This window comes from Enterobacter sp. MGH 4 (genome assembly GCF_000534735.1).
Taxonomy (GTDB): Bacteria; Pseudomonadota; Gammaproteobacteria; order Enterobacterales; family Enterobacteriaceae; genus Enterobacter; species Enterobacter intestinihominis.
Genome location: NZ_KI973289.1, coordinates 1,559,640 through 1,669,736, shown reverse-complemented (window position 1 = coordinate 1,669,736; position 110,097 = coordinate 1,559,640). Strand labels below are relative to the sequence as shown.

At 54.2% G+C, this 110,097-nt stretch carries 133 protein-coding genes and 1 tRNA gene (2 of these 134 running past the window's edge); 76 read left to right on the top strand and 58 right to left on the bottom strand.

All coding sequences use genetic code 11. The features are described from left to right. The 8 genes from L350_RS14435 to mdtH all read right to left on the bottom strand — a co-directional run. Nucleotides 1-12 carry the 5' end (the start) of a cytochrome b gene (locus L350_RS14435; RefSeq protein ID WP_032624486.1) on the bottom strand. It extends 555 nt beyond the left edge of the window, so 12 of the gene's 567 nt are visible here — the first part of the coding sequence; the start codon lies at nt 10-12; the stop codon falls past the left edge of the window. A gap of 226 nt (nt 13-238) precedes the next feature. Continuing rightward, the gene (locus tag L350_RS14440) at nt 239-352 is read right to left on the bottom strand and encodes a YceO family protein (protein WP_022647713.1); all 114 of its coding nucleotides are present in this window, start codon (nt 350-352) and stop codon (nt 239-241) included. Between the two features lie 50 nt (nt 353-402). Then, nucleotides 403-1,521, bottom strand: coding sequence for an N-methyl-L-tryptophan oxidase (gene solA, locus L350_RS14445; protein WP_032624485.1), 1,119 nt, complete (start codon nt 1,519-1,521; stop codon nt 403-405). A 114-nt stretch (nt 1,522-1,635) separates the two neighbouring features. Next, the gene (gene bssS / locus L350_RS14450) at nt 1,636-1,890 is read right to left on the bottom strand and encodes a biofilm formation regulator BssS (protein ID WP_032624484.1); all 255 of its coding nucleotides are present in this window, start codon (nt 1,888-1,890) and stop codon (nt 1,636-1,638) included. A 274-nt stretch (nt 1,891-2,164) separates the two neighbouring features. Continuing rightward, on the bottom strand, nt 2,165-2,410 hold the full coding sequence (dinI, locus tag L350_RS14455) for a DNA damage-inducible protein I (protein ID WP_022647715.1): 246 nt from the start codon (nt 2,408-2,410) through the stop codon (nt 2,165-2,167). 75 nt (nt 2,411-2,485) lie between these two features. After that, the gene (pyrC, locus tag L350_RS14460; RefSeq protein ID WP_032624483.1) at nt 2,486-3,532 is read right to left on the bottom strand and encodes a dihydroorotase; all 1,047 of its coding nucleotides are present in this window, start codon (nt 3,530-3,532) and stop codon (nt 2,486-2,488) included. A gap of 128 nt (nt 3,533-3,660) precedes the next feature. After that, nucleotides 3,661-4,221 (bottom strand): lipoprotein, encoded by a 561-nt coding sequence (locus tag L350_RS14465; RefSeq protein ID WP_023305855.1) that lies wholly within the window; start codon nt 4,219-4,221, stop codon nt 3,661-3,663. 120 nt (nt 4,222-4,341) lie between these two features. Beyond that, nucleotides 4,342-5,550 (bottom strand): multidrug efflux MFS transporter MdtH, encoded by a 1,209-nt coding sequence (gene mdtH / locus L350_RS14470; protein WP_022647718.1) that lies wholly within the window; start codon nt 5,548-5,550, stop codon nt 4,342-4,344. 236 nt (nt 5,551-5,786) lie between these two features. On the opposite strand from mdtH, the gene rimJ reads away from it, so the two are divergent. The 4 genes from rimJ to murJ all read left to right on the top strand — a co-directional run bounded on the left by rimJ (nt 5,787) and on the right by murJ (nt 9,622). Next, the gene (gene rimJ, locus L350_RS14475; RefSeq protein ID WP_003858007.1) at nt 5,787-6,371 is read left to right on the top strand and encodes a ribosomal protein S5-alanine N-acetyltransferase; all 585 of its coding nucleotides are present in this window, start codon (nt 5,787-5,789) and stop codon (nt 6,369-6,371) included. 9 nt (nt 6,372-6,380) lie between these two features. Then, nucleotides 6,381-7,031, top strand: coding sequence for a YceH family protein (locus L350_RS14480; protein ID WP_032624482.1), 651 nt, complete (start codon nt 6,381-6,383; stop codon nt 7,029-7,031). Between the two features lie 2 nt (nt 7,032-7,033). Beyond that, complete coding sequence (locus L350_RS14485) at nt 7,034-7,957, top strand: Gfo/Idh/MocA family protein (RefSeq protein WP_023305857.1); 924 nt, start codon at nt 7,034-7,036, stop codon at nt 7,955-7,957. A 129-nt stretch (nt 7,958-8,086) separates the two neighbouring features. Next, nucleotides 8,087-9,622 carry a murein biosynthesis integral membrane protein MurJ gene (gene murJ, locus L350_RS14490; protein WP_017384735.1) on the top strand — a complete coding sequence of 512 codons (1,536 nt, stop codon included), beginning with the start codon at nt 8,087-8,089 and terminating at the stop codon, nt 9,620-9,622. A 58-nt stretch (nt 9,623-9,680) separates the two neighbouring features. Here the strand turns inward: murJ and flgN are convergent, their stop codons facing one another. The 3 genes from flgN to flgA all read right to left on the bottom strand — a co-directional run bounded on the left by flgN (nt 9,681) and on the right by flgA (nt 11,157). Then, nucleotides 9,681-10,106, bottom strand: a complete 426-nt coding sequence (flgN, locus tag L350_RS14495) for a flagella biosynthesis chaperone FlgN (protein WP_022647721.1) — start codon at nt 10,104-10,106, stop codon at nt 9,681-9,683. A 4-nt stretch (nt 10,107-10,110) separates the two neighbouring features. Next, nucleotides 10,111-10,404 carry a flagellar biosynthesis anti-sigma factor FlgM gene (gene flgM, locus L350_RS14500; protein ID WP_003858002.1) on the bottom strand — a complete coding sequence of 98 codons (294 nt, stop codon included), beginning with the start codon at nt 10,402-10,404 and terminating at the stop codon, nt 10,111-10,113. A 93-nt stretch (nt 10,405-10,497) separates the two neighbouring features. Beyond that, entirely contained in the window at nt 10,498-11,157 is a 660-nt protein-coding gene (flgA, locus tag L350_RS14505) for a flagellar basal body P-ring formation chaperone FlgA (protein WP_022647723.1), read from the bottom strand. A gap of 157 nt (nt 11,158-11,314) precedes the next feature. Here flgA and flgB point away from each other — a divergent pair, with 157 nt between their 5' ends. The 11 genes from flgB (at nt 11,315) to flgL (ending at nt 21,172) form a co-directional block, all read left to right on the top strand. Continuing rightward, complete coding sequence (gene flgB, locus L350_RS14510) at nt 11,315-11,731, top strand: flagellar basal body rod protein FlgB (RefSeq protein ID WP_022647724.1); 417 nt, start codon at nt 11,315-11,317, stop codon at nt 11,729-11,731. Between the two features lie 3 nt (nt 11,732-11,734). Further along, nucleotides 11,735-12,139: a flagellar basal body rod protein FlgC gene (gene flgC / locus L350_RS14515; RefSeq protein WP_003857997.1), complete on the top strand. Its 405-nt coding sequence runs from the start codon at nt 11,735-11,737 to the stop codon at nt 12,137-12,139. An 11-nt stretch (nt 12,140-12,150) separates the two neighbouring features. After that, entirely contained in the window at nt 12,151-12,861 is a 711-nt protein-coding gene (gene flgD / locus L350_RS14520; RefSeq protein ID WP_003857994.1) for a flagellar hook assembly protein FlgD, read from the top strand. A 26-nt stretch (nt 12,862-12,887) separates the two neighbouring features. Continuing rightward, nucleotides 12,888-14,096: a flagellar hook protein FlgE gene (gene flgE, locus L350_RS14525; RefSeq protein WP_032624481.1), complete on the top strand. Its 1,209-nt coding sequence runs from the start codon at nt 12,888-12,890 to the stop codon at nt 14,094-14,096. 20 nt (nt 14,097-14,116) lie between these two features. After that, nucleotides 14,117-14,872 (top strand): flagellar basal body rod protein FlgF, encoded by a 756-nt coding sequence (locus tag L350_RS14530; RefSeq protein WP_022647727.1) that lies wholly within the window; start codon nt 14,117-14,119, stop codon nt 14,870-14,872. A gap of 11 nt (nt 14,873-14,883) precedes the next feature. After that, nucleotides 14,884-15,666 carry a flagellar basal-body rod protein FlgG gene (gene flgG / locus L350_RS14535; RefSeq protein WP_000625853.1) on the top strand — a complete coding sequence of 261 codons (783 nt, stop codon included), beginning with the start codon at nt 14,884-14,886 and terminating at the stop codon, nt 15,664-15,666. A gap of 57 nt (nt 15,667-15,723) precedes the next feature. After that, complete coding sequence (gene flgH, locus L350_RS14540) at nt 15,724-16,422, top strand: flagellar basal body L-ring protein FlgH (RefSeq protein WP_023299788.1); 699 nt, start codon at nt 15,724-15,726, stop codon at nt 16,420-16,422. A 12-nt stretch (nt 16,423-16,434) separates the two neighbouring features. Further along, entirely contained in the window at nt 16,435-17,532 is a 1,098-nt protein-coding gene (locus tag L350_RS14545) for a flagellar basal body P-ring protein FlgI (protein ID WP_022647728.1), read from the top strand. Then, on the top strand, nt 17,533-18,486 hold the full coding sequence (gene flgJ / locus L350_RS14550) for a flagellar assembly peptidoglycan hydrolase FlgJ (protein ID WP_023305862.1): 954 nt from the start codon (nt 17,533-17,535) through the stop codon (nt 18,484-18,486). A 75-nt stretch (nt 18,487-18,561) separates the two neighbouring features. Beyond that, nucleotides 18,562-20,202, top strand: coding sequence for a flagellar hook-associated protein FlgK (gene flgK / locus L350_RS14555; RefSeq protein WP_023299790.1), 1,641 nt, complete (start codon nt 18,562-18,564; stop codon nt 20,200-20,202). Nucleotides 20,203-20,218: 16 nt separating this feature from the next. Next, a complete protein-coding gene (gene flgL / locus L350_RS14560; protein ID WP_032624480.1) occupies nt 20,219-21,172 on the top strand; it encodes a flagellar hook-associated protein FlgL in 954 nt (317 codons plus the stop codon). A 75-nt stretch (nt 21,173-21,247) separates the two neighbouring features. Here the strand turns inward: flgL and L350_RS14565 are convergent, their stop codons facing one another. Beyond that, entirely contained in the window at nt 21,248-22,459 is a 1,212-nt protein-coding gene (locus tag L350_RS14565; protein WP_022647732.1) for an MFS transporter, read from the bottom strand. 109 nt (nt 22,460-22,568) lie between these two features. On the opposite strand from L350_RS14565, the gene L350_RS14570 reads away from it, so the two are divergent. Continuing rightward, on the top strand, nt 22,569-23,507 hold the full coding sequence (locus L350_RS14570; RefSeq protein ID WP_022647733.1) for a LysR family transcriptional regulator: 939 nt from the start codon (nt 22,569-22,571) through the stop codon (nt 23,505-23,507). A gap of 40 nt (nt 23,508-23,547) precedes the next feature. Here L350_RS14570 and rne read toward each other — a convergent pair whose 3' ends face one another. Further along, nucleotides 23,548-26,655, bottom strand: coding sequence for a ribonuclease E (gene rne, locus L350_RS14575; RefSeq protein ID WP_023299794.1), 3,108 nt, complete (start codon nt 26,653-26,655; stop codon nt 23,548-23,550). Between the two features lie 570 nt (nt 26,656-27,225). On the opposite strand from rne, the gene rluC reads away from it, so the two are divergent. Continuing rightward, nucleotides 27,226-28,173: a 23S rRNA pseudouridine(955/2504/2580) synthase RluC gene (gene rluC / locus L350_RS14580; protein ID WP_041907418.1), complete on the top strand. Its 948-nt coding sequence runs from the start codon at nt 27,226-27,228 to the stop codon at nt 28,171-28,173. A gap of 79 nt (nt 28,174-28,252) precedes the next feature. Here the strand turns inward: rluC and L350_RS14585 are convergent, their stop codons facing one another. Next, complete coding sequence (locus L350_RS14585) at nt 28,253-28,837, bottom strand: Maf family protein (protein WP_032624478.1); 585 nt, start codon at nt 28,835-28,837, stop codon at nt 28,253-28,255. Between the two features lie 140 nt (nt 28,838-28,977). On the opposite strand from L350_RS14585, the gene yceD reads away from it, so the two are divergent. The 14 genes from yceD to ptsG all read left to right on the top strand — a co-directional run bounded on the left by yceD (nt 28,978) and on the right by ptsG (nt 41,305). Next, nucleotides 28,978-29,499, top strand: coding sequence for a 23S rRNA accumulation protein YceD (yceD, locus tag L350_RS14590; RefSeq protein WP_003857966.1), 522 nt, complete (start codon nt 28,978-28,980; stop codon nt 29,497-29,499). 16 nt (nt 29,500-29,515) lie between these two features. Continuing rightward, on the top strand, nt 29,516-29,689 hold the full coding sequence (gene rpmF, locus L350_RS14595; RefSeq protein WP_003857964.1) for a 50S ribosomal protein L32: 174 nt from the start codon (nt 29,516-29,518) through the stop codon (nt 29,687-29,689). Nucleotides 29,690-29,770: 81 nt separating this feature from the next. Continuing rightward, a complete protein-coding gene (gene plsX, locus L350_RS14600) occupies nt 29,771-30,805 on the top strand; it encodes a phosphate acyltransferase PlsX (protein WP_152811225.1) in 1,035 nt (344 codons plus the stop codon). Between the two features lie 6 nt (nt 30,806-30,811). Beyond that, on the top strand, nt 30,812-31,765 hold the full coding sequence (locus tag L350_RS14605; protein WP_032624477.1) for a beta-ketoacyl-ACP synthase III: 954 nt from the start codon (nt 30,812-30,814) through the stop codon (nt 31,763-31,765). A gap of 15 nt (nt 31,766-31,780) precedes the next feature. Beyond that, on the top strand, nt 31,781-32,710 hold the full coding sequence (gene fabD / locus L350_RS14610) for an ACP S-malonyltransferase (protein WP_022647738.1): 930 nt from the start codon (nt 31,781-31,783) through the stop codon (nt 32,708-32,710). Between the two features lie 12 nt (nt 32,711-32,722). Then, a complete protein-coding gene (gene fabG, locus L350_RS14615; protein WP_022647739.1) occupies nt 32,723-33,457 on the top strand; it encodes a 3-oxoacyl-ACP reductase FabG in 735 nt (244 codons plus the stop codon). A gap of 154 nt (nt 33,458-33,611) precedes the next feature. Further along, nucleotides 33,612-33,848, top strand: a complete 237-nt coding sequence (gene acpP / locus L350_RS14620) for an acyl carrier protein (RefSeq protein WP_003857954.1) — start codon at nt 33,612-33,614, stop codon at nt 33,846-33,848. A 91-nt stretch (nt 33,849-33,939) separates the two neighbouring features. Continuing rightward, nucleotides 33,940-35,181: a beta-ketoacyl-ACP synthase II gene (gene fabF, locus L350_RS14625; protein ID WP_022647740.1), complete on the top strand. Its 1,242-nt coding sequence runs from the start codon at nt 33,940-33,942 to the stop codon at nt 35,179-35,181. A 120-nt stretch (nt 35,182-35,301) separates the two neighbouring features. Beyond that, nucleotides 35,302-36,111 carry an aminodeoxychorismate lyase gene (pabC, locus tag L350_RS14630; protein ID WP_023299796.1) on the top strand — a complete coding sequence of 270 codons (810 nt, stop codon included), beginning with the start codon at nt 35,302-35,304 and terminating at the stop codon, nt 36,109-36,111. A 2-nt stretch (nt 36,112-36,113) separates the two neighbouring features. Further along, the gene (gene yceG / locus L350_RS14635; protein ID WP_023299797.1) at nt 36,114-37,136 is read left to right on the top strand and encodes a cell division protein YceG; all 1,023 of its coding nucleotides are present in this window, start codon (nt 36,114-36,116) and stop codon (nt 37,134-37,136) included. Continuing rightward, nucleotides 37,126-37,767: a dTMP kinase gene (gene tmk, locus L350_RS14640; RefSeq protein WP_022647743.1), complete on the top strand. Its 642-nt coding sequence runs from the start codon at nt 37,126-37,128 to the stop codon at nt 37,765-37,767. Before yceG ends, tmk begins: the two co-directional genes overlap by 11 nt. Then, nucleotides 37,764-38,768, top strand: a complete 1,005-nt coding sequence (gene holB / locus L350_RS14645) for a DNA polymerase III subunit delta' (protein ID WP_023299799.1) — start codon at nt 37,764-37,766, stop codon at nt 38,766-38,768. Before tmk ends, holB begins: the two co-directional genes overlap by 4 nt. Before the next feature lie 10 nt (nt 38,769-38,778). Then, on the top strand, nt 38,779-39,573 hold the full coding sequence (locus tag L350_RS14650) for a metal-dependent hydrolase (protein ID WP_032624476.1): 795 nt from the start codon (nt 38,779-38,781) through the stop codon (nt 39,571-39,573). A 298-nt stretch (nt 39,574-39,871) separates the two neighbouring features. Then, the gene (gene ptsG / locus L350_RS14655; RefSeq protein ID WP_006809245.1) at nt 39,872-41,305 is read left to right on the top strand and encodes a PTS glucose transporter subunit IIBC; all 1,434 of its coding nucleotides are present in this window, start codon (nt 39,872-39,874) and stop codon (nt 41,303-41,305) included. A gap of 139 nt (nt 41,306-41,444) precedes the next feature. Here ptsG and fhuE read toward each other — a convergent pair whose 3' ends face one another. After that, nucleotides 41,445-43,634, bottom strand: coding sequence for a ferric-rhodotorulic acid/ferric-coprogen receptor FhuE (gene fhuE, locus L350_RS14660; RefSeq protein ID WP_032622149.1), 2,190 nt, complete (start codon nt 43,632-43,634; stop codon nt 41,445-41,447). Nucleotides 43,635-43,987: 353 nt separating this feature from the next. Between fhuE and hinT the strand changes: the two genes are divergently transcribed. The 8 genes from hinT to L350_RS14700 all read left to right on the top strand — a co-directional run bounded on the left by hinT (nt 43,988) and on the right by L350_RS14700 (nt 50,072). Next, nucleotides 43,988-44,347, top strand: coding sequence for a purine nucleoside phosphoramidase (hinT, locus tag L350_RS14665; protein WP_006809243.1), 360 nt, complete (start codon nt 43,988-43,990; stop codon nt 44,345-44,347). A gap of 1 nt (nt 44,348) precedes the next feature. Further along, nucleotides 44,349-44,723: a YcfL family putative periplasmic lipoprotein gene (locus tag L350_RS14670; RefSeq protein ID WP_022647747.1), complete on the top strand. Its 375-nt coding sequence runs from the start codon at nt 44,349-44,351 to the stop codon at nt 44,721-44,723. A 13-nt stretch (nt 44,724-44,736) separates the two neighbouring features. Further along, entirely contained in the window at nt 44,737-45,381 is a 645-nt protein-coding gene (gene lpoB, locus L350_RS14675; protein ID WP_085929697.1) for a penicillin-binding protein activator LpoB, read from the top strand. Then, a complete protein-coding gene (gene thiK, locus L350_RS14680) occupies nt 45,362-46,186 on the top strand; it encodes a thiamine kinase (protein ID WP_023305871.1) in 825 nt (274 codons plus the stop codon). Before lpoB ends, thiK begins: the two co-directional genes overlap by 20 nt. Before the next feature lie 11 nt (nt 46,187-46,197). Further along, nucleotides 46,198-47,223: a beta-N-acetylhexosaminidase gene (nagZ, locus tag L350_RS14685; protein WP_032624475.1), complete on the top strand. Its 1,026-nt coding sequence runs from the start codon at nt 46,198-46,200 to the stop codon at nt 47,221-47,223. 31 nt (nt 47,224-47,254) lie between these two features. Continuing rightward, entirely contained in the window at nt 47,255-47,797 is a 543-nt protein-coding gene (ycfP, locus tag L350_RS14690) for an alpha/beta hydrolase YcfP (protein ID WP_032624474.1), read from the top strand. Nucleotides 47,798-48,033: 236 nt separating this feature from the next. Beyond that, nucleotides 48,034-49,338, top strand: a complete 1,305-nt coding sequence (locus L350_RS14695; protein ID WP_017693633.1) for an NAD(P)/FAD-dependent oxidoreductase — start codon at nt 48,034-48,036, stop codon at nt 49,336-49,338. Between the two features lie 194 nt (nt 49,339-49,532). Further along, the gene (locus L350_RS14700; protein ID WP_017384715.1) at nt 49,533-50,072 is read left to right on the top strand and encodes a glycine zipper 2TM domain-containing protein; all 540 of its coding nucleotides are present in this window, start codon (nt 49,533-49,535) and stop codon (nt 50,070-50,072) included. A gap of 59 nt (nt 50,073-50,131) precedes the next feature. Here the strand turns inward: L350_RS14700 and L350_RS14705 are convergent, their stop codons facing one another. After that, complete coding sequence (locus L350_RS14705) at nt 50,132-50,767, bottom strand: TetR/AcrR family transcriptional regulator (RefSeq protein WP_023305873.1); 636 nt, start codon at nt 50,765-50,767, stop codon at nt 50,132-50,134. A 245-nt stretch (nt 50,768-51,012) separates the two neighbouring features. Between L350_RS14705 and bhsA the strand changes: the two genes are divergently transcribed. Beyond that, nucleotides 51,013-51,270, top strand: a complete 258-nt coding sequence (gene bhsA / locus L350_RS14710; protein WP_006809234.1) for a multiple stress resistance protein BhsA — start codon at nt 51,013-51,015, stop codon at nt 51,268-51,270. Nucleotides 51,271-51,346: 76 nt separating this feature from the next. Here the strand turns inward: bhsA and L350_RS14715 are convergent, their stop codons facing one another. The 3 genes from L350_RS14715 to L350_RS14725 form a co-directional block, all read right to left on the bottom strand. Then, nucleotides 51,347-52,312 (bottom strand): L,D-transpeptidase LdtC, encoded by a 966-nt coding sequence (locus L350_RS14715; protein WP_023299804.1) that lies wholly within the window; start codon nt 52,310-52,312, stop codon nt 51,347-51,349. 144 nt (nt 52,313-52,456) lie between these two features. Further along, nucleotides 52,457-55,903, bottom strand: coding sequence for a transcription-repair coupling factor (gene mfd, locus L350_RS14720; protein ID WP_032624473.1), 3,447 nt, complete (start codon nt 55,901-55,903; stop codon nt 52,457-52,459). 145 nt (nt 55,904-56,048) lie between these two features. Next, entirely contained in the window at nt 56,049-57,122 is a 1,074-nt protein-coding gene (locus tag L350_RS14725) for an acyltransferase family protein (protein ID WP_022647756.1), read from the bottom strand. A 256-nt stretch (nt 57,123-57,378) separates the two neighbouring features. On the opposite strand from L350_RS14725, the gene lolC reads away from it, so the two are divergent. From lolC to cobB, 5 genes are read left to right on the top strand one after another with little or no spacing between them, the layout of a single operon-like run. After that, nucleotides 57,379-58,578, top strand: a complete 1,200-nt coding sequence (lolC, locus tag L350_RS14730; protein WP_032624472.1) for a lipoprotein-releasing ABC transporter permease subunit LolC — start codon at nt 57,379-57,381, stop codon at nt 58,576-58,578. Then, entirely contained in the window at nt 58,571-59,272 is a 702-nt protein-coding gene (gene lolD, locus L350_RS14735) for a lipoprotein-releasing ABC transporter ATP-binding protein LolD (RefSeq protein WP_032624471.1), read from the top strand. Before lolC ends, lolD begins: the two co-directional genes overlap by 8 nt. After that, on the top strand, nt 59,272-60,516 hold the full coding sequence (gene lolE / locus L350_RS14740) for a lipoprotein-releasing ABC transporter permease subunit LolE (RefSeq protein WP_032624470.1): 1,245 nt from the start codon (nt 59,272-59,274) through the stop codon (nt 60,514-60,516). Before lolD ends, lolE begins: the two co-directional genes overlap by 1 nt. 54 nt (nt 60,517-60,570) lie before the next feature. Next, on the top strand, nt 60,571-61,482 hold the full coding sequence (nagK, locus tag L350_RS14745; RefSeq protein WP_032624469.1) for an N-acetylglucosamine kinase: 912 nt from the start codon (nt 60,571-60,573) through the stop codon (nt 61,480-61,482). A 14-nt stretch (nt 61,483-61,496) separates the two neighbouring features. Beyond that, complete coding sequence (gene cobB, locus L350_RS14750; RefSeq protein ID WP_022647760.1) at nt 61,497-62,318, top strand: Sir2 family NAD+-dependent deacetylase; 822 nt, start codon at nt 61,497-61,499, stop codon at nt 62,316-62,318. Nucleotides 62,319-62,352: 34 nt separating this feature from the next. On the opposite strand, the gene potD is transcribed toward cobB, so the two are convergent. Genes potD through potA form a run of 4 tightly spaced genes read right to left on the bottom strand, consistent with a single transcriptional unit; the run spans nt 62,353 to nt 66,161 of the window. Next, nucleotides 62,353-63,387 (bottom strand): spermidine/putrescine ABC transporter substrate-binding protein PotD, encoded by a 1,035-nt coding sequence (gene potD, locus L350_RS14755; RefSeq protein WP_032624468.1) that lies wholly within the window; start codon nt 63,385-63,387, stop codon nt 62,353-62,355. Further along, on the bottom strand, nt 63,384-64,175 hold the full coding sequence (gene potC / locus L350_RS14760; protein ID WP_015570805.1) for a spermidine/putrescine ABC transporter permease PotC: 792 nt from the start codon (nt 64,173-64,175) through the stop codon (nt 63,384-63,386). The genes potD and potC overlap by 4 nt, the downstream gene beginning before the upstream one ends. Beyond that, nucleotides 64,172-65,029, bottom strand: a complete 858-nt coding sequence (potB, locus tag L350_RS14765; RefSeq protein ID WP_032624467.1) for a spermidine/putrescine ABC transporter permease PotB — start codon at nt 65,027-65,029, stop codon at nt 64,172-64,174. The genes potC and potB overlap by 4 nt, the downstream gene beginning before the upstream one ends. Next, entirely contained in the window at nt 65,013-66,161 is a 1,149-nt protein-coding gene (potA, locus tag L350_RS14770; protein WP_163385517.1) for a spermidine/putrescine ABC transporter ATP-binding protein PotA, read from the bottom strand. The genes potB and potA overlap by 17 nt, the downstream gene beginning before the upstream one ends. A 237-nt stretch (nt 66,162-66,398) precedes the next feature. On the opposite strand from potA, the gene pepT reads away from it, so the two are divergent. Together pepT and L350_RS14780 are read left to right on the top strand one after the other, a co-directional pair. Next, nucleotides 66,399-67,622, top strand: coding sequence for a peptidase T (pepT, locus tag L350_RS14775; RefSeq protein ID WP_032624465.1), 1,224 nt, complete (start codon nt 66,399-66,401; stop codon nt 67,620-67,622). A 97-nt stretch (nt 67,623-67,719) separates the two neighbouring features. Next, nucleotides 67,720-68,211 (top strand): REP-associated tyrosine transposase, encoded by a 492-nt coding sequence (locus tag L350_RS14780; RefSeq protein WP_023299811.1) that lies wholly within the window; start codon nt 67,720-67,722, stop codon nt 68,209-68,211. A 92-nt stretch (nt 68,212-68,303) separates the two neighbouring features. On the opposite strand, the gene L350_RS14785 is transcribed toward L350_RS14780, so the two are convergent. The 3 genes from L350_RS14785 to phoP all read right to left on the bottom strand — a co-directional run bounded on the left by L350_RS14785 (nt 68,304) and on the right by phoP (nt 71,652). After that, on the bottom strand, nt 68,304-69,425 hold the full coding sequence (locus L350_RS14785) for a ribosomal protein uL16 3-hydroxylase (protein WP_022647767.1): 1,122 nt from the start codon (nt 69,423-69,425) through the stop codon (nt 68,304-68,306). Nucleotides 69,426-69,516: 91 nt separating this feature from the next. Continuing rightward, complete coding sequence (gene phoQ / locus L350_RS14790; protein WP_022647768.1) at nt 69,517-70,980, bottom strand: two-component system sensor histidine kinase PhoQ; 1,464 nt, start codon at nt 70,978-70,980, stop codon at nt 69,517-69,519. Next, nucleotides 70,981-71,652: a two-component system response regulator PhoP gene (gene phoP / locus L350_RS14795; RefSeq protein ID WP_026094318.1), complete on the bottom strand. Its 672-nt coding sequence runs from the start codon at nt 71,650-71,652 to the stop codon at nt 70,981-70,983. 475 nt (nt 71,653-72,127) lie between these two features. On the opposite strand from phoP, the gene L350_RS14800 reads away from it, so the two are divergent. Beyond that, nucleotides 72,128-72,520, top strand: coding sequence for a hypothetical protein (locus L350_RS14800; protein ID WP_022647769.1), 393 nt, complete (start codon nt 72,128-72,130; stop codon nt 72,518-72,520). 84 nt (nt 72,521-72,604) lie between these two features. Here the strand turns inward: L350_RS14800 and purB are convergent, their stop codons facing one another. Genes purB through rluE form a run of 5 tightly spaced genes read right to left on the bottom strand, consistent with a single transcriptional unit; the run spans nt 72,605 to nt 76,940 of the window. Then, nucleotides 72,605-73,975 (bottom strand): adenylosuccinate lyase, encoded by a 1,371-nt coding sequence (gene purB / locus L350_RS14805; RefSeq protein WP_023299813.1) that lies wholly within the window; start codon nt 73,973-73,975, stop codon nt 72,605-72,607. A 19-nt stretch (nt 73,976-73,994) separates the two neighbouring features. Next, on the bottom strand, nt 73,995-74,624 hold the full coding sequence (gene hflD, locus L350_RS14810; protein WP_006809213.1) for a high frequency lysogenization protein HflD: 630 nt from the start codon (nt 74,622-74,624) through the stop codon (nt 73,995-73,997). A gap of 27 nt (nt 74,625-74,651) precedes the next feature. Continuing rightward, entirely contained in the window at nt 74,652-75,764 is a 1,113-nt protein-coding gene (gene mnmA, locus L350_RS14815; RefSeq protein ID WP_032624462.1) for a tRNA 2-thiouridine(34) synthase MnmA, read from the bottom strand. Between the two features lie 40 nt (nt 75,765-75,804). Then, nucleotides 75,805-76,278 (bottom strand): NUDIX hydrolase, encoded by a 474-nt coding sequence (locus L350_RS14820; protein ID WP_032624461.1) that lies wholly within the window; start codon nt 76,276-76,278, stop codon nt 75,805-75,807. Next, nucleotides 76,278-76,940: a 23S rRNA pseudouridine(2457) synthase RluE gene (gene rluE, locus L350_RS14825; protein ID WP_022650805.1), complete on the bottom strand. Its 663-nt coding sequence runs from the start codon at nt 76,938-76,940 to the stop codon at nt 76,278-76,280. The genes L350_RS14820 and rluE overlap by 1 nt, the downstream gene beginning before the upstream one ends. Before the next feature lie 117 nt (nt 76,941-77,057). On the opposite strand from rluE, the gene icd reads away from it, so the two are divergent. Both icd and L350_RS14835 read left to right on the top strand, forming a co-directional pair. Next, entirely contained in the window at nt 77,058-78,308 is a 1,251-nt protein-coding gene (gene icd, locus L350_RS14830; protein WP_003857898.1) for an NADP-dependent isocitrate dehydrogenase, read from the top strand. Nucleotides 78,309-78,384: 76 nt separating this feature from the next. Continuing rightward, complete coding sequence (locus L350_RS14835; RefSeq protein ID WP_022647773.1) at nt 78,385-78,630, top strand: DUF2543 family protein; 246 nt, start codon at nt 78,385-78,387, stop codon at nt 78,628-78,630. Between the two features lie 4 nt (nt 78,631-78,634). Here the strand turns inward: L350_RS14835 and L350_RS14840 are convergent, their stop codons facing one another. Next, entirely contained in the window at nt 78,635-80,134 is a 1,500-nt protein-coding gene (locus tag L350_RS14840; RefSeq protein ID WP_032624460.1) for an EAL domain-containing protein, read from the bottom strand. Between the two features lie 123 nt (nt 80,135-80,257). Beyond that, nucleotides 80,258-80,350, bottom strand: coding sequence for a stress response membrane protein YncL (yncL, locus tag L350_RS23150; RefSeq protein ID WP_071524166.1), 93 nt, complete (start codon nt 80,348-80,350; stop codon nt 80,258-80,260). A gap of 370 nt (nt 80,351-80,720) precedes the next feature. On the opposite strand from yncL, the gene L350_RS14845 reads away from it, so the two are divergent. Then, the gene (locus L350_RS14845; protein WP_022647775.1) at nt 80,721-80,969 is read left to right on the top strand and encodes a GlsB/YeaQ/YmgE family stress response membrane protein; all 249 of its coding nucleotides are present in this window, start codon (nt 80,721-80,723) and stop codon (nt 80,967-80,969) included. A 53-nt stretch (nt 80,970-81,022) separates the two neighbouring features. Here the strand turns inward: L350_RS14845 and yoaJ are convergent, their stop codons facing one another. Genes yoaJ through L350_RS14855 form a run of 3 tightly spaced genes read right to left on the bottom strand, consistent with a single transcriptional unit; the run spans nt 81,023 to nt 82,270 of the window. Next, entirely contained in the window at nt 81,023-81,097 is a 75-nt protein-coding gene (yoaJ, locus tag L350_RS24860; protein ID WP_071785224.1) for a protein YoaJ, read from the bottom strand. Then, nucleotides 81,098-81,196 carry a YoaK family small membrane protein gene (locus L350_RS24205; protein WP_015570793.1) on the bottom strand — a complete coding sequence of 33 codons (99 nt, stop codon included), beginning with the start codon at nt 81,194-81,196 and terminating at the stop codon, nt 81,098-81,100. Nucleotides 81,197-81,241: 45 nt separating this feature from the next. Beyond that, entirely contained in the window at nt 81,242-82,270 is a 1,029-nt protein-coding gene (locus tag L350_RS14855) for a sensor domain-containing diguanylate cyclase (RefSeq protein ID WP_032624459.1), read from the bottom strand. 313 nt (nt 82,271-82,583) lie between these two features. Here L350_RS14855 and L350_RS23135 point away from each other — a divergent pair, with 313 nt between their 5' ends. Next, the gene (locus L350_RS23135; protein ID WP_022647777.1) at nt 82,584-82,838 is read left to right on the top strand and encodes a putative hemolysin; all 255 of its coding nucleotides are present in this window, start codon (nt 82,584-82,586) and stop codon (nt 82,836-82,838) included. Nucleotides 82,839-82,918: 80 nt separating this feature from the next. Continuing rightward, nucleotides 82,919-83,224 carry a hypothetical protein gene (locus tag L350_RS14860; RefSeq protein WP_022647778.1) on the top strand — a complete coding sequence of 102 codons (306 nt, stop codon included), beginning with the start codon at nt 82,919-82,921 and terminating at the stop codon, nt 83,222-83,224. Here L350_RS14860 and L350_RS14865 read toward each other — a convergent pair whose 3' ends face one another. Beyond that, nucleotides 83,225-83,569 (bottom strand): DUF488 domain-containing protein, encoded by a 345-nt coding sequence (locus L350_RS14865; protein WP_032624457.1) that lies wholly within the window; start codon nt 83,567-83,569, stop codon nt 83,225-83,227. 150 nt (nt 83,570-83,719) lie between these two features. Between L350_RS14865 and L350_RS14870 the strand changes: the two genes are divergently transcribed. Further along, complete coding sequence (locus L350_RS14870) at nt 83,720-84,427, top strand: CTP synthase C-terminal region-related (seleno)protein (protein WP_032624456.1); 708 nt, start codon at nt 83,720-83,722, stop codon at nt 84,425-84,427. 31 nt (nt 84,428-84,458) lie between these two features. On the opposite strand, the gene L350_RS14875 is transcribed toward L350_RS14870, so the two are convergent. Beyond that, complete coding sequence (locus L350_RS14875) at nt 84,459-85,646, bottom strand: CynX/NimT family MFS transporter (RefSeq protein WP_032624455.1); 1,188 nt, start codon at nt 85,644-85,646, stop codon at nt 84,459-84,461. Between the two features lie 99 nt (nt 85,647-85,745). On the opposite strand from L350_RS14875, the gene L350_RS14880 reads away from it, so the two are divergent. Continuing rightward, nucleotides 85,746-86,537: an AraC family transcriptional regulator gene (locus tag L350_RS14880; RefSeq protein WP_023305889.1), complete on the top strand. Its 792-nt coding sequence runs from the start codon at nt 85,746-85,748 to the stop codon at nt 86,535-86,537. On the opposite strand, the gene L350_RS14885 is transcribed toward L350_RS14880, so the two are convergent. The 3 genes from L350_RS14885 to L350_RS14895 form a co-directional block, all read right to left on the bottom strand. After that, the gene (locus L350_RS14885; protein ID WP_003857881.1) at nt 86,521-86,967 is read right to left on the bottom strand and encodes a DUF441 domain-containing protein; all 447 of its coding nucleotides are present in this window, start codon (nt 86,965-86,967) and stop codon (nt 86,521-86,523) included. The two genes, L350_RS14880 and L350_RS14885, sit on opposite strands and share 17 nt — an antisense overlap. Before the next feature lie 106 nt (nt 86,968-87,073). Beyond that, nucleotides 87,074-89,110 (bottom strand): glycoside hydrolase family 31 protein, encoded by a 2,037-nt coding sequence (locus L350_RS14890; protein WP_032624454.1) that lies wholly within the window; start codon nt 89,108-89,110, stop codon nt 87,074-87,076. Between the two features lie 15 nt (nt 89,111-89,125). Further along, complete coding sequence (locus tag L350_RS14895) at nt 89,126-90,457, bottom strand: glycoside-pentoside-hexuronide (GPH):cation symporter (RefSeq protein ID WP_023305891.1); 1,332 nt, start codon at nt 90,455-90,457, stop codon at nt 89,126-89,128. Nucleotides 90,458-90,742: 285 nt separating this feature from the next. Between L350_RS14895 and yoaI the strand changes: the two genes are divergently transcribed. Further along, entirely contained in the window at nt 90,743-90,844 is a 102-nt protein-coding gene (gene yoaI / locus L350_RS24655) for a small membrane protein YoaI (protein ID WP_017384693.1), read from the top strand. 20 nt (nt 90,845-90,864) lie between these two features. Here yoaI and L350_RS14900 read toward each other — a convergent pair whose 3' ends face one another. The 15 genes from L350_RS14900 to L350_RS14950 all read right to left on the bottom strand — a co-directional run bounded on the left by L350_RS14900 (nt 90,865) and on the right by L350_RS14950 (nt 98,880). Beyond that, on the bottom strand, nt 90,865-91,365 hold the full coding sequence (locus L350_RS14900) for a YbaK/prolyl-tRNA synthetase associated domain-containing protein (RefSeq protein ID WP_023299826.1): 501 nt from the start codon (nt 91,363-91,365) through the stop codon (nt 90,865-90,867). 263 nt (nt 91,366-91,628) lie between these two features. Next, the gene (locus L350_RS14905) at nt 91,629-92,771 is read right to left on the bottom strand and encodes a phage integrase Arm DNA-binding domain-containing protein (RefSeq protein WP_032624453.1); all 1,143 of its coding nucleotides are present in this window, start codon (nt 92,769-92,771) and stop codon (nt 91,629-91,631) included. Beyond that, nucleotides 92,746-93,009 carry an excisionase gene (locus L350_RS23130; protein ID WP_062676769.1) on the bottom strand — a complete coding sequence of 88 codons (264 nt, stop codon included), beginning with the start codon at nt 93,007-93,009 and terminating at the stop codon, nt 92,746-92,748. The genes L350_RS14905 and L350_RS23130 overlap by 26 nt, the downstream gene beginning before the upstream one ends. Nucleotides 93,010-93,041: 32 nt before the next feature. Next, nucleotides 93,042-93,311 carry a hypothetical protein gene (locus L350_RS14910; RefSeq protein WP_032624452.1) on the bottom strand — a complete coding sequence of 90 codons (270 nt, stop codon included), beginning with the start codon at nt 93,309-93,311 and terminating at the stop codon, nt 93,042-93,044. Between the two features lie 66 nt (nt 93,312-93,377). Beyond that, a complete protein-coding gene (locus L350_RS14915) occupies nt 93,378-93,632 on the bottom strand; it encodes a hypothetical protein (RefSeq protein WP_032624451.1) in 255 nt (84 codons plus the stop codon). Next, nucleotides 93,632-94,384, bottom strand: coding sequence for a hypothetical protein (locus L350_RS24650; RefSeq protein ID WP_032624450.1), 753 nt, complete (start codon nt 94,382-94,384; stop codon nt 93,632-93,634). Before L350_RS24650 ends, L350_RS14915 begins: the two co-directional genes overlap by 1 nt. Nucleotides 94,385-94,387: 3 nt before the next feature. Then, nucleotides 94,388-94,606, bottom strand: coding sequence for a DUF4014 family protein (locus L350_RS0122285; RefSeq protein ID WP_032180563.1), 219 nt, complete (start codon nt 94,604-94,606; stop codon nt 94,388-94,390). 4 nt (nt 94,607-94,610) lie between these two features. Next, nucleotides 94,611-95,042, bottom strand: a complete 432-nt coding sequence (locus L350_RS23120; RefSeq protein ID WP_071994432.1) for an ead/Ea22-like family protein — start codon at nt 95,040-95,042, stop codon at nt 94,611-94,613. After that, on the bottom strand, nt 95,039-95,242 hold the full coding sequence (locus tag L350_RS14925; protein WP_032624449.1) for a Lar family restriction alleviation protein: 204 nt from the start codon (nt 95,240-95,242) through the stop codon (nt 95,039-95,041). The genes L350_RS23120 and L350_RS14925 overlap by 4 nt, the downstream gene beginning before the upstream one ends. After that, nucleotides 95,239-95,469: a hypothetical protein gene (locus tag L350_RS14930; RefSeq protein ID WP_032624448.1), complete on the bottom strand. Its 231-nt coding sequence runs from the start codon at nt 95,467-95,469 to the stop codon at nt 95,239-95,241. Before L350_RS14930 ends, L350_RS14925 begins: the two co-directional genes overlap by 4 nt. Further along, the gene (locus L350_RS0122275) at nt 95,466-95,969 is read right to left on the bottom strand and encodes a hypothetical protein (protein WP_050595063.1); all 504 of its coding nucleotides are present in this window, start codon (nt 95,967-95,969) and stop codon (nt 95,466-95,468) included. The genes L350_RS14930 and L350_RS0122275 overlap by 4 nt, the downstream gene beginning before the upstream one ends. Continuing rightward, the gene (locus L350_RS14935) at nt 95,956-96,978 is read right to left on the bottom strand and encodes a hypothetical protein (protein WP_032624447.1); all 1,023 of its coding nucleotides are present in this window, start codon (nt 96,976-96,978) and stop codon (nt 95,956-95,958) included. Before L350_RS14935 ends, L350_RS0122275 begins: the two co-directional genes overlap by 14 nt. After that, the gene (locus L350_RS14940; RefSeq protein ID WP_258461983.1) at nt 96,978-97,337 is read right to left on the bottom strand and encodes a hypothetical protein; all 360 of its coding nucleotides are present in this window, start codon (nt 97,335-97,337) and stop codon (nt 96,978-96,980) included. Before L350_RS14940 ends, L350_RS14935 begins: the two co-directional genes overlap by 1 nt. 348 nt (nt 97,338-97,685) lie before the next feature. Further along, nucleotides 97,686-97,759, bottom strand: a tRNA-Arg gene (locus tag L350_RS14945). Nucleotides 97,760-98,160: 401 nt separating this feature from the next. Continuing rightward, nucleotides 98,161-98,880 (bottom strand): LexA family protein, encoded by a 720-nt coding sequence (locus L350_RS14950; RefSeq protein WP_032624446.1) that lies wholly within the window; start codon nt 98,878-98,880, stop codon nt 98,161-98,163. Nucleotides 98,881-98,978: 98 nt separating this feature from the next. Here L350_RS14950 and L350_RS14955 point away from each other — a divergent pair, with 98 nt between their 5' ends. Together L350_RS14955 and L350_RS14960 are read left to right on the top strand one after the other, a co-directional pair. Continuing rightward, nucleotides 98,979-99,197, top strand: coding sequence for a Cro/CI family transcriptional regulator (locus L350_RS14955; RefSeq protein WP_032624445.1), 219 nt, complete (start codon nt 98,979-98,981; stop codon nt 99,195-99,197). A gap of 41 nt (nt 99,198-99,238) precedes the next feature. Continuing rightward, nucleotides 99,239-99,709: a YmfL family putative regulatory protein gene (locus L350_RS14960; RefSeq protein WP_032624444.1), complete on the top strand. Its 471-nt coding sequence runs from the start codon at nt 99,239-99,241 to the stop codon at nt 99,707-99,709. A 177-nt stretch (nt 99,710-99,886) separates the two neighbouring features. Here L350_RS14960 and L350_RS24645 read toward each other — a convergent pair whose 3' ends face one another. Next, entirely contained in the window at nt 99,887-100,060 is a 174-nt protein-coding gene (locus tag L350_RS24645; RefSeq protein WP_241175515.1) for a hypothetical protein, read from the bottom strand. Between L350_RS24645 and L350_RS23115 the strand changes: the two genes are divergently transcribed. From L350_RS23115 to L350_RS14995, 7 genes are read left to right on the top strand one after another with little or no spacing between them, the layout of a single operon-like run. Then, nucleotides 100,004-100,162 carry a DUF4222 domain-containing protein gene (locus tag L350_RS23115; RefSeq protein ID WP_241175513.1) on the top strand — a complete coding sequence of 53 codons (159 nt, stop codon included), beginning with the start codon at nt 100,004-100,006 and terminating at the stop codon, nt 100,160-100,162. The genes L350_RS24645 and L350_RS23115 overlap by 57 nt on opposite strands. Beyond that, nucleotides 100,119-101,045, top strand: a complete 927-nt coding sequence (locus tag L350_RS14970) for a conserved phage C-terminal domain-containing protein (RefSeq protein WP_032624442.1) — start codon at nt 100,119-100,121, stop codon at nt 101,043-101,045. The genes L350_RS23115 and L350_RS14970 overlap by 44 nt, the downstream gene beginning before the upstream one ends. After that, the gene (locus tag L350_RS14975; protein WP_032624441.1) at nt 101,042-101,362 is read left to right on the top strand and encodes a LexA family protein; all 321 of its coding nucleotides are present in this window, start codon (nt 101,042-101,044) and stop codon (nt 101,360-101,362) included. The genes L350_RS14970 and L350_RS14975 overlap by 4 nt, the downstream gene beginning before the upstream one ends. Next, nucleotides 101,359-101,748, top strand: a complete 390-nt coding sequence (locus tag L350_RS14980) for a RusA family crossover junction endodeoxyribonuclease (RefSeq protein ID WP_032624440.1) — start codon at nt 101,359-101,361, stop codon at nt 101,746-101,748. Before L350_RS14975 ends, L350_RS14980 begins: the two co-directional genes overlap by 4 nt. Before the next feature lie 24 nt (nt 101,749-101,772). After that, nucleotides 101,773-102,489: a phage antirepressor KilAC domain-containing protein gene (locus tag L350_RS14985; protein ID WP_340673993.1), complete on the top strand. Its 717-nt coding sequence runs from the start codon at nt 101,773-101,775 to the stop codon at nt 102,487-102,489. Next, nucleotides 102,486-103,475: a DUF968 domain-containing protein gene (locus L350_RS14990; protein ID WP_032624439.1), complete on the top strand. Its 990-nt coding sequence runs from the start codon at nt 102,486-102,488 to the stop codon at nt 103,473-103,475. The genes L350_RS14985 and L350_RS14990 overlap by 4 nt, the downstream gene beginning before the upstream one ends. A gap of 14 nt (nt 103,476-103,489) precedes the next feature. Next, the gene (locus L350_RS14995) at nt 103,490-103,867 is read left to right on the top strand and encodes an antiterminator Q family protein (protein ID WP_032624880.1); all 378 of its coding nucleotides are present in this window, start codon (nt 103,490-103,492) and stop codon (nt 103,865-103,867) included. Nucleotides 103,868-103,880: 13 nt separating this feature from the next. On the opposite strand, the gene L350_RS15000 is transcribed toward L350_RS14995, so the two are convergent. After that, complete coding sequence (locus L350_RS15000; protein WP_032624438.1) at nt 103,881-104,891, bottom strand: hypothetical protein; 1,011 nt, start codon at nt 104,889-104,891, stop codon at nt 103,881-103,883. Between the two features lie 710 nt (nt 104,892-105,601). Between L350_RS15000 and L350_RS15005 the strand changes: the two genes are divergently transcribed. The 11 genes from L350_RS15005 to L350_RS15060 form a co-directional block, all read left to right on the top strand. After that, nucleotides 105,602-105,997 carry a phage holin family protein gene (locus L350_RS15005; protein ID WP_032624437.1) on the top strand — a complete coding sequence of 132 codons (396 nt, stop codon included), beginning with the start codon at nt 105,602-105,604 and terminating at the stop codon, nt 105,995-105,997. Further along, nucleotides 105,984-106,265 (top strand): phage holin family protein, encoded by a 282-nt coding sequence (locus L350_RS15010; RefSeq protein ID WP_022648766.1) that lies wholly within the window; start codon nt 105,984-105,986, stop codon nt 106,263-106,265. Before L350_RS15005 ends, L350_RS15010 begins: the two co-directional genes overlap by 14 nt. Next, nucleotides 106,265-106,891, top strand: coding sequence for a glycoside hydrolase family 19 protein (locus L350_RS15015; protein WP_032624436.1), 627 nt, complete (start codon nt 106,265-106,267; stop codon nt 106,889-106,891). The genes L350_RS15010 and L350_RS15015 overlap by 1 nt, the downstream gene beginning before the upstream one ends. Continuing rightward, a complete protein-coding gene (locus L350_RS15020) occupies nt 106,888-107,112 on the top strand; it encodes a hypothetical protein (protein ID WP_032624435.1) in 225 nt (74 codons plus the stop codon). The genes L350_RS15015 and L350_RS15020 overlap by 4 nt, the downstream gene beginning before the upstream one ends. Then, nucleotides 107,109-107,381, top strand: coding sequence for a hypothetical protein (locus L350_RS15025; protein WP_032624434.1), 273 nt, complete (start codon nt 107,109-107,111; stop codon nt 107,379-107,381). The genes L350_RS15020 and L350_RS15025 overlap by 4 nt, the downstream gene beginning before the upstream one ends. 9 nt (nt 107,382-107,390) lie before the next feature. After that, on the top strand, nt 107,391-108,011 hold the full coding sequence (locus L350_RS24195; protein WP_032624433.1) for a hypothetical protein: 621 nt from the start codon (nt 107,391-107,393) through the stop codon (nt 108,009-108,011). A 261-nt stretch (nt 108,012-108,272) separates the two neighbouring features. Then, nucleotides 108,273-108,470: a hypothetical protein gene (locus L350_RS15040; RefSeq protein ID WP_032624431.1), complete on the top strand. Its 198-nt coding sequence runs from the start codon at nt 108,273-108,275 to the stop codon at nt 108,468-108,470. Continuing rightward, nucleotides 108,467-108,991: a hypothetical protein gene (locus L350_RS15045; RefSeq protein WP_032624430.1), complete on the top strand. Its 525-nt coding sequence runs from the start codon at nt 108,467-108,469 to the stop codon at nt 108,989-108,991. Before L350_RS15040 ends, L350_RS15045 begins: the two co-directional genes overlap by 4 nt. Nucleotides 108,992-109,047: 56 nt before the next feature. Continuing rightward, on the top strand, nt 109,048-109,389 hold the full coding sequence (locus L350_RS15050) for an HNH endonuclease signature motif containing protein (protein WP_001031354.1): 342 nt from the start codon (nt 109,048-109,050) through the stop codon (nt 109,387-109,389). Beyond that, complete coding sequence (locus tag L350_RS15055) at nt 109,389-109,592, top strand: hypothetical protein (RefSeq protein ID WP_032624429.1); 204 nt, start codon at nt 109,389-109,391, stop codon at nt 109,590-109,592. The genes L350_RS15050 and L350_RS15055 overlap by 1 nt, the downstream gene beginning before the upstream one ends. A gap of 183 nt (nt 109,593-109,775) precedes the next feature. Continuing rightward, a protein-coding gene (locus tag L350_RS15060) for a hypothetical protein (protein WP_032624428.1) crosses the window boundary here: on the top strand, nt 109,776-110,097 show its 5' portion. 164 nt of this gene lie beyond the right edge of the window; only the first 322 of its 486 coding nucleotides appear in the window; it begins with the start codon at nt 109,776-109,778; its stop codon lies off the right edge, out of view.

The following is a 110,097-nucleotide window of genomic DNA, read 5'->3' as shown; positions in this document are numbered from 1 at the left end:
ACGCCATTGCATATGAATTTCCGTTCTCAAATGTCTGAGCAATAAAAATGGCCGGATTAATTAAATAATGCAACTGAAAAAAAGGAATAATGTTATTTAGTTATTTTATTTCAGCGAATTTGAATGTGTTTCCGCAATGTATTTCAATCGCTTCGTTCAATAAATTTGAGATGACTTTTTATAAAAACTATAAGTTAAATAAGTTTAAAGGAGTGTCAATAAACGTCAGTGATGGTTTTCAGAAGAATACAATAAAAATGACGTCAACAATCGCCAGCAGCGACCAAAGGACAATGTAGAGCATGAAATGCTCGCGGATGTTATTGATAAGGTAATTCACCAGTCTGCGCATCATGATCCTCTCGCAAATCAGGCTCCGGTTATTCGGAGCCTGTAGCGGTATTATCGGCTAAAGCGCGAGAGCGCGAAGGGTTTGAGATCAAACGAAGGCGCAATCCCCTGAGCAAACTGGGCGGCGATTTCACCTAACACAGAGGCAAATTTAAACCCGTGACCGCTGAGCCCGGTTACGATCAGGGTGTTGTCGTGCCCAGGCAGGGTGTCGATGATGAAGTCTTCATCTGGCGTATTGTCGTAGGTGCACGCTGCGCCATAAAGCAACCCGCCTACGCCCGGCAGAATATTACGCAGGAACGTGAAGGCTTCGGAACCATCCTGCGGATAGGCTCCGTACGGCTTGCGTTCTTCCGCAGAGGAAATGACCTGTCCGCCGTTATGTTTGCCAATCTTGAGCGCGTCTTTTTCCGAGGGGAAACCGTAGTACTGGTCGCCATTAGGTAACTCGCCCGTGAACGCCGGGAATTTGTTCTGGCTGCTGTAACGCCCGTCAGACTGGAACCAGGAGAAGACTTTGCGTACCGGCTGGATGGGCAGATCCGGCAGCAGTTTCGTCACCCACGTTCCCGCACTGACCAGCAGGCGTGCGGCGGTATATTCACCTTCAGACGTGGTGACGGTTGAACCCCCGGCATGGTGGGTGATGCCCGTGACCGGACAGTTAAACAACTGTGCGCAGGCCGCTTTGGCGGCGAGATCAATCCATGTCTTAATGGCCGTTTCGCTGTGCAGTACCCCGGAATTGGCTTCAAACAATCCAATGTAGTCTTCAGGGACAGAAATTTCCGGCCAGCGCGCCATTATGTCGTTCGCATCCAGACGCTCAACGTCCAGACGGTAGGCTTTCGCGCTCTCCTCGACATTCGCCAGAAACGTGGAGTTGGCGGGCCCCAGATTAATAACCCCGGTGCGCTCAAAAATGCGTTCTTCGGTGACTGCGGCCAGCTCATCCCACAGCGTCTGAGCCCGAAGCACCAGCGGTACATAGCGCTCACCTTCGCCGTAAGCGTGACGGATAAGACGGGTATCGCCGTGATGGCTTCCTTCAGAATGAGGGGGAAGGTGGGCGTCAATCATCAGCACATTCAGACCCGCCTGCGTAGCGTAATAACCGGCTGCAGATCCAACGGAGCCGCTTCCGATAATGATCAAATCGTATTTCATAGGCTTCTCTTTACTAACGCTTTGTTAGCAGAGTAATTAACTATGTGGGCTTATACAAGAGCGAAATAAATAAGGCACCGCGAGGGTGCCTGTTGAGTGAAAAGGGGCATAAGGTCAATGCCGTTTATACTCATTTTCCTGGTAGTCGCCAGATTCTATTTTTGCGATGCCTGCTTCTAAAATAGAAATAAACTGACGGGCGACGTCTGTTTTAAGCCACAGCGTCTGTCCAACTTCCGCTTCGTCACGGTTTAGCTGATTCGGGGTCTGGTAGTGCAAACGCAGCATCAGCGCATCGTAGCTGTCTACGGTGCTGATATCCCAGCCAACGAGTGGATGGGTCTGGATGACTTCATTATTCTTTTCCATTATAACCCCCTTAATGCGTGTTAGAAGACAACGACTTTGAGGTTCAATGCATGTTTTTCTGAAAGCTTTTTCAGTATATCAATTAATAAGGGTTCCGCAGGAAAAAATAAACGGGTAGCAACACATTTTTCTGCTTTTTAGGATTGTTCGAACAATAAAACGTCATCTTGTTCACGATTTTCTAAGAAGATACTGAAATATTTTGAACTTTCAGGAGACGAAACGAAAAAAAGCCGGGGCGACCCGGCAAAAAAACACAATGAGGGAGCAAATTTTAATCAGTGATAAACCAGTCGTCGGCGCTTTCCCATGTTTCCTGCAAAATTTCGCTGATGCGGTCTTTGTCTTCTTTCGCGCCGCCAATGACGGAAAGATGGTTTGCTGTCGCATAACGTACCGTTATGGCGCCATCGTTTTCAGGAAAAGTGCTGTTAATACGTCGGGATAGCTCACCCGCCAGAGCGTCGAGTGCGCCAGCAGGCAGGACGGTGGTTTTGGCAATGGTGACTTCAATACGCATAAATGCCCCCTGTGTAATATACTGTTTATTTATACAGTTATATTGGCGGTTTGACAACAGGGGGATGACAATTTTTTAGCTTTTTACCGTCCAGCTTACGGTTTCACCTGCCAGGAAGGGGATCAGCGTATCGTCGGTGAGCGCAATCGACGCTTCAACCTGGCTTTCTTTGCGCTCCAGCTCAATGAACGTGTCATTAACCGGCAGACCGTAGAAACGCGGGCCGTTAAGGGAGCAGAAGGCTTCGAAATGGCCTAACGCATTCATCTCGTCAAAGACGGTTGCGTAACTTGCCAGGGCGGTCGGGGCGTTAAAGCAGCCTGCACAACCGCAGCTAGCCTCTTTTCGGTGACGGGCATGCGGGGCGGAATCCGTGCCGAGGAACGCGCGCGGGAAGCCGCTGGCGGCCAGCTCACGTAGCGCCTGCTGGTGGATATTGCGCTTGAGGATCGGCAGACAATACAGATGTGGACGAACGCCACCCACCAGCATGTGGTTACGGTTAAACATCAGGTGCTGCGGGGTGATGGTGGCGGCAATCAATTCGTTTCCATCCCGGACATACTCTGCGGCATCTTTGGTCGTAATGTGTTCAAACACCACTTTCAGCCCAGGAAGACGCTGGCGCAGCGGCTCCATGACCGTTTCGATAAAACGCGCTTCGCGATCGAAAATATCAATGTCAGCGTGGGTCACTTCCCCGTGCACCAGCAGTGGCATTCCCAGTTTTTGCATTCGCTCCAGAACGGGCATGATGGCGTCGATGCTCGTCACCCCATGGCTGGAGTTGGTGGTGGCGTTTGCCGGGTAGAGCTTCGCGGCGGTGAACACACCTTCGTTAAATCCGCGCTCAACCTCATTGGGATCCAGCGAGTCCGTCAGGTAGCAGGTCATCAACGGAGTAAAATCGTGCCCGGCCGGAACGGCGTCAAGGATACGCTGGCGATAGGCGATCGCGGCCTCGACGGTGGTGACTGGCGGAACCAGGTTAGGCATAACAATCGCACGGCCATAAATTTCGCTGGTATACGGCACGACGGTTTTCAGCATGTCGCCATCACGAAGATGGATATGCCAGTCGTCTGGGCGGCGGATTTTGAGAACCTGGGATTGTACAGTCATGGAAGCTCCGGCTTGAAAGGGATCAGTCATAAGATGGCTGTTTTTGCCGGACACAAATCATAAGCGGAAACGTTTTCGTTTGCACACTATTCCGTTAAAAAAAACGGGCGCCTGAGCGCCCGGAGTATTTAGTCGGTGAAAGGAATGATGATTTCACCCGGTTTCACCTCTATCCCTTTGGCATATTTTTTCGCCAGAGATTCGCCCTTACTCTTGTCTTCGCTCAGAACGTAGGCGGGCTGCTGGTTGAAATAGTTCTGTAACGACTGGTTGAGATAAGGCATCAGCGTTTGCAGCACCGGTTTCATTTTATCCGGCGTGACGACCGCATCGACGATTTCCATCTCTTGCAGGAAAATTGCCCCTTTCTCTTTATTAAAGACCGGCAGCGCCTTGAGCTTCAGTTTGATATCCGCTTTCTGATTGCCGAAGAGCGAGGTCATGTCCAGGCTGGCATCGCCGGACAGGGTGACTTTGTTAGGCTCCTCGCGCCCAATCTGGCTGGCGAGATTCGTCAGGACGATATGTGCATCCGCAAGGCCGGGCACGCCGATATCTTTTGAAAAGTTATTATGTTTTTCCAGCGCCTGATTAATTTCCTGCTCACTGACGGTGTACTGCGTAAGCTGGTTACATCCCACCAGCAGCCCACTGACAATTAACGCAGCGGCAATAACGATCTTTTTCATGGTGTTCCTCAACATAAAATCGGCGCATCTGTCCTGATACGCCAGTATGTCAGGGTGATCCTGGAGAAACCAGCAGAAAAAACTGATAGTGAAGGGAGGTAAATATCCTCCCCCAGAAGGTCAGGCGCCAGGCTCCAGCATCCCGCGGGTGCTGCGTTTATCACTGAACTGCCACCAGAGGGCAATCAGCGTCATAAAGCCGACCATACCGAGCATGACCCACGGCAGCTCCGGCTGATGGAGCGCTTTTCCGGCATCAAACAGCCAGCCGCCACCGGTGTAACCCAGCGCGCCGCCAAGCGCCAGTCCGAGACGGCTGAAGCCCATGTAGCTGCCACGGGCCCGGGCGTCGGCAAGTGACGCGCTCAGGGTTTCACGGGCCGGCTCGGCAATGATTGAGCCAATATAGAAGGTGCAAATCAGCATAAACAGCTGCTGGAGCGAACTCACCAGGCCGATGGGCATCATGCTCAGCGTCATCAGCAACAGCCCGGCCATCAGACGGTGCTCAAGCCGGAAACGGCGCTCGCTCCACCGGGCAATCGGATAGAGCAGAGTCAGAGAAAGGCAGGCCTCAATGGCATACATCCATTTTACCGCCGCCGGCGTGCCGGCAATATCGTTAACCATAATCGGCAGCATCAGCATGACCTGCACGGCGAGCATGTAGTAGCCGGTCAACGTTAAAACATAGGTGACGAAGCGTTTATCGCTCAGCACGCGGTCAAGCCCTTCCCGCACCGGCGCTTTTACCGTCGACAGCTTCCATGCAGGCAGAAACAGACCGTTAAACAGCGCGCAGAGAATAAACAGCACCGCGCCGGTGGCGCAGACCAGGCGGAAATCGTATTGCAGCAGCCAGCTTCCCAGCAGGGCGCCCACTACCGCGCCAGCGCTGTCCTGCATCATCAAAATTGAGAAGAAACGACCCCGGTGTTGCGGACGGATAAGCTTAACCACCAGCGCGGTACGCGGTGGGTCGAAAAGGGTGCCGCCAATCCCGGAAAGGAAACAGGAGAACCACAGCAGCCAGGGGTCATGAGCGATTGCCATCGTGGCGAATCCCGCCGCACGTAACAGCATGCCGGTGACGATCATCGGTTTCGCACCGAAGCGGTCGGCTATTGCCCCGCCAAACACGCCAAGACCCTGTTGTACAAACTGGCGTAAGCCCAGCGCGATCCCGACCATCAGCGCCGCCCAGCCCATTTGATCGACAAAACGAATCGATATAAGTGGAAAAACGACAAAAAAGCCGAGCACGACCAGCATGTTATCGACGAGCAGGAAATATTTACCCAGGCTCCTGGCCTGTGATACGCGGGACATTTTCCCTCCAGGGAAAATAAAAGGTGAGCACGCTAATATTCTGCGGTGTCGCCGCGCTTTTTCACATACCTGCTGGCGACAATATTTTTTTATCAAAAAGGTGCTTTGATAGAGAGTTCTCATCGAAAAATGTGAAAAGCGATAAAAATGGTATGTCACTGTTTTCACAGAAGGCACAGGCGCAGGTATAGTAAAGCTAACAGGCAGAGCAGAAGCGACGGGAAGGAGTGGTATCGATGTTTGGCTATCGCAGTAATGTGCCAAAAGTGCGTCTGACGACGGACAGGCTGGTCGTTCGTCTGGTGCATGAGCGTGATGCCTGGCGTCTGGCGGATTATTACGCCGAGAATCGCCAGTTTTTAAAACCCTGGGAACCCGTTCGGGACGAGAGCCATTGCTACCCCTCTGGCTGGCAGGCGCGCCTCAGTATGATTGCGGAATTTCACAAACAGGGAAGTGCGTTTTATTTCGCGCTTCTCGATCCGGAAGAGAAAGAGATCGTTGGCATTGCCAATTTTTCAAACGTAGTACGCGGGTCGTTTCACGCCTGCTATCTCGGGTATTCCATCGGCCAGAAATGGCAGGGGCAGGGGCTCATGTTTGAGGCGCTGACGGCGGCGATTCGCTACATGCAGCGCACGCAACATATCCATCGCATTATGGCGAACTACATGCCGCACAATAAGCGCAGCGGCGATCTGCTGGCCCGCCTGGGGTTTGAGAAAGAGGGCTATGCCAAAGATTATCTGCTGATTGACGGCGAGTGGCGGGACCATGTCCTCACCGCGCTCACCACGCAGGAGTGGACCGCGGGTCGTTAAGGAGAAAAGATGAAATATCAGTTAAATGGCGCCGAAGCGCGCGTGATTGGCTGCCTGCTGGAAAAGCAGGTTACGACGCCGGAACAGTATCCTCTTTCCGTGAATGCCGTCACGATGGCCTGCAACCAAAAGACGAACCGTGAGCCAGTGATGAACCTTGGCGAGTACGAGGTGCAGGATATCCTTGATGAGCTGGTGAAGCGCCACTACCTGCGCACCGTCAGCGGCTTCGGTAATCGCGTCACTAAATATGAACAGCGCTTTTGTAATTCCGAATTTGGCGATTTAAAACTCAGCGCCGCAGAAGTGGCGGTTATCACCACGCTGCTGCTGCGCGGGGCGCAGACGCCGGGTGAACTGCGCACACGCGCCTCCCGCATGCATGAGTTTCAGGATATGCAGGACGTTGAACAGACGCTGGAGGGATTAGCCTCACGCGAGGACGGTCCTTACGTGGTGCGTCTGGCCCGCGAGCCGGGCAAGCGTGAAAGCCGCTACATGCACCTGTTTAGTGGCGACGTGGAGTCCTCTACGCTTGCCGTCGAATCCGACACGCCAGCATCAAACGACAGCCTGACTGCGCGCGTGGCAGCCCTGGAAGACGAGGTTACCGTGCTGAAGCAGCGTCTGGATGCTTTACTCGCACACCTGGGAGATTAACCGTGACTACATTACGCATTGGAGTGGTGGGGCTGGGCGGGATTGCGCAAAAAGCATGGCTGCCCGTTTTAGGCGCCGCGTCAGACTGGACGCTGCAAGGGGCGTGGTCGCCCACTCGCGAGAAAGCAGAGCGCATCTGCAAAACCTGGCGCATCCCTTATGCTGGCTCACTCCAGGATTTAGCCCGTGAATGTGATGCGGTATTTGTGCATACCTCAACCGCGACGCACTTCCAGGTGGTGAGCGAGTTGCTGAACGCAGGCGTTCACGTCTGCGTTGATAAGCCGCTGGCGGAAAATGTGCAGGATGCTGAACGACTGATTGAGCTGGCCGCGCGTAAAAAGCTGACGCTGATGGTCGGCTTCAACCGCCGTTTTGCGCCGCTCTATCAGCAGCTTAAAGCGCAGTCCGGCTCGTTTGCCTCTCTGCGTATGGATAAGCACCGTACCGACAGCGTGGGGCCGAACGATCTGCGGTTCACGCTGCTGGATGATTATCTCCACGTCGTGGATACGGCCCTTTGGCTGAGTAACGGAAAAGCCCAGCTGCAAAGCGGCACGCTGCTGACCAACGAGCAGGGTGAAATGGTTTACGCCGAACATCATTTTGCCGTTGAGCATTTACAGGTGACGACCAGCATGCATCGTCGGGCGGGCAGCCAGCGCGAGTCCGTGCAGGCCGTTACGGATGGCGCGCTGTATGACGTCACCGATATGCGTGAGTGGCGGGAAGAGAAGGGCAATGGCGTGCTCGCGTTACCCGTTCCCGGCTGGCAGAGCACCCTGGAGCAGCGTGGCTTTGTGGGCTGCGCGCGTCACTTCATTACCTGCGTGCAGAATCAGACGGTTCCTGAAACGTCCGGGGAGCAGGCCATTCTGGCGCAGCGCATCGTGGAACGACTCTGGCGCGAAGCGATGTCGGAATAACTCGCTGTAACATCTGCCGATAGTAATTCGTTGAAATCCGGTTAGACTAAGCGCCGCTTGTTGGCTTTGCCGGGTGGCGCTTTCGCTTATCCGTCCTGGAAATCCGTAGGGTTGTGGAACTTCACGTTAATGAACTTATTAAAATCGCTGGCGGCCGTCAGCTCGATGACCATGTTTTCCCGCGTGCTTGGCTTTGCTCGCGATGCCATTGTGGCAAGGGTTTTTGGCGCAGGGATGGCGACTGACGCCTTTTTCGTTGCGTTCAAGCTGCCGAACCTGCTGCGCCGTATTTTTGCCGAAGGGGCTTTCTCACAGGCATTTGTCCCGATCCTCGCGGAATATAAAAGCAAGCAGGGCGAAGATGCCACCCGCGTCTTTGTGGCTTACGTTTCCGGTTTACTGACGCTGGCGCTGGCGATCGTGACCGTACTGGGGATGCTGGCAGCGCCCTGGGTAATCATGGTAACGGCGCCGGGCTTTGCCGACACGGCGGATAAATTTGCCCTGACGACGCAACTGCTGCGGATAACCTTCCCCTATATTCTGCTGATTTCGCTGGCGTCGCTGGTGGGTGCCATCCTGAATACCTGGAACCGCTTCTCCGTGCCGGCCTTTGCCCCCACGTTCCTTAACGTCAGCATGATTGGCTTTGCGCTGTTCGCCGCGCCGCATTTTAACCCACCGGTGCTGGCGCTGGCCTGGGCCGTGACCGTCGGCGGGGTGTTACAGCTTGCTTACCAGCTCCCGCACCTGAAAAAGATCGGCATGCTGGTTCTGCCGCGCATTAATTTCAAAGATGCGGGCGCAATGCGCGTTATCAAACAGATGGGACCGGCAATACTCGGCGTGTCCGTCAGCCAGATCTCGCTCATCATCAATACCATCTTCGCCTCTTTCCTGGTGTCGGGCTCGGTGTCCTGGATGTACTACGCCGACCGGCTGATGGAGTTTCCATCCGGGGTGCTGGGCGTGGCGCTGGGGACTATTCTGCTGCCGTCGCTGTCGAAAAGTTTCGCCAGCGGCAACCACGATGAATACTGCCGCCTGATGGACTGGGGTTTGCGTCTCTGTTTTCTGCTGGCGCTGCCAAGCGCGGTGGCGCTGGGGATCCTGGCGAAACCGCTGACGGTGTCGTTGTTCCAGTATGGAAAATTCACCGCCTTTGATGCCGCCATGACCCAGCGCGCACTGGTAGCCTACTCGGTGGGGCTGATGGGGCTGATTGTCGTGAAGGTGCTTGCGCCCGGTTTCTATTCACGTCAGGACATCAAAACGCCGGTTAAGATTGCCATTGTGACGCTGATCATGACGCAGCTGATGAACCTGGCGTTTATTGGTCCGCTGAAACACGCGGGTCTGTCACTGTCGATTGGTCTGGCGGCCTGTCTCAACGCCGGGCTGCTGTACTGGCAGCTGCGTAAGCAGGATATCTTCACCCCGCAGCCGGGCTGGGCAAGCTTCCTGCTGCGTCTGGCGATCGCGGTAGTAGTGATGGCGGCCGCGCTGGTTGGCATGTTGTATGTCATGCCTGAATGGGCGCAGGGCACCATGCCTTACCGCCTGATGCGTCTGATGGCCGTGGTGGTGGTCGGGGTGGTGGCGTACTTTGCCACGCTGGCGGTGCTTGGCTTCAAGGTGAAAGAGTTTACCCGCCGCACGGTATAAACGCCAAAAGGGGAGTCACCAGAAGGTGCTCCCCGCTTCATGACATGCCGCTAGTGCGTCAAATCGAAATCTTTTTCCCGCCCGTGATACGTGCCGTGGCCGTTTGACCATCCGCACCGTACAGCCCCGGCTCTTTATAGGGCTTTAACACCTCAAGCGCCTGCTGATTACGGATAATCTGACCTTCCAGCAGCCAGCCGTTATGCTGGTTGAGATCGCGAAGATGCTGGGTTTTTTCTGTAATGGTCTGCCAGCGTTCGTTGATCTCATCATTGGCGCTGCGTTTCGTGTCTTGCTCAGCGCGTCGCTGTTTTTCCAGATAATCCAGGGTCGCCAGCAGCGAGCTTTTATCTTCAGTAATGCGTTGCAACGCGCTGCCGTTGATTTGACCAGAAGAGAGGTGGTGCTGTTCTGCGTCCATCACCGTTTTCAGGTCGTTCAGGACCACCGTCATCTGATCCAGTATTTCTGACAGTCGACTCATACGGTTAGTTACTCTGGAGGAAACTCTGTGCGTCCTGAATCAGCGCATCAGCGATTTTGCTGGTATCCATTTTCAGTTCGCCGTTACGGATAGCCGTTTTCAGCGCTTCAACTCGTTCCATGTTGATATCGCTGCTGCCTGGCTGCATCAGCTTCGACTGCGCATCGCTCAGCGTGACGCTGGTGCTGTTAGCCGTCGAGGTTTTTTCCAGACGCGTTTTTTGCGGGGCAGCCTCATTCGTTTCGCGAGGTTGTACAGTGCTAACCGGCTTCAGGGCTGATGTACGATCAATGCTCATAGTGTTGTCCTCATCGAGGGTTCGCGGCGTTTGCGCCTGACATCATCATTTGTTGAATATTTATCGGCAGTCGCCGCGAAATCTTTAAAAAGATTACAGGTTAATCAGAATATTCCCATCAGGACCGACCGTGCCGCTGACCACCTGGCCTGAGGACATTCTGACCCGGGCATTTTGCGCCACTGCGGCATTATTCAGCGCTTTTCCTTCACTGTTGATACTAAAGCCTTCGCCATTGGCGACCACCATCACCTGTTGTCCCGCCTTCACCCGCCACGCCTGGCGCAGCATAGAGAGCTGTATCGCCTGTCCAGGAGCGACATCGCGCAGGCTGACTGCCTCCTGAGCCTGGTTAATATCCAGCATCGTCCGCGGTGGAAGCTGATCCAGACGGCCTCGCTTCAGCGTTACGCTGTCTGGTTGCAGCAGGCTGCCCCGGGGAATGGGAACGGCGGCGACAACATAATTGCCTGTCGCCTGAACCGCAACCTGTAAATAACGTTTTTCGTTGGCGCAACGCGCCAGCACATTCACGTTGCCCCATAATCGGGTGCTGCCGGTCACGCTAAATGACGGGGCTTCGCAGGAAGGGTAAAGGTTAGGCGGGGTGCGTACGGTCACGCGTACGTCATCGCTGAAACCGGCCAGCTTCTGCGCAAAGAATGCATTGAGCTGGTTCTCTAACCCCTCAGCCTGCACAAGAGGGCTCAAAAGCAGCAGGGTCGCCGCAAGGCCACGTTTAAAAGTCCGCATCGCACGTTCCACCATGTCCAGAATTAAGCAAATTCTACCCGCAGTGGTTTTCCATCAACGCAACAAATAGCGACGCATTTTGCGCTTATTCCGTCGATAGGGGAGACGGGGTGAGATTTAAGCTGTGAACTGAAATTTTCTCATCAGCGGAGGAGACATGCTCGATAAACTCGACGCCGCGTTACGTTTTCAGCAGGAAGCGCTCAACTTACGCGCCCAGCGGCAGGAAATTTTAGCCGCCAATATCGCCAACGCGGACACCCCCGGGTATCAGGCGCGCGATATTGATTTTTCCAGTGAACTCAAAAAAGTGATGGAGCGTGGACGTGCCGAAGGGACGGGTGTCTCACTTGCCCTGACATCCTCACGGCATATTCCCGCTCAGGCGATGACCGCGCCATCAACTGACTTACTTTATCGTGTCCCCGATCAGCCCTCGCTTGATGGCAACACCGTCGACATGGACCGGGAACGCACACAGTTTGCCGATAACAGCCTGCAATACCAGACAGGCCTGACGCTACTCGGCGGGCAAATCAAAGGCATGATGACCGTCCTGCAGGGGGGCAATTAGTAAATGGCCTTGCTGAATATTTTTGATATCGCCGGTTCGGCATTAACGGCGCAGTCCAAACGACTGAACGTGGCAGCCAGTAACCTGGCCAACGCCGATAGCGTGACCGGCCCTGACGGACAACCGTATCGCGCTAAACAGGTCGTCTTCCAGGTTGATGCTGCACCGGGTGCGGCAACGGGCGGCGTGAAAGTGGCGGACGTGGTTGAGAGCCAGGCGCCCGACAAGCTGGTTTACGAGCCAGGCAACCCGCTCGCGGATGCCAGCGGCTACGTGAAAATGCCGAACGTGGATGTGGTCGGGGAGATGGTGAACTCCATGTCCGCGTCACGCAGCTACCAGGCAAACGTCGAAGTGCTTAATACCGTGAAGAGCATGATGCTCAAAACACTCACTCTCGGCCAGTAAAGGAGACACGCATGTCCATCGCCGTAAACGTGAATGACCCGACAAATACCGGCGTCAACAGCACCAGTAGTGCAACCGGTTCCAGCTCCCTCACCGGGAGCAATGCCTCCGATTTACAGAGCAGCTTTCTGACCCTGCTGGTGGCACAGCTGAAAAATCAGGACCCGACCAATCCGATGCAGAATAACGAACTGACCACGCAGCTTGCGCAGATCAGTACCGTCAGCGGCATTGAGAAACTGAACACCACGCTCGGCTCGGTCTCCGGTCAAATCGATAACAGCCAGTCCTTGCAGGCCGCCAACCTGATCGGTCACGGGGTGATGATCCCGGGGACCACGATTCTGGCGGGCACCAGCACCACCGATGGCACGTCCACCACCACCACAACGCCGTTTGGCGTTGAGTTGCAGCAACCGGCCGACAAAGTCACCGCCACCATCAAAGACGCCAGCGGCAACGTGGTGCGCACGATTGAGATTGGCGAGCTTAAAGCGGGCGTTCATACCTTTACCTGGGATGGCAGCCTGACCGACGGCACTAAAGCGCCTAACGGCTCGTATCAGGTTGCGATTAGCGCCAGCAACGGCACCACGCAGCTGGTGGCTCAGCCGCTACAGTTTGCCCTGGTTCAGGGCGTCATCAAAGGTAGCGATGGCAACAAACTGGATTTGGGTACCTCCGGTACCACCACACTCGACGAAGTTCGGCAGATTATCTAAGCCTTCATACTTATCAGGAGTAAGTCATGGCCTTTTCTCAAGCGGTCAGCGGCCTGAATGCTGCGGCCACCAACCTGGACGTCATTGGCAACAACATCGCCAACTCCGCGACCTATGGTTTTAAATCCGGTTCTGCGTCTTTTGCAGATATGTTTGCAGGCTCTAAAGTGGGGCTGGGCGTGAAGGTTGCGGGTATCACCCAGGACTTCACCGACGGGACGACCACCAACACCGGTCGCGGTCTGGACGTCGCCATCAGCCAGAACGGTTTCTTCCGTATGGTGGATGCCAACGGTTCCGTGTTCTACAGCCGCAACGGCCAGTTCAAGCTGGATGAAAACCGTAACCTGGTGAACATGCAGGGGCTTCAGTTAACCGGTTATCCGGTTGCCGGCACGCCGCCTACGGTGCAAACCGGTGCGAATCCGCAGGCGATCTCCATCCCAACGACGCTGATGGCGGCGAAGTCCACCACCACGGCCTCTCAGCAGATCAACCTGAACTCCACCGATACCGCGCCAACCGTCGCATTCGACCCGGCCAACCCTGACTCTTACAACAAGAAAGGCACCGTGACGGTGTTTGACAGCCAGGGTAATGCGCACAACATGAACCTGTTTTATGTCAAAGACGCTACTCCAGCTAACTCCTGGAAGGTGTATTCACAGGACGGCAGCGTAGCGGGAGATGCAGCGAAACTGGCAACCACATTGGTCTTTAATGAGAGCGGTGTGTTGACCGGCGGTGGGGAAGTCGATATCGAGACCGGGGAGATCACTGGTGCAACGGCGGCAACCTTCAAAATGAGTTTCGCGAACTCCATGCAGCAGAACACCGGTGCGAACAACATCGTGGCGACGAGCCAGAACGGTTATAAGCCGGGCGATCTGGTGAGCTACCAGATCAACGATGATGGCACCGTTGTCGGTAACTACTCCAACGAACAGACCCAGGTGCTGGGCCAGATCGTGCTGGCAAACTTTGCAAACAACGAAGGCCTGAAGTCCGAAGGGGATAACGTCTGGTCCGCCACGCAGTCTTCCGGTGTTGCCCTGCTGGGTACCGCGGGTTCCGGTAACTTCGGCACGCTGACCAACGGCGCGCTTGAAGCCTCCAACGTCGATCTGAGTAAAGAGCTGGTGAACATGATTGTCGCGCAACGTAACTACCAGTCCAACGCGCAGACCATCAAAACCCAGGATCAGATCCTCAACACGCTGGTTAACCTGCGTTAAGCGGCTGACGGGAAAGCGCAATGGATCACGCAATATATACAGCGATGGGGGCTGCAAGCCAGACGCTCAATCAGCAGGCTGTTACCGCCAGCAACCTGGCGAACGCCTCCACGCCTGGTTTTCGTGCTCAGCTCAACGCACTGCGTGCGGTGCCGGTAGAAGGGCTGTCATTGCCCACGCGTACGCTGGTCACCGCCTCCACGCCGGGCGCCGACATGACGCCAGGCCAGATGGATTACACCGCGCGTCCGCTGGACGTTGCCCTTCAGCAGGACGGCTGGCTGGCGGTGCAAACGGCTGACGGCGCAGAAGGGTATACCCGCAACGGTAACATTCAGGTGAGCGCCACCGGACAGTTGACGATTCAGGGGCATCCGGTGATGGGCGAAGCCGGTCCGCTGACGGTGCCGGAAGGGTCAGAGCTGACCATTGCGGCAGACGGGACGATCTCGGCGTTAAACCCGGGCGACCCGGCGAACACCGTTGCGCCTGTCGGTCGTCTGAAGCTGGTGAAAGCGGAAGGAAATGAAGTGCAGCGTGGCGATGACGGAATGTTCCGTCTGACCCAGGCGGCGCAGGCCACGCGTGGCGCCACGTTACAGGCCGACCCGACCATCCGCGTGATGTCCGGCGTGCTGGAAGGCAGTAACGTCAAACCGGTCGAAGCCATGACCGACATGATCGCCAGCGCCCGCCGCTTCGAAATGCAGATGAAAATCATCAGCAGCGTCGATGAAAACGCAGGCAAGGCTAACCAACTTCTGGCTATGAGTTAACAGGACTCCCTATGATCAGTTCTTTATGGATCGCGAAAACCGGTCTGGACGCACAGCAAACCAATATGGATGTAATTGCCAACAACCTGGCAAACGTCAGCACCAATGGTTTCAAGCGCCAGCGTGCGGTTTTCGAAGATTTGCTTTATCAAACGATTCGTCAGCCAGGGGCGCAGTCTTCTGAGCAAACCACGCTGCCGTCCGGTCTGCAAATTGGTACCGGCGTCCGCCCGGTCGCTACCGAGCGTCTGCACAGCCAGGGCAACCTGTCCCAGACCAACAACAGCAAAGACGTTGCCATCAAAGGTCAGGGTTTCTTCCAGGTGCAACTGCCTGACGGAACCTCCGCCTATACCCGCGATGGTTCGTTCCAGGTGGATCAGAATGGTCAGCTGGTGACGGCGGGCGGCTTCCAGGTTCAGCCTGCGATCACCATCCCGGCGAACGCGCTGAGCATCACCATTGGCCGTGACGGTATCGTCAGTGTCACTCAGCAAGGTCAGGCCGCGCCGGTTCAGGTTGGTCAGCTCAACCTGACGACCTTCATGAACGATACCGGACTGGAAAGCATCGGTGAGAACCTCTACACCGAAACGCAGTCTTCCGGAACGCCAAATGAAAGTACCCCCGGCCTGAACGGTGCGGGGCTGCTGTACCAGGGGTATGTGGAAACCTCGAACGTTAACGTGGCGGAAGAACTGGTGAATATGATCCAGGTCCAGCGCGCCTATGAAATTAACAGTAAAGCAGTGTCGACGACCGACCAGATGCTGCAAAAACTGACGCAACTCTAAGGTGTAGCCCGGTGCGGTAAACGTCGCACCGGCTCCCTGTTTTCGAAGATGAAGGCAATGCAAAAAAACGCGGCGTTTCGTTATCCGATCCTGACTGTTCTGGCTGTCACCCTCAGCGGGTGTGCCTGGATCCCGTCTAAACCATTGGTACAGGGTGCGACTACCGCCCAACCCGTTCCCGGCCCCTCGCCGGTGGTGAACGGCTCTATTTTCCAGACCGCGCAGCCGATTAACTACGGTTATCAGCCGCTGTTTGAAGACCGTCGTCCGCGTAACGTCGGCGATACGCTGACCATTGTGTTGCAGGAAAACGTCAGCGCGAGCAAGAGCTCGTCGGCGAACGCCAGCCGCGACGGCAAAACCAATTTTGGCTTCGACACCGTACCGCGCTATCTGCAAGGGCTGTTCGGCAACGCCCGTGCGGATGTGGAAGCCTCCGGCGGCAACACCTTTAACGGTAAAGGTGGCGCGAACGCCAGCAATACCTTCAGCGGAACGCTGACGGTAACGGTTGACCAGGTTCTGGTGAACGGCAACCTGCACGTGGTGGGCGAAAAACAGATCGCCATTAACCAGGGTACGGAATTCATTCGCTTCTCCGGTGTGGTTAACCCTCGCACTATCAGCGGCACCAACACCGTACCGTCCACACAGGTGGCGGATGCGCGCATTGAGTACGTCGGCAACGGCTACATCAACGAAGCGCAAAATATGGGCTGGCTGCAACGCTTCTTCCTTAACTTATCGCCGATGTAAGCGAGGTGACCTATGTATAAATTTCTCTTCGCCGTGGCGCTGTCGCTGGTCGCTACCGTTGCGCAGGCCGATCGCATTCGCGATCTCACCAGCGTGCAGGGCGTGCGCGAAAACTCCCTGATTGGCTACGGCCTGGTGGTGGGGCTGGATGGGACGGGTGACCAGACGACCCAGACGCCGTTCACCACCCAGAGCCTGAACAACATGCTCTCTCAGCTCGGTATTACCGTACCGGCGGGGACCAACATGCAGCTGAAAAACGTGGCGGCGGTGATGGTGACCGCGTCTTATCCGGCCTTTGCGCGTCAGGGGCAAACCATCGACGTGGTTGTCTCGTCGATGGGTAACGCCAAAAGCCTGCGCGGCGGTACGTTGTTGATGACGCCGCTGAAAGGCGTCGACAGCCAGGTGTATGCTCTGGCGCAGGGCAACATTCTGGTTGGCGGGGCAGGTGCGTCGGCGGGCGGCAGCAGCGTGCAGGTGAACCAGCTGAACGGGGGACGTATTACCAACGGCGCGATCATCGAACGTGAGCTGCCGACCCAGTTCGGCACCGGCAACACCATTAACCTGCAACTGAATAACGAAGACTTCACGATGGCGCAGCAGATTGCTGACACCATCAACCGCAGCCGGGGTTACGGCAGCGCCACCGCGCTGGATGCCCGCACCGTGCAGATCCGCACGTCAACCGGTAGCAGCAACCAGGTGCGGATGCTGGCCGATATCCAGAATATGGAAGTGAACGTGTCGGTGCAGGATGCAAAAGTCATTATCAACTCCCGTACCGGATCGGTGGTGATGAACCGCGAAGTGACGCTGGACAGCTGCGCCGTGGCGCAGGGCAATCTCTCCGTCACGGTTAACCGCTCGGCCAACGTCAGCCAGCCGGATACCCCGTTTGGTGGCGGTCAGACGGTAGTGACCCCGCAAACGCAGATTGATTTACGACAGAGCGGTGGATCGTTGCAGAGCGTGCGCTCCAGCGCCAACCTGAACAGCGTGGTGCGTGCCCTGAACGCGCTGGGTGCAACGCCAATGGATCTGATGTCCATTCTGCAATCCATGCAAAGTGCAGGCTGCCTGCGCGCTAAACTGGAAATCATCTAAATGCTGACCGATAGCAAACTGTTGACCAGTGCCGCCTGGGATGCCCAGTCGCTCAACGAGCTGAAAACCAAAGCGGGCAAGGATCCGGCGGCGAATATCCGCCCGGTTGCCCGTCAGGTGGAAGGCATGTTCGTGCAGATGATGTTGAAAAGCATGCGTGAAACCCTGCCGAAAGATGGCATGTTCAGCAGCGATTCCACACGGCTTTACACCAGCATGTACGATCAGCAGATTGCCCAGCAAATGACCGCCGGAAAGGGGCTCGGCCTGGCAGACATGATTGTGAAACAGACCGCAGCAGCTCAGGGGCTGCCACCTGAAGAGGCTCCGCCGCAGGTGCCGCTAAAGTTTGATCTGGAAAAGGTGACCAGTTATCAAAATCAGGCGCTGACCCAGATGGTGCGTAAGGCGATGCCGAAGCCGACAGAAGCGCGTGACGAGCCGCTCTCCGGCGACAGCAAAGACTTCCTGGCGCAGCTCTCCCTGCCGGCGCGTCTTGCCAGTGAAGAAAGCGGCGTGCCACACCATCTGATTCTGGCGCAGGCGGCGCTGGAGTCGGGCTGGGGGCAACGTCAGATCCGCAGGGAGAACGGCGAGCCGAGCTTCAACATCTTTGGCGTGAAGGCCACTTCCAGCTGGAAGGGGCCGACCACGGAAATTACCACCACCGAATATGAGAACGGTGCGGCAGTGAAGGTGAAAGCCAAATTCCGCGTCTACAGCTCGTATCTGGAAGCGTTGTCGGATTATGTCGGGCTGTTGAGCCGGAATCCGCGCTACACCGCTGTGACCCAGGCCACCACGCCAGAGCAGGGCGCTCAGGCATTGCAGAATGCCGGCTACGCGACCGATCCAAACTATGCACGCAAGCTGACCAGCATGATCCAGCAGCTGAAATCCATGTCTGAGAAGGTCAGCAAAGCGTATAGCACAGATCTCGAAAATCTGTTCTGAAAGTTCTCAAGTCCCGGTGGAGGTTGCCGATAACCTTCATCAGGACTCGTGTCTGAACGTATAAAAGGAACCCCCATGTCCAGTTTGATTAACAGCGCCATGAGTGGCCTCAGTGCTGCGCAGTCGGCACTCAATACCGTCAGTAATAATATTTCAAGCTACAACGTGGCAGGTTATACCCGCCAGACTACCATTCTGGGCGCATCAAACAGCACCCTGACCGGCGGCGGCTGGGTGGGTAACGGGGTCTATGTCTCCGGCGTTCAGCGTGAATATGATGCGTTTATTACCAACCAGCTGCGCGCGGCGCAGAACCAGAGCAGCGGCCTGACCACGCGCTACCAGCAGATGTCGAAAATTGACGACGTGCTGTCGGATACCACGAACTCGCTTTCTGCCAACCTCCAGGATTTCTTTAAAAGCCTGCAAACGCTGGTGAGTAACGCAGAAGATCCGGCTGCACGCCAGACGGTACTCGGGAAGGCAGATGGTCTGGTAAACCAGTTCAAAACTAACGATCAATATCTCCGCGATCAGGATGCGCAGGTCAATACGGCGATTTCTACCAGCGTCGATCAGATCAATAACTATGCGAAGCAGATTGCCAACCTTAACGATCAGATTTCCCGGCTGACTGGCGTAGGGGCGGGCGCATCCCCGAACGAACTGCTCGATCAGCGCGATCAGCTGGTGAGCGAACTGAACAAAATAGTCGGTGTGGACGTGACCGTACAGGACAGCGGCACCTACAACATCTCTATCGCCAACGGCTACACCCTGGTACAGGGCAGCAACGCCAGCCAGCTGGCTGCGGTGAAATCCAGCGCGGACCCTGCACGTACAACGATTGCGTATGTGGATGCCGCAGCAGGCAACGTGGAGATCTCAGAAAAACAGATCACCACGGGGTCGCTTGGGGGGCTGTTAACGTTCCGTTCTCAGGATCTGGATCAGGCGCGAAATACGCTTAACCAGATGGCGCTGGCGTTTGCGGATGCCATGAATACCCAGCACCAGGCGGGCTTTGATGCCAACGGGGACGCAGGCGGCAAGCTGTTTGATTTTGGCTCCCCGGCAGTGCTGAGTAACGGTAAGAACACCGGAAGCGCGTCCGTGACGGCAACGATGACGGACAGTACCAAGGTCCAGGCGACAAACTACAAAGTTGAGTACAACGGTACCGACTGGACCATCACCCGTCTGTCAGACAACACCAGCTTCACGGCTATGCCGGATGCCAGCGGTAATCTGTCGTTTGATGGCCTCAACGTCAACATTAGCGGCTCGGCCAATAATAAAGACAGCTTTATCGTGAAGCCGGTGAATGACGTTATCGTGAATATGGACGTTGCGATCAGCGACGAATCCAAACTGGCGATGGCCTCCGCGCAAGGAAGCGGAGAAAGCGACAATACCAATGGCCAAAAGCTGCTGGATTTGCAGAGCGCCAAGCTGGTGGGGGGGAACAAAACCTTTAACGATGCTTATGCCGCGCTGGTCAGTACGGTGGGCAGCACCACGGCGTCGCTGAAAACCAGCAGCGAAACCAAAGTTAACGTTGTTACGCAGCTGACCAAACAACAGCAGTCAATCTCCGGGGTTAACCTGGATGAAGAGTATGGCAACCTGCAACGCTATCAGCAGTACTATCTGGCGAATGCGCAGGTGCTGCAAACGGCGAGCACGCTGTTTGATGCATTGATCAATATCCGCTAAGGCTGAGGCATAAAAAATGCGTATTAGTACTCAAATGATGTATGAGCAAAGCATGCGCGGCGTGACGAACTCCCAAAGTCTCTGGCTCAGCTACGGCGAGCAGATGTCTACGGGGAAGCGTATCAACCGTCCGTCTGACGATCCGATTGCCGCTTCGCAGGCCGTTGTGCTCTCTCAGGCCCAAACGCAAAATAGCCAGTATGCGCTGGCGCGCTCCTTCGCTACGACGAAAGTCTCGCTGGAAGAAAACGTGTTATCGCAAGTGACAACCGCTATCCAGGCTGCTCAGGAAAAGATTGTCAATGCGGGCAACGGTACGTTAAGTGACGATGACCGCGCTTCGCTGGCAACGAACCTGCAAGGTATTCGCGATCAGCTCATGAACCTGGCTAACAGCACGGACGGTAACGGTCGCTATATTTTTTCCGGTTACAAAACCGAAGCGGCGGCTTTCGACCAGGCTACGGGTGATTATAAGGGCGGCGGAACGCCAATCAGCCAGCAGGTTGACTCTGCGCGCACGATGCAAATCAGCCATACGGGCACTGAAGTTTTCGATAGCTTCACCAGCAATGCGAAGCCAGAGCCAGATGGTAGTACGCCGGAAACGAATTTGTTCAAGATCCTCGACTCCGCAATTGAAGCGCTGAATAAGCCGATTGGCGATGACGAAACGAAGGCTGAAGCATTTACGGCGGCTATTGATAAAGCCAACCGTGGCCTGAGCAACTCCCTCAACAACGTGCTGACCGTGCGCGCCGATCTCGGCATCAAGCTGGACGAGCTGGGCAAGCTGGACGCTCTGGGTGAAGACCGCGCGCTGGGTCAGACCCAGCAGATGAGTAACCTGGTTGACGTAGACTGGAACTCGGTGATTTCGTCCTACACCATGCAGCAGGCGGCGTTGCAGGCCTCGTATAAAGCCTTTAGCGATATGCAGGGTATGTCTTTGTTCCAGATGAACAGATAAGACTCTGACCTGTTTGACATGTCTTGAAACTGGGCATGTTTTGACTGCCCAACCCGTCCGGGTTGGGCATTTTTTTTACACACTTTCTGCCTGAGCGGACACCACCCGGGCGCTTTCAATCACTCTGATAGCCAGCGCAATGGCACCACACAGGGTTGCCAGTGCTACCACGCCCGTCCAGCCTGCCAGCGTATAGATATTGCTGCCTAATGCCGAACCCAGCGCCATTCCGATGAAAATGACGGTAAACAGCAGGGCGTTAAGGCGCCCACGGGCCTGCGGCTCAAGGCTGTAGACCAGGTTCTGGTGCGCCACGAGGCTGGACTGCAAACCGAGATCGAAACCGACCGCGGAGAGGGCAATCAGGAGCAACTGGCCGTGTACACCCAGGGCTGGCATCAGGAACATCAGGGCAAACGAGAGGGTCACCAGCGCGGCACCCAGTTGGGTCACTTTACCGGCGCCCAGCTTATCGGCCAGACCGCCTGCCAGCGGTGCGGCCAGCGCGCCTGCGGCTCCGGCAATACCAAACCCACCCGCCACGGCGCTGCCAAGGTGATACCGTTCCAGCAGCATGACCGCCAGCGTCGACCAGAATGCACTAAAGGCAATCGACAGAAAACCCTGAGCCAGCGCAGCCCGACGCAGCGCCGGGTAGCGACGCCAGAGGTGTTCCATGGAGCGCATCAGTGCCGGGTAGCTCAGCGTGGAATGAACGGCGAAGCGGGGAAGTACGGCCCACATCACCACGCCGATAAAGGCAATGCTTGCGGCGGCCAGCTGATACATCACTCGCCAGCCAAAGGCTTCACCCACCACGCCACTCACGGTTCTGGAGAGCAAAATCCCCAGCAGCAGGCCGGTCATCACCGTGCCGACTGTTTTTCCCTGTTTGCCTTCCGGCGCGAGGATCGCTGCGGCCGGGACAATATCCTGCGCCATGGTGGCGGCCATGCCAATCAGCAGGCTGGTGAGCAGTAGGGAGTGCAGTTGTCCGGTCAGGCTACAACCCAGCAGGAACAGCGCCAGAGCTGCACTTTTTATCAGGATCAACGTTCTGCGGTCATAACGATCGCCGAGCGGGAGCAGAAACAGGATACCTAAGGCATAACCCGCCTGGGTGAGCGTCGGGACCATGCCCATGCCTTCGATGCTCAGGTGCAGGTCTGAGCCCATCAGCGGCAGCAGAGGCTGGGCATAATAGATGGATGCCACGCTGAAGCCCGCACCGAGCGCCAGCATTAAGATTACCCAACGGCTTACGGCCCGGGTGGTGGTTGTGTTCATAAGATGTTCCTCATTCGTCGTGTGCGGCTATTTTTTATCAGTACGCCTTGCGACGGTAGCGGGCGCGGTGGTAAAACGCTTATACGTGTAGCGTATAGGTGTAAATGATATGAAACGGACTGAGCGTATAGATCGTGTGGAACTGATGCGAACCTTTGTTCGCATTGTGGAGGCGGGGTCCCTTTCTGCGGCGGCACGTCAGCTGGCAACAACCCAGGCCACGGTGAGCAGACGGTTGCAGTCGCTCGAGACCATGCTGGGCGTGCGCCTGATGCTGCGCACAACCCATACCACACGGCTGACCGATGACGGTGAACGCTGCTATCAGCATGCCAGACGGGTGATTGACAGCTGGCTGGCGCTGGAAGACGAGGTGGGGCAGACGGAAGATGAACCGGTCGGGGTGCTGAGGGTGCGCGCGCCTCACGCGTTTGGCCAGGATCAGCTACTAAAACCGTTAACCCAATTTTTGCAGCGCTATCCCCAGCTTTCTGTTGAGTGGATGCTTAACGATCGCTCGGTTGATTTCCTCGGCGACAACCTTGACTGTGCTATTCGGGTGGGCGTGGAAGTCGATCCGGCAACCGTGTCTGTGCTACTGGCTGAAGTGCCGCGCTCGGTGGTAGCATCACCGGCACTCCTTGCCCGTTTTCCCGCGGTTAACACGCCGGACGATCTGCAACATCTCCCCTGGATTGCAATCAGCTCTTTTTATCAACGCCATGTGGAACTCTTCCACGAGGCAACACCCACCCCGGCGAGAGTTACCATTACGCCACGCCTGAGTACCGACAGCCTGTATGTAGCGCGCAATACGGCACTCACCGGGCTAGGCGTGGCGGTGGTATCCAGCTGGACGGTACAGGATGATATTCGGGAAGGGCGACTGGTGCATTTACTGCCAGAGTGGCAGCCAGCAGCGCTACCGGTACATCTGGTTTATCCCTGGTCACGCTATTATCCGGCGCGCTTGCGGCGTTTTCTGGAGCTGATGCGGCAGATAATGCCGGAGGTCACCGGGATGAGAAAGCCCCTGCAACAGCCATAAAAAAGCCGACCCGAAGGTCGGCTTTCAGTCTTAGCGTGCGTTATTCAACAGGCTGAGGACGAGTAGCTGGGGCAGTAGCCATGTGCGTCGCACTGTGACCACCGGCAGCACCTTTACCTTCGAAGTTGAATTCCGGACGAACCCAGTCACTATGGCGTGGTGCTTCAGGCACGTACTCAGGTGCCGGGGCACGAGTCATTGGCGCGGTAGCAATGTGAGCAGGCGCTACAGCTTCAACGATCTCAACCGGCTCAGATTTCACTTCAGGCGCTTTGACCTCTTCGACAACAGGTTCAACCTGAATCTCGACGTCCTGAACAACCTCTTCCGTCACCGTTTCGACGGCAACGTCTGCGGGCTCTTCTGCTGCGGATACAGGCTTAGCGTCTTCCGCGACTTCTTCAGCCACCACGGTATCTTCTTCGGCAATGATCTGCGGTGCGGCATCAACCGGCGCAGCAATCACTTCAGGATGGGTCGTTTCCACTTCCACAGCCTGCGGCGGCGCTGTTTCAACAACCTGCGGTTCGACCACGGTTGCCGCTTCAGTCACGACATCTTCCACCGCGACGACCGGTGCAATCACCTCTTCGGTCACAGCCTGTTCTTCAACAGCCTGCTCCGGACGTGCAACCGGATAACGGATCCAGACTTTACCGGATGCCATCTCAGGTGACGCGCACGCCACGGTCATTGGCATTGGAGACTGGGTCGGGTAACGCTCGTCACGATAACGACGGCGACGCTGACCGCTCACGCGCAGATGGCGTGGAGAACGGCGGGAGCGACGCGGCATACCTGCGTTATCACGATTTTCGCTGCTTTCGTCCTGCTCAACCTGATTTTCCACTACGGCTGGCAGGTCAACTTTCGCAACCTGAGTACCCGTTGTGCTTTCAACCGCTTCAACCGCGATAACGTCGTTTTCTTCGGCCTGAACAACACCCACACGTACTTTCTGGGTCAGCTGGCGCTGCTTACGACGCGGCATAACCTGAGTACGCTCTTCCTGCTCAGTGTCCTGCTGTTCTACAGGCGCTTCGCGATTCAGGTTTTTGACTTCCTGCTGAGCCTGGCGTTTGTCATCGTTACGACGACGGTTACGCTCGCGGCGAGGCTGCTGCTCGTCACGCTGTTTGCTCTTCTCGGACTCATCGCCCGCCTGCTGGCGAATCTCACGATCTTCAACGTTCTGCTGTTGCTTCTCGCGACGGTTGCGACGGTTGTCCTCGCGCTGTTCACGGCCTTCGTTGTTATCGGAACGATTATCACGGCGCTCATTACGATCGCCACGGTCGTTGCGGTCGCGACGGTTGTTCTGACGCTTACGACGGTCCTGCTGACGCTCTGGTTTCGCTTCTTTTGGCGCTTCTTTCGGCTCCTCAGGCTGAACTTCTTCGGCGGCAAACATTTTTTTCAGCGCACCGATGATGCGGCTCAGGAGACCAGGCTGCTCAGGCTGTGCTTTTGGCGCGGCAGGAGCCACTTTCTGCACAGCAGGTTTTTCCGCTGGTTTTTCCAGCGTCGCTTCTGGCGGTGCTTCCGGCATGATAAAGGTCGCTAAAGCTGGCTGCTCAGGCAGTTTACGCTCGGCAGGCTCTTCATCAGACGGCAGCGCCATTTCTTCTTCATGCAGCTTCGGCAGCAGGTAGCTGAGGGTGCTTGTCTCTTCGCCTTTGCGCACGCGCAGCACGTGATAGTGCGGGGTTTGCATCTCGTCGTTTGGCACGATGATGCAGCGAACGCCGCCCTGACGCGCTTCGATTGCGCTCACCGCTGCACGTTTTTCGTTCAGCAGGTAGGAGGCAATCGGCACTGGAACAATAGCGTGAACCTCTTTGGTGTTCTCTTTCAGCGCTTCTTCTTCAATCAGACGCAGAATAGAGAGGGAGAGAGATTCATTGTCACGCACGGTACCTGTACCGGAACAGCGCGGGCAGACGTGATGGCTGGACTCACCCAGAGACGGGCTGAGGCGCTGACGGGACATCTCCAGCAGGCCAAAGCGAGAAATATGGCTGATCTGGATACGCGCGCGATCCTGGCGCACCGCTTCACGCAGACGGTTTTCAACCGCACGCTGGTGGCGAACCGGGGTCATGTCGATGAAGTCGATAACGATCAGACCACCCAGGTCGCGCAGGCGGAGCTGGCGGGCGATTTCATCAGCGGCTTCAAGGTTGGTGTTGAAGGCGGTCTCTTCGATGTCGCCGCCGCGGGTTGCACGCGCGGAGTTGATGTCGATGGCGGTCAACGCTTCGGTGGTATCGATAACGATAGAACCGCCGGACGGCAGACGCACTTCACGCTGGAAGGCAGACTCGATCTGGGATTCAATCTGATAATGGCTGAACAGCGGGATTTCACCGGTGTACAGTTTAATTTTGCTGGTGAAATCCGGGCGACCCAGTGCGGCGATGTGCTGGCGAGCCAGCTCAAGCACTTTCGGGTTATCAATCAGAATTTCACCGATGTCCTGACGCAGATAATCACGGAAGGCACGCACGATGACGTTGCTTTCCTGGTGGATCAGGAACGGCGCAGCACGGCTTTCTGCCGCTTTCTTGATGGCTTCCCAGTGTTTCAGGCGGAAGCTCAGGTCCCACTGCAACGCTTCGGCAGATTTGCCAACGCCTGCGGTGCGCACGATAAGGCCCATGCCGTCTGGCAGTTCAAGACTTGCCAGTGCTTCTTTCAGCTCGGTACGGTCATCGCCTTCGATACGGCGAGAGATGCCACCCGCACGCGGGTTGTTTGGCATCAATACCAGATAGCTTCCTGCCAGACTGATAAAGGTGGTCAGCGCGGCGCCTTTGTTGCCACGCTCTTCTTTATCGATCTGGACGATAACTTCCTGACCTTCACGCAGAACATCTTTGATGTTCGGACGGCCATGGGAGTTGTAGTTTGCAGGAAAATATTCGCGGGCGATTTCTTTGAGAGGAAGGAAACCGTGACGCTCAGCACCGTAATCGACAAATGCAGCTTCAAGGCTTGGTTCAATGCGGGTGATTTTGCCTTTGTAAATGTTCGCTTTTTTCTGTTCGTGTCCAGGACTTTCGATATCCAGATCGTACAGGCGCTGCCCATCCACAAGGGCGACACGCAACTCTTCTTGCTGAGTTGCGTTGATTAACATTCTTTTCATCGTAACTTACTCGTTATTCTTACATTGACGACAAAGCTGCGGGCAAGGTGACGCTTTCCGGGGTATGAACCGATGGCCTCGTGTCTATTCACGTCGCCAACCTCACGGTTGTCGCTCGCTTAAGAGGCGCAGAGTGTCGGTTGCCTGTATTTCATAGGGAAACACAGCGCAATTATCAGGGGAATTGCCTGGGAAAACTCTCCAGAGAACAATCCTTATACCGGGAAGTACTGCAACCCGCAGCCCGCTAACTGCCTGAAAGATCAATACGTCTTACGCCATTGCTGCGTGGATGATCGGTCAGACAAAATTGGTCATTCCGTCGACATCCTTACAAAACCCGGATTTAACGCGGAAAACGGATTCATTATTCCACTGCTCGCCGGGTTATAGCAAGATGACTTTTACCAATTATCACCCGGTTACTCACAGTTTCTTCACTTCAACGGGGTGATTGGTTTAATAACCACCAAATCGATTGCGCGAAAGGGGAGTGGTCCGGATAAAAGTAAATATAAGCATAGAAAAATGAGTGGCGCTAATGTCAGACGCTATTTAGAATCGCCAACCATGAAAACAGAGACTCCAGCCGTAAAAATGGTTGCCATCGCCGACGACGAGGCGGGGCAACGTATCGATAATTTTTTGCGCACCCAATTGAAGGGTGTGCCAAAAAGTATGATTTATCGCATCTTGCGTAAGGGTGAGGTGCGGGTGAACAAAAAACGTGTGAAGCCCGAGTACAAGCTCGAGGCGGGCGATGAAGTCCGCATTCCACCGGTACGTGTTGCAGAGCGTGAAGAAGAGGTCGTTTCTCCGAAGTTGCAAAAAGTCGCGGCCCTGAGTGACGTTATCCTTTATGAGGACGACCACATTCTGGTGCTGAATAAACCGTCCGGAACGGCGGTACACGGGGGGAGCGGTCTGAGCTTCGGCGTGATCGAAGGTTTACGTGCGCTGCGCCCGGAAGCGCGTTTCCTCGAACTGGTTCACCGTCTTGACCGTGATACCTCAGGCGTGCTGCTGGTGGCGAAAAAACGTTCTGCACTGCGTTCCCTGCATGAACAGCTGCGCGAAAAAGGGATGCAGAAAGATTATCTGGCGCTGGTGCGCGGCCAGTGGCAGTCCCACGTGAAAGTGGTGCAGGCGCCGCTGCTGAAAAATATTCTGCAAAGCGGTGAGCGCATTGTTCGTGTTAATCAGGAAGGGAAACCGTCTGAGACGCGATTTAAAGTAGAAGAGCGCTACGAATTTGCAACGCTAGTGCGCTGTAGTCCGGTGACGGGGCGTACTCACCAGATTCGCGTCCATACCCAGTTTGCAGGCCATCCGATTGCGTTCGACGATCGCTATGGCGATCGCGAGTTTGATAAGCAGTTGGCGGGTACGGGGCTGTCGCGTCTGTTCCTGCATGCGGCAGCGCTGAAGTTTACCCATCCTAATACCGGTGAAGTTATCCGTATTGAAGCGCCGCTGGATGATCAGTTGAAACGCTGCCTGAAAGTTCTGCGCGGCTGATTATGTGCCGGGTGGCGCTGCGCTTACCCGGCCTACGAAATCCGTAGGCCCATGCAAGCGAAGCGCCGCTGGGCAAAAATCACATCGTCAGCGGATTACACTCTTCTCGCCTTAACATCTGGCACAGCGCAATCAGCGGCAACCCCACCAGCGTGTTGGGATCCCGCCCGTCCAGCTTGTCGAACAGTGCAATTCCCAGCCCTTCACTTTTGAAACTCCCTGCGCAGTTCAGAGGACGTTCCCGACGCACGTAATCCATAATCTCCTCCTCGCTGAGATGACGGAAGTGCACATCAAATGGCTCACACTCGGTTTGCAGATGACCGGAGGCCGAATTATAAAGCGCCAGGCCGGTATAAAAGGTCACGATACTGCCTCGCGCACGCAAAAGCTGCTGGCAGGCGTTTTCTTCTGTATGCGGTTTACCGGTGATTTCGCCGCCCAGCACACAAACCTGATCGGAGCCTATAATCAGATGAGCGGGGTAACGTACGGCCAGCGACTGTGCTTTCTCTTTCGCGAGACGGGTCACCAGATGACGCGGTGACTCGCCCGGCTGTGGCGTTTCATCCACCTCCGGCGCGGCGCATTCAAACGGGATCCCGAGCTTTTCCAGCAGCATTCGGCGATAAGGTGAAGTGGAAGCAAGGACGAGATTTGGCATATTTTTATCACCAGATATAGCGTATCGATGCCAGCCATTTTAAACTACAGGCCGCAATGTGTGCGAATAATTGGCAAAAGGCAGCTCTGGTTGCCTTTTTCTTTGACTCTATGACGTTACAAAGTTAATATGCGCGCCCTATGCAAAAGGTAAAATTACCCCTGACTCTTGATCCGGTTCGTACGGCTCAAAAACGCCTCGATTACGAAGGAATCTATTCTTCCGATCAGGCTGAGCGTATTGCCGAATCTGTAGTCAGTGTGGACAGTGATGTAGAGTGCTCCATGTCGTTCGCTATCGACAACCAGCGCCTCGCCGTTTTAACCGGTGATGCAAAGGTGACGGTAACGCTCGAATGTCAGCGCTGCGGGAAACCGTTTGTACAGCATGTTCACACAACGTATTGTTTCAGTCCGGTTCGTTCTGACGAACAGGCTGAAGCACTCCCGGAAGCGTATGAACCGATTGAGGTTAACGAATTCGGTGAAATCGATCTTCTGGCGCTGGTTGAAGATGAAGTCATCCTCTCCCTGCCAGTCGTTCCGGTGCATGATTCTGAACACTGTGAAGTGTCCGAGGCGGACATGGTCTTTGGGGAACTGCCTGATGAAGCGCAAAAACCAAATCCATTTGCCGTATTAGCCAGCTTAAAGCGTAAGTAATTGAGGAGTAAGGTCCATGGCCGTACAACAGAATAAACCAACCCGTTCCAAACGTGGCATGCGTCGTTCCCATGACGCGCTGACCGCAGTTACCAGCCTGTCTGTAGACAAGACTTCTGGTGAGAAACACCTGCGTCACCACATCACCGCTGACGGTTTCTACCGCGGCCGCAAGGTTATCACTAAGTAATCACGCGTCAGCGTGATTAGGCTTAGTGAGGAACTTCCCCGTGAAAACGGGGAGTTTACCGAACCAGGCTGCGACGATACCTTGACACGTCTAACCCTGGCGTTAGATGTCATGGGGGGAGATTTTGGCCCTACCGTGACAGTGCCTGCAGCATTGCAGGCACTGAATTCTAATTCGCAACTCACACTTCTTTTAGTCGGTAATCCCGACACAATCACGCCATTACTTGCAAAAGCTGACTTTGAACAACGTTCGCGTCTGCAGATTATTCCTGCGCAGTCAGTTATTGCCAGTGATGCCCGGCCATCGCAGGCTATTCGTAATAGCCGCGGCAGCTCTATGCGCATGGCGCTGGAGCTGGTGAAAGAAGGGCGAGCGCAGGCTTGCGTCAGCGCGGGAAATACTGGCGCGCTGATGGGACTGTCGAAATTATTGCTCAAGCCGATTGAGGGCATTGAGCGTCCGGCGCTGGTGACGGTGTTACCGCATCAGCAGAAGGGCAAAACGGTGGTGCTCGATCTGGGCGCTAACGTAGATTGTGATAGTACAATGCTGGCTCAGTTTGCCGTGATGGGGTCGGTGCTGGCAGAAGACGTGGTCGGGATTACCAATCCCCGCGTTGCGTTATTGAATATTGGTGAAGAAGAGACCAAAGGCCTGGACAGTATCCGCGACGCTGCGGAAATACTCAAACAGGTTCCCTCCATCAACTATATTGGTTATCTCGAAGCCAATGAGTTGCTGACGGGCAAAACGGATGTATTAGTGTGTGATGGCTTCACCGGAAACGTGACGTTGAAGACCATGGAAGGGGTCGTACGAATGTTCCTTTCTCTGCTGAAATCGCAGGGAGAAGGTAAAAAAAGGTCCTGGTGGCTGATTTTATTAAAGCGTTGGTTACAAAAAAGCCTGACGCGGCGATTCAGTCACCTCAACCCCGACCAGTATAATGGCGCCTGTCTGTTAGGATTGCGCGGCATCGTGATTAAGAGTCATGGCGCCGCCAATCAGCGAGCATTTACCGTCGCGATTGAACAGGCAGTGCAGGCGGTGCAGCGACAAGTCCCTCAGAGGATTGCCGCTCGCCTGGGATCTGTATTAGCTAAAAGTGACTGAGCGTACATGTATACGAAGATTTTAGGTACCGGCAGCTACCTGCCAAAACAAGTGCGTACCAACGCCGATCTTGAAAAAATGGTAGATACGTCTGACGAGTGGATTGTCACGCGCACAGGTATCCGTGAACGTCGTATCGCCGCGTCAGACGAAACTGTGTCCACCATGGGCTACGAAGCCGCTCAGCGAGCGCTTGAGATGGCTGGCATTGATAAAGAACAGATCGGGCTTATTGTGGTGGCGACAACATCTGCCACGCATGCCTTCCCAAGCGCAGCGTGCCAGGTGCAGAACATGCTCGGCATCAAAGGCTGCCCGGCATTTGATGTTGCAGCGGCGTGCGCGGGTTTCACCTATGCGCTGAGCATCGCCGATCAGTATGTTAAATCGGGTGCCGTAAAATATGCGCTGGTGATCGGTGCTGATGTGCTGGCGCGTACCTGCGATCCAACCGATCGCGGCACAATCATTATTTTTGGCGATGGCGCGGGCGCGGTGCTGCTGGGGCAGTCCGAAGAACCAGGCATCATCTCCACGCACCTGCACGCTGACGGTCGCTACGGCGAGCTGTTAACGCTGCCTAACGCCGATCGCGTTAATCCGGACAGTTCGATTTACCTGACAATGGCGGGTAATGAAGTATTCAAGGTGGCCGTGACCGAACTCGCTCACATTGTTGATGAGACGCTGGAAGCGAACAATCTGGATCGCGCCGCACTCGACTGGCTGGTACCGCATCAGGCTAACCTGCGTATTATCAGCGCGACGGCGAAGAAGTTGGGCATGTCTATGGATAACGTTGTGGTGACGCTTGATCGCCACGGCAACACCTCTGCGGCATCGGTACCGTGCGCATTTGACGAAGCGGTACGTGATGGACGAATTAAACGGGGCCAACTGGTCTTGCTTGAAGCCTTTGGTGGTGGGTTCACCTGGGGTTCCGCGCTGGTTCGTTTCTAGGATAAGGATTAAAAAATGACGCAATTTGCTTTTGTGTTCCCGGGACAGGGCTCACAAACTGTTGGGATGTTGTCTGAAATGGCAGCAAACTATCCGGTTATTGAAGAGACTTTCCGTGAAGCTTCTGACGCGCTGGGTTATGATCTGTGGGCGCTGACCCAGCAGGGCCCAGCTGAAGAGCTGAACAAAACCTGGCAGACTCAACCGGCACTGCTGGCAGCCTCCGTCGCATTGTGGCGCGTATGGCAGCAGCAGGGCGGCAAAACGCCGGCGCTGATGGCGGGTCATAGCCTGGGTGAATACTCTGCGCTGGTCTGCGCAGGGGTGATTGCCTTCGCTGACGCGGTCCGTCTGGTTGAATTGCGTGGTAAGTTTATGCAGGAAGCGGTGCCAGAAGGCACGGGCGGCATGTCTGCCATCATCGGTCTGGATGATGCTTCTATTGCTAAAGCCTGTGAAGAATCTGCTGAAGGTCAGGTCGTTTCTCCGGTAAACTTTAACTCGCCAGGCCAGGTAGTTATCGCGGGTCATAAAGAAGCGGTTGAGCGTGCAGGCGCTGCCTGTAAAGCTGCGGGTGCTAAACGTGCACTGCCGCTGCCGGTGAGCGTGCCGTCTCACTGTGCGCTGATGAAGCCCGCTGCCGATAAACTGGCGGTTGAGCTGGAAAAAATGACCTTTAACGCACCGACGATTTCCGTTGTGAATAACGTCGATGTGAAGTGCGAAACCGCGCCGGAGGCTATCCGTAACGCGCTGGTTCGCCAGCTCTACAGCCCAGTTCAGTGGACCAAAACCGTTGAATTTATGGCGTCTCAGGGCGTTGAACATCTGTATGAAGTCGGTCCAGGTAAGGTACTTACCGGTCTGACAAAACGTATTGTAGACACCCTGACTGCCTCGGCGATTAACGAGCCGGAAGCAATGAAAGCGGCACTCTCGCAATAAAAGAGGAATACCATGAGTTTTGAAGGAAAAATTGCCCTGGTGACCGGCGCAAGCCGCGGTATCGGGCGTGCTATTGCTGAAACACTGGTTGCGCGCGGCGCGACGGTGATCGGGACTGCGACCAGCGAGAATGGCGCACAGGCCATCAGCGAGTATCTGGGTGCGAACGGCAAAGGTCTGGTACTGAATGTGACTGAACCAGCATCTATCGAATCTGTTCTGGAAAATATTCGCGCAGAGTTTGGCGAAGTGGATATTCTGGTCAATAATGCCGGGATCACTCGCGACAACCTGTTGATGCGAATGAAAGATGATGAGTGGAACGATATTATCGAAACCAACCTGTCATCGGTATTCCGTCTGTCAAAAGCGGTAATGCGCGCTATGATGAAAAAGCGTCATGGACGTATTATCACTGTAGGTTCTGTGGTTGGTACCATGGGAAATGCTGGTCAGGCTAACTACGCTGCGGCGAAAGCAGGTCTGATCGGTTTCAGTAAGTCGCTGGCGCGCGAAGTCGCGTCCCGCGGAATTACTGTAAACGTTGTTGCTCCGGGCTTTATTGAAACGGACATGACGCGTGCGCTGACCGATGATCAGCGTGCGGGTACGCTGGCGGCAGTTCCAGCGGGTCGTCTTGGCGACCCTAAAGAAATCGCCAGCGCGGTTGCATTTTTAGCCTCTGACGAAGCGGGTTACATCACTGGTGAAACCCTCCACGTCAACGGCGGGATGTACATGGTTTAATCACGATCGAAAATATTTGCGTTATTTGGGCAAATGGCCTCAAAATAACGTAAAATCGTGGTAAGACCTGCCGGGATTTAGTTGCAAATTTTTCAACATTTTATACACTACGAAAACCATCGCGAAAGCGAGTTTTGATAGGAAATTTAAGAGTATGAGCACTATCGAAGAACGCGTTAAGAAAATTATCGGCGAACAGCTGGGCGTTAAGCAGGAAGAAGTTGTGAACTCCGCTTCCTTTGTTGAAGACCTGGGCGCAGATTCTCTTGACACCGTTGAGCTGGTAATGGCTCTGGAAGAAGAGTTTGATACTGAGATTCCGGACGAAGAAGCTGAGAAAATCACCACCGTTCAGGCTGCCATTGATTACATCAACGGTCACCAGGCGTAAGTGAACATCTCCAGGCGGTCATTCGACCGCCTGAGTTTTATCTTTTGTAGTCCCACGAATCTCTTTTTTTATCCCTCCCTGGAGGACAAACGTGTCTAAGCGTCGTGTAGTTGTGACCGGACTTGGCATGTTGTCTCCTGTCGGCAATACCGTAGAGTCCACCTGGAAAGCTCTCCTTGCCGGTCAGAGCGGCATCAGCCTAATCGACCATTTCGATACTAGCGCCTATGCAACGAAATTTGCTGGCTTAGTAAAGGATTTTAACTGTGAAGAGATCATCTCGCGCAAAGAACAGCGCAAGATGGATGCCTTCATTCAATATGGAATTGTCGCTGGCGTTCAGGCCATGCAGGATTCTGGCCTTGAGATTACGGAAGAGAACGCTACCCGTATCGGCGCTGCTATCGGCTCCGGGATTGGCGGTCTTGGCCTGATCGAGGAAAACCATACATCTCTGGTGAATGGCGGCCCGCGTAAAATCAGCCCGTTCTTCGTTCCGTCTACGATTGTAAACATGGTGGCAGGTCACCTGACCATTATGTTCGGCCTGCGTGGCCCAAGCATCTCAATCGCGACAGCCTGTACGTCTGGCGTGCATAACATCGGCCAGGCCGCGCGTATCATCGCGTACGGCGATGCAGATGCTATGGTTGCGGGCGGTGCTGAAAAAGCCAGTACCCCGCTGGGCGTCGGTGGCTTCGGTGCAGCGCGTGCGCTCTCTACCCGAAACGATAATCCTCAGGCGGCGAGCCGTCCGTGGGATAAAGACCGTGATGGTTTCGTGCTGGGTGACGGTGCAGGCATGATCGTACTGGAAGAGTACGAACACGCGAAAAAACGTGGCGCGAAAATTTATGCTGAAGTTGTTGGCTTTGGCATGAGCAGCGATGCTTACCACATGACGTCTCCTCCAGAGAACGGCGCAGGTGCTGCGCTGGCGATGGAAAACGCCATCCGTGATGCGGGCATTACGCCGGCACAGATTGGCTACGTTAACGCGCACGGGACATCTACCCCTGCGGGCGATAAAGCAGAAGCGCAGGCGGTTAAGTCTATCTTCGGCGAATCTGCCAGCCGTGTACTGGTGAGCTCCACGAAATCCATGACCGGTCACCTCCTGGGTGCGGCGGGTGCAGTAGAATCAATCTACTCTATTCTCGCGCTGCGCGATCAGGCTGTACCGCCAACTATCAACCTTGATAATCCAGATGAAGGTTGCGATCTGGACTTCGTTCCCCACGAAGCGCGCCAGGTTAGCGGTATGGAGTACACCCTGTGTAACTCCTTCGGCTTCGGTGGGACTAACGGTTCTCTGATCTTCAAAAAGGTCTGAGTCTGGTTAGTCGCTGACGATAATAAAGGTCCGCTTGCCGGGCCTTTTTTATTAGGTGATATCCCCTTGTCCGGCTAACCACATCCTGCCAGACTGAGCCTCCATGCATAAGGAGCCACTATGTTTTTAATTAATGGCCTTGAGCAAGAAATGCTGCCGGCAAGCGACAGGGCGACCCAGTTTGGCGATGGCTGTTTCACGACCGCACGTATTCTCGACGGTGGCGTGTGCCTGCTCGGGGCCCATATCCTTCGTTTACAAAAAGCCTGCGAAGCATTACTGATCCCCTTCTCGCAGTGGGACATTCTTGAAAGTGAAATGCGTCGGCTGGCGTCAGAGAAAGCAAGCGGCGTCCTGAAAGTCATTATCAGCCGCGGCAGCGGTGGTCGGGGCTATAGCGGTTCTGCCTGCCAGCATCCTGCGCGGATCCTTTCCGTTTCAGATTATCCTTCCCATTACGCGCACTGGCGTGAAGAGGGCGTAGTCCTGGCGCTTAGCCCGGTACGTCTGGGGCGAAACCCGATGCTCGCTGGCATAAAACATCTTAACCGTCTTGAACAGGTGCTTATTCGTACTCATCTTGAGCAGACGGAGGCCGGGGAGGCGCTGGTTCTTGACAGCGAAGGGTACATTACGGAATGCTGTGCGGCTAATTTACTCTGGCGGAAGGGCAGTGACGTATTCACGCCTTCGCTGGAGCAGGCCGGAGTCAACGGCATTATGCGGCAGTTTTGTTTGCAACAGCTGGCACGCGCAGGCTTTCGCGTTGTCGAAGTTAACGCTAAGGAAGAGGCGCTGCTGGCTGCCGAAGAAGTTGTTATCTGCAATGCGCTGATGCCCGTTGTCCCCGTTCGTGCTTATGATCGCAAGTGCTGGTCATCCCGCGAGCTGTTCCAGTTTCTGGCCCCGTTATGTGAGCAAACCAGGTAGTCATGAAGAAAATGTTACGCTTTGTCCTCCTTCTTATCGTTGCGTTCGGAATCGCTGGCGGAGCGGGAGTGTGGAAAGTCCGTCAGCTGGCTGAAAGTCAGATCCTGATTAAAGACGAGACGATTTTTACCCTGAAAGCGGGGACCGGGCGGCAGGCGCTTGGTCAGCAGCTGTTTGACGACAAAATTATCAATCGTCCACGCGTATTCCAGTGGCTGCTGCGTATTCAGCCGGACCTGTCCCATTTCAAGGCCGGTACCTATCGTTTCACCCCTGGCATGACCGTGCGCGAGATGCTGCAACTGCTGGAGAGTGGTAAAGAAGCCCAGTTCCCATTGCGTTTTGTGGAAGGTATGCGTCTGAGCGATTATCTCAGGCAACTGCGTGACGCGCCGTACATCAAGCATACGCTGAAAGATGACCGCTACCAGACCGTGGCAGACGCCTTAAAATTCGAACATCCCGAGTGGGTGGAAGGCTGGTTCTGGCCCGATACGTGGATGTATACGGCAGGCACGACGGATGTGGCAATTCTGAAGCGCGCGCACAACAAAATGGTCGCGGCGGTAGACGCTGCGTGGAAAGGGCGAGCAGAGGGCCTGCCTTATAAAGATCAAAACCAGTTCATGACGATGGCCTCGATCATCGAGAAAGAGACGGCCGTTGCTGCCGAACGTGACCAGGTTGCCTCGGTGTTTATTAACCGTCTGCGCATCGGCATGCGTTTGCAAACCGATCCTACCGTCATCTACGGCATGGGCGAAAACTACAACGGCAGGATTTCCAGAAAAGATCTGGAAACGCCAACGGCGTATAATACCTACGTGATTAGCGGCCTGCCGCCTGGACCGATTGCGACGCCGAGTGAAGCATCGTTGAAGGCCGCCGCGCACCCGGCCAAAACGCCGTATCTCTATTTTGTGGCTGACGGAAAAGGGGGGCATACGTTCAATACCAACCTGGCCAGCCACAATCGCTCCGTTCAGGACTATCTGAAGGCACTTAAGGAAAAAAATGCGCAGTAAATACATTGTCATTGAGGGACTCGAAGGGGCGGGCAAAACCACCGCCCGTAACGTGGTGGTGGATACGCTGAAATCGCTTGGCGTCGCCGACATGGTCTTCACCCGCGAGCCGGGCGGTACGCAGCTGGCGGAAAAACTGCGCAGCCTGGTTCTGGATATCAAATCCGTTGGCGATGAAGTTATTACCGACAAAGCGGAAGTGCTAATGTTCTATGCGGCGCGCGTTCAGCTGGTGGAGACGGTGATCAAACCCGCTCTGGCAGAAGGCAAATGGGTGATTGGCGATCGCCACGATCTCTCAACCCAGGCGTATCAGGGCGGTGGCCGGGGTATCGATCAGGCCATGCTGGCTACGCTTCGCGACGCGGTTCTGGGCGATTTCCGTCCTGACCTGACGCTGTATCTGGACGTGACCCCTGAGGTGGGCCTGAAGCGCGCCCGTGCCCGCGGCGAACTGGACCGCATCGAACAGGAGTCTTTTGATTTCTTTAACCGCACCCGTGCGCGTTATCTGGAACTGGCCGGGCAGGACAAGACCATTCGTACCATCGATGCGACGCAATCCCTTGAAGACGTTACATGTGATATTCAGCAGACCGTTACGCAGTGGCTACAGGAGCAGCAGGCATGAAATGGTATCCATGGTTGCGCCCACACTTTGAACAGCTGATCGGCAGCTATCAGGTTGGTCGGGGGCATCATGCGTTACTGATCCAGGCGCTGCCGGGAATGGGTGATGATGCGTTGATTTACGCCATCACCCGCTTTCTGATGTGCCAACAGCCGGAAGGACATAAAAGCTGCGGTAAGTGCCGGGGTTGCCAGCTCATGCAGGCGGGCACGCATCCTGACTATTACACCCTCGAACCTGAGAAGGGCAAAAATACGCTCGGTATCGACGCGGTGCGTGAGGTCAGTGAGAAACTGTACGAATATGCGCGTCTGGGGGGGGCGAAAGTGGTGTGGCTGAAAGATGCCGCGCTGCTCACGGAAGCCGCAGCCAACGCGCTGTTAAAAACCCTGGAAGAGCCGCCAGAAAACACCTGGTTTTTCCTCTCCTGCCGCGAGCCGGAACGCTTGCTGGCGACGCTGCGCAGTCGCTGCCGTCTTCACCACCTTGCTGTCCCTCAGGAATCCTGGGCACTCGCCTGGCTTGAGCGGGAAGTGACGGTGTCACAAGACGCGGCGCTCTCAGCGTTGCGCCTGTGCAGCGGTGCGCCTGCGGCTGCGCTGGCCTTATTACAGCCCGAGGTGTGGTCCCAGCGTGAAACGCTGTGTCGTGCGGTTGAATCAGCCCTCGACATCCATGACTGGCTGAGCGTGCTGCCAGCGCTGAACAGCGATCAGGCTCCGGAACGGCTGCACTGGCTGGCCGCGCTGCTGCTGGATGCGCTCAAAATTCAGCAGGGGGCTACGCTTCTGACTAACCCTGACGTGTGGGCGCTGGTCACCACGCTGGCGAATCGCCTGTCAGGGCAGTCGCTGCACGCTATCCTTCATGATATCTGCCAGAGTCGTGAACAACTTTTGACGGTAACCGGTCTCAATCGCGAGCTTTTACTGACCGACCAGTTACTGCGTATTGAACACTACCTGCAACCGGGCGTCATACCGCCGGTTTCCCACCTCTGAGAGAGACATTATGTTTTTAGTCGACTCACACTGCCATCTCGATGGCCTGGATTATCAATCCCTGCATAAAAATGTAGACGACGTGCTGGCGAAAGCCACCGCGCGCGATGTGAAATTTTGCCTGGCCGTGGCGACCACGTTGCCGGGTTACCGCTCCATGCGTGAATTGGTAGGCGAGCGCGATAATGTCGTCTTCTCCTGCGGCGTGCATCCGCTGAATCAGGATGAAGCGTACGACGTTGAGGATTTACGCCGTCTTGCCGCAGAAGAGGGCGTAGTGGCGATGGGCGAGACCGGCCTGGACTATTTCTACACTCCGGAAACGAAACCTCGCCAGCAGGAATCCTTCCGTAACCATATCCGCATTGGCCGGGAACTGAATAAGCCGGTTATCGTTCACACCCGAGATGCGCGCGCCGACACGCTGGGTATCCTGCGGGAAGAAAAGGTGACGGATTGCGGTGGCGTACTACACTGTTTCACAGAAGACAGAGAAACGGCGGGTAAGCTGCTTGATTTGGGCTTTTATATCTCGTTCTCGGGGATTGTCACGTTCCGTAATGCTGAGCAACTGCGTGATGCGGCGCGCTATGTTCCGCTGGATCGTATTCTGGTGGAAACCGATTCCCCGTACCTGGCGCCGGTGCCTCATCGTGGCAAAGAGAACCAGCCAGCGATGACCCGGGATGTCGCTGAGTATATGGCCGTTCTGAAAGGTGTCAGTATTGAAGAACTGGCTCGCGTGACAACGGAAAACTTCGCCAGCCTGTTCCATATTGACCCCGCCCGCCTGCAATCTGTCTGATACACCTGTTATTTTTAGGCTCGTAATTAATAACTAAAGCGAGTAAAGTTCACCGCCTCATTCGGGGCGGTGATGGCGTTTTTAGACACATCCAGACATGCTTTATGTAAATATCTGCAAGTTTTTTGGCCGTCTTGAACTGAAACGTGATAGCCGTCAAACAAACTCAGAGGGAATTATTTTACTCTGTGTAATAAATAAAGGGCGCTTAGATGTCCTGTCCACGGCGCGGTACTCCCCCCGGGCCAATGCGTGAAAACGTAAAAAAAAGCACAAATACTCAGGAGCACTCTCAATTATGTTTAAGAATGCATTTGCTAACCTGCAAAAGGTCGGTAAATCGCTGATGCTGCCAGTATCCGTACTGCCTATCGCAGGTATCCTGCTGGGTGTCGGTTCTGCAAACTTCAGCTGGCTGCCAGCCGTAGTTTCCCACGTGATGGCCGAAGCAGGCGGTTCTGTTTTTGCTAACATGCCGCTGATCTTCGCTATCGGTGTTGCTCTGGGCTTCACCAATAACGACGGTGTTTCCGCTCTGGCGTCCGTTGTTGCTTACGGCATCATGGTGAAAACCATGGCTGTGGTTGCGCCGCTGGTACTGCATTTACCTGCTGAAGAGATTGCCGCTAAGCACCTGGCGGACACCGGTGTTCTCGGTGGTATCATCTCCGGTGCGATTGCAGCGTATATGTTTAACCGCTTCTATCGCATCAAGCTGCCTGAGTATCTGGGCTTCTTCGCGGGTAAACGTTTTGTGCCGATCATTTCTGGTCTGGCCGCGATTTTCACCGGTGTGGTCCTGTCCTTCATCTGGCCACCAATCGGTACGGCAATCCAGACCTTCTCTCAGTGGGCAGCTTACCAGAACCCGGTTGTGGCGTTCGGTATCTACGGCTTCATTGAGCGCTGCCTGGTACCATTTGGTCTGCACCACATCTGGAACGTCCCATTCCAGATGCAGATTGGTGAATACACCAACGCAGCAGGTCAGGTGTTCCACGGCGACATCCCACGCTACATGGCGGGCGACCCAACGGCAGGTAAACTGTCTGGTGGCTTCCTGTTCAAAATGTACGGTCTGCCGGCCGCTGCAATTGCTATCTGGCACTCTGCTAAACCAGAGAACCGTGCAAAAGTGGGCGGTATCATGATCTCCGCAGCGCTGACCTCGTTCCTGACCGGTATCACCGAGCCGATCGAGTTCTCCTTCATGTTCGTTGCGCCGATCCTGTACATCATCCACGCGGTACTGGCAGGTCTGGCATTCCCAATCTGTATCCTGCTGGGTATGCGTGACGGTACGTCCTTCTCTCACGGCCTGATCGACTTCATCGTTCTGTCCGGTAACAGCAGCAAGCTGTGGCTGTTCCCTATCGTGGGTGCGGGCTACGCAGTGGTGTACTACACCGTCTTCCGCGTGCTGATCAAAGCACTGGACCTGAAAACGCCGGGTCGTGAAGATGCAACGGAAGACAGCAAAGCCGGTGTGACCAGCGAAATGGCACCTGCTCTGGTTGCTGCTTTCGGCGGTAAAGAGAACATCACTAACCTGGACGCGTGTATCACTCGTCTGCGTGTGAGCGTTGCCGACGTTGCGAAAGTCGACCAGCCGGGTCTGAAAAAACTGGGCGCAGCAGGCGTCGTTGTTGCAGGTTCTGGTGTTCAGGCAATCTTCGGAACGAAATCCGATAACCTGAAAACCGAAATGGATGAGTACATCCGCAACAACTAAGCTGTGATCTGGGGAGACTAAGGCAGCCGATTGGCTGCCTTTTTTATTATTGCGGTTTGTGGTGCCGGGTGGCGGCTGCGCCTAACCCGGCCTACGTGATGGGTAGGCCCGGTAAGCGCAGCGCCACCGGGCTTAATACTCAGAAATCGTAGCTCGCGCTCACCGAAACGTTCAGTGGCGCGCCATACACTACATACGATCCGACGTAGTCGTAATACTCTTTGTCGAACAGGTTGTTGACGTTAGCCTGAACAGCAAAGTCTTTGGTGACCTGATAGCGACTGAACAGGTTCACCAGCCCATAGCTGCCTTGCTCCGCGCGGGAACGTCCTGCCGGACCGCCTTCCACGTCCGTCCACACTTTGTTCTGCCAGTTTACGCCACCGCCCACGGTCAGTTCCGGCAGCATTGGCAGTTGATAACGGGTGAACAGCTTCATGGTTGTGCGCGGCTGATCGGAGCTGACAGCGTTGCCATTCTTATCTTCTGCAATGTAACGCGTCGCGCCAAAGGTCAGCTGCCAGTTATCGGTCAGTGCACCGTTGAGCTCAAACTCGACCCCTTTGCTGACCACCCCGTCCAGCGATTCATAAATCGACTCACCGCTCGGCATGTAGGTATACGTGTTGCTGGCCACGTTATCCTGCTCAATACGGAAAATCGCCAGCGAGGTGGTGAGGCGGGTATTAAACCAGTCTGCCTTCACCCCGGCTTCGTAGCTTTTACCCGTGGTAGGGTCGAGATAACGTCCACTGGCATTGCGCTTATCCTGCGGCTGGAAGATAGAGGTATAGCTGACGTAGGTCGACCAGTCCTCATTGATGTCATACACCAGGCCGGCATACGGCGTGACATCATCTTTGGTGCTTTCCAGACGGGTATTCGGCGAACCAGCGGGGTTATAGCGAATATTGTATTGGGTGTAACGCGCCCCCAGGATCAGGTGCAACGGATCGGCGAGTGAGAAACGCGCAGAGGAATAGGCTGAAGACTGGCGAATATCATCCTTGCTGTAGAGTTTCCACGGCGTCCACTGCGGATCGGCAATGTTCCCGTTCCAGTTCTTAAAGTTGCCGACATCAACCATGCCGTATACTGCATCCGGCATGGTGTTGTCGTAATGGTTACGCTGACGGCTAAAGCTGCCGCCGAACATCATCTCGTGCTGACGGCCAAAGAGATCGAAACCGCCGCGCAGGAAGGCATCGACCGCATCCTGTTTGCGTTCCCCGCGGTTCCAGCCGCCGTAACCCACCAGGCCCGCGCCGGTCTCTTTATCCGGATAACCGGACATATACATCAGCTTAGAGTCAAAGTTGGTTTCAGCATGCATGCCGTTGATGTGCGCTTCCCAGCCATTATCGAAACGCTGGGTCAGGTTAGCGAAGATGCGGGTGCTGTCTTTATCTGAATAGGCCCAGTCAGGCGCGACGGTCTGGCTGCGATTGTAGTTGGTCTTACTTCCGTCGCTGTACCATGTCGGCAGCCCGCCCCAGGTTGGGTCGGCGGTATGGCTTTCCTGATACTCATACCCTACCGAGAGGGTCGTGCTGTCGGTAACATCTGCATCCATCACGCCGTAGAGGAATTTCTTCCGGTAGTGGTAGTTATCCACGAAGCTGTCGTTGTCCTGATAACCCGTGATCAGACGACCCCGTACCTTACCTGATTCCACTAGCGGCGCCTGGAGATCCAGCACGTAACGCTGCTTGTCCCAGCTGCCATAGCTGGCGGAAACGTTGCCTTTAAATTCCTGGCTGTCCGCATGCTTGCGCACCATATTAACGTACGCCGCCGGGTTGCCCGTCCCGGACATCAGGCCTGTGGCGCCGCGGACCACTTCAATGCGGTCATAAATTGCGGTATCGGCGGCGGTATCACCAAAGTTCCACACTTCACTGATGGACGTTGGAAGGTCGTCATAGGCGTAGTTGCTGACGAAAAATCCGCGTGAGTAAAATACGGTACGATCGCTGTCCTGCACCTGCGCCGTGATGCCCGTGGTGTTCGTCAGCACCTGGCCGATGGATTGCAGATTCTGGTCAGCCATACGTTGCTGGCTGATAACGCTGACGGACTGTGGGATGTCGCGGGGAACCAGCAACAGTTTGGTGCCGGTGGTGGTGGTTTTTACGCTGTAATCCTGATCCTGGCTGGCAGAAAGATCCTGTGTGTTATCAAAACCCCCATCAACGACGACGGTATCTTCGGCTGTTGAAGCAGCGAAAGCGGTGGTTGGCGTCAATGCCATAGCAATGCAGGCGGCCAGCAACGAAGGTGTTGCGGCAGGCTGACGTTGCCCATCCCTGGTGTGATTAATGAAAGACATCATCAAACCCTTAGTGAATGGTGAAGGTAGTGCGCGACAGTCCCGCTAGCACGGGCTGACGTCGTTTTCTATGTTAAAAATGCGCATGAAAATGCAAATGCGAAATATACGCATTGTGATTAACGCTGTAAACAGATGTTTCGGGATGAACTGAAATCAGGTTTCAGAAAAGAAATGTCCTAAAGCGATGCCTCTTCACCCAGATGGGCGATAATCAGGAAAGAAATAACGGGAGAAGGTTGAAAGGACAGGAGAAACTCGCTCATACTCTTGTGTTGTGTCACACAGTAAAACAGACAATGTGTGTTAACAACGGACGCACGACGCCAGATTAAACATAAAAGGAAAAGGTCATGGCTGAAGAAACGATTTTCAGTAAAATTATCCGCCGGGAAATTCCGTCGGATATTGTCTATCAGGATGAACTGGTCACGGCTTTCCGCGACATTTCTCCCCAGGCGCCGACGCACATCCTTATTATTCCCAATATTCTGATTCCGACCGTCAATGACGTTAAAACCGAGCATGAAGTTGCGCTGGGCCGTATGCTTACGGTGGCCGCGAAAATTGCTGAACAGGAAGGGATTGCTGAAGATGGATACCGTTTGATCATGAACTGTAATCGCCATGGCGGCCAGGAAGTCTATCATATTCATATGCATCTTCTGGGTGGACGTCCACTGGGACCGATGCTGGCACATAAAGGTCTTTAATATGTTAACTGGGCGTATTGCAGCGCTGATCGTGACGCTGGTTATGGTTGGGTGCAGCGCGCGTCCCGCCATCCCGGTCAGTGAAGAACAGACGCTGGTGATGGAGTCCTCAGTGCTTGCTGCGGGCATCACGGCGGAAAATCCTTCGTTGACCATAAGCGAAATCCAGTCTTCTGCCTCCTCTACGCTCTATAACGAAAGGCAAGAGCCAGTGACGGTGCATTATCGCTTCTACTGGTATGACGTGAGAGGTCTTGAGATGCACCCGCTTGAGGCGCCGCGTAGCGTGACGGTTCCGGCAAGATCGTCGGTCACGCTCTACGGCAGCGCCAGCTATCTGGGTGCACATAAGGTGAGACTTTATCTTTATTTGTAAGGAGTGAACCTTGATTAAAACAATGAGCCGTTATGCGCTCCTGAGTGCGTTCGCACTCTTTCTGGCAGGCTGTGTGACGCGAACGGAAGAACCTGCACCGGTGGATCAGGCGAAGCCGGGAACGGAACAGCCAACAACACCGGCGCAACCTGTTCCAACCGTGCCGTCTGTACCGACTATTCCGGCGCAGCCTGGCCCGATCGAACATCCGGACGATACCGCGCAGCCTGCGCCGCGAGTGCGGCACTATGACTGGAACGGCGCGATGCAGCCGATGGTGGGCAAAATGTTGCAGGCACAGGGCGTTACGCCTGGCAGTGTGCTGCTGGTGGACAGCGTGAACAATCGTACAAACGGTTCCCTGAATGCGGGAGAAGCGACGGAAACCCTGCGCAACGCGCTGGCAAACAACGGTAAATTTACGCTGGTCTCAGCCCAGCAGCTCGCGGTCGCCAAGCAACAGCTTGGTCTGTCGCCTCAGGACAGCCTGGGTTCGCGCAGTAAAGCGATTGGTATCGCCCGCAACGTTGGCGCGCAGTATGTCCTTTATTCTAACGCGACAGGCAACGTGAACACGCCGTCGTTGCAGATGCAGTTAATGCTGGTTCAAACCGGCGAAATTATCTGGTCAGGTAAAGGTGCCGTTACGCAACAATAAGCGCACGCGTCATGATGTCCTGACGCGTTATTTCCCCCAGTACCGTGTTATCGCGCCGCAAGCCCCCGTCGGGCTTGGCGGCGCGAGTTGCATTATTGAGCGTGGCGACCATCGGCTGGTTTTACGTCAGCATCACGATGCCGCCGCGCCTGCCGCCCATTTTCGTCGCCAGTTCCGCGCCCTGAAGCGCCTTCCCGCCGACCTTGCCCCGAAACCTCATCTCTTTATCAGGGACTGGATGGCGGTGGCGTTTATTGCGGGTGAGATCAAAAGCGAGCTTCCCGATACGCCCACGCTGGCAGCCATGCTGTATCATCTGCATCGACAGCCGCGTCTGGGCTGGCAGGTGACGTTACTTCCATTACTGGATAGCTATTGGCAGCAGGCTGCGCCTGGACGACGCACGCCCTTCTGGCTGGCGCAGCTTAAGCGGCTGCGTAAAGCGGGAGAGCCGAAGGCGTTACGTCTGGCGCCGCTGCATATGGATGTCCATGCGGGGAATATCGTTCATACCACGGCGGGCGAGAAACTTATCGACTGGGAATATGCCGGGGACGGTGACGTGGCGCTTGAACTCGCTGCGGTCTGGATGCCTGATGAGGCTTCGCGCGTGCAGCTGATAACCGCCTATGCCCGAAACGCCAACATAAATGTACTCACCCTTGCGCGGCAGGTCGCGCGCTGGCGTCCGTGGGTGCTGATGCTGATGGCGGGATGGTTTGAAATGCGACTTCAGCAGACAGATGACGAACAATTTATTGCGCTGGCAAATGATGCCTGGCGTCAGTTACAAACGAAAGGATAAGAGAGGTTGGTGTGGGTCCAGTAATGTTGGATGTTGAAGGGTTTGAGCTTGATGCGGAAGAGCGCGAAATTCTGGCGCACCCGCTGGTAGGGGGGCTGATTCTTTTCACCCGCAATTATCACGATCCGGTGCAGTTGCGCGAGCTGGTTCGCCAGATCCGCGCGGCGTCACGCAATCGCCTGGTGGTGGCCGTCGACCAGGAAGGTGGACGCGTGCAGCGTTTCCGCGAAGGGTTTACCCGTTTACCCGCCGCACAATCTTTTGCTGCGCTGCTGGGTGCTGAAGAGGGCGGTCAACTGGCGCAGGACGCAGGCTGGCTGATGGCCAGCGAGATGATCGCCATGGATATCGATATCAGCTTCGCCCCGGTGCTGGACGTAGGACACATTAGTGCGGCAATAGGTGAGCGTTCGTATCATGACGATCCACGTATCGCGCTGGCAATGGCGACGCGCTTCATTGACGGTATGCACGATGCGGGCATGAAAACCACCGGCAAGCATTTCCCGGGCCACGGGGCGGTGACGGCGGATTCCCATAAAGAAACCCCGCGCGATCCGCGCCCGGAAGCAGACATTCGCGCTAAAGATATGTCTGTTTTCCGATCGCTGATTACCGATAACAAGCTGGACGCTATTATGCCTGCGCACGTCATCTACAGTGACGTTGATCCGCGTCCGGCCAGCGGCTCTCCGCACTGGCTTAAAACCGTGCTGCGTCAGGAGTTGGGCTTCAATGGCGTTATTTTCTCTGACGATTTATCCATGGAAGGGGCGGCGATCATGGGCAGCTATGCTGAACGTGGACAGGCTTCTCTGGATGCGGGTTGCGATATGATCCTCGTCTGCAATAATCGTAAAGGTGCGGTGAGCGTGCTGGATAACCTGTCGCCGATCAATGCTGAGCGTGTTACACAATTGTATCATAAAGGTTCATTTAGTCGTCAGGAGCTGATGGACTCGGCGCGCTGGAAAGCGGTAAACGCCCGGCTCGAAGCCCTGAACGAGCGCTGGCAGGCACATAAAGCAGCCCTTTAATTCATCCCGGAAGGCGTAGCGTGGTGAGACGATGATCATCTATTTACACGGTTTTGACTCAAACAGTCCTGGTAATCATGAGAAAGTGCTGCAATTGCAGTTTATCGATCCGGATGTTCGGCTGATTAGCTACAGCACGCGTCATCCGAAGCATGACATGCAGCATCTGCTGAAAGAAGTGGATAAAATGTTGCAGCTTAATATCGACGATCGCCCGCTGATTTGCGGCGTAGGGTTGGGGGGATACTGGGCAGAGCGCATCGGTTTTTTGTGCGATATGCGCCAGGTCATTTTCAATCCTAACCTGTTCCCGAACGAGAACATGGAAGGCAAGATTGACCGTCCGGAAGAGTACGCCGATATCGCAACCAAATGCGTAAGCAATTTCCGTGAAAAGAACCGCGATCGCTGTCTGGTTATCCTTTCTCGCAACGATGAAGCGCTGAACAGCTCCCGCGCCGCCGAACTTCTGCATCATTACTACGAAATTGTCTGGGACGAAGAGCAGACCCACAAGTTCAAAAATATTTCCCCGCACTTGCAGCGTATTAAGGCCTTTAAAACGCTGGGCTGAACTCCCTGAACCTGACAAAGGCCCGGTACGTGAAAGCGTGCCGGGCCTCTTTTTTATCAGAGTTGTCTACTTTTAAACCATCAAAACTTGATACATATCAATTTTGGTATGACCAATGCGCCTGACGTGCTATTCTCAATGAATCTGAATGGTTTCAGCGCAGTAACCTGTTGTTAATTAAGGGTTATTTATATAACTTTTAATTAACAATTGGTTAATAATTTGAGGGGGTCACGTTGACTACGCCATTGAAAAAGATAGTGATTGTCGGCGGTGGTGCTGGCGGGCTGGAGCTGGCGACGCAGCTGGGTAAGAAACTGGGTCGCGGTAAGAAAGCCAAAATCACGCTGGTGGATCGTAACCACAGCCATCTGTGGAAGCCGTTACTGCACGAAGTGGCGACCGGGTCGCTGGATGAGGGCGTGGATGCGCTCAGCTATCTGGCGCATGCGCGTAACCACCACTTCCAGTTCCAGCTGGGTTCGGTGGTGGACATCAACCGTGAAAATAAAACCATCACGCTGGCTGAGCTGCGTGATGATAAAGGCGAGCTGCTGGTTCCTGAGCGCAAGCTGGCCTATGACACGCTGGTGATGGCCCTGGGCAGTACGTCCAATGATTTCAACACCCCAGGCGTAAAAGAGCACTGTATCTTCCTGGATAACCCGCATCAGGCGCGTCGTTTCCATCAGGAGATGCTTAACCTGTTCCTGAAGTACACCAACAACATGGGTGCTAACGGCAAGGTTAACATTGCTATCGTGGGCGGCGGCGCAACGGGCGTTGAATTATCGGCGGAGTTGCACAATGCGGTCAAACAGCTGCACAGCTATGGCTACAAAGGGCTGACTAATGAAGCGCTGAATGTGACGCTGGTGGAAGCAGGTGAACGTATTCTGCCTGCGCTGCCGCCGCGTATTTCCGGCGCGGCGCACAACGAGCTGACCAAACTGGGCGTGCGCGTGCTGACCCAGACCATGGTGACCAGCGCGGATGAGGGCGGACTGCATACCAAAGACGGCGAATACATCCAGGCCGACCTGATGGTCTGGGCTGCGGGGATCAAAGCGCCTGATTTCATGAAAGATATCGGTGGGCTGGAGACAAACCGTATTAACCAGCTGGTGACAGAGCCGACGCTGCAAACCACGCGCGATCCGGACATCTTCGCTATCGGCGACTGTGCCTCCTGCGCGCGTCCGGAAGGCGGGTTTGTGCCTCCTCGCGCCCAGGCCGCGCACCAGATGGCAAGCCTCGTGCTGCATAACATCCTGGCGCAGATGAAAGGCAAACCGATGAAAGCCTATGTCTACAAAGACCACGGCTCTCTGGTGTCGCTCTCAAACTTTTCAACCGTGGGCAGCCTGATGGGCAACCTGATGCGCGGCTCCATGATGGTGGAAGGGCGCATCGCCCGCTTCGTGTACATTTCTCTGTACCGTATGCACCAGATTGCGCTGCACGGCTACTTCAAAACCGGCCTGATGATGCTGGTCGGCCGCATCAACCGCGTTATCCGCCCACGCCTGAAGCTGCACTAATTTCTCCCTCCCTCCGGGCTCTCCGGAGGGAGTTCTTAGCACATCATGCTGTGCATTTCGCTCCTGACGCTTAAGAGTTCTCTTAAACAAACGCTATCCCAGCTCATCCCCCGGTTTTTTGATCCTTTATCTTATTGGCGAAGCGTTTATTGCGCTGCAAAATTGCTACCAATTGCAACAAAGGAGGAAGTCCCGTGAATAAATCAATGTTGGCGGGTATAGGGATTGGCGTCGCAGCTGCGTTAGGTGTGGCTGCCGTTGCCAGTCTGAACGTACTTGATCGTGGCCCGCAGTATGCGCAGGTGGTTTCCGCTACACCGATCAAAGAGACGGTCAAGACGCCTCGTCAGGAGTGTCGTAATGTTTCTGTCACCCATCGTCGTCCGGTTCAGGATGAAAACCGTATCGCTGGCTCCGTGCTGGGCGCGGTTGCTGGTGGGGTGATTGGTCATCAGTTTGGTGGTGGCCGTGGTAAGGATGTCGCGACGGTAGTTGGTGCGCTGGGTGGCGGTTATGCCGGTAACCAGGTGCAGGGCGCGATGCAGGAAAATGATACCTACACCACAACGCAGCAGCGCTGTAAAACTGTATATGACAAGTCTGAAAAAATGTTGGGCTACGACGTAACCTACAAAATTGGCGATCAGCAGGGCAAAATCCGCATGGATAAAGATCCTGGTACGCAGATCCCTCTCGACAGCAATGGTCAGCTGATACTGAATAACAAAGTGTAAAAAAGATGTTCTCTGAACTTAGCTCCTCATGCGCTCAGGCTGAGGAGCTTTTTTTTGCGTCAGAGTTTAAGAAGTTCAGGCCACAGGCGCAGCGTTATTTGCGTAATCCCCTGCAGTTTTTCCAGCGTCGCGCCTTCACGGGCGCTGATGGACATCCCCTGTAGAATACAGCTCAGATACTGGGCCAGCTCCTGCGGACGGCAATGCGCCGGAATTTCACCGCGCTGCTGGCGTTGAGCCAGAAACGTGCTGAGCGTCTCCTCCTGCATCGCATGGCGCGATTTGACCGTGTTGGCAATCTCTTTCGACGATGCCGCGAGGGTCGCGGAGGTGTTGATCATAAAACAGCCCGCGGGCGTGTCTTTACTGGTAAAGCAGGTTGCGACTGCGCAGAAATAATCCTGCAATGCCTGCTCAACCGTTTTTTCTTCACAGAATAGCTGGGCTTCGTGTTTTGCCGCGAAGCGCGAGATGTATCTGTCCAGTACGGCCCGGAATAAGCCTTCTTTGTTGGTGAACTCTGCGTACAGGGTAGGGGCTTTCGCGCCCGTTGCTTCCACCAGGTCGGAGAGCGACGTGGCTTCATACCCATGCTGCCAGAAGAGCGTCATGGCCTTATCGAGCGCCGCATCCCTGTCGAACACTTTTGGTCGGCCACGGCTTTTCTTTGCGCAACGCGTGACATCGGTTGTCATGTGCCGTTGGTCCTCTGTTGTTTTGTTGAATAGTCATTATAAAAATAAACGTCTGCGACGACCAGCGGTGATTTCTTAAAAATAATTTAATTTTATCTTTATGAAATATAAGGAAAATGAAATTAATTTAACGACCATTATAAAAATGGGTTGACGTGTGACCTGGATCACATCTATCATTTACCTATCGATCGTTAACTAAATAACTAACGACCACTACATCATCTGCCCAAAGGTATAAAATCATGAAAAACGTTAAAACCCTCATCGCTGCCGCCGTTCTGAGTTCACTCTCTTTCGCAAGCTTCGCTGCTGTTGAAGTGCAATCCACTCCAGCAGACCAGCAGAAAGTCGGTACCATCTCTGCCACTGCCGGGACTAACCTCGGCTCTCTGGAAGATCAGCTGGCACAAAAAGCTGACGAAATGGGTGCGAAATCATTCCGCATTACCTCTGTGACCGGTCCTAACACCCTGCACGGTACCGCAGTTATCTACAAATAAGCGTAACGCAACCCTCCGTTATGCCACTGCAAAAAAAAACGCCCTGCTAATGCAGGGCGTTTGTCGTTATTACCGTTTACATTGACTGCTGAGCAACCTCATGATGCCGCGTGACATCGGTTGGCATCCCGGAGCGCGCTTCCATCGCCCGCTCCATCACTGCGCCATCGGTGTTTGCATTCGTTTTAAAGCTCACCATCGAGGCATTCAGATTAATCGGCAGCGTCTGCGGATCGTCATTAATGTTTTTCGATAGCGGCTGGTGGATCTCAACCAGACGGACGCCACCCGGCTCTTCAGACACTTTAATCGGCGTATTGATGATATTCACTTTCGTGCCAGGGGCGATCACGCGGTAGAGCGTTTTGATGTCGTCATCGCGCAGGCGAATGCAGCCGGAGCTGACGCGCATCCCGATCCCAAAATCCGCATTCGTTCCGTGCAGAAGATAAACCCCACCGTAGGCCGCCAGGCGAATGGCATGGTGCCCCATCGGATTATCCGGGCCCGCGGGAACCACGGCAGGGAGATCGATACCCTGTGCCTTATAGCGGGCGCGGATGTTTGCCGTCGGAGTCCAGGTTGGATTAGCGCGCTTGTCGGAGACGGTGGTCACCATGGTCGGCGTGAGCGTATCGCCTCCCAGCTGGCCGATGCCGATAGGGTAGACGGTTACTTCATTTTTCCCCGGCGGGTAATAGTAAAGACGCAGCTCGGCGAGGTTTATCACAATCCCCTGACGCGGCGCGTCCGGCAGGATGGTTTGCAGCGGAATCGTCAGTACGCTGCCCGCCCGGGGCACATAGGGATCTACGCCCGGGTTGGCCTGCAACAGCGCCAGGAACCCGACGTTATATTTTTTAGCAATCGCTTCCAGCGAACCGCCATCGTTTTCAACCACGTGAAAGCGGTTTTCACCTACGACGTTGCTGCCGGCGGGCGGAAGAGGCCAGGTATTGGCGCGAGCAGGGAGCGCGACGGCAACCGTCGCGGCCAGCGCAACCACAGTTAACCAGCGGGTAAAACGCGAAGAAATCATCATTATCATAATCCATACAAATGATAAGGTTATTGTTTTATAAGGCGTTAATGATAATTATGGCGAATGTATGGTCGGGAAGATCGGGCGAAGTGCAAAGAGTTTGTAAATTGTCCCCCACCAGCCGGGCGCTGGCGGGGGAAACCGTTATGCGATGGCGTTCTCTTCCAACTGACGCATAAAGTTACGCACCCAGTCCATGCGGATTTTACGTTCCGTCAGATCCTGAGTAAATTTCAGACGCGTCGGGCCATCAAGACGGAAATGCTGCGGCTGTTTTTGCAGAAGGCCAATCAGCCACATCGGATCGACGTGGTTCTTCTCGGCAAACTCAATTACGCCGCCTTTCTCGTTGCCTTCAAGCTTGCGAATGCCCAGCTTCTGCGCCTGCTGACGCAGGCGGGCAATATCCAGCAGGTTGCGCGCCGCATCGGGCAATATCCCAAAACGGTCAATCAGTTCGACTTTAATCTCTTCCAGCTCGCCTTCGCTTTTCGCGCTGGCAATACGTTTGTAGAACGACAGACGGGTATTCACGTCAGGAATAAAATCATCCGGCAACAGGGAAGGCATGCGCAGTTCCACTTCGGTCTGCTGGCTGGTGAGATCTTCCAGAGACGGTTCACGTCCGGCTTTAAGCGCGTCGACGGCATTTTCCAGCAGCTCCATATACAGAGAGAAACCGATGGTTTCCATGGAGCCGCTCTGGTCTTCACCCAACAACTCACCGGCGCCGCGGATCTCCAGGTCGTGCGTCGCCAGCGCAAAGCCAGCACCCAGATCTTCCAGCGAGGCGATAGCTTCCAGACGCTTTTGCGCGTCGGTGGTCATCGCCTTCGGATGCGGCGTCAGCAGCCACGCGTAGGCCTGATGGTGAGAACGCCCGACGCGCCCGCGCAGCTGATGCAGCTGGGCCAGGCCGAAGTGATCCGCGCGTTCGATGATGATGGTGTTCGCCGTCGGAATGTCGATCCCGGTCTCAATGATGGTGGTACATACCAGCACGTTGAAACGCTGATGGTGGAAGTCGTTCATCACCCGCTCCAGCTCGCGCTCGCGCATCTGGCCGTGACCAATGGCGATGCGCGCTTCCGGCACCAGCTCTGCCAGCCTGTCGGCGGCTTTCTGAATGTTTTCAACGTCGTTATACAGGTAATATACCTGGCCGCCGCGCAGCACTTCACGCAGGATCGCCTCGCGAACCACCAGATTGTCGTACTCGCGAACAAAGGTTTTCACCGCCAGACGGCGCGCCGGCGGGGTGGCAATTATAGACAGATCGCGCATGCCGCTCATCGCCATATTCAGGGTGCGCGGGATCGGCGTGGCGGTCAGGGTCAGAATGTCGACGTCGGCGCGCATCGCTTTGATGCGCTCTTTGTGGCGCACCCCAAAGCGGTGCTCTTCATCGACGATCAGCAGCCCCAGATCTTTCCACTTCACGTCGCTTTGCAGCAGCTTGTGGGTGCCGATCAGAATGTCAATTTTGCCTTCGCTTGCCTGTTCCAGGATTTGCGTCTGCTCTTTAGCGCTGCGGAAACGCGACAGCATCTCAATGCGTACCGGCCAGTTGGCGAAGCGGTCGCGGAAGTTGTCGAAGTGCTGCTGGGCGAGGAGGGTAGTCGGCACCAGCACCGCCACCTGCTTGTTGTTTTCCACCGCCAGGAAAGCGGCACGCATTGCTACCTCGGTTTTACCGAAGCCCACGTCGCCGCAGACTAAGCGATCCATCGCCAGCGGCTGGCACATGTCGCTCAGCACGGCATTTATGGCCTGAGCCTGATCCGGCGTAGTTTCAAACGGGAAGCTGTCGCAGAACAGCTGGTACTGCTCTTTATCATGCTTAAACGCATAACCCTCTTTGGCCGCACGCTGGGCGTAAATGTCCAGCAGCTCGGCGGCCACGTCGCGCACTTTTTCCGCCGCCTTCTGCCGCGCGCGTGACCAGGCGTCGCCGCCCAGCTTATGCAGCGGCGCGTTATCTTCCGCGCCACCGGCGTAGCGGCTGATAAGGTGCAGGGACGACACTGGCACGTACAGTTTGGCGTCGTTCGCGTAGGTCAGCATCAGGTATTCACCTTTGATGCCGCCTGCTTCGAGGGTGGTCATTCCCTGATAGCGACCCACACCGTGTTCCAGGTGAACGATCGGCTGACCGGGGTGCAGTTCGGCCAGGTTGCGGATCAGGGTGTCCGGGTTGATGGTGCGACGGCTGTCCTGACGACGGCGCGCCACGCGCTCGCCCAGCAGGTCGCTTTCACAAATCAAGGCCAGGTTATTGAGCGTATCAATAAATCCGTGTTCGGCGGAGCCGATCATCAGGTAACGACCATTTCCGGTCGCTTCGCTCAGGCGATGAATGCGCTTCGGTGCAACTTTGATCCGCCCTAGTAGTTCGCCCAGCGCTTCACGACGACCCTCACTCTCAACGGAGAACACCACTGGCCCGGTGAAGGAATCAAGAAACTTGCGCAGGTTATCGAGCGGGGATTTCTGCTGCGCCTGGACGGCCAGATCGGGCAGCGTCCGGAACGCGAGATTGGTGTTCGCCGCCTTATCGGCAAGCGAATCGGTTTTGAGCTGCATACGCGGCCAGCGTTTTAGCTCGGCGTTGAGCTCGTCGGTACGCAGCCACAGCATTTCCGGCGGCAGCAGCGGACGCATCGGGTCAACGCCCCGGTTTTCAAAGCGGGCGCGCGTTTCGCTTTCAAAGCGGCTGGCGCTGGCGTCGATATCCCCGGTGTTAACAATCAGCGTATTCGCCGGGAAGTAGCTGAACAGCGCCGGCAGCGGTTCGTTAAAGAACAGGGGCTGCCAGTACTCGATCCCGGCCGGAAGGGTGCCTTTGCTGACCTGCTGGTAAATATGTTCGGCATCACGTTTCACGTCGAACCTGTCGCGCCACTGGCTGCGGAACAGTTCGATGGCGGTTTTATCCGTCGGGAACTCATGGGCGGGCAGCAGATTAATGGAGTCCACTTCCTCCAGCGTGCGCTGGGTGTCGGCGTCGAACACGCGCAGGCTGTCGATCTCATCATCGAAGAAATCCAGACGATACGGCTGGTCGCTGCCCATTGGATAGAGATCCAGCAGCGCACCGCGCGTCGCGTATTCGCCGTGCTCCATCACCTGATCGACATGGCGGTAACCGGCTCCGTCAAGCTGCACGCGCAGGGCATCGCGCGACAGGCGCTGGCCTTTTTTCATCACCAGCGCATGGCCGTGCAAATAGCTGTGCGGACAGACGCGCTGCATCAGGGTATTCACCGGCACAATCAGCACGCCGCGCTGCATGGTGGGGAGCTGATACAGCGTCGACAGGCGTGAGGAGATGATCTCCTGGTGCGGAGAGAAACTGTCGTAGGGAAGCGTTTCCCAGTCGGCCAGGCTGAATACCAGACTGTCGGTGAACTGACGAATTTCGTCGTGCAGGCGCAGGGCGTTTTGCATGTCCGGGGCAACCAGCACCACCGGCCCCGGATGGCGCTCGGCAATTTCCGCCACCAGCGTGGCGCAGGCCGCGCCTGTCAGTTCGCCCAGCTGGCGTTGGTCACCTGCTTTTACAGGCAAGGAAAAACGATAGTGTTCAGGCATGGCTATGTCAGGGTCTCTTGGGGATATACCAACAGTATTGGGGCATATCACTGATACGCAATGTCTTTATTATCCTCGATCGTTATGCATAAGCAAATCGTAACCGCACAAGAGGAAAAGTGCCCCCGGATGGGGGCAGGGTAGGTTAGCGGCTGGCGAGCTGTGGCGTAAGCCGTGCGGGAGGGGAGAAGAAAAGGTCGCCAAAGAGGGCGGTCGAGAGCTTACGTGCGCCCAGTCCAACCAGCGTGCAGACGAGCAGGCTGACGAACGGATAGACCAGAATCAGCGTTAACTCCGCCCAGATCGGCCAGTACGCCGCATTCATTTCGCGAATCAGGAGCAGGCTAAACGCCTCAATTAAAATGCGGTGGGTGGTATAAATCGCGATGGTGTTTGAACCGATGACGTTCAGCAGATTATTGGGATGAACGGCATAACGCTGCTCGAAGCTGTAAAAGAGCTTCATGATGACCACGATCGACAGCAGTGATAGCGGCAGAGGAACATTAGCGAACCACAGCACAACCGACACCGCGCCAGAGGCGATAAGTACCAGCCAGCTGCGGCGCAAATTCATCCCTTTCATCCACGTCATCAACTGCGCGCCGTACCATGCGCCGAGGCTGTAGTAGATCATGTTGCGCACCACGCTGTTCATTCCCCACCATGGTAAAGGCAGGAAGTTAATGGCGATGCTTGCCAGCGCCAGAAGCCCCAGCATCGGCAGTTTCCAGCGGCTCAGCAGTTTACAGAGCGTGAAGTAGACCACTAAGGCGTACAAGTACCACAGGCTGGTGCTGGCCGTGAGCATTCCCAGTACAAACCCTGAAACGGAATCGGCGTAGGCCGCATTGGATGCTGTCGCCAGTTCACGCTCGGGGGCGAGCCAGGCATTCAGATGGGTCAGCGCCTGCCATTGCAGGACGCCCCACAGGGCCAGCACCCAGACAATGCTCCAGATCCGCTTGTCGAGACTGGTGCGCCAGTTCACCTCGTCAATATATCGACGAATCAAATAGCCGGAGATGAAGAAAAACACCGGCATACGGAACGGGGCGAGGTAAAGATTAAAATAGACCCAGCATTTGGCGAGCAGGCCCGATAACGGATGCTGTAGCCCGTCCAGGTGAGGATAAAAGGTGATCACCGAGTGGTAAATCACCACCAGGCAGATGCACAGCCCTTTTATCTGGTTAATCCATAATGCTTTTTGTTTCATTGTGCGTGACGACCTTGTTGCCAAAAACGAAAGGTCGATTGTTGTAAAATGAAACCCCGATGTAACGGGTAACAGTCTGTATCAGGACGATTTTCGGAAAAGGTGGAGGCTGTATGGCGGAAGTTCAGTCAGTAGCATGATGATTTATCTGAATTTTTCGGAAAAATGATTACCGAATCTTACGGTTTCAGTCATTTACGCTTAGCGGATTCGCTTATATACTCGTGGGTCTGCTATCAGCAAACAGACGGATTTCATGTATCAACCTGTCGCACTCTTCATAGGCTTACGTTACATGCGTGGGCGCGCCGCGGACCGCTTCGGTCGCTTTGTCTCCTGGCTTTCGACTATTGGCATTACGCTTGGCGTGATGGCTCTGGTGACGGTGCTTTCCGTCATGAACGGCTTCGAGCGCGAGCTGCAAAACAATATCCTGGGGCTGATGCCGCAGGCCGTTCTCTCTTCCACTCAGGGCTCCGTTAACCCGCAACAGCTGCCGGAAAGCGCGATGAAGTTACAGGGTGTCACGCGCGTTGCGCCCCTCACGACGGGCGATGTGGTGCTGCAAAGCGCCCGCAGCGTGGCGGTCGGGGTGATGCTGGGTATCGATCCGGCGCAAAAAGATCCGCTGACGCCGTTCCTGGTCAATGTGAAACAAACCGACCTGGAAGCGGGTAAATACAACGTCATCCTCGGCGAGCAGCTTGCCGGGCAGCTCGGGGTCAACCGTGGCGATCAACTGCGCGTGATGGTGCCCTCAGCCAGTCAGTTTACGCCGATGGGGCGTCTGCCAAGCCAGCGCCTGTTCAACGTGATTGGCACGTTTGCGGCGAACAGCGAAGTCGATGGTTACCAGATGCTGGTTAACATTCAGGACGCCTCGCGTCTTATGCGCTACCCGGCGGGAAATATCACCGGCTGGCGTCTGTGGCTTGATGCGCCGCTGAAGGTGGATACCCTTAGCCAGCAGACGCTACCGGAAGGAACGAAATGGCAGGACTGGCGCGACCGCAAAGGCGAACTGTTCCAGGCCGTGCGCATGGAGAAAAACATGATGGGGCTGCTGCTGAGCCTGATCGTGGCCGTTGCCGCGTTTAATATCATCACCTCGCTCGGGCTGATGGTGATGGAGAAGCAAGGCGAAGTCGCCATTCTGCAAACCCAGGGGCTGACGCCGCGCCAGATCATGGCGGTATTTATGGTGCAGGGTGCCAGCGCTGGCATCATCGGCGCGCTGCTCGGCGCGGCGCTGGGTGCGCTGCTCGCCAGCCAGCTCAACAATCTCATGCCGATTATCGGCGCGCTGCTTGATGGTGCGGCGCTGCCGGTGGCTATCGAGCCGCTCCAGGTGGTCGGTATTGCGCTGGCCGCGATGGCTATTGCGCTGCTCTCTACGCTTTATCCTTCCTGGCGGGCTGCCGCCACTCAACCCGCTGAGGCTTTACGTTATGAATAAGATCCTGTTGCAGTGCGACAACCTGTCCAAACGCTATCAGGAAGGCGCTGTGCAGACCGACGTGCTGCACAATGTCAGCTTTAGCGTGGGTGAAGGCGAGATGATGGCGATTGTTGGCAGCTCCGGCTCCGGCAAAAGTACGCTGCTGCACCTGCTGGGCGGGCTGGACACGCCAACCGAAGGCGATGTGATCTTTTCCGGGCAGCCGCTGAGTAAAATGTCGTCTACGGCGAAAGCCGAGCTGCGTAACCGTGAGCTGGGTTTTATCTATCAGTTCCACCACCTGCTGCCGGACTTTACGGCGCTGGAAAACGTGGCGATGCCGCTGCTGATTGGTAAAAAGAAACCCGCAGAAATCAATGCCCGCGCCAGCGACATGCTAAACGCGGTAGGGCTGGGTCATCGCGGGAATCATCGTCCGTCTGAGCTTTCCGGCGGCGAGCGTCAGCGTGTGGCCATCGCCCGTGCGCTGGTCAACAACCCGCGCCTGGTGCTGGCGGATGAGCCGACAGGTAACCTCGATGCGCGTAACGCAGACAGCATTTTCCAGCTTCTCGGCGAACTGAACGCCGCGCAGGGAACCGCGTTTCTGGTGGTCACGCACGATTTGCAGCTGGCTAAGCGGATGGGCCGTCAGCTGGAAATGCGCGACGGTCGTCTGAATGCAGAACTGACGCTGATGGGAGCGGAGTAATGGCTTCACCGTTATCGTTACTCATTGGGTTACGCTTTAGCCGCGGTCGTCGCCGGAGCGGGATGGTTTCCCTTATCTCCGTGATCTCCACCATCGGTATCGCCCTGGGCGTGGCGGTTCTAATCGTGGGCTTAAGCGCCATGAATGGCTTTGAGCGAGAACTGAATAACCGCATTCTGGCCGTTGTACCCCACGGTGAAATCGAGCCGGTTAACCAGCCGTGGTCCAGCTGGCGTGATGCCCTGAACAAAGTGGAAAAGGTACCCGGCATTGCGGCGGCTGCACCTTACATCAACTTTACCGGGCTGGTAGAGAGCGGGGTAAACCTGCGCGCCATTCAGGTGAAAGGGGTGAATCCACGTCAGGAGGAGCGTCTGAGCGCGCTGCCTCGCTATGTGCAAAATGGTGCATGGGCAACCTTTAAGGCTGGCGAACAGCAGATCATCATGGGCAAAGGCGTTGCCGATGCACTGAAGGTGAAGCAGGGCGACTGGGTCTCGATCATGATCCCGAACGCCAGCGCTGATCACAAATTGCAGCAGCCTAAGCGCGTGCGTCTGCACGTCACCGGTATTTTGCAGCTGAGCGGCCAGCTCGATCACAGCTTCGCGATGGTGCCGCTGGAAGATGCGCGCCAGTATCTGGATATGAGCGACAGCGTGACGGGCATTGCCATTAAGGTTAACGACGTTTTCAACGCCAATACACTGGTGCGTGACGCTGGCAGCGTGACCAATAACTATGTCTACATCAAAAGCTGGATCGGCACTTACGGGTATATGTACCGTGATATCCAGATGATCCGCGCGATTATGTATCTGGCGATGGTGCTGGTGATTGGCGTGGCGTGCTTTAATATCGTCTCTACGCTGGTCATGGCCGTTAAGGACAAGAGCGGCGACATTGCCGTGCTGCGTACCTTAGGGGCGAAAGACGGTCTTATTCGCGCCATCTTCGTCTGGTACGGTTTGCTGGCGGGGCTGTTTGGTAGCCTCTGCGGCGTGGTCATCGGCGTGGTGGTGTCTCTTCAGCTGACGCCGATTATCAACGGGATTGAGGCGCTTATCGGCCATCAATTCCTGTCAGGCGATATCTATTTTATTGACTTCCTGCCGTCTGAACTGCACTGGCTGGACGTCATTTATGTGCTGGTTACAGCACTTTTACTGAGTCTGCTGGCAAGCTGGTATCCGGCGCGTCGCGCAAGCCGAATTGATCCGGCGAGGGTATTAAGTGGCCAGTAATTTCGTCATGGTTTAGCGGTCTTTTGGCCGCTGAATCAAACAGAGGAATGCATCATGTATTACGGATTTGATATTGGCGGCACCAAGATTGCGCTCGGCGTGTTCGATAAAGACCTTAAGCTACAATGGGAAACCCGCGTGCCTACGCCGCGCGATAGCTACGATGAATTTTTAACCGCCATTGCCGCGCTGGTGGCGCAGGCGGATGAACGCTTTGGCGTCAAAGGCAGCGTCGGCATTGGTATACCGGGTATGCCCGAAACCGACGACGGCACGCTGTATGCCGCCAACGTTCCTGCTGCCAGCGGCAACCCCCTGCGTGCCGATCTTTCTGCTCTCCTTGAGCGCGACGTGCGCTTAGACAACGATGCCAACTGTTTTGCTCTCTCAGAGGCCTGGGACGACGAGTTTCGTCGCTATCCGTTGGTGATGGGGCTGATCCTCGGAACGGGCGTCGGTGGCGGGATTGTCATTAACGGTAAGCCCATTACCGGGCGCAGCTACATTACCGGAGAATTTGGTCATATCCGTCTGCCGGTGGATGCGCTGGACGTCGTTGGTCGTGATTTCCCGCTTACCCGCTGCGGCTGTGGTCAGCACGGCTGCATTGAGAGTTACCTTTCAGGGCGCGGGTTTGCATGGCTTTATGAACACTTCTATCATCAGAAACTTGAGGCCCCTCAAATCATTACGCTGTGGGAGCAGGGAGACGCGCAGGCGCGTGAGCACGTTGAGCGCTATCTTGATTTGCTGGCGGTGTGTCTGGGGAATATCCTGACCATCGTCGACCCGGATCTGCTGGTGATCGGGGGAGGGCTGTCAAATTTCACTGCGATTACGGAACAGCTGTCCGGGCGTTTGCCCCGACATTTATTGCCGGTCGCCCGCGTGCCGCGCATTGAGCGTGCGCGACACGGGGACGCAGGAGGCATGCGCGGAGCCGCATTCCTTCATCTCACCGATTAGTTTACGAGGTTACTATGCTGTCGCGTCGCCAGGGTCGACTCAGCCGTTTTCGCAAAAATAAACGCCGCTTACGTGAACGCCTGCGTCAGCGGATCTTTTTCAGAGACAGGATGATGCCAGAAGCGATGGATAAACCCAGAGTGGTGGTGTTGACCGGGGCGGGGATCTCCGCCGAATCCGGTATTCAGACCTTCCGCGCGGCGGACGGGCTGTGGGAAGAACACCGAGTAGAAGATGTGGCGACGCCGGAAGGTTTCGCCCGCGATCCGGCGCTGGTTCAGGCGTTTTACAACGCCCGTCGTCGCCAGCTTCAGCAGCCGGAGATTGCGCCAAACGCGGCGCACCTGGCGCTGGCAAAGCTTGAGGAGGCGCTGGGGGATCGTTTTCTGCTGGTGACGCAAAACATCGACAATCTTCATGAAAGAGCCGGAAACCACAACATCATTCACATGCACGGCGAACTGCTCAAGGTGCGGTGCGCATGGAGTGGGCAGGTGCTGGAGTGGAAAGAGGACGTGCTGGACGAAGACCGCTGCCACTGCTGTCAGTTCCCTTCGCGTCTGCGTCCCCATGTGGTCTGGTTTGGCGAAATGCCGCTGGGAATGGATGAGATCTACAGCGCCCTGGCCATGGCGGACGTCTTTATCGCCATTGGTACCTCAGGACATGTCTATCCTGCGGCGGGGTTTGTTCACGAAGCGCGACTGCAAGGTGCCCATACGGTGGAGCTTAATCTGGAGCCAAGCCAGGTCGGGAGTGAGTTTGAAGAGAAGCATTACGGTCTGGCCAGCGAGGTGGTACCAGCCTTTGTGGATAAACTCCTGAAGGGGCTGTAAGGGTAACGGGCGACCTTGCGTCGCCCGTTGTGCATTAACGGCCTGCTTTTAGCTTCTGATAATACTCTTCATACAGGCGGCTCGCGTCACCGACGTCGTTCTGCCATTCCCCTTTGCTGATGGTTTCAGCGTCCGGATAAAGCGATTTATCATTCGCCACTTCAGGACTTAACAGCTTCCGCGCGGCCAGGTTTGGTGTCGGGTAACCAATAGTTTCCGCCACCTGTTTTGCCACATCCGGGCGCAGCAGGAAGTTAATCAGCTTCAGGGCGCCATCGACGTTTTTCGCATTAGCCGGGATCGCGAGGCTGTCCATCCAGAAGATGCCGCCCTCTTTCGGCCAGACCACCTCCAGCGGCGTACCGGCCTGACGCGCCACAAACGCAGAGCCGTTCCAGACCATCCCCAGATTCACTTCACCTTCCATATACGGGTTAGCCGGGTTATCCGAGTTGAACGCCGCCACGTTTGGCATCAGCTTTTTCAGTTCGTTATACGCCGCTTCGATCTCTTTCGGATCGGTGGTGTTGCCGGAGTAGCCGAGTTTACGCAGCGCAATCTGGAACACTTCGCGCGCATCATCGGTTAACAGCAGGCTGCTTTTGTATTCCGGCTTCCACAGATCAGCCCAGGATGAAACCGTTTTTGGATCAACGGCATCGCTGTTGACGCCAATTGCCGTCGCGCCCCAGATGTACGGAATGGAATAATCGTTGTTCGGGTCGAATGGCTTGTTTAGCATCTCAGGATCGAGGTTTGAAAAATTGGTTAGCTTCGTTTTATCGATCTTCTGGATCATGCCTTCTTTGCGCATCTTGTCGACGAAATAGGTCGACGGCACCACCAGGTCATACGCGCCATCTTTATAGGTTTTGAGCTTGGCGTACATGGTTTCATTCGACTCGTAGGTCGAATAGATCACCTTGATGCCCGTCTCTTTGGTGAACTGCTCCAGCAGGCCCGGCGGCACATACTCGGTCCAGTTGTAGAAATAGAGCGTTTTGCTGTCATCAGCATGCGCGGCACCCATTCCGAGCACCAGTGCCGCAGCGGCAAGTATTTTTTTCATTTCTGTGTCCCCTGAGATTTTGTTTTATCACGAGCAATAACCTGGCTGGCAATCACCAGAACCAGCGATAACACCAACAGAATAGTCGCCAGCGCGTTCACTTCGGGTGAAACACCGACTTTCACCATTGAGTAGATCTTCAACGGCAGAATTTCGTAGCTCGGCCCGGTGACGAAGGAGGACACGACCACGTCGTCCATCGACAGGGTAAAGCTGAGCAGCCATCCGGCTGCCACGGCAGGCATCGCCAGCGGCAGGATGATTTTGCGCAAAATGGTCATCTCGCTGGCACCCAGATCTTTCGCCGCTTCCAGCATGCGTACGTCGAATCCTTTCAGTCGCGCGTAGACGGTTACCACCACAAACGGCAGGCAGAAGGTGATATGCGAAAACAGCAGCGACCAGAAACCGAGCTGGACGCCCAGCAGCATAAACAGCACCAGCAGTGAAATGGCCATCACGATGTCCGGGGACATCATCACCACAAACAGCATACCGCTGACGAACGGCTTACCGCGAAAACGGTAGCGGTACAGCGCCACGGCGGTCAGCGAGCCAATCAGCGTCGCGAAGGTGGCAGAGAATACCGCCATCGTCAGCGAGTGCTGAGCGGCCTGTAGCAGGCTGTCATTGTTCATCAGCAGGCCATACCATTTGGTGGTAAACCCTTGCCAGTTGATCCCGAAGCGTGAACTGTTAAAGGAGTTCACGATCAAAATGATTATCGGAATATAAAGATACGCATAAATGGCGGTCATAAAACCGCCGCGAAGCAGTCGACCGATCATTCCAGCTCCACCTTCTTATTCAGCAGGCGTGAGGCACGCCAGTAAACCAGCAGCATCAGCCCCATTACCACCGTCAGCGTAATGCTGGTGGCCGAGCCGAACGGCCAGTCGCGGATGTTCAGGAACTGGCTCTTGATCACGTTGCCGATCAGCAGGTTTTTCGCCCCGCCCATCAGGTCCGACACGTAGAACAGGCCCATCGCAGGCAACATGACCAGCAGACATCCGGCAATAATGCCCGGCATGGTCAGCGGGATAATGATGCGGATAAAGGTTTGCAGCTTGCTGGCCCCCAGGTCTCTCGCGGCTTCCAGAAGTGGTTTATCAAGCTTTTCAATACTTGAGTAAAGCGGCATCACCATAAACGGCAGCAGGATATAGACCAGGCCGACGATCACCGCGCTCGGAGTGAACATAATGCGGATCGGCGTATCAATAACCCCAAGCCACAGCAGAAACTCGTTCAGATAACCTTTGGTGCTGAGGAAGATTTTCAGCCCATATATGCGGATTAACGAGTTGGTCCAGAATGGCATAATCAGTAAAAACAGCAGCAGCGGACGCACTTTTTGCGGCAGGCGAGCCAGGAACCACGCGAACGGATACCCCAGCACCAGACAGGCAACGGTGGCAATCAGCGCCATATTGAGCGAGTGCAGCAGCACGTCAAAGTAGAGCGGATCGAGCAGGCGTGCGTAGTTGTCCAGCGTAAAGACCATCGCGACGAAGTTCGCGTCGTCGCGGGTCAGGAAGCTGGTTACAATGATCATCAGGTTGGGAAGAAAGACAAACAACACAAGCCAACCGACGATCGTGGCAATCACCACATTCTGGAACTTACTTGTGTTCTTCATCAGCCAGTACAACCTCCCAGCTTTCTACCCAGTTGATGACCATCTTCTGATCCAGCGAGTGGTCGAAGTCCGGATCGTCCTCGTTGAAGAACTCACTAACCATCACCATTTTGCCGTTTTCCAGTTCCACAACGGATTCGAGGGTCATCCCTTTGTAGTTTCGTTCGCGAACGTAACCGATCAGACCTTCGGCGTCAGCCGTGTCGTGGATCTCATCGACGCGAAGATCTTCCGGGCGCAGCAGAACGTTGAGCCTTTGTCCCTTTTCCACGGCAAAGTTCACAGTGATGTTGCATTCGCGGCCTTCCACGTTGGCGCGCACGCGCTGCTCGTCCAGACGCTCAATCACCGTGGCGTTGAAAATATTGATTTCGCCAATGAAGCTGGCGACGAACAGGTTTTTCGGCTCCTCGTAAATTTCACGCGGCGTGCCGTCCTGCTCAATCTTACCCTCACGCATCACCACGATACGGTCTGACATAGTCAGGGCTTCTTCCTGATCGTGAGTGACAAACACGAACGTGATGCCGAGCTTACGCTGAAGCGCTTTCAGCTCGTTCTGCATCTGCTTGCGCAGCTTGTAGTCCAGCGCGGAGAGGGATTCATCCAGCAGGAGCAGGCGTGGTTTGTTGACCACGGCGCGGGCAATAGCCACACGCTGCTGCTGACCACCAGAAAGTTGATGCGGCTTGCGCTGGGCGAATGCCTCCAGCTGCACCATGCGCAGGGCTTCGGTAACGCGCGGCGGGATCTCGCTGGCGGGTGTTTTTTGCATCCGCAGGCCAAACGCCACGTTCTCAAACACGGTCATGTGCGGGAACAGGGCATAGCTCTGAAAGACGGTATTGACGTGGCGATCTTCGGCAGGGACCTGGGTAATGTCCTGGTTCTCAAGATGGATATGGCCGTTATCGACGCTTTCCAGCCCGGCAATAAGGCGCAGGACGGTGGTTTTGCCGCAGCCGGAGGGGCCAAGCAGCGTGAGAAACTCACCGTCATTGATGGTCAGATTAAGATCGGAAATGACATCTTTGCCATCGAAACTTTTACGAATTCGTTCCAGTTGCACCAGCGGTGAAAGGGAACGGGGTTGTGTATTCAATTTTCGCGCTGTCCCATATAGACGCCTCAAGCAGCAGACTGAAGCGGGGTTTGTGTGTAACCACCTTGGTGACTCGTAATGAGGGCGGACATTCTACGGCAAACCCATTGAATCGCCAATCCTTCTCACTTATTCATAAGCTACATTTATTAACGCAGAACGATATAAACGTAAAAAGTTCTCGTTTGCGGGATAAAAGTGACCTGACGCAATATTTGCGTTTTGCTGCTTAATGATAATGTTGTCACAAAAAGTGAGGGTGACTGCATGGATAAACTACTTGAGCGTTTCTTACATTACGTTTCGCTGGATACCCAATCTAAGCCGGGGGTCCGACAGGTGCCAAGCACCGAAGGCCAGTGGAAGCTGCTAAATCTGCTGAAAGAGCAGCTGGAGGCCATGGGGCTGGTTGATGTCACGCTCAGTGAAAAGGGGACCGTGATGGGAACGCTGCCGGCCAACGTTGAGGGAGATATCCCGGCGATTGGCTTTATTTCTCATGTCGATACCTCACCTGATTTTAGCGGTAAACACGTTAATCCGCAGATTGTTGAAAACTACCGCGGCGGAGATATTGCGCTGGGCATTGGCGACGAAGTGCTGTCGCCGGTGATGTTCCCGGTACTGCATCAGCTGCTGGGGCAGACGTTAATCACCACCGACGGCAAAACCTTGCTGGGGGCCGATGACAAAGCGGGTATCGCCGAGATCATGACGGCGCTGGCGGTGCTGAAGGGCAAAAATATCCCACATGGCGATATCCGCGTGGCCTTCACGCCGGATGAAGAGGTAGGAAAAGGCGCGAAACATTTTGACGTTGAGGCGTTTAACGCTCAGTGGGCCTACACCGTCGACGGTGGCGGCGTGGGTGAACTTGAGTATGAAAACTTTAACGCGGCATCGGTGACGATCAAAATCGTCGGGAATAACGTGCACCCGGGCTCTGCGAAAGGGGTGATGGTGAATGCGCTGTCGCTGGCTGCGCGTATTCATGCGGAAGTTCCTGCCGAAGAGAGCCCGGAGATGACGGAAGGGTATGAGGGTTTTTATCATCTGACCAGCATCAAGGGGAACGTGGACAGCGCGCAGATGCACTATATCGTCCGCGATTTTGACCGCAAAGCCTTTGAAGCGCGCAAGCGTAAGATGATGGAGATCGCGAAAAAGGTCGGCAAGGGGCTGCACCCGGATTGCTATATTGAGCTCATCATCGAAGACAGCTATTACAATATGCGCGAGAAGGTGATGGAGCATCCGCACATTCTTGATATCGCCCAGCAGGCGATGCGCGATTGTGATATCGAGCCGGTGATGAAACCGATCCGTGGTGGAACCGATGGTTCGCAGCTGTCATTTATGGGCCTGCCGTGCCCGAACCTGTTTACCGGTGGATATAACTACCACGGCAAGCATGAGTTCGTGACGCTGGAAGGGATGGAAAAAGCGGTGCAGGTGATTGTGCGGATAGCAGAGTTAACCGCGAAGCGGTAATGTTTCATGCCGGGTGGCGGCTACGCCTTACCCGGCCTACATTTCGATCGTAGGCCCGGTAAGCGAAGCGCCACCGGGCAATGGGCAAGGAGTGCCAATGTCAAACTACCGCCGCCACTACATCCCCGGTGGGACCTGGTTTTTCACCGTCAATCTGCAAAACCGTCAGAGCGATTTACTTACCCGCCACATCGACAGCCTGCGTTCCGCTACCGCCACGGTTAAGCATGCGAAGCCCTTCACCATTAACGCCTGGGTTATCCTGCCTGAACATATGCACTGTATCTGGACCTTACCGGAAGGGGACAGTGACTTTTCGTCGCGCTGGCGCGACATCAAAAAAATGTTTAGCCGCAACATTGAGATGCGCCACGTCTGGCAACCGCGTTTCTGGGAGCACACTATTCGCAATGAACAGGATTACCGGCGGCATATGGATTACGTCTACATCAATCCGCTGAAGCATGGCTATGTCGGGAAAGTCGTCGACTGGCCCTATTCAACGTTTCATCGGGACGTGCGGGAGGGGTTATATCCGGCAGACTGGGCGGGGGAGATTGAGGATTTTGCGGCGGGGGAGCGGAAGTAAAAAAAGCCCGGTGGCGCATCGCTTACCGGGCCTACGGGAACGGCTTTTGTAGGCCGGGTAAGGCGTAGCCGCCACCCGGCAAACATCATGACTCAGTCCTCAAAAAACCAGTACCCGCTGTTAACCAGCGCGGCCAGCATGGCGAGGAAGGAGGGATCGTCCAGCGCGTCGCCAAAGGTATCCGCAGACAGCACCATATGGCTGGCAATCGCTTCCAGTGCCGGACGGTGTGGAGAGTCCAGGCGCTCGCCGTTGACGAATACCTCTTCGCCAATGCGCAATACACGTAATCCGCCCAGACGAACCAGCTTATCGCCCTGCTGGAGGGCATCATAAATTTCATCTGCCTGATACGGCGGCTCTGGCGGTGCGACGTCCAGTTCGTGACGCGACTGGCTGATAAACTCGCCAAACCACTGTCTGAAGTGCTCCGGTTCGTTGATCAGATCCAGCATCATACCGCGCAGCTTATCCAGCTCCTCTGGCAGAATATCGGCCGGGTGCTCACGCGCCGGAACATCCGGATCGCTGTAACGATGGCTGCCCAGCTCGCGCTGTAAAACATAGTCAGCGAATCCGCTGATCATCTCGCGGCCGCTTGGCGCGCGGAAACCAACCGAATAGTTTAGCGAGTTTTCCAGGGAATAACCTTCATGCGGGAAGCCTGGCGGGATATACAGAATGTCGCCTGGCTCCAGCTCTTCATCAATGATCCCTTCAAACGGATCAACCTGAAGCAGATCCGGGTGCGGGCAGTGCTGCTTCATTGGCACTTTTTCGCCCACTCGCCAGCGACGGCGACCGGTACCCTGAATGATAAACACGTCGTACTGATCAAGATGCGGACCCACGCCGCCACCGGGAACAGAGAAGGAGATCATCAGATCGTCCATTCGCCAGTCTGGGAGGGCGCGGAAGGGACGCATCAAGGCTGCGGTGGGTTCGTGCCAGTTGTTGACCGCCTGCACCAGTAAAGACCAGTTGCTTTCGCCCAGGTGATCGTAGCTTTCAAAGGGACCGTGGCTTACCTGCCATTTCCCGTCCTGATGGCTCACCAGACGGCTGTCTACCTCGTTTTCCATCGCCAGACCAGCGAGTTCGTCAGGAGAAATAGGGTCGATAAAATTGCTGATCCCGCGTTTAAGAACGACCGGGCGTTTTTGCCAGTAACGTTCAATAAATTCGGGCCAGTTAAGCGTTAATTGATAATCCATATTTTTGTATTCCGCAGGCTCTTACTGAGACGGATTATAACGGAAGCACCGACCCCTGGCTGCGAGATCCGCGTATTTTTCACATTTCGGGTTAACTATCGTTCAATACGGGCTGTTGGCGGCCAAAAATGACTTCCATACGGGCACCGCCCAGCAGACTTTCGCCGGTTTCAATCTTGCCCTCGTACTGATCGACAATTTCCCGGGCGACGGATAATCCGACACCCTGGCCCGGGCGCAGCGTATCGGCGCGCTGACCGCGATCGAATACCACTTCGCGTTTATTATGGGGAATGCCAGGACCATCATCCTCAACGATAATATGCAGTTCGTTATCCGTTACGCGCGCGGACACCTCGACAAACTCCAGACAATATTTGCAGGCGTTATCGAGCAGATTTCCCATCACTTCCATAAAGTCATTCTTCTCGCCAACAAAGCTTATTTCCGGTGAGATATCCAGACTGATGTTTACCCCTTTACGCTGGTAAACCTTGTTCAGCGCAGAGGTGAGGTTATCCAGCAGCGGGGCTACCGGGTGCAGTTCACGGCTCAATAAGGCGCTTCCGGAACGCATGCTCGCGCGGTGCAGGTAATAACCAATCTGCTGTGAAATACGGCTGATTTGCTCCAGCATTACCGGCTCGGCGTCATCCACGCTCATTTTCGAACTGCGCATTGAACGCAGTGTACTTTGCATCACTGCCAGCGGGGTTTTCAGGCTGTGCGTAAGATCGGTGAGCGTCGTGCGATACTTGTCGTAACGTTCACGTTCGCTTTTCAGCAGGCGGTTGAGGTTGCGCACCAGGCTGGTCAGTTCGCGCGTAGTTTCAGGGTTAAGCTTCTCGCGGTGATGTTCCTCCAGCTCGCGCACCTCTTTGGCAAGGGATTCAATCGGGCGGAGGCTCCACCACGCAGCAACCCACAGGAGAGGGATCACCAGCAGCAGGTTGGCAGCCAGAACGTACACGAACCAATTCCAGACCATATACGAACGTTTTAGCTCAACCGGTATCGTATCGATCACTACAATGGTCAGCTGCGGCATGTTCAGAGTGGCGGGATACAGGTTGATGGCCACCGAGTGGGTCATCTCCGTGTCGTCATCTTCAGCGCGGATCTCATTGAGCTTGTTCTGTAACGCCCGATCGTCACGCAGCAGGATGCTGGTAGAGTTGAGGTCGGCTTCTATTTCGTGAAAACCATTGGTTTTAAGCCATTCCGGACGGATGCGCTTTTTCAGCCAGGGGACGTCGCGCTGCGCCCACAGCAATTTTCCTTTTTCATCGTAAATGAGTGCCAGCGTTGGGCTCTGCTGGTTCAGGTTTTCCGGCATCTCGACGGTGATTTGGTTGTTCTCCCATTTCGCCAGGGTATAGAACAGATTACTTTCGCCGCGAAGCAGGCGGAAGGTGGTTTTATCGAAGCTTACGCTGTACCCGACCAACGCCACCATTCCGTAAGAGAGGGACAGCACGAGCACGACGGCGGCGGTTGCCAGCAGAAAGCGAACCCGCAGTGAAAGGGGTAAAATGTGGCGCAAAATCCCTTTCATTTAGCGTAATTCGAACAGGTAGCCCTGACCACGCACGGTGGTAATCACGTCGTGCGGGTACTGTGCCTGAATTTTTTTGCGCAGGCGGCCCATCAGCACGTCAATGGTGTGGCTTTCGCGCAGTTCGGCATCCGGATAAAGCTGAAGCATCAGGGAATCTTTGCTCACCACTTTACCGTTGTTACGGATCAGCGTTTCCATGATGGTGTATTCGAATGCGGTCAGCTTGATTACTTCATCATTTATTGAAAATTCGCGGCGGGAGAGATCCACCTGGAACGGCGGCAGAGAGATCACCTGTGACGCCAGCCCGCTGTTGCGGCGCAGCAGCGCCTGCATACGCGCGGCGACTTCTTCAATATGGAAGGGTTTGGTCACGTAGTCATCTGCGCCTGCGCTCAACACTTCAACCTTGTCCTGCCAGCCTTCGCGAGCAGTCAGCACCAGTACCGGCAGGGAAACGTCATGGCTACGCCAGCGGCGGATAAGAGATAATCCGTCTTCATCCGGCAGCCCTAAATCGACAATGGCGATGTCCGGCAGGTGTTCATTGAGATAATAATCGGCCTCTTTTGCGTCTTCAGCATCGTCCACCTGATGACCCATCTCCTGAAGTTGAACTTTCAGGTGATGACGTAGCAATGCGTTATCCTCAACAACCAGTACGCGCATCATCATTTCTCCCTTTATAAATGGTATGAATAGTTTAACGCTGATTATCCAGGTTGACACCAGCGTTATGAAATTAAATGATTTTTTTCATGCTTCTGAAGACAGGTGGTAATACCCCAGGCATCTGATTATTAAGTATGTTGACCTGATCCTGTTTCATATCGCCCACCCACCTCACATAAGCCTCATACGCCCCCAGAAGGCGCGGGTAATATAAACTGACTTGTTTTCGCACGCTTTCGCAATCCGGATAAAACATCCATCCGTTTATGAACGGTTGAAGGCGAGTCGCTTTTTTGACAGAACGGGCACGCCAGTTTTGTAAAGATTGCCCTTTTTTTTGTAAGGATGTTCTCACTATGCCTGTCTTTGTCTACGCTTATTTTATGGTGCGAAATTAGATTTGCATAAGATGTGCCAGAAAATCAGCATTTTTACACAACAAAACAGCAATATAGCGAGTAAAGAGGATTCTATGGAATGGAAGGTTGTTGAGACTATTGCGAGCCCGGAAAGTGGAACCATCTTTTGCAAAGTTGAAACACAATATGGCCTGAATTATATCCTTTGGCTAAAAGGGGATTATTACGTTCGTGCCGGTGAAATCATCACCACCTCAAACCAGGGTATCCTGATTAACGATCGGCGGCGTAGGGTATGGATAGCGCAGGCAATGCCCTATACATCAATTGGCTGGATGGGGTTCAAACAGAAAAACGCGTGTCCAGGTAACCGGCAGGAGATGGATCGGCCATGCACGGTTGAGACCCCGTGCCAGTTCAGGCTGTGCCCGTTCGGCTTAAAACGATATATTCCGGAAAGTTATTCCACGGCGAAAAATAACAACCAGCCTGACAACAGGTTGTAATCCCGGCAGAGCCTGTAACGGGGTGTGAACGTCGACACGATGATGATAAGCAGCCCCCTTTCCGGATGGAAAGGGGGAGGGTGATTACTTCAGCTCGTCAACCATAGTAATGGCGCGGCCAATATAGTTTGCCGGGGTCATCTCTTTCAGGCGCGCTTTTTCTTCTTCGGGCAGCGCCAGACCATCGATAAACTGTTTCATACCCTCAGCATCAACGCGTTTACCGCGGGTCAGCTCTTTGAGTTTCTCGTACGGTTTTTCGATGCCATAACGACGCATCACCGTCTGAATCGGCTCCGCCAGCACTTCCCAGTTGTGATCCAGCTCGTCCAGCAGACGGTCGCGGTTCACCTCCAGCTTGCTCACACCCTTCAGGGTGGACTGGTAGGCGATCAGCGCGTAGCCAATACCCACGCCCAGGTTACGCAGCACCGTGGAGTCAGTCAGGTCGCGCTGCCAGCGGGAGACCGGCAGCTTACTCGCCATATGCTGCAACACGGCATTCGCCAGGCCCAGGTTACCTTCGGAGTTTTCGAAGTCGATTGGGTTCACTTTGTGCGGCATGGTGGACGAACCGATTTCCCCGGCGATGGTCTTCTGCTTGAAGTGGTTCAGGGCGATGTAGCCCCAGACGTCACGATCGAAGTCGATCAGGATGGTGTTGAAACGCGCAATGCAGTCAAACAGCTCGGCGATGTAGTCGTGCGGCTCAATCTGGGTGGTGTACGGGTTCCACTGGATCCCCAGAGACGTCACGAACTCTTCACTGAACTGGTGCCAGTCCACTTCCGGGTACGCCGCAATGTGGGCGTTGTAGTTACCCACCGCGCCGTTGATTTTGCCGAGGATCTCAACCTGCTCCAGCTGACGATACTGGCGTTCCATGCGGTACGCCACGTTCGCCATCTCTTTACCCATGGTGGATGGGGTTGCTGGCTGGCCATGAGTACGGGACAACAGCGGAATATCGCGGTACTCCACGGACAGCGCTTTCACCGCATCGATGATTTTACGCCAGTAAGGGAGTACCACCTCTTTGCGTGCGGTAGAGAGCATCAGCGCGTGAGACAGGTTGTTAATATCTTCAGAGGTACAGGCGAAGTGAATAAATTCAGATACCGCGAGCAGGGCAGGGACGCTTGCCACTTTCTCTTTCAGGAAGTATTCAACCGCTTTCACGTCGTGGTTGGTGGTGCGTTCGATGGTTTTAATACGCGCGGCATCTTCTTCGCTGAACTCAGCAACGATTTTATCAAGGTAATCGTTTGCCTTTGCGTCAAAAGCAGGAACTTCCTTGATTGCTGTCTGGGCGGCCAGCTTTTGCAGCCAGCGCACTTCAACCTGAACACGGAACTTCAGCAGGCCATATTCGCTGAAGATCCCGCGCAGCGCGCTGACTTTATCGCCGTAGCGTCCATCGACAGGGGATACGGCGGTCAGTGAGGATAATTCCATAATTCGCAACTCCGGGAGGTTAACAATGAGCAAGAATTTGTTTTGCCTGAGTCGTCAGGCGATGACGAGAAAACATGAGCTGTAGGCGGCCACCGCCGACCTGTTGCCACAGCACGGCGGCACGGATGCCTGCCAGCAGCGAAGCGCGTACCTTCGCCTGTACCTGTGGGCTTTGCAATACGGCAGGCGAACCGGTGACCTGAATACGCGGGCCGAGCGGGCTAATTACGTCGACGTAGATACCGGCCATCGCGCTCAGCAGGGTCTCAGACTGGAGATCAAAGTGGTCGAGCTGGCGCTGTAGCCCGGCGATGCGATCGCCCAGGGTATTCATTGCGCCTTTCGCCGCGTTCAGCTTACGTTCCAGCACCATCAGGCTTAAGGTGTAGCGTGTCAGTTCCGCGTTCAACCCCTGACGGTTGCTGGCGTTGAGCACGCCGAGCAGGGTTTCAAGACCGAGACGAAGATTGGTTTCACTGCCGCCAAAGACGCCCAGCGTGGAGCCTGGGTTAAGATCGATAACGCTGTTGAGTGAAACGTGCAGGGCATCAGCGTCGCAATGACCCTGATGCGCCAGCTGTTGCACCAGACGGGCTGACTGGCAAATTCCCGCCAGCGCCAGGGTGATGTCGTAATAGTTCTTCGCCACACGGTCTCCTTTATGTGTGCAAACGGTTTAAACAGCAGGCAGCGGCAGGCGCTGTTCAATGATCCCACCGCCGAGGCAAATTTCGCCGCTGTAGAAAACAGCTGACTGGCCAGGGGTAACGGCGGAAACCGGTTCGTCGAAACGCACGTCAATGCGATCGTCATCCAGTGCGGTGACGGTGCAAGGGATGTCCGTCTGGCGGTAGCGCGTTTTCACGGTGCAGCGCAGCGTGCCTTTCAGCGGCTCGCGATCGACCCAGTGCAGCTGTTGCGCGATAAGTCCAACGGACATCAGGCGCGGATGGTCGTGACCCTGAGCCACCACCAGAATATTGTTTTCGACATCTTTGTCGACCACGTACCACGGATCTTCGCTGCCCTCTTTGGTGCCGCCGATACCCAGACCTTTACGCTGGCCGAGAGTGTGGTACATCAGCCCCTGGTGCTGACCAATCTCATCACCGTCAACGGTGACGATTTTGCCCGGCTGTGCAGGCAGGTAGCGCCCCAGGAACTCGCGGAATTTACGCTCGCCGATAAAACAGATACCGGTGGAGTCTTTTTTCTTCGCGGTGATCAGATCCAAATCTTCAGCAATCTTACGCACTTCCGGCTTTTCCAGCTCGCCGACCGGGAACAGACTTTGGGCAATCTGTTCATGGCTCAGCGTGTAGAGGAAGTAGCTCTGATCTTTATTGCCATCCAGACCGCGCAGCAGCTGGCTTTTACCATACACATCCGCGCGACGCACGTAGTGGCCGGTCGCAATGTAGTCTGCGCCCAGATCTTCCGCGGCGAATTCCAGGAAGGCTTTGAATTTGATCTCTTTGTTACACAGGATATCCGGGTTTGGCGTGCGGCCCGCTTTGTACTCTTCGAGGAAAAGTTCAAAAACGTTGTCCCAGTATTCTGCGGCAAAGTTAACGGTGTGCAGTTCGATGCCGAGCTTATCGCACACGGCCTGCGCATCGGCGAGATCCGCAGCGGCAGTGCAGTATTCCTCGCCATCGTCTTCCTCCCAGTTCTTCATGAACAGGCCCTCCACCTTATAGCCCTGTTGCTGCAACAGGTAGGCGGAAACGGAGGAATCGACACCGCCGGACATGCCGACGATCACTTTTTTCTGGCTGTTATCTGACATGGAATACTCACGACATTGAACTTCAAGGCGGCGTATTCTATCACGCCCCCCCACCATTGACACCCTCTGTAAACGGCCAGTTAAATTCTGCAATGACATCCAGCGGCAGGCGCGCCGCAGACTGCCAGCAGCGGATGCTTTCCGCAACCAGCGGCGAGCGCAGGTTTGGCGCGCTCAGGATCTCGTCTGCGGTCACCCACAGGCAGCGATCGATATCGTCGTCGTGCGGTTCAGTGGCGCACGTTTCGTTAAGCTCAACGGCGAATAAAAAGCGCAGGAAAGGTGTCTGGTCAGGCGCTATCCACTGATGCATACGGATAAAGTGCTGCGGTTCGGCGCGGATACCCGTCTCTTCCCAGAGCTCGCGTTTCGCTGCCTGCAATAAGGTTTCGTTGGCTTCAAGATGCCCGGCTGGCTGATTCCAAAGCGCTTTGCCGTTGATGGTCTCTTCCACCACCAGGAATTTCCCCTGCGCGTGGACCACGCAGGCGACCGTAACATGGGGTTTAAACATCAGTTCTCCTTAGGGGTAACATCCCGCCATTCCCCGTTAGCCAGCGAGTCCAGCGTGTAGCTGCCCATGGCGTAGCGAATGAGTCGCAGGGTAGGGAAGCCCACATGCGCAGTCATGCGCCTGACCTGTCGGTTGCGGCCTTCATAAAGGGTGATTTTAAGCCAGCTGGTGGGAATCGATTTGCGCTCACGAATCGGCGGGTTGCGCGGCCACAGCCACTCGGGTTCATTCACGCGCTCAATACCAGCTGGCAGGGTAGGACCATCGTTCAGCGTTACGCCGTTGCGCAGCTTTGCCAGCGACGCGTCGTCCGGCTCGCCTTCAACCTGCACATAGTAAATTTTTCCGGTACGTTTGCCCGGCTGAGTAAGCCTGGCCTGGAGCACGCCGTCATTGGTAAGCACCAGCAACCCCTCGCTGTCGCGATCCAGACGCCCGGCCGCGTAGACCCCCTGAACGGGGATAAAATCCTTCAGCGTGCTGCGCCCGGCCTCGTCGGTAAACTGCGGCAATACATCGTAGGGTTTATTGAACAGTATGACCCGCGTTGGCTGGGGTTCTGGCGTTCTTCTGGTGGCTTGTCGTGAGCTGAATCGCTCAACCCGGTGTTTTCTAAAAGAAGTTTTCGTCATGGTATTTTCAGGCGTTATCAATTGCCGCATTATAGCCTAATAACGAAGACCTTTCATGGCGTCGGACAATCAGGTACTATCGGAAGGCTCATTACAATTTATTAACATAAGATCAGTAACAACCAGAAGCGCTCGAAGGAGAGGTTAATGGAAAGCAAAGTAGTTGTTCCGGCGGAAGGTAAAAAGATCACCCTGCAAAACGGCAAGATTAACGTTCCTCACAACCCGATTATCCCGTTCATCGAAGGTGACGGTATCGGTGTAGACGTTACCCCGGCAATGCTGAAAGTGGTTGATGCCGCTGTTGAGAAAGCCTACAAAGGCGAGCGTAAAATTTCCTGGATGGAAATTTACACCGGTGAAAAATCGACTCAAGTTTATGGCCAGGACGTCTGGCTGCCAGCCGAAACGCTGGACCTGATCCGCGACTATCGCGTTGCTATCAAAGGCCCTCTGACCACGCCAGTTGGCGGCGGCATTCGCTCCCTGAACGTGGCGCTGCGTCAGGAACTGGATCTGTATGTGTGTCTGCGTCCGGTGCGTTACTACCAGGGCACTCCAAGCCCGGTTAAGCACCCGGAACTGACCGACATGGTCATCTTCCGTGAAAACTCTGAAGACATCTACGCCGGTATCGAATGGAAAGCGGATTCTGCTGATGCAGAAAAAGTGATTAAATTCCTGCGCGAAGAGATGGGCGTGAAGAAAATTCGCTTCCCTGAGCATTGCGGCATCGGCATCAAGCCGTGCTCCGAAGAAGGGACCAAGCGTCTGGTGCGTGCCGCCATCGAATACGCTATCACCAACGATCGTGACTCTGTGACCCTGGTTCACAAAGGCAATATCATGAAGTTCACCGAAGGCGCGTTCAAAGACTGGGGCTACCAGCTGGCGACCGAAGAGTTCGGCGGTGAACTGATCGACGGCGGCCCATGGCAGAAAATTAAAAACCCGAACACCGGTAAAGAGATCATCATTAAAGATGTGATCGCCGATGCGTTCCTGCAACAGATCCTGCTGCGTCCTGCTGAATATGACGTGATCGCCTGTATGAACCTGAACGGTGACTACATCTCCGATGCGCTGGCAGCACAGGTCGGTGGTATCGGTATCGCCCCGGGCGCGAACATCGGTGACGAGTGCGCCCTGTTTGAAGCAACTCACGGTACTGCACCGAAATATGCAGGCCAGGACAAAGTCAACCCAGGCTCTATCATTCTGTCCGCAGAGATGATGCTGCGTCATATGGAATGGTTCGAAGCCGCAGACCTGATTGTTAAGGGTATGGAAGGCGCGATTAACGCGAAAACCGTCACCTATGACTTTGAACGTCTGATGGAAGGCGCTAAACTGCTGAAATGCTCAGAGTTTGGCGACGCGATTATCGCGAACATGTAATCCACTCGCTGGGTTAAATGACAACGGGAGCCTGAGGGTTCCCGTTTTTTATGCACACAAGACGGAAAACAACGCTATGACCCATGATATCCCGCTCAAGTATTATGACATCGTCGACGAGTATGCGACTGAAACGGCAAAACCGCCAGAAGAGGCGGAGCGTACGCCACTGGCACACTATTTTCAGCTGCTGCTCACTCGCTTATACAACAATGAGGAAATCAGTGAAGAGGCGCAGCGGGAGATGGCTGTCCAGGCGGAGATAGATGAAGCGCGCATTGACGATATTGCGAACTTCCTGAATCAATGGGGCAATGAATAACGCTTCATCGCGCTGAGTAAGCCAGCAGGCTGGCGAGGTCGTGCCGGGTTAGTGATTTTGAAAAGTACCAGCCTTGCACGAGGGCATCGGGGTATCTCTGCGCGATGAACTGATATTGCGTTTCGCTTTCGACTCCCTCAAACACCAGGGTTTTGTGCAGTTTAGCGAGCGCGTCGCTAAAGATCACCAGGATATCCTGTTTATAATGCTCGTTGATGCCATCCACTAACGACTTATCCACTTTGATTTCGTCATATTTGAGATTGGACAGCCTTGCCAGATTAGAGTTTTGCACGCCAAAATCGTCTATTGAAATTTTGACGCCTGCCGATTTAAGATCCTCACAAAACTCTTCAAGGATGGCCGAGGTGGAAACGCCATTCTCGGATAACTCAACTTTGATTAACGATAAGGGAATAGCGTTCTCTAAGCATGCATGACGTAATACCGCCAGAAATTTGCCGTCTTCAATTTCCGTCCGGCCAACGTTCAGTGAAATCATTAACTGATGTTCGGCCGCCAGAGCGGCAATTTCCGCCAGGGATTTCTTTATCATGTTCTGATAATAAACGTTATACAGACCAATTTTTTTAATTAACGGGATAAACAGCTCAGGAGAAACCTCTTTGTGATTGTTATCCTGCCATCTTGATAACACTTCAACCCCGACGATTTTCTTATCAGCAACCCGAATTATGGGCTGAAAATGAACGCTGATAGTATTCGCTATCACCGCCTTGACCAGCGTTCGCTCAAGAGAAAGTCGATCTTCATAAAGTCGAAGAGAAAACAGCGTCAGGGATACCCAGATAAAGTATAAAAACAGGCACAGGAGCACCATCACTACGCGGGAGAGCGATGCCAGTCCGGCATTGTGGTGGGTGACGGTAACGCACAAATCCCAGCGCGTGCTGCACTGCGTCACGGTCTGCGTGAATAACAGTGACGACAAGCGGCTAAGGTTTTCTGTAGGTGACGTAACGGTAAAAAAGGTTCGGTCGAAATCTTTCGTGGTAGAACGAAGTGAATAGTTGGCGGTGACCGGAGAGAATTTATCGTAGGCTGAACGTGATGTGAAGATAATAAGATGGTTATAAATTGTCGCATTGCCTACAAAAAAATCTTTCTGTGAAAATTGCGCCAGACTGAATCCGTTCAGGGTGTTGTGAAGCTCAGAGGGAAGGGCGATGGGATTTGCCAGCTTGCCCCAAAATGCGGTGCAGGTAATTTTCCCATTTTCAATAAACCCCACATCGGCGAAATAGAGACTCTGCATCTTTAATTTACGGTAGACGTTCAGGCTGGCGTTATCGCATCCCTTCGCGGAGGTATTTTTAAGCGTACTGGCGATATTTTGCGTCAAGTCTTCGGAATAGCGTAAGAGCGTGTGGGAGATCTCCCTCTGCCGGTCCTTTTGCTGCTCAACGATAATGGCGTTAACCGCATACAGCGACAGGACGACCATAAAGGTTGAGATGATAGCAACGGCAATGGCCTTGTTCATTTTCCTGCTGTCCCGCCACGTCCTGAGGTGCAGGGATCTTAACACAGGTCATTAAAGCTACAAGTATGCGCGTTAAGCCCGCACGTGATTGAAAGGAAAGCCACCATGCCGACTCATTACATCTCAGAACCACTCAAACCGTGTTGAGAGCAGTAACAGTAGCGTACTGGCAGAAACAAGATTAAGGCAGATGACGAACTTGCTCGATACGTTCATGTTATCAGATTCACTTTGCTGTTCAGTAGCCACAGAGAATAGCGGTTCACCTCATGGGAAAAAACGCCAGATTTTGGTGGGGTGAGGCAAAAAAAAGCCCACTAAAAAGTGGGCAAGAAATACTGGAAGCAATGTGAGCAATGTCGTACTGAATACCTGAGTGATTTGCTCAACTATTCAGTAATGAGAAAGATAATCTTTCTCAGTAAAAGATGCAACCCCACGATGAGTGTGGAACGGCAATTTTTATTGCTCAGATTTTACTCAAACGAACCGTGTGATTCTTATCACAAATTTCCTTTCTCAGATCCTGTGCTATCCTTTTCTGTGTCGTTGATTTAATGACAAAAACCATACAGAGAGGAAAGCTATGGGAATTTTATCCTGGATTATCTTTGGGCTGATTGCGGGGATCCTGGCGAAGTGGATTATGCCGGGCAAAGATGGCGGCGGTTTCATCGTCACGATCGTTCTGGGGATTGTGGGTGCAGTCGTCGGTGGCTGGATCAGTACCCTGTTCGGCTTTGGCAGAGTTGATGGCTTCAACTTCGGCAGCTTTGTCGTCGCGGTGATTGGCGCGCTGGTTGTTCTGTTTATCTACAGAAAAATCAAAAGCTAAATCTGACCTGTGTTAAAAAAGGCTGCCTGAGGGCGGCCTTTTTACTTTGGGCGTTACCACCAGCCTAACTGCGTACCGGCGACGGCCACGATGGCGACAATCAGCATGATGAGGGTCGTTTTTCTCATTTATGCCCCCGGCGCGGCGTAACCGCCAAGGAAAAACCAGCCTAAAAACACGACTGCCGTGATAAAAATAACCACCGGAAAGAGGATCCCTATTCTCATGCCATCACCTGTTTGAGTTTGTATAAGGCCGTAGAGTGTACGGTTTTAATCTAACGCGACAAAGCCTGTTTTGTTTTTTCCTTTTTTATCCTGATACATCGCGAGGTCTGCGGTGCGCAGGGCACTATCTTCATCTGTGCAGTGAGGATCAACAATAACGATGCCATAGCTTGCACCGGGATAGAGAATAGTGACATTACCTAACCCATATTCACCCGTGATACGGCCGTTGAGGCGGGTTTTGATAGCGTTGACCTCGATGCTGGCGTCGCCATCATCGCTGTGACTCAGGCTGGCAACCAGAAATTCATCGCCGCCGAGCCGGCCGATAATTTCGTCCTGCGTTTGCTGGTGAGTCAGTCGATTGCCGACCTGAACGAGGAACCGATCGCCCGCTTCATGACCGTACTGATCATTGATTCGCTTGAAATCATCGAGATCAATAAAGGCAATCATGACGTTGCGGTTAAGATGGCGCGCCAGTGAGAACAGGGTGGTAAGGTTTTCAAAAATGGCGCGACGATTCGGCAGGCCGGTAAGGGCGTCGGTGTAAGAGTGGGCAATGAGCGCCGCATTTGCTTCACGAAGCTGAAGCACAAGCGACTCTTTCTGAATGTACTGACCAATTAACCCGGCAAAGAGCCTGATCACCTGCTCGCCACGTTCGCTGAACTGTTTCTGTGCGGTGCTGGCAGCGCAAAGCGTGCCGTACAGAGAACCGTCAGCCAGGTGAACCGGCACGCTCATATAGGTTGTAATACCCAGTGCTTTTGCCGCTTCACATTCCGGCCAGCGGTCGGGCACCTCGTTACTGAACAAGGTGTCGCTATCCATGGCGCGCTTACACAGCGTTTCGTCCCAGGGCACGCTGAACCCTTCCGGGATCTGCATTTGCTTGCTGTTACGGGCATATAAAATGTGCTGCAAACGCGCGTTGATATCGATTTTGGTCAGGTAGGTTGATTCCATATCCGTCACAATTTCCAGCATTTCCAGTAGCTGACGCACCAGACTGTCGAGAGATTGCTCGGTGGAGAGGGTTTCTGAAACACGGGCAAGAATGATATCTGACATGAGGCAGGTTGACTCCCATGCAGAAGACCTCTGTATCTGCATGTTATGCTGAAAATATAGACTCCGGTCATAGTAAAACATGAACTGGATTAATTTTATAGATTCTTCTGAAAGCGGATGAAGGAGAGGCTAAAAAAAAGCCCCGATGTTGAGATCGGGGCAAAACATCTTGATTACGGAATGATGTTCTCTGGTCAGAGTGAGAACAGACACCACTATAGGGATGAATCGTGCAGGTTTAATGGAGAAATCATGGAGAAAACGGCGATGACCCGTTACTCTGACGTTTTCAACACCCTGAAGGATCATGATAATGAAATATCTTCTCCTGGCGCTGGTTTTACCGCTGGCCGCATGCTCAACAAAGACACCTCCTCCCGATGCGCCTCAACCGCCGCACGCTATTGGTATGGCAAATCCGGCGTCAGTGTACTGTCTGGAAAAAGGGGGAGAGCAAATCCCTGTTCAAAGCCCGCAGGGTGTACGTACCGAGTGTAAATTGCCAGGCGGGGAAGTGATCGATGAATGGGATCTCTATCGACGCGATCATCCGCAACCGACCAGATGACAACGGCAATAAAACTGCGATACACTTCTCTTTAGGATTATTCTTAGCCAGTTTCTGGCGGTACGTTTGCGAGAAGAAGTATGTTTCAGTTAAAACCGGGCAGCATGGCGATAATTGTGGGTGCGCGTACGACGGCGGGCCGTCGAAATATCGGTAAATCCGTAGAGCTGTTTGGCCTTTGTCAGCCGGGCCAGCGTTTTGTGAACCCGGTTAACGGCGTCATGACGCAATTACCTGATACATCAGCGCGTGCGCTGTGGCTGGTCACCGGTGATGTTTACGCCTTTGATAATCAGCACGGTTTTGCGTTTGTTCGCCCGGAACATTTGATGCCGCTTACTCCCGACGAGATGCCACACAACGTGGATGAGCTGGCGATCGGTTAATCACAGTTTACGCAGCCAGTCCGCCAGTACCCGCGCGTGATTCTGCTCCGTATTTTTCGCCCCATAGAGTAGCGTCACGGTCTGCTGTCGGGCGAGGGCCGCCAGGCGTTTGCCTTCATCCTGCTGCTGCGCCAGCTCTTTACGATAGGCTTCACTGAACGCGGTGAAATCGATCGTTTCACTGTGAAAGGCTTTCCGCAGTTCGCTGGACGGCGTTAGCGCTTTACACCACTCATCACAGGCGAGGTCGGTCTTTTTTATCCCTCGCGGCCAGAGTCTGTCTGCCAGCACCCGGTAACCATCGTCTGACGTTGCCTGTTCATATACGCGCTTACATTGAATCATCCGTTTTCCTCCTACCGTGCGACGTTCGGCAAGAACACTATAGCACCCGGCGTTTAACCACCCAATTTAAGGTATTGTGATAATTGCAAAAGATCGGTAGTCTGAGGTTCCTTATGTTATCTGAAAATCCTCCGGCATAAGGAATCTCTCATGGAACTCTCCCCGGTTAAAACGACGCTGCGCATTGCGCTGGTTGGTGATTACAATCCCGATGTTATTGCGCACCAGGCGATCCCGCTGGCGATTGACGACGCCGCTGCGGTTCTGGATCTCACCGCTGATTATGACTGGCTCGCCACGCCTGAGCTGACCAACCCCGAAGACCTGGTCGGGTACGATGCCATCTGGCTGGTACCGGCAAGCCCGTATAAAAACACCGAGGCGGCGTTTATTGCCGCGCGTTACGCGCGTGAGAACAGCATCCCTTTTCTCGGCACCTGCGGCGGGTTCCAGCATGCGCTGATTGAGTATGCCCGTAATGTGCTGGGCTGGCACGATGCAGGCCATGCCGAAACCGATACCGAGGGGAGGATGGTGATTGCGCCGCTGGCCTGCTCGCTGGTGGAAAAAACCGACGCGATTGAGCTGCGGAACAACACGCTGATTGCCAAAGCGTACGGCAAGCCGGAAATTCATGAAGGTTATCACTGCAATTACGGCGTCTCGTCTGAGTTTGCCAGCCAGCTTGAGCGGGGCGACATGCGCGTAACGGGCTGGGACGAGCAGGGCGAGATCCGCGCGGCAGAGCTGCTGACCCATCCTTTCTTTGTCATCACCCTGTTCCAGCATGAGCGGGCTGCGCTTCAAGGGCGCCCGGTGGTGCTGGTACAGGCCATGCTGCGGGCGGCGCAGGGATAAAAAAAGCAGACCGTCAGGTCTGCCTTGAATGTCAGCGGGGTGTGATCTCCCGGTCACGCCCGGCCAGCATGCCGCACAGGGCCATCACTACCGCAGCCAGCGCGCAGGCCAGCAGCGGAATGCGCCAGTCTCCGGCGGTATCGTGAATTTTCCCCATCAGCGGTGGGCCACAGGCCGCCAGAAGATAGCCAATCGACTGTGCCATGCCGGAGAGCGCGGCGGCCTGATGAGCCGAGCTGGCGCGCAGTCCGATAAACGTCAGGCCGAGGATCATGGTGGCGCCGGATCCAAAGCCAAACACCAGCGTCCAGACGACGGCCAGCCCCGGCGCGAACCAGAACCCGGCCGCACTGACGGCGCACATCAGAGCGACAAGCCCGGCTATGCCACGCTGATCGTTAAGACGGTGCAGGATCAGCGGAATGGCGAGACCGGGAACAGCGGTTGCCAGCTGGAGAAGTCCGTGCATGGAGCCAGCCTGCGTTTCGCTGTAGCCGTGGCTAAGTAAAATCGCGGGTAACCAGCCGATAATGACGTAGTAAATCAGCGAGTTAATGCCCAGAAAAAGCGTCACCTGCCAGGCGAGTGCGGAGCGCCAGATTGCCCGATTGTGCAACGCGCCCGCACCGGTCAGGGTGGCGGCCGGCCTCTGGCGCCATTGCGGTAACCACAGCAGCAGCGCCACCAGCGGGAAGAACATCAGCATCAACAGCGCCCCGTGCCAGCCACCACTCTCCAGCGACAGCGGGACGATCAGCGCAGACCCTGCGGCAGCGGCGGCCCCCATCGTCAGCGAATAAGCCCCCGTCAGTTTTGCGACCTGGCCCGGAAAATCACGTTTGATTAATCCGGGTAACAGGACATTGCCCAGCGCAATCCCACAGCCCACGATCGCCGTACCGATAAACAGCAGCGAGGCCGACGGCAGCGAACGTACGCCAATCCCGATGCAAATCAGCAGTAGAGCGATAAAAAGGCTGCGCTCCATGCCCAGGCGCCGGGCGACGCCTGCGGCAAGGGGAGAGATAAAGGCGAAGGCCAGCAGAGGCAGCGTTGTGAGCAGGCCGGTTTGCGCCGTGCTTAAGCCATAGTCCTGTCGGATGGTGTCGAGCAGGGGGGCGACCCCGGTAAAGGTGACGCGCAGCGTCGTGGCGATCATCAGGATGCCTGCAACCAGCAGCGCGCCCTGTTTCCCGGAAGGTTGAATAGCAGTAGTCATTATTGTCTCTTACGTTCAGGCGAGCGCATACCATACCGATTTAAGTCGTGGTTGAAATCAGGCTAAAATGACAGTTTATCGCTAATATCGGACAACTTTATGTATGGACTGGGACTCGACGGCTACGATCCCGATAGCCAGCACGACGCGGCGGTGGCCTTTCGCATCCGCGTGGTGGCACAAGAACAGTACATTCCGCTGCATCAGCACCGCAAAGGGCAGCTGATTATGGCGCTGGGAGGAGCGATCACCTGTGAAGTAGAGAACGCGATGCTGATGGTACCGCCCCAGTATGCGGTGTGGATCCCGGGTCAAACGCCGCACAGCAACAAGGCGACGCCCGGCGCGCAGCTCTGCCTGCTGTTTATTGAACCCGGTGCGCTCGAATTGCCGACCCGTACCTGTACGTTGAAAATATCACCCCTGGTGCGGGAGCTGGTGCTGGCGCTCGCGGACAGGTCACAGGAGGAACTGCCTCTTCCCGCTACCGGAAGGCTGGTTGACGTCCTGTTTGATGAACTGCCCCTGCAACCGCAGGAGCATCTCCAGCTGCCGGTATCTCCGCATCCGAAAATTCGTCTGATGAGTGAGACCATGGCAAACGAACCTGCCGCCTGGCAGACGCTGGCGCAGTGGGCCAGCCACTTTGCCATGAGCGAGCGCAATCTGGCGCGACTGGTGGTGAAAGAGACCGGCTTAAGCTTTCGCCGCTGGCGACACCAGCTCCAGCTGATTGTCGCATTGCAGTTTTTGATCGGCGGAAAGTCGGTCCAGCAGGCGGCGCAGGCGCTGGGGTATGACTCCACCACCGCCTTTATCACCATGTTCAAGAAAGGACTGGGACAGACGCCCGCCCGCTATATCGCCAGCCTGACTACGACTTCCCGATAAACAGCGAAACCAGTCCGGCAGCAATCAGCGGGCCAACCGGCACGCCACGAAACAGCGCCACGCCTAACACGGTGCCCACCAGCAGCCCGGCCACCAGAGAAGGCTGGCTGCTCATCAGCGTCACGCCGCGCCCGCCAAGCCATGAGACAAAAACGCCCACTGCAATCGCCACCAGCGATTTCCAGTTCACAAAGGAGTGCAGCAGCGTTGAGGCCGGTAGCGTTCCGCTGGCAATCGGGGCCATCACACCGATGGTCAAAATAATGATCCCGATGGTAAGCCCCTGTTTTTCTATCCACGGGAAGAAGGTGTTCAACGGTGTGACGCGAACGATGATCAGGACCAGAATGGAAATCGCGACGGTGGTATTGTGGCTGACAAAACCCAGAGCAGCCAGGGCCAGAAGTATGAGTAGTGTAGGGTCGAACATGACGGGATCCTTGCCAAAAATAGTAAGCCTGCTTACTTTACGCGCAAACGCGACGGCAGGCAGGCTTTACTGAAAAAATTGTCTATTTTTGGGCACTTGCCTGACGTCAGTCCACCAGTTGCTGGATAAGCGGACTCCCTTCGCGGATAAACACCGGGATGGTTTCCAGCGCCGCAGGCACCCGGATATGCTCCCCACCGGCGTAGCGCTCACCGTTGAGGGCGATCCAGCTATTGCCCGTCGGCAGCCAGACATCGCGCTCACGCTGACCGGCCTGCATAACCGGCGCCACCAGAAGATCTTCACCAAACAGATACTGATCTTCACATGCCCAGCTCTGCTTATCCTTCGGATAGTGCCAGAACAGCGGACGCATGAGCGGGTCTCCGTGCAGATGAGCCTGCCGGTACAACGCATCAATATACGGGCGTAGGGTTTCGCGCACGGTAAGCCAGTGCTGCATGATGGCGTAATTCTCTTCTCCGTAACTCCACAGCTCATTAGGCGAACCGCTGTTACACTGAGGAATGCCGTCACGGTAGCGCTCCGGGGGCTGGATCTGCGGTTCGCGATAGCCGTGCATGCGCAGAACCGGTGTAAACACCGCCCACTGGAACCAACGGATCAGCAATTCATGGAATGCCGGGTCGTTAACGTTCCCTCCCTGGAAGCCGCCGATATCGGTCGTCCACCATGGGATCCCCGCCAGCCCCATATTCAGTCCTGCGGCGAGTTGATTGCGAAAAGCATGGAACGAGGAGTGGACATCACCCGACCACGCCAGCACGCCGAAGCGTTGGCTGCCAGCCCAGGCGCAGCGTACCAGGTTAACAATGTCGGTTTCGCCGTTTGCCTGGAGCCCATCGTAAAAGCCCTGCGCAAAGTCACGCGGGTAGCGATTGCCCACTTCCAGTACCGGACCGGCGTGGTAGCGATAGTTGTCAAAATCATAGGCGCGATATTCCGGCTCCGCTTCGTCCAGCCAGAACAGCTTAATGCCCATGTCGTAGTAATTTTTCTTCACCGTATCCCAGACGAATTTCCGCGCCTCTGGATGGGTCGCATCAAAGAAGGTGGTATTGCCCATAAAATCGAGGTTGACCTGCACGCCGCGCTCACTGCTGACCAGCCAGCCTTTGGCTTTCATCAGCGGGTAGAGGGGGCTGCGCGCCTCTACCGTTGGCCACACCGACACCATCAGCGCAATACCCATTTCGCGCAGCTCGTCGACCATGCCTTCAGGATCGGGCCAGTCTACGGGGTCGAAGCACCAGGTGCCCTGATTCGGCCAGTGGAAAAAGTCGATGACCATCACCGACAGCGGCAGATTACGGCGGCGATACTCCCGCGCAACCTCAAGCACCTCCTGCTGGGTGCGGTATCGCAATTTGCACTGCCACAGTCCACTGATAAACGTCGGGGCGGGGGGCGGAGTACCGGTGGCTTTCACATACTGGCGGGTGATCTCCGCCACCGTGTCAGCGGCGGTGATCCAGTAGTCCATCTCTCCTGTGACGCGGGCGCGCCATTCCGTCTGATTTTTTGCAAAGCTGGCTTCACCAATCGCCGGGTTGTTCCACAGCAGGCCATAGCCAAGGCTGGACTGCATAAAGGGCACGCTGGCCTGGGAGTTGCGCTGAGCCAGCTCCAGCGTACAGCCTTTCAGATCCAGCCACGGCTGTTGATACTGACCCATGCCATAGATGCGTTCATCCGGACGCGATTCAAACCGGACGGTGAGCTGATATTTGCCGCCCATCAGCGGTTTAAATTCGCGGCCATCCAGCTTCAGGGCGCTGACATATTTATCCTGACTCTTCTCGCTGGCACCGATACCCACCGTTGAACGCTGGCGCCACATCTCCTCCAGCAGCAGTTCGCCGCGCTGATTGTAGAAGGCCAGCTGACCTTTAAGGTTCAGGGTCGCGGTAATATTGCCGTTGCGCAGCGTCAGGCTTTCCGCTTCGGCGACAATCTCGGCCTGGCAAGGGGCGGCGGGCAACAGTGCCTGTAAGGCGTCATCAAATGCCGGGGAGCAGGTGGCCCTGACGCGAAGACTGTTTTCTCCCCAGGGTTCGATGCGCAGGATCTGGCGTTCAAAACGCCATTCGATACAGTTGGAATGTTGAATCAGCTCACTCATGGATAATGCGTCCTTCTAAACAGGGTGTTTGGCGAGATGGATGGATTGCATTGTGCTGTCGTCGAGCTTGTACCAGCGCAGCGTGGCAAACGCGCAGAGCGACAAGATGCCAGGTACGACGGTGAAGAGGGCGATGATGCAGTACATGGCCGTGGTAGTTTGTTCCGGGGCATTGGCAACATAGCCGCTTAAGCCCAGCGTCCAGCCAACAATCGCGCCGCTGATCGCCATCCCCAGCTTGAGTACGGCGAGGAAGGTGGAGAAGATCACGCCGTCCATGCGTTTGCCCTGTTTCCATTCGCCGTAATCGGCGACATCCGCCATCATCACCCACATTAGCGTGGTGGTGGCCTGGTAGAGGGTGGAGACGATAAACGTCATGGGCACCAGAATAAGCACCGACTTAGGCGCAAAGAACAGGGCGATGCTGAGTACCCCCGCCAGTACGGAACAATATCCAAACATCTGCACTTTGCTGACGTTCTGCGTCAGACGTTTGGCCAGCGCGCTGCCTGCTGCTTTCCCGAGAATATGCGCCCCGAGCATCCACATAAAATAGCTTGCGCTACCGAGATAATAAGTGACGAAATACATCATTGCGCCAAGGCGAATAACGCCAAAACCAATATTGGTTAATACCAGGACGGCGACAACGCGCCATTGGTCGTTTCGTAATAAATCCCGCAGTTCCGCAAGATAATTATTGTGGGTGGCGGGAGCCTTAATACGTTCACGCGTATTCGCGAAGCAGATCCAGAACATGATGACCGCGACGGTCGCCATAATGGCCATCGCCCAGCGGTAGCCCAGTAATTTATCGTCGCCGCCTAAAAACTCTGCCAGCGGCATCATAAAGAATGTCGACAACGCGCCACCCAGCGTGGCAAGGAAAAAGCGATAAGACTGAAGGGAAATTCGCGCATCGTTGTCGGGCGTAATTACCGCGCCCATGGAGCAATAGGGAATATTGATTGCGGTATACATCAGCATCATCAGGGTATAGCTGACGGTGGCGAAAATCATTTTACCGTGCAGGTCGAGCGACGCCGGCACGGCGTAGGTCAGCAGACAGCTTGCGCCAAAGGGCAGCGCCAGCCACAGCATCCAGGGGCGGAATTTTCCCCAGCGGGTACGCGTCCTGTCTGCGATATAGCCCATCGCCGGATCAATTATGGCATCGGCGGTTCTCGCCAGAAGAAACATAGTGCCCACGAATGCGGCAGGTAACCCCACCACGTCCGTATAGTAAAACGTCAGAAAAATAATGACGTTATCCAGCCCAATATGGCTCGCCATATCGCCTAACCCATAACTGATTTTTTCTTTACGGGTAATTATCTCAGTCATTGTATTCACCTTGCCAGTGTAAGGTTTATTTATGAGGTGCTCCGTAAACAAGGTTAACCATCATGAAAAGGTTAACAATTGCGAGATCTGGCATCGGGGTTACGTAAATTTCTTTTCGTGATACCGGTAACAAATAAAGTATTTAAACAGTGACTTTATACGGGGGAGGGGAGTTAACAGCGAATCGTTTCAGCGAAAAATTGTCATTTCGCGGACGCGTCATTGTCATTTAACTGTCATTATGCGGGAGTAAAAAAAAAGGAAATGGGCAAGGCAGAGGGCATCATGAACGATCCTATGTTTGTCGAAACGCTGATTATCTCCTCATCGTTTTTTATCATCGCGATTATTTTGATTGCTTCCGTGCTGCTGCTGGAAAACGGCTGACCGTTAGCCAGCCTCTGTATTTATTGTTTACGGAACGACACCAGTTCAGGACGGGCGATTCGCAGATAGTCCTGGGTATCCATAATCACCGATTTTTCCAGCAGACCGGCGTTAAAGGCGATCTCGTCAAAGCGCTCAAACAGCAACGGATCGGCGACAAGCGTCAGATCCGGGTGAAAGCTGAAGGGGGGAATGGCGCCGAAAACGCAGCCGGTAAGCGCATCCACTTCGGCCGGACTGGCGAGAGATGCCTTAAGCCCTCCGAAATGGCTGGCCAGCAGGCTCAGATCGGCCTGCCGATCGGCGGCGAGGATTGCCAGAATATGTTTCTTAACGCCGTTGCCTTTTACCTTACAGACCAGCGCTTTTGCTCCCTGGCGGAGATCGGTCCCGCGAATTTCACTGACCGCTTCGCATTTCCCTACGGCCTCATGCGCCACCACACGAAAGTGCGCCTCCTGCTCGGTTAATAAGCTGATTAGCTGCTGATGGGTTGTCGTCCCGGTCACGTCATCAGACATAACGATTTCACCTGTGATTAGCCAATACGTAGCTTGCTACATTAGCACGGGAGGGAGAGGGCTGAAAGAAAACAGCCAGCGGGAGCGCTGGCTGTTGATTTATGCGTTGCTGGTGGAAGACTGTTTCTGGAGCAATTCGCATCATTGCAACTATTTGTATTCTATTAAGAAATTTTCTTCCCCAAATCATCCCCAAAAAAACTCCCCAAAACGTATACCGCATAAATCGGAAATCAGGGGGGCTCTCTGGTTCATACATCCCGTTAAATAACTAATTTTTTCCATTCCAAACCGCGATCATCTCCATACATAGCGCTCATAGCTTCTGTCTTATGACCAAGCAATGTTTTTACATCTATACCCTGGGCTTCATATGTTCTTGATGAAAGAGATCTCTGCTCATGGAAAGGAGGCAAGGCGGTGCAATCCTTTGGCCACACGATATTCGCTTTGTCTCTCGCTTCCTTAAAATACTTAGAAATTGTTTTTTCAGGGACGTGTGAGCCTGCCTTACCATAAGCATGATGTTTAACGTGATGGATTAAATATGGGCTTACAACTCTGTCCCGACACTTGCTTATGACATCAGACAATGTCATTCCAATGGCGTCACATCTTAAATTTAATGGAATAGCTAACTTCACGCCTGTTTTGTTCTGAGTTATATGAAGGTGATTATCCCAGATGTCGCTGAACTTCATCGACACTATGTCTCCAATACGCTGGCCCGTTACCAGAGCCAAAAGCATGGAATTCTGAGCGCATGGAGGCATTGATCCAGCGCTTTCATAAATTAACTTCCATTGTTCAATGCTCAGTCTGCTTCTCTTCACCCTAGCTATCGGGTTCTTCACTGCTAAAGCAGGGTTATAACCTGGGTCAACCTCGCCAGCATGCTGTGCCTCTTTAAATACGTCGTTCAGAACGCTTCGCACAAGCTGACCCATTCTGTGTTTACCTTCAGATTTATATTCATCAATAATTGTTGCAATCAGTTTTGTGTCTACATCCTTGAGGCGTATATTAGGAGCCCTGTCAGCGAGAACTTGAGCACATATTCTTCTTGATTTAACAGTCGGTTTTTTTATCTCTCCATCACGCATTCTTTCCATCTGAATATCTACGTATCTTTTTATCCAGTCTGCAACACGAATTCCTTGTTCTTTCTTTTCTGAACTCTTCATGGCCATATCAATCAGTGCGAAAGATTGCCGTGTTTCCTGCTCAGAGGTTATCCGATTCAACTCAGTAGCAGCGGCCTTCGCGGCCTCTTCATCAGTTCCGAAACCTATAAAAGTTCCAGTGACAGGATGGCGATATTGCCAGTAAATTTTTGATGTACGTTTATCCAACTTGCAATAAAGGTTGGGTATTTTGACGTTATGCTTTCTGGGGCGAGCTGCCATTTATTGCTTTCTCCACTAACTGGCGAGCCTTGTCTGATAACGATGATGAAATATCAACATTGCCTACCATGCCAATAAAACGAGCGTCCTCATCTATAACCCAGCGGCGACCTTGCTTTAAAGCTGGTGGAAAAGTTTGCTTGGTCTTGGCTATTTTGTTTAGTGCTGAGTTGCTTAATGGATATTTGAACCCATTAGGACCCGAAGCCCACTCATGTAGTGTTACTAACTGCCCCATACGTTGCTCTCCACTTAACCGGCTGCACCCGGCTATCTCTTATAGAAAATGCAAGATGAGCAACCACCACGAAGCCCATCATTGCAGGTACGACATCTTTTTGTTTCGGTGTAATAGATCTGGTGGACCATTTCCTTTGGCATGAGAACCGGCATAGGCACGCGGATAACCAGTTTTTTGAGCCTGTCGATTTCCCCGGCCAGCTCCAGCATGCGGGAACGGCAATACTCTGCCTCTTCACGCCACCAGGTTACGTCGGCTTTAAGACGGCGCACGCGCCGCTGTTTGAGTTTGCTCACCATGGCAGCCACCCCATACCCTGAAGTGCGCCTATGACCAGCCGCACGAACATTACTGCGTCGAATGGGTTAGGCATTATGCGATACCACTGTTGGCGAACTAAATGGGCAGGCGACACCTATCGGATGCTTACCATTGCAGATAAAGCACCGCATCTCACTAAGCACCTGAGGAGAGCTAGTGATCGTCGCAGGGTGATCATCCTCTCGCAATGCATCACGGAACGCGACCGCAACAACCCTCCCGCCGAAAGCCTCCATATGGGCATGCACTGGAGGTTCCTTGCCGTCTTCGAACTCAATAACGAAAGTTAACTTGCTCATCACTTCACCTCCTGCTGCGGTGCTGCTGGATAAGCACTCCCTTCTTGCCCTGTCTCGTTGCTTCCGGTGCATGCATTCCGGTGGTCATTAGCGTGCGGGCAGCGCTTATTTCCGCAATCAGGACAGACGACGAATCGCATGTCGGAAATTTTCACCGGGCGGCAGGTCCGGCACCAGCATTTGGTTGACGTTTCCGCGTTTTCCCGAAAATCCGGTGCTGCTGCGAGCATGGCGCGGTAGGTTGGGTTGATAGCGTCATGTTCATTCATCGCGGTCCAGCCAGCCTTGTTCATTTCCTCTGTCGGCTCAACCGGCACCAACTTCCAACCATCCGGAATCACCGGAGAGTTGAGTTGTTCGGAATTACCGAACGACTGAAGCATGGCTGCGCGATAGGCGTTCCAGCCGACAGCTTTTCCGTGTTCAAACGCGCTGTCAAAGTCATCATCCATTTCCATCGCATCAGGCACAGATACCGGCGCTGGCGGGGCGGTGTAGAGCGGAGTCGGGTCGCTATACTCAGCTAACTTCGGGTCGGCAGCATGCAGCAAATAACCCTTGTATGTCATGTACGCCACAGGCTCCGTACCAAACGCTGCAATAGCTCCATCAATCACCTTCACAGCATCAGACATTGCGTAGCCGATATTACCGCCGTCGCTTTGTGCTGCTGCTTTGCTGAGTGTTTCGCGTATCTGGTGCAGGCGCTCGAGTGATACAGGACCGTTCGCCGGGTGGTTGTTAGTTGTCATGGGTTAGTCCTCCCTGTACGGATTCAATTTGTTGTGCAGTTTGTTAAACGGCCCCCATACGATGGAGCTATACCACTCAGCTATTTTTTCTGCCTGCTCTCCTGCTAGCCAGATGAGGACTATCGGTGATATTGGAATCATTAAAATAAGAAAGAGAAGGAAAAATAGAGCCTCTTTAACCCGGCTTTGGCGCGGATAATTCTTCCTGAATATTTTTGTCATCTCACTACCCCTTTACGCCAATGCCAGCGGCTGCAAGCACCGCGATAATCTCTGATTCTTCGTAACACGCTACCTTGTCTGCCCACAATTTAGTTGCTGGAAGTTTCACAACCAGCTTATTACGCTCCAGTTTGCGAATTAATTCTGCCGCATAATCGTGAGCCTCGCGGAAAGAGCGAGCCTGACGCAGCATATCATCATAGCGTTCTTCTGCGGCTTCCAACTCATCCAGCAGCGCCAGCACGGTGATGGGGTTAGCGGCGGCGATGAAAACTGAATCAACCTTGAGGCAATGTTGCGCTACCGCTTTCACGCCAACCTTCACCTCATAGCCGCGCGCACCTTTGTGTGGCTTGTAAGTCTCCCAATTCCCCCATGATGCAGCGTTTGCCGCATTGGCCGCTTCACGTAATGCGCGTTTGTCGATGTTGCTCATTGGGCGGCCTCCCCGACACGTTTGTTCCATGCAGCAATAGCCATGTTGATTTTGTTAGCGCCAACCATCTGAGCAGACTGCGCGTCGCAAGAATGGCAGCGAACAATTGCCGACTGGTAAGGGCAATCCTCTTCGTACTGCGCGAAAGCCTCTACTTCTTTGCTCCCGCAGAACGGGCAAGGTTTTATTTGAGTGCTCATTGGGCGGCTCCTTCTGCTTTCTTTTCGTCAACGCGCCATGCTGTAGCCAGTGCGCTCGTCACTTGCACAAACGAATGCTTAACTTTCACCGAGAAAGTTTCACCAGTAACCGATACCGTTTCGATGGTGGTCAGCTCGCCGCCGCTTTCGAAATCAGGGTAGAACTGCGTTACCAGGTTACTTTCGACAATCACCGATCCGTCCGGCGTGTGCATTTTCAGTCTCATGACTGCACTCCTTTGCGAAGCTGGGCGGCGAACTGGTCAGCTGCATTAGCTTGAGCTTCAGCAATAGCATCAAAGAAGGCATCGTCACCTTTGCGACGCAAGACTGCTGCAAACATCTCCACACCCTGCGCCCGCACTTCAGCCAGGAAAGCGTCGGTGGCCTTGAATGGGTTTTCTGCTTCAACATCGCGCGATACGTATGCGTTAATTTCAGATACGTAATCCATCGGTACCCCGGCGTACAGGTATTCGTCCTGGTTAACGTACTCGTCATGGTTCTCGCTGATGTCAGTCAACAAGCGGAGCATCTGACCATTCTCCGCAGCCAGCGCCGCAGAATCATCACGAACTTTGCGCAGTTGCAGAACAGCAACCTGAACTGCATAAGCGAACATAGCGGAAGGGCGGTTAAAGTCTGTCTCAGCATCGCGCTGCATGTTTACTGCAGCAGTCATCAGCTCATCCAGTTGTTCGCCGGTCATTGGTTTATTGGCTGTCATGATTATTTTCCTGCTGCAGTTTGTGTTGCTTAACGAAGTGGGCCACAGCTTTTGACTGGCTAGTGACGATCCCATTCAGGATGACGTTTTTGCCGCGATAGATTTGAGCTGTACCGATCTCAATGCCTTCCAGTTTCACGTAAAGCGTTTTGCCTACTACCTCTGTTTCAGGCACTGGCTGTGAAAGGCGGTATGTTTCACGCGCTTCCGCAATCGCTTTGTGCTCGTCCATAATGGCCAGCGCTTCGGCAAGGGCAGCGCCTTCAAGAGTGAATACACCCTCATCACTGATGGTTGCCTGTGCCATCAGCTCAACGAAACGGCGCGCGTTCTTTACGCTGAGTTCCGGAGCGATAGAACTGCGGGTAACTTTCGTTTTGCCTTGGGCAGCCGCTACAGCCTTATCGTGCTGAAGAACTTTTCCGGCCTGTTCGCCATACTCCATAACACGATCAACCGCGACGTCGACTGACACCGCACCTGATTTAACTTCCTGTTGAACGTCATGGTTAGCAGTGCTCAGAAGCAGCAACTTCTCTACCGTGACCACTGACTTATTGACCAGTTTTGCGATCTCGCTGGTGGTCTGGTTGAAGGCGTTATGCAGCTCCTGAATAACTGCTGCCTGTTCCATATCGGAGAGTGGGAGCTGGTTGTTACTGGTCATGATGCGAGCCAGGCGCTGCACATCGTTACCGTTAAACGGCATGATGTGGATGCGGTCTACTGGCTTGCCAGCTTCAGCACAGCGCGCGTAGCAACGACGCCGACGGTGACCTTCAACAACCCACACGCCACCTTCATCACGGGCGATAACTTCCAGCGGTGGAACTGATCCGCCGTTCATAAGGTAGTTGAACAGGTCATCATCAGCCTGGCGGGTACGTTCATCATCTTCACGCTTGTTGAAACCTTCACGAACGTGGATATCGGAAAGAGCGATAAACATCCCGCTATCAGTGCGCTTAATCACACCTGCCTTGGTCATTTGCTTGAATGAGTTAGCCATCAGAGAGAAACCTCGTTATTCAGGGAAATGACGACACGAGGCAGCTCACGGAGTTCTCGCTGAGCTTCCAGCAGGTGCATGTTGGTAGGCGTTTTGGTGTGGCGCTCTTCGATGCGGTCGCACTCTTTGGCCCAACTCGCAACATCCTGGCGAAGGGTTGCATTCTGCTCAGCCAGTTCCTTACGCTGCGCCAACGCCTCACAGAGCGCGACGCTGGTATAGTCCAGGCGGTTAGCCAGTTCGTTAACCATCCAGCCGTAAGCGGCAGGGAGGAGAGGGGCAGCCTTACGAGCTGCGTCGATAAGCTGCTCTCTGGTCATGCGTGGTTGTAACTCGGTGACGTTCTGTGTGTTCGTCATGGATAGTTTCTCCGTGTTATAAGCGCTCTGCACAGCGCTGATTTTTGGTTGCACGAATCCCTCACCGGATGGCGACAAAAAATAAAGGGGTTTCGTTTTAGTAAGCACCCAACCAGGGCACTTAGTGAAACGGGCGGCTGCCACCGCCAGTTAGCTTCTCCACAATTGGGAGCGCGTTCCCCTGAGTTGATTTAACGACTGAGGCCTCTCAAGGAACCGGCTGAACGCGCTTTCAGTTGTGAAAAGGGGCGGTCGACATTAAGGACATTCACAACTGCCGACCGCCAAGACTACACACAGCATCTGGTACAGCTACTACGGTTTACCACGGTCCTAACGTGATACTTGCGCGGCATGCAGGATTCGAACCTGCGACCTACGGCTTAGAAGGCCGCTACTCTATCCATCTGAGCTAATGCCACAACAGGGAGAGCATTCCAATCCGCGACAATCACATCAAACGTTCTGGGATCGTTTTTAGTTGAATGCTCTCTCTGTTGCATCCTCGTCTCTTCCGAGGTGTCACACCTGATCGCCACGCTGGTGAAACGTCTCTGGCTGTCGTACACAACTGGCTTGCACATTTCGGCTACCCGCTGGATCTGGATACTGAAAGGAATCCCCGGACCGCTGCGGCACATGTGCCATATACCGTACCGCTAACCTACCGATGGTCTTAAACATCATCACCCCGGCGCATAATGAGTATCACCAATAGTAATTAAATGGTCAACACCTGTAGTGATAAAAATATCACGCCTAGTGTTAAATTGATGATTAGTAAGGTGAAAAAAGATGCAAAAAAAAGGAGCCGATTGGCTCCTTATTCGAAGATAGTTTCAGGCCATTGGGCCTTAACAACTTTGCCTATTATCCTGCAATTCTCATTACATTCAATGGCCTGATAGCGAGGGCTAGGGTTTAGAGGTTCGAGCCAGGGTTTCCCGTCTTCACGAACAAATTTTTTAAAAGTGACCTCTGAATCGTTGAATATACCAGCAACGCAGAAATCACCGGGTTCAACGTCTTGTTCTGGATCTATGAGTATGAGCATTCCCTCAGGAAAACTTGGCTTTACTCCTGGAGGAGCAGTCATTGAATGGCCTGATACCTCAAGCCAAAATGCAGAATCGCTGGCTTTAACAGTGGTTGAAACCCACTCCTTCGCATCGCGTTCTGTGTATGAATTAACTGGGCAAAATGAACCCGCTTGCACTTCGGTTAATAGCGGGTACTCATACACAGAGGATTGATTTCTTCCGTTAGCAATCGCCTCAAACATAGCTGATATCTCAGCTGCAAGGGATGGACTGAAATCATCGACTTTTACCCCGAGAATTTTAGCGAACTGTGCAGCATGAGTAGCGTTGATAGCGTTGGTGCCATTCAGTAGCTGAGCGACACCACTTTGCCCCATACCCATTTGTTCAGCCAAAGTCTCCTGTGAGAGCCCCAGCGCTTTTTTCTTGGACTCAAAGATAGCTTTCAGCCTGTTGGCGTCGGCAATTTGTTCGGCGGTCAATGGTTTCTTTTTCATTCTCATAATTTATCACCGCACGGCATAATCACCAATCACCGCTAGTGTTGACTTATTTATCACTAACAGTGATACTCCTTATGTGCAAACCACGAGGAAAACCAATGAAGATTATTCCGCTCTCTGAATATGTTTTGGAAAACGGTCAGGCCAAAACAGCTGAGGCTCTTGGGGTATACCAAAGCGCCATCAGTAAAGCCCTCAAGCGTAATCGCCGGGTAAATATCCTGGTTAACGAAGACGGGAAAATTGAAGCCGAGGAAGTACGACCATTCCCTAACAAAAACAAACCTGCTGATCCTGGCGTTGCAGTAACACCGTAACCCAGCATTCAGCATTACGTAACTACCAAAGGAAAAACAACATGGTAGAGCCAAGCCTGAAAGAAGTAGTGAAAGCGATGTGCAAAGCGTACCCAGGTGGCCGTGAGGCTATGGCCGGTGCTCTTGGTATGTCGGTGACGCAGTTCAACAACAACCTGTACGAGAAGAACGGCTGTCGCTTCTTCGAAGTGAACGAGTTGGAAGCGATGGAAGATATTTCAAACACGTCTCTCCTGGCTGATTACTTCGCGCAACGTCGTGGCGCTCTGCTGGTGGACGTTCCGCAACTGGAAGACCTTGACCGCGTCGATCTGTTTACCCGCGCCATGAGAACTGCAGCAGCACGCGGACAGGTCGATCAGATTATCCAGAAAGCCTTGGAAGACGGAGTTATTGAACCGCATGAAGCCGATGAGATTCACGAACATCACCGCCGTCACCTGGCTGCACGTGAAGAAGAAATCCGCGCGATTGTCGCGCTGTTTAGCCGTAAGAAAAGCCAAAAAAAGTGACGCCCGCGAGTGTGCAGCTCCGGGCGTCTTGGCGTGTCGTATTCAGTGGAGAAACTAACGCATGAACAGTTTAAACCGATTGAGACCAGCGAAGCAATTCAGATGCCTTCCACTGGTGGGAAAAGACTCCCCGTTCGGCTATGTGGAGAGATTAAACGACCAGCCTGGTGTGAACAACTACCAGCCTGAGAACGCGATGGTAGAGGCTTTTGCTCTGATGAACGAGAAGGGGCGTGAGGAATGGCTGAAGTTAACCGGCGGTTCAAAGACCACTACGGCGTCCCGGTCCATGTCATCAGATGGGAGCCACAGACTCGACGCGTTATATACCTTCGCGAAGGGTACGATCATGAGTGCTTCAGCCCTCTTGAACAATTCCAGCGTAAATTTACAGAGTTAAAGGACGACCATGAGCCTGTTGATGCCATCCCGGCCAATAGTGATAAACCCTGACCTTGCGTACAGCATTGGCCTCAACGAGGCCATTGCGTTGCAGCAGGTTAACTACTGGCTTAAAGAAACCACCTCCGGACTGGAGCGTGACGGCGTGCGCTGGATTTACAACACCAACGAGCAGTGGCTGGAGCAGTTCCCGTTCTGGTCTGAGTCTACGCTGAAGCGCACATTCACCCGCCTGAAGCAGCTCGGTGTCCTCAAAGTTGAGCAGCTGAACAAATCTCAGCGCGACATGACTAACTACTACACGATCAACTACGAAAGTGAGCTTTTAAATGAGGTCAAAGTGACCAAATCGAAGAGTTCAAATTGCACTCTTCCATCAGGTCAAAATGAACCGATGGAAGAGGTCAAAGTGAAACGCTCCATCGGGTCAAAACGAACCGCTCTCATCAGGTCAAATTGCACTGATGTTCTTACAGAGAATACAACAGATAATACTACAGATATTAAAAACCCTATTTGTCCGGTTGCGCCGCAACCAGACGGTGATGTGTTGATCACCGATCAGGCTAAACAGGTTTTAACTCATCTGAACCAGGTGACAAGTTCGCGTTATCAGGTTTCAACAACCTCCCTGCAAAACATTCGTGCTCGAATCGGGGAGGGCTACACCGTTGAAGAGTTATCGCTGGTGGTGGATTACTGCAACGCAAAGTGGAGTGAAGACCTCACGATGTCGGCTTACCTTCGCCCCCAGACTCTTTTCCAGCCAACCAAGTTCCCTGGCTATCTGAAGTCAGCGAAAAGCTGGGCCAAAGCTGGGCGTCCTGCTCGCGTCAATGGAGAGTGGGCCCGAGAAGATGGTGTTTTCCGTTCCAGCTTCCAGAACACTGACTACAGCAAAGTCCCTGCAGGTTTCAGAGGAGCGAACTCATGATGGAATTAACGCCGCGTCAGAGTGAAGTGCTTGATGCCATAGTGCTCTACAAGGACAGAACCGGATTCCCGCCCACCTTGCTTGAGCTTGCCGGGTTAATTGGCTGTGCATCACCGAACGCGGCTGCAGAGCACGTGAGGGCTCTAAAGAATAAGGGTTACATCTCCATTGCTCCCGGCGCAGCCAGGGGAATTACCGTCGTCAAAACTGAATGGGATGCAGATCCTGTATCGATCGTTAGAGACCTGTTATCCGGTGGAGACAAGGCAAGAGATAACGCTATCCAATGGCTGAAAAAACAGGGGGGGACTTTATGAAACTGGTGCTCCCATTCCCTCCGAGCGTAAACACCTACTGGCGAGCCCCGAACAAGGGGCCGTTAAAAGGCCGCCATCTTATCAGTGAGAAAGGCAGGGCATATCAGAGTGCGGCCTGCGCAGCGATTGTTGAGCAGCTGCGTTGCCTTCCAAAACCATCATCGTCACCAGCTGCGGTGGAGATCCTTCTCTTTCCGCCAGATGCACGCCGCCGCGACATCGACAACTATAACAAGGCTCTGTTTGACGCGCTTACTCACGCTGGCATCTGGGAGGATGACAGTCAGGTGCAGCGAATGCTGGTGGAGTGGGGGCCGAAAGTACCTGGTGGACGAGTAGAGATATCGATCAAGAAACATGAACCTCTGGCGGGTGCAGCCGCCTGATAAGTGGAGAAGAGCATGAATCAGATGAATATCACCGTAATGTGCCCGACGCACCACGCCGCCGCGATGGGGCAGCAAATAACGATGTCCAGCCGTGAGATTGCAAAACTTGTCGACTCTCGCCACAGCAATGTGTGTGTGACCATCGAACGACTGATGAACTCCGGCGTAATTGGGGGGTATGCTGCAATGCAGTACACCCACCCTCAGAACCAGCAGGTTTACCATTACTACGAAGTTAACAAACGAGATAGCTATGTGATCGTCGCCCAGTTGTGCCCGGAGTTTACCGCCCGTCTGGTTGACCGCTGGCAGGAACTGGAGAGCGGGGCAGGAATGGCGGTACCGCAAACACTCCCTGAAGCACTCCGCCTCGCTGCCGACCTTGCCGAACAGAAGCAACGCCTGAGTGATGAACTGGCCATAGCAGCGCCTAAGGCTGAATTTGTTGATCGCTATGTCAAGGCCACTGGCTCAATGACTTTTCGGCAGATTGCCAAGCTCCTTAACGCTAAAGAACCCGAGTTTGCTTTGTTCCTCATTGAGAACGGCATCATGTACCGGCTAAACCGTGTGCTTACACCAAAGAGTAAACACATCGAAGCAGGCCGCTTTGAAGTTAAGACCGGGACAACCAACCAGACCAACTACGCATTCAATCAGTCCCGCTTCACCGCTAAGGGAGTGCGCTGGATTGGCGGCCTGTGGGCTGAACATATTGCTAAGGGGCAAATTGCGTGAGAGCCATACTGACACCTGAAGTTGCGCCAATGTCCGGGGTGGTGCTGTTCCGGCCAGGAAATGAGTTGCTGTGGTTGTTTCGTCGCGGCCGGGTGGTTATTGAAACGCCATCTGAAGCTATTCAGCATCTGCCATCTGGGCTGATTCCTGAAGCTCACCAGCCACTGACAGATGATGACAGCATGCAGGAACTTTTCCTGAACGATCGGGTTATTCTGCGTGCTGGTGGGCTTAGCAGTCTTGATGCCTGGCTGGAAAGAAAATTCGAATGTCAGTGGCCCCACAATGAATGGCACTCAAAGGACTTTACGGTGATGCGTCACGCACCCGGAAGCATTCGTCTTTGTTGGGGATGTGATAACCAGTTACGTGAACAAACCACTGAAAGACTGGCAGGAATTGCCATGCAGAACCTGGTAAAATGGCTGCTCGAAAGGGTGAACATCATGCTGGGTTTCAGCGCTGACCACACCCTGACGCTGCCGGAGTTCTGCTGGTGGATGGTACGTAACGATCTGGCTGACCTTATTCCTGAATCAGTGGCTAACCAGGCACTCAGGATTAAGCCTGAATCGCACAGTTCAGTGATGCGTGAAAGCGACATTGTGCCGTCATTACCGGCTACTGAAATCCTCCAGGAGAAAGTTAAGAAGATAGTCTCGGTGAAGGTCGATCCTGAATCACCTGAATCTTTCATGCTGAGGCCAAAGCGCCGCCGCTGGGAGAACGATAAGTACACCCGCTGGGTTAAGTCGCAGAAGTGCAGTTGCTGCAATAACCCGGCAGACGACCCCCATCACCTGATTGGCCACGGGCAAGGTGGAATGGGTACCAAAGCGCACGACCTGTTTGTGATACCGCTGTGCAGAGCGCATCACGATGAGTTGCACGCTGATCCTGTGGCATTTGAAGCGAAGCACGGCGACCAGTTAATGCTGTTGTTTCGGTTTTTAGATCGTGCGCTGGAAATCGGCGTATTAGCATGAATAGTGGAGAAAACATGCGTGACATTCAGATGGTTTTAGAGCGCTGGGGTGGTTGGGCTGCGAGTGATAGTTCTGGGGTTGATTACTCCTCGATAGCTGCTGGTTTCAAAGGACTTCTTCCCCCAACAAGCAAATCCCGCCTGTCATGTACTGATGACGACGCCCTAATTATCGAGGGGTGTTTAGCTCGACTTCAAAAACGCAAGCCCTATGAACATTCGCTCTTGGTCGCACACTATCTCTATGGCATATCGAAGCGGAAAATAGCCAAAGCGCGAAAGAAGGACGAGAAGCTGATACGTATTGAGATCCAGATGGCAGAAGGATTTATTGACGGCTGCCTTAGCATGCTTGATGTGAGCTTAGAGATGGATGTTGAAGTGAAATCGTGAAGCAAAAGCCCGATTATTCGGGCTTATTATCAACATCTTTGACATACAAAATCACAGCTGACTTGATATCACCGTCAACATGTTTTGCATTGATACTTAAATGAACAGGTTTTCTTTCCCATTCTGCTCGTTGGAGAGCTTCTTTATTTTCAGACTCGTCGAGGAAAATGTCCTGCACTACGCAAGTCAGTCGCTGGTCAGAATCGACTCTACGAACTTTTACTTTGAAACACTCTGGGTCCGTATTATTCACTTCCTCAATGCGGTAGATACCGTCTATACGCATTTCGACAGAGCGGCGACGTGCATTTGTGACCAATTCTTTTGCAGTTTCAGAATCGATGGTTACTCCATCAATTTCAGCGGTATCTGAGCGTACGAATGACTTAACCATGGTTGTCTTAGCGTCGTAAGACATGCGATCCATGTTGTCGAGAAGAGGCTTTTGGGCCACCATTTCAGAGATGATCTGAAGGCGTTTCGTTTCTTCTTGAGTCATCACCTGCATTGCGCGCAGGTGTTCTTTATCGCCTTCTTTAGCAATCTCAGCTAGGCGAGTATCTTTACGGTTATCTAAAAAGCGTTTAAAGACGGTTACACCGCCCCATATGACGGCAGCACCGAGAACTGTGAATACAATCTCTGTGGCGTTCATTTTTCCTACCAATTCTTGCGTAAGCTTGCTCAGGAATCCATCAATGTTGATCTCAACAAGTGACGAACCTTGCTCTACTGTAACTTCAATTTCTAAAGCATCAAGCTCTTCTTTAGTTAGCCTCCGAACATCTGGAGTGCCGTATTTAGCAAGCGCATAAGACTTGTTGATCTGCGATTGCATCTCAACGAAGCCCTTCATTACTGATGGTGTAAGTGATTTGTTGAATTTATCACCGGTTAGCCTGATAGTTAGGCTAGGCCAGCCATTGAACGTAATTTTTTCTGGTAGGCCTTGCCCACTCAGATAACGTTCGAGCAATTCAAAAGCTTGCTGCTCGGACTCTACATCATACTGTATGTCACCCAAAGATAATCCCTCATTCTAAGCCCCGCGTTAACTGAGTAGTTAGGCAAGAACTGCTTTCTTATTTTGCTGTGTGTAGGAAAAATAAAGCAAAACTCATCAAAAATCACTAACGCGGTCCGCATTTTCTCGTTTACTGTGTTAAGAGTGGTTTCTACGCCACGGACTTAAAACGATTCTTAAACCTCGCCTAGCCGGGGTTTTGTCAATTTTAGAGGCTGCCACGGGCGGCCTTTTTGGTTTCCCCTCGTTCTGAGAGGACTCATGGCGATGATGTATTGACCGCTAGAATGGATTAGTCGTAACTTATTATTGTGGTGAATCCTTTCTAAGCGAAAGGGCGTTCCAGTCAACTGCTATCTGCAGGTATGCGCGCGGCTTTGCTGACTGGGGTAGAGTCACCGGGAGGCACCCGGCACCATGACAACAACAATACAGTTTCAAATTCCTTGAGAGCCTGCCGTAAAAAGCAGGCCTTTTTTTATGAATTTGCAAACTGCTGCTACGCTTGAAATGTGTGTTGAAGGTAATTGCCTGATGGTTCTCCTGAACCGTTGTGAACCAGCCCGATACTGTCTCACTCAGGTCAGTTAGCAAGACTCACGACTACCTACCTTACTTACTAATAGTCACTCATTAGCCCGCCTTCAAAAGCGGGCTTTTTTTATTCCCCTCATCACTGAGAGGATTCACGGCAATAAGAGGGGGACTAGATGTCCGATCCTGTTTCTGGCACGACAGTAGCGGCTGGTGGTCTGATGGGGGCCAGCGTGTTCGGCCTGGCAACCGGCATAGATTACGGTGTGGTGTTTGGCGCATTCGCTGGTGCGGTGTTCTACGTCGCTACGGCGGTTAATATCAGTCGCCTTAAGCTGGTGGGCTACTTCATCACCTCATTCATCTTCGGCGTTATCGGCGCTCCACTGCTTGGCTCTTACTTCTCCAAATGGACGGGGTATAGCGACAGGCCACTTGATGCGCTGGGCGCGGTAATCGTAGCCGCTATTGCTATTAAGCTGCTGACGTTCGTCAACAGTCAGGATTTGGGTAGCCTGTTTGGAATTCTCTCGCGTTTACGTGGTGGAGGGGCCAGCAATGGTAACAAGTGATCCGAGTGCGATGGCAAACGCAATTATCTCTGCTGTGATCGTTATTGCACTGATGTTCTACCAGCGCGGCGGGGCGAGACATCGCCCTCTGATATCGCTGATGGCTTATTTCACGGTGCTGGTATACGCCAGCGTCCCTTTCCGTTACCTGTTCGGCCTGTACCATGAATCGCACTGGTTCGTGGTGCTGGTGAACGTCCTGATATGCGCCGCCGTTCTCTGGGCTCGGGGAAACGTAGCGCGACTGGTTGATGCACTGAGGCACTAATGAACCAATCACAATTTCAAAAGGCGGCTGGTTTAAGCGCCGAGTTAGCTGCGCGCTGGTTTCAGCCAGTAAGTGATGCGATGAAAGAGTTCGGCATCACCAGGCCGGTAGACCAGGCCATGTTCATTGCGCAGGCTGGGCATGAATCGACAGGATTCACTCGGCTGCAGGAAAACTTCAATTACAGCGTAGTCGGGTTGGCAAACTTCATTCGAGCTGGACGCATCACACAGGACCAGGCTAATACGCTGGGCCGCCGACCTGATGAACGAGCATTACCAATTGAGCGTCAGCGTTCCATTGCTAACCTGGTATACAGCAAACGCTACGGTAACAACGCGCCAGGTGATGGATGGAAATACCGTGGGCGCGGACTCATTGGCATCACGTTCCTGGATAACTATCGTGACTGCGGCAATGCCCTGAAGGTTGATCTGGTCCAGCAGCCTGAGCTATTAGCCGAACCCATTTATGCAGCCAGAAGCGCGGCATGGTTCTTCGTTACAAAGGGATGTCTGAACTATTCAGATAACCTGCTGCAGGTGACGAAGATTATCAACGGCGGAACTAACGGACTGGAAGATCGTCGCTCTCGCTTCGGTCAGGCCAAAACGGTGCTGGCATGAAACAGTGGCTGCGCCTCCTACTCCCGCGATGGGAGACAGATACGGTTGTTCTTCAGGAAAAAGGCAATGAGCTTCATATCGTCTGCAGCTATGACGATATCGATCCCGGCGAGATGTTTGACGGTATGTGTGAGCTTAAGACCTTCACCTGGCTGAACTGGTCTTTCCCATCAGGGGAGCCTATGAACGTTCGATCCTTTGAACCGAAGGTGGAAGCATGAGCACAGTGCAATTAGTCATCACGGTAGCAGTAGCCATTCTTGGCGCTATCGCCGCCGCTTTTGGTATTGGTCATTCACGCGGCACCAGCAAAGCGGAAGCAAAAGCAGACCAGCAGCGCACAGAAGAAAAGGCCGCAGCCACTGAAGCGGTAGCAGAACGCCGGGTAGAGACAACGAAAGAGGCTAGTAATGTACAGCAGACTGTTAACCACATGCCTGATGACGATGTTGATCGAGAGCTGCGTAACACGTGGAAGCGCGGCTCATAAGGGGTGAACATGAGGAAAACAATCGACTTAACCGGCGTTAAGTTTGGCAAGCTGACTGTGCAGTCCTACGCCAATAAGGATAAATCGGGCGTTTCAATGTGGTTGTGCGGTTGTGAGTGTGGAACAGAAAAAATAATCAGGTCAAACGCCTTGCGCTCTGGCAGGACACAATCTTGCGGTTGCATGTCAGGTGTAAAACACGGGCATCGCAGACCGTCAGAAACTTCTCCCACTTATATCAGCTGGCTGTCAATGCAGCGGCGCTGCAATTATCCCAGCGATGCGTATTACGGAGATTATGGTGGTCGCGGAATTTCAGTTTGTGAGCGTTGGGGCAATTTTGAAGCTTTCCTGAAAGACATGGGCGAGCGTCCAGCAGGTCATACACTTGATCGGATTGATGTAGATAAGGCGTACTCACCAGAAAATTGCCGATGGGCGACACCAAAAGACCAGGCAAGAAACCGACGAAGTAACCATATGCTTGATACACCAGCAGGTCGAATGTGCATTACCAAAGCAGCAGAAACCTATGGTGTAAAAGTAAAGACAATAGCGCACCGATTGAGCAGGGGATGGAGTGTTGAAAAGGCGCTGCTAACTCAACCATGGCAGGGCAACAATGAGTAAATATTTCATGTTTATCTCTATGCTTTCCGTGTCAGCATTGGCTGCTGGCTGTGTTGGTGGTCCTCCAAAGCCCAGCTATGTTTTCGTCCACGATTCCTGTGACTGGGTTAGGCCACTTTATCTCACCGATCACGACATCGACGTTATGGACCGCCAGACGAAGAAAGACATCCTGGCGCATAACAAAGCGTGGCAGGCGAACTGCCAGAAAGAAACCAGAGCCTCGCAATAGCGGGGTTCTATAACAACTGAGGAATGAGCATGACAGTAGTTCTGACCACCAAACAGATTGAAGACCTGGCTACCTTCGCAAAAGAAGACGGCGCGCCTCAATACACCATCACCACGGGGACAATCCCGGAATTCGAAGCAGATAGTGGCGAAATTATTCCCGCATACACTGGGCTGATCGCATACTCAGAGTCGCTGGAGCATGGTGTATTGCAGTTGGATGACTGAGCGGCCATTACAAAGCTCATCTACTGGTGGATGATAGTAACCATGGTGCGAACTGGAATCATCGGCGCGCTATCGAGTGGGCAGCCGAGCAGCCTTGCCGTGTAGTGGTGTTGGAAGACGACGCGCTGCCGGTACATGGATTCACCGATAAGGTCACTGACTGGCTGGCTCGTTTTCCTGACGACATGTTGAGCTTTTATCTCGGTACCGGCCGACCGCCGCAGTATCAGAAAGAGATTGCCGGAATGCTGGTGGATGCGGATCGCGTCTGTGGTGACCACATCGTATTAAGCAAACTGATTCACGGCGTATGTTATAGCCCTCCTCGGGGAAGTTTGGCGCGCATGCTCAGTACATGGAACAAAACGCTGGCAGCTGATTACGCTGTCGGTGAGGCATTCGGTGGTCGGGTGATTTATCCGTGTTACTCGCTGGTGGATCACGCTGACCTCCAGACGGTTGAGCGTCACCCTGACAACGAGCCGAGGACAGAACGCCGCCGCGCATGGAGGCTGGCATAAGCTGTTGTTTATCCCATCCTTCCTCACTTTGAGCACCGTTACGCATGGAGACTGTCATGAACAAAGAGCCCCGCGTATATGGCAGCCGATGGGATAAGGCCCGTCTGCGTTTCCTGCAGCAGCACCCACTATGTGTGATGTGCGAGCAGCAGGGGCGGATTACCCCAGCAACGGTGGTTGACCATATCGAGCCCCACAAACTCAAAGATGCGCTTAAGTCAGGTAACCCGCTGGCCATATCGAAAGCACAGCTCCTGTTCTGGAGTAAAGAGAACTGGCAGCCACTGTGTAAAGCGCATCATGACTCAACGAAACAGAGGATGGAGAAGAGCGGCGCGGTAATAGGCTGTGATGCCAATGGCTACCCGCTCGATCCTGCGTCTCACTGGAGCACGTAATGAAAGACCTCAGCATTGAATACCGCAATGGAAAATTCGTTCGCCTGGTGATTGATGGCGTGGAGATGAAGGACGTGACATCCATTCAGTTCTCGCACGCTGTAGGGCAGGAGATGCCGACGGTGACCATTTCAGGTCATGTTGTCTCCGGGCATCGGAAAGGCGATCAGAAACTCGAACAGGTAGACAAACATTCGGCATAGCGCGGCGGCGGCAAGTCGATTACCTATCATGTGAAATCATTTCAAATGCAACGATATCAAATGAGAATGAATCGCATCAGGGCAGGGGGGGGATCAAATCTTCAAAACCTTTGCCCCAAATGACCGCCGCCAAAGTTTGATTTTAACGCTAACCCGATTTTTTTAGTTTTAAGGTGTTGACATATGGCAGATAAACGAACCCGTTCCGACAGTTCGGCGGCAGCGGTTCAGGCCATGAAAAATGCAGCAGTGGACACCATCGATCCTCCGTCCCATGCAGGTTTGGAAAAAAAAGCCGAACCATTCTGGCATGACAATATCAGATCGAAAGCTCTGGACAGCTGGACGCCGGCCGACCTTCTGGCCGCTGTGGAACTGGCAAATAACCAGCTCTATATAACGGTTTTACGTAAGGATTTACGCAAAGAAGAGCGAGCACGCGGAGAGGGCCGCGACGAAGGGCTTATCAAAGACCTACGCAAGCAGATTGTTGAGCTGCAGCGAA

Bases quoted from the DNA above. Each gene is read 5' to 3' on its own strand.
- L350_RS14440 (WP_022647713.1), bottom strand. From the start codon at position 352: ATGCGCAGACTGGTGAATTACCTTATCAATAACATCCGCGAGCATTTC.
- solA (WP_032624485.1), bottom strand. From the start codon at position 1,521: ATGAAATACGATTTGATCATTATCGGAAGCGGCTCCGTTGGATCTGCA.
- bssS (WP_032624484.1), bottom strand. From the start codon at position 1,890: ATGGAAAAGAATAATGAAGTCATCCAGACCCATCCACTCGTTGGCTGG.
- dinI (WP_022647715.1), bottom strand. From the start codon at position 2,410: ATGCGTATTGAAGTCACCATTGCCAAAACCACCGTCCTGCCTGCTGGC.
- pyrC (WP_032624483.1), bottom strand. From the start codon at position 3,532: ATGACTGTACAATCCCAGGTTCTCAAAATCCGCCGCCCAGACGACTGG.
- L350_RS14465 (WP_023305855.1), bottom strand. From the start codon at position 4,221: ATGAAAAAGATCGTTATTGCCGCTGCGTTAATTGTCAGTGGGCTGCTG.
- mdtH (WP_022647718.1), bottom strand. From the start codon at position 5,550: ATGTCCCGCGTATCACAGGCCAGGAGCCTGGGTAAATATTTCCTGCTC.
- rimJ (WP_003858007.1), top strand. From the start codon at position 5,787: ATGTTTGGCTATCGCAGTAATGTGCCAAAAGTGCGTCTGACGACGGAC.
- L350_RS14480 (WP_032624482.1), top strand. From the start codon at position 6,381: ATGAAATATCAGTTAAATGGCGCCGAAGCGCGCGTGATTGGCTGCCTG.
- murJ (WP_017384735.1), top strand. From the start codon at position 8,087: ATGAACTTATTAAAATCGCTGGCGGCCGTCAGCTCGATGACCATGTTT.
- flgN (WP_022647721.1), bottom strand. From the start codon at position 10,106: ATGAGTCGACTGTCAGAAATACTGGATCAGATGACGGTGGTCCTGAAC.
- flgM (WP_003858002.1), bottom strand. From the start codon at position 10,404: ATGAGCATTGATCGTACATCAGCCCTGAAGCCGGTTAGCACTGTACAA.
- flgA (WP_022647723.1), bottom strand. From the start codon at position 11,157: ATGCGGACTTTTAAACGTGGCCTTGCGGCGACCCTGCTGCTTTTGAGC.
- flgB (WP_022647724.1), top strand. From the start codon at position 11,315: ATGCTCGATAAACTCGACGCCGCGTTACGTTTTCAGCAGGAAGCGCTC.
- flgC (WP_003857997.1), top strand. From the start codon at position 11,735: ATGGCCTTGCTGAATATTTTTGATATCGCCGGTTCGGCATTAACGGCG.
- flgD (WP_003857994.1), top strand. From the start codon at position 12,151: ATGTCCATCGCCGTAAACGTGAATGACCCGACAAATACCGGCGTCAAC.
- flgE (WP_032624481.1), top strand. From the start codon at position 12,888: ATGGCCTTTTCTCAAGCGGTCAGCGGCCTGAATGCTGCGGCCACCAAC.
- L350_RS14530 (WP_022647727.1), top strand. From the start codon at position 14,117: ATGGATCACGCAATATATACAGCGATGGGGGCTGCAAGCCAGACGCTC.
- flgG (WP_000625853.1), top strand. From the start codon at position 14,884: ATGATCAGTTCTTTATGGATCGCGAAAACCGGTCTGGACGCACAGCAA.
- flgH (WP_023299788.1), top strand. From the start codon at position 15,724: ATGCAAAAAAACGCGGCGTTTCGTTATCCGATCCTGACTGTTCTGGCT.
- L350_RS14545 (WP_022647728.1), top strand. From the start codon at position 16,435: ATGTATAAATTTCTCTTCGCCGTGGCGCTGTCGCTGGTCGCTACCGTT.
- flgJ (WP_023305862.1), top strand. From the start codon at position 17,533: ATGCTGACCGATAGCAAACTGTTGACCAGTGCCGCCTGGGATGCCCAG.
- flgK (WP_023299790.1), top strand. From the start codon at position 18,562: ATGTCCAGTTTGATTAACAGCGCCATGAGTGGCCTCAGTGCTGCGCAG.
- flgL (WP_032624480.1), top strand. From the start codon at position 20,219: ATGCGTATTAGTACTCAAATGATGTATGAGCAAAGCATGCGCGGCGTG.
- L350_RS14565 (WP_022647732.1), bottom strand. From the start codon at position 22,459: ATGAACACAACCACCACCCGGGCCGTAAGCCGTTGGGTAATCTTAATG.
- L350_RS14570 (WP_022647733.1), top strand. From the start codon at position 22,569: ATGAAACGGACTGAGCGTATAGATCGTGTGGAACTGATGCGAACCTTT.
- rne (WP_023299794.1), bottom strand. From the start codon at position 26,655: ATGAAAAGAATGTTAATCAACGCAACTCAGCAAGAAGAGTTGCGTGTC.
- rluC (WP_041907418.1), top strand. From the start codon at position 27,226: ATGAAAACAGAGACTCCAGCCGTAAAAATGGTTGCCATCGCCGACGAC.
- L350_RS14585 (WP_032624478.1), bottom strand. From the start codon at position 28,837: ATGCCAAATCTCGTCCTTGCTTCCACTTCACCTTATCGCCGAATGCTG.
- yceD (WP_003857966.1), top strand. From the start codon at position 28,978: ATGCAAAAGGTAAAATTACCCCTGACTCTTGATCCGGTTCGTACGGCT.
- rpmF (WP_003857964.1), top strand. From the start codon at position 29,516: ATGGCCGTACAACAGAATAAACCAACCCGTTCCAAACGTGGCATGCGT.
- L350_RS14605 (WP_032624477.1), top strand. From the start codon at position 30,812: ATGTATACGAAGATTTTAGGTACCGGCAGCTACCTGCCAAAACAAGTG.
- fabD (WP_022647738.1), top strand. From the start codon at position 31,781: ATGACGCAATTTGCTTTTGTGTTCCCGGGACAGGGCTCACAAACTGTT.
- fabG (WP_022647739.1), top strand. From the start codon at position 32,723: ATGAGTTTTGAAGGAAAAATTGCCCTGGTGACCGGCGCAAGCCGCGGT.
- acpP (WP_003857954.1), top strand. From the start codon at position 33,612: ATGAGCACTATCGAAGAACGCGTTAAGAAAATTATCGGCGAACAGCTG.
- pabC (WP_023299796.1), top strand. From the start codon at position 35,302: ATGTTTTTAATTAATGGCCTTGAGCAAGAAATGCTGCCGGCAAGCGAC.
- yceG (WP_023299797.1), top strand. From the start codon at position 36,114: ATGAAGAAAATGTTACGCTTTGTCCTCCTTCTTATCGTTGCGTTCGGA.
- tmk (WP_022647743.1), top strand. From the start codon at position 37,126: ATGCGCAGTAAATACATTGTCATTGAGGGACTCGAAGGGGCGGGCAAA.
- holB (WP_023299799.1), top strand. From the start codon at position 37,764: ATGAAATGGTATCCATGGTTGCGCCCACACTTTGAACAGCTGATCGGC.
- L350_RS14650 (WP_032624476.1), top strand. From the start codon at position 38,779: ATGTTTTTAGTCGACTCACACTGCCATCTCGATGGCCTGGATTATCAA.
- ptsG (WP_006809245.1), top strand. From the start codon at position 39,872: ATGTTTAAGAATGCATTTGCTAACCTGCAAAAGGTCGGTAAATCGCTG.
- fhuE (WP_032622149.1), bottom strand. From the start codon at position 43,634: ATGTCTTTCATTAATCACACCAGGGATGGGCAACGTCAGCCTGCCGCA.
- hinT (WP_006809243.1), top strand. From the start codon at position 43,988: ATGGCTGAAGAAACGATTTTCAGTAAAATTATCCGCCGGGAAATTCCG.
- L350_RS14670 (WP_022647747.1), top strand. From the start codon at position 44,349: ATGTTAACTGGGCGTATTGCAGCGCTGATCGTGACGCTGGTTATGGTT.
- ycfP (WP_032624474.1), top strand. From the start codon at position 47,255: ATGATCATCTATTTACACGGTTTTGACTCAAACAGTCCTGGTAATCAT.
- L350_RS14705 (WP_023305873.1), bottom strand. From the start codon at position 50,767: ATGACAACCGATGTCACGCGTTGCGCAAAGAAAAGCCGTGGCCGACCA.
- bhsA (WP_006809234.1), top strand. From the start codon at position 51,013: ATGAAAAACGTTAAAACCCTCATCGCTGCCGCCGTTCTGAGTTCACTC.
- L350_RS14715 (WP_023299804.1), bottom strand. From the start codon at position 52,312: ATGATGATTTCTTCGCGTTTTACCCGCTGGTTAACTGTGGTTGCGCTG.
- mfd (WP_032624473.1), bottom strand. From the start codon at position 55,903: ATGCCTGAACACTATCGTTTTTCCTTGCCTGTAAAAGCAGGTGACCAA.
- L350_RS14725 (WP_022647756.1), bottom strand. From the start codon at position 57,122: ATGAAACAAAAAGCATTATGGATTAACCAGATAAAAGGGCTGTGCATC.
- lolC (WP_032624472.1), top strand. From the start codon at position 57,379: ATGTATCAACCTGTCGCACTCTTCATAGGCTTACGTTACATGCGTGGG.
- lolD (WP_032624471.1), top strand. From the start codon at position 58,571: ATGAATAAGATCCTGTTGCAGTGCGACAACCTGTCCAAACGCTATCAG.
- lolE (WP_032624470.1), top strand. From the start codon at position 59,272: ATGGCTTCACCGTTATCGTTACTCATTGGGTTACGCTTTAGCCGCGGT.
- nagK (WP_032624469.1), top strand. From the start codon at position 60,571: ATGTATTACGGATTTGATATTGGCGGCACCAAGATTGCGCTCGGCGTG.
- cobB (WP_022647760.1), top strand. From the start codon at position 61,497: ATGCTGTCGCGTCGCCAGGGTCGACTCAGCCGTTTTCGCAAAAATAAA.
- potD (WP_032624468.1), bottom strand. From the start codon at position 63,387: ATGAAAAAAATACTTGCCGCTGCGGCACTGGTGCTCGGAATGGGTGCC.
- potC (WP_015570805.1), bottom strand. From the start codon at position 64,175: ATGATCGGTCGACTGCTTCGCGGCGGTTTTATGACCGCCATTTATGCG.
- potB (WP_032624467.1), bottom strand. From the start codon at position 65,029: ATGAAGAACACAAGTAAGTTCCAGAATGTGGTGATTGCCACGATCGTC.
- pepT (WP_032624465.1), top strand. From the start codon at position 66,399: ATGGATAAACTACTTGAGCGTTTCTTACATTACGTTTCGCTGGATACC.
- L350_RS14780 (WP_023299811.1), top strand. From the start codon at position 67,720: ATGTCAAACTACCGCCGCCACTACATCCCCGGTGGGACCTGGTTTTTC.
- L350_RS14785 (WP_022647767.1), bottom strand. From the start codon at position 69,425: ATGGATTATCAATTAACGCTTAACTGGCCCGAATTTATTGAACGTTAC.
- phoQ (WP_022647768.1), bottom strand. From the start codon at position 70,980: ATGAAAGGGATTTTGCGCCACATTTTACCCCTTTCACTGCGGGTTCGC.
- phoP (WP_026094318.1), bottom strand. From the start codon at position 71,652: ATGCGCGTACTGGTTGTTGAGGATAACGCATTGCTACGTCATCACCTG.
- L350_RS14800 (WP_022647769.1), top strand. From the start codon at position 72,128: ATGGAATGGAAGGTTGTTGAGACTATTGCGAGCCCGGAAAGTGGAACC.
- purB (WP_023299813.1), bottom strand. From the start codon at position 73,975: ATGGAATTATCCTCACTGACCGCCGTATCCCCTGTCGATGGACGCTAC.
- mnmA (WP_032624462.1), bottom strand. From the start codon at position 75,764: ATGTCAGATAACAGCCAGAAAAAAGTGATCGTCGGCATGTCCGGCGGT.
- L350_RS14820 (WP_032624461.1), bottom strand. From the start codon at position 76,278: ATGTTTAAACCCCATGTTACGGTCGCCTGCGTGGTCCACGCGCAGGGG.
- rluE (WP_022650805.1), bottom strand. From the start codon at position 76,940: ATGCGGCAATTGATAACGCCTGAAAATACCATGACGAAAACTTCTTTT.
- icd (WP_003857898.1), top strand. From the start codon at position 77,058: ATGGAAAGCAAAGTAGTTGTTCCGGCGGAAGGTAAAAAGATCACCCTG.
- L350_RS14835 (WP_022647773.1), top strand. From the start codon at position 78,385: ATGACCCATGATATCCCGCTCAAGTATTATGACATCGTCGACGAGTAT.
- L350_RS14840 (WP_032624460.1), bottom strand. From the start codon at position 80,134: ATGAACAAGGCCATTGCCGTTGCTATCATCTCAACCTTTATGGTCGTC.
- yncL (WP_071524166.1), bottom strand. From the start codon at position 80,350: ATGAACGTATCGAGCAAGTTCGTCATCTGCCTTAATCTTGTTTCTGCC.
- L350_RS14845 (WP_022647775.1), top strand. From the start codon at position 80,721: ATGGGAATTTTATCCTGGATTATCTTTGGGCTGATTGCGGGGATCCTG.
- L350_RS24205 (WP_015570793.1), bottom strand. From the start codon at position 81,196: ATGAGAATAGGGATCCTCTTTCCGGTGGTTATTTTTATCACGGCAGTC.
- L350_RS14855 (WP_032624459.1), bottom strand. From the start codon at position 82,270: ATGTCAGATATCATTCTTGCCCGTGTTTCAGAAACCCTCTCCACCGAG.
- L350_RS23135 (WP_022647777.1), top strand. From the start codon at position 82,584: ATGAAATATCTTCTCCTGGCGCTGGTTTTACCGCTGGCCGCATGCTCA.
- L350_RS14860 (WP_022647778.1), top strand. From the start codon at position 82,919: ATGTTTCAGTTAAAACCGGGCAGCATGGCGATAATTGTGGGTGCGCGT.
- L350_RS14865 (WP_032624457.1), bottom strand. From the start codon at position 83,569: ATGATTCAATGTAAGCGCGTATATGAACAGGCAACGTCAGACGATGGT.
- L350_RS14870 (WP_032624456.1), top strand. From the start codon at position 83,720: ATGGAACTCTCCCCGGTTAAAACGACGCTGCGCATTGCGCTGGTTGGT.
- L350_RS14875 (WP_032624455.1), bottom strand. From the start codon at position 85,646: ATGACTACTGCTATTCAACCTTCCGGGAAACAGGGCGCGCTGCTGGTT.
- L350_RS14880 (WP_023305889.1), top strand. From the start codon at position 85,746: ATGTATGGACTGGGACTCGACGGCTACGATCCCGATAGCCAGCACGAC.
- L350_RS14885 (WP_003857881.1), bottom strand. From the start codon at position 86,967: ATGTTCGACCCTACACTACTCATACTTCTGGCCCTGGCTGCTCTGGGT.
- L350_RS14890 (WP_032624454.1), bottom strand. From the start codon at position 89,110: ATGAGTGAGCTGATTCAACATTCCAACTGTATCGAATGGCGTTTTGAA.
- L350_RS14895 (WP_023305891.1), bottom strand. From the start codon at position 90,457: ATGACTGAGATAATTACCCGTAAAGAAAAAATCAGTTATGGGTTAGGC.
- yoaI (WP_017384693.1), top strand. From the start codon at position 90,743: ATGAACGATCCTATGTTTGTCGAAACGCTGATTATCTCCTCATCGTTT.
- L350_RS14900 (WP_023299826.1), bottom strand. From the start codon at position 91,365: ATGTCTGATGACGTGACCGGGACGACAACCCATCAGCAGCTAATCAGC.
- L350_RS14905 (WP_032624453.1), bottom strand. From the start codon at position 92,771: ATGGCAGCTCGCCCCAGAAAGCATAACGTCAAAATACCCAACCTTTAT.
- L350_RS23130 (WP_062676769.1), bottom strand. From the start codon at position 93,009: ATGGGGCAGTTAGTAACACTACATGAGTGGGCTTCGGGTCCTAATGGG.
- L350_RS14910 (WP_032624452.1), bottom strand. From the start codon at position 93,311: ATGGTGAGCAAACTCAAACAGCGGCGCGTGCGCCGTCTTAAAGCCGAC.
- L350_RS14915 (WP_032624451.1), bottom strand. From the start codon at position 93,632: ATGAGCAAGTTAACTTTCGTTATTGAGTTCGAAGACGGCAAGGAACCT.
- L350_RS24650 (WP_032624450.1), bottom strand. From the start codon at position 94,384: ATGACAACTAACAACCACCCGGCGAACGGTCCTGTATCACTCGAGCGC.
- L350_RS0122285 (WP_032180563.1), bottom strand. From the start codon at position 94,606: ATGACAAAAATATTCAGGAAGAATTATCCGCGCCAAAGCCGGGTTAAA.
- L350_RS23120 (WP_071994432.1), bottom strand. From the start codon at position 95,042: ATGAGCAACATCGACAAACGCGCATTACGTGAAGCGGCCAATGCGGCA.
- L350_RS14925 (WP_032624449.1), bottom strand. From the start codon at position 95,242: ATGAGCACTCAAATAAAACCTTGCCCGTTCTGCGGGAGCAAAGAAGTA.
- L350_RS14930 (WP_032624448.1), bottom strand. From the start codon at position 95,469: ATGAGACTGAAAATGCACACGCCGGACGGATCGGTGATTGTCGAAAGT.
- L350_RS0122275 (WP_050595063.1), bottom strand. From the start codon at position 95,969: ATGACAGCCAATAAACCAATGACCGGCGAACAACTGGATGAGCTGATG.
- L350_RS14935 (WP_032624447.1), bottom strand. From the start codon at position 96,978: ATGGCTAACTCATTCAAGCAAATGACCAAGGCAGGTGTGATTAAGCGC.
- L350_RS14940 (WP_258461983.1), bottom strand. From the start codon at position 97,337: ATGACGAACACACAGAACGTCACCGAGTTACAACCACGCATGACCAGA.
- L350_RS14950 (WP_032624446.1), bottom strand. From the start codon at position 98,880: ATGAGAATGAAAAAGAAACCATTGACCGCCGAACAAATTGCCGACGCC.
- L350_RS14955 (WP_032624445.1), top strand. From the start codon at position 98,979: ATGAAGATTATTCCGCTCTCTGAATATGTTTTGGAAAACGGTCAGGCC.
- L350_RS14960 (WP_032624444.1), top strand. From the start codon at position 99,239: ATGGTAGAGCCAAGCCTGAAAGAAGTAGTGAAAGCGATGTGCAAAGCG.
- L350_RS24645 (WP_241175515.1), bottom strand. From the start codon at position 100,060: ATGATCGTACCCTTCGCGAAGGTATATAACGCGTCGAGTCTGTGGCTC.
- L350_RS14970 (WP_032624442.1), top strand. From the start codon at position 100,119: ATGAGCCTGTTGATGCCATCCCGGCCAATAGTGATAAACCCTGACCTT.
- L350_RS14975 (WP_032624441.1), top strand. From the start codon at position 101,042: ATGATGGAATTAACGCCGCGTCAGAGTGAAGTGCTTGATGCCATAGTG.
- L350_RS14980 (WP_032624440.1), top strand. From the start codon at position 101,359: ATGAAACTGGTGCTCCCATTCCCTCCGAGCGTAAACACCTACTGGCGA.
- L350_RS14985 (WP_340673993.1), top strand. From the start codon at position 101,773: ATGAATATCACCGTAATGTGCCCGACGCACCACGCCGCCGCGATGGGG.
- L350_RS14995 (WP_032624880.1), top strand. From the start codon at position 103,490: ATGCGTGACATTCAGATGGTTTTAGAGCGCTGGGGTGGTTGGGCTGCG.
- L350_RS15005 (WP_032624437.1), top strand. From the start codon at position 105,602: ATGTCCGATCCTGTTTCTGGCACGACAGTAGCGGCTGGTGGTCTGATG.
- L350_RS15010 (WP_022648766.1), top strand. From the start codon at position 105,984: ATGGTAACAAGTGATCCGAGTGCGATGGCAAACGCAATTATCTCTGCT.
- L350_RS15015 (WP_032624436.1), top strand. From the start codon at position 106,265: ATGAACCAATCACAATTTCAAAAGGCGGCTGGTTTAAGCGCCGAGTTA.
- L350_RS15020 (WP_032624435.1), top strand. From the start codon at position 106,888: ATGAAACAGTGGCTGCGCCTCCTACTCCCGCGATGGGAGACAGATACG.
- L350_RS15025 (WP_032624434.1), top strand. From the start codon at position 107,109: ATGAGCACAGTGCAATTAGTCATCACGGTAGCAGTAGCCATTCTTGGC.
- L350_RS24195 (WP_032624433.1), top strand. From the start codon at position 107,391: ATGAGGAAAACAATCGACTTAACCGGCGTTAAGTTTGGCAAGCTGACT.
- L350_RS15040 (WP_032624431.1), top strand. From the start codon at position 108,273: ATGACAGTAGTTCTGACCACCAAACAGATTGAAGACCTGGCTACCTTC.
- L350_RS15050 (WP_001031354.1), top strand. From the start codon at position 109,048: ATGAACAAAGAGCCCCGCGTATATGGCAGCCGATGGGATAAGGCCCGT.
- L350_RS15055 (WP_032624429.1), top strand. From the start codon at position 109,389: ATGAAAGACCTCAGCATTGAATACCGCAATGGAAAATTCGTTCGCCTG.